This is a genomic window from Sulfurospirillum tamanense (assembly GCF_016937535.1).
Taxonomy (GTDB): Bacteria; Campylobacterota; Campylobacteria; order Campylobacterales; family Campylobacteraceae; genus Sulfurospirillum_B; species Sulfurospirillum_B tamanense.
This window is the reverse complement of record NZ_JAFHKK010000008.1, coordinates 1-87,291: the sequence shown is the minus strand read 5'-3', so window position 1 is coordinate 87,291 and position 87,291 is coordinate 1. Positions and strand designations below refer to the sequence as shown.

84 protein-coding genes are annotated in these 87,291 nt (G+C 44.2%); 56 read left to right on the top strand and 28 right to left on the bottom strand.

Annotated elements, in window-relative coordinates; all coding sequences use genetic code 11:
- Nucleotides 1-81: 81 nt before the first annotated feature.
- Nucleotides 82-990, bottom strand: a complete 909-nt coding sequence (locus JWV37_RS05375) for a LysR family transcriptional regulator (RefSeq protein ID WP_205458745.1) — start codon at nt 988-990, stop codon at nt 82-84.
- 137 nt (nt 991-1,127) lie between these two features.
- Between JWV37_RS05375 and JWV37_RS05370 the strand changes: the two genes are divergently transcribed.
- The 6 genes from JWV37_RS05370 to JWV37_RS05345 all read left to right on the top strand — a co-directional run bounded on the left by JWV37_RS05370 (nt 1,128) and on the right by JWV37_RS05345 (nt 6,214).
- Nucleotides 1,128-2,387: a lactate racemase domain-containing protein gene (locus JWV37_RS05370; protein ID WP_205458744.1), complete on the top strand. Its 1,260-nt coding sequence runs from the start codon at nt 1,128-1,130 to the stop codon at nt 2,385-2,387.
- A 9-nt stretch (nt 2,388-2,396) separates the two neighbouring features.
- A complete protein-coding gene (gene larC / locus JWV37_RS05365; RefSeq protein ID WP_205458743.1) occupies nt 2,397-3,620 on the top strand; it encodes a nickel pincer cofactor biosynthesis protein LarC in 1,224 nt (407 codons plus the stop codon).
- Nucleotides 3,604-4,419, top strand: coding sequence for an ATP-dependent sacrificial sulfur transferase LarE (gene larE, locus JWV37_RS05360; protein ID WP_205458742.1), 816 nt, complete (start codon nt 3,604-3,606; stop codon nt 4,417-4,419). The genes larC and larE overlap by 17 nt, the downstream gene beginning before the upstream one ends.
- Nucleotides 4,416-5,162 (top strand): nickel pincer cofactor biosynthesis protein LarB, encoded by a 747-nt coding sequence (larB, locus tag JWV37_RS05355; RefSeq protein WP_205458741.1) that lies wholly within the window; start codon nt 4,416-4,418, stop codon nt 5,160-5,162. Before larE ends, larB begins: the two co-directional genes overlap by 4 nt.
- Nucleotides 5,163-5,549: 387 nt before the next feature.
- On the top strand, nt 5,550-5,720 hold the full coding sequence (locus tag JWV37_RS05350) for a YlcI/YnfO family protein (RefSeq protein ID WP_240332037.1): 171 nt from the start codon (nt 5,550-5,552) through the stop codon (nt 5,718-5,720).
- Nucleotides 5,721-5,821: 101 nt separating this feature from the next.
- Nucleotides 5,822-6,214: a flagellar basal body-associated FliL family protein gene (locus JWV37_RS05345; RefSeq protein ID WP_205458740.1), complete on the top strand. Its 393-nt coding sequence runs from the start codon at nt 5,822-5,824 to the stop codon at nt 6,212-6,214.
- An 8-nt stretch (nt 6,215-6,222) separates the two neighbouring features.
- On the opposite strand, the gene lolA is transcribed toward JWV37_RS05345, so the two are convergent.
- Nucleotides 6,223-6,723 (bottom strand): LolA-like outer membrane lipoprotein chaperone, encoded by a 501-nt coding sequence (gene lolA, locus JWV37_RS05340; protein WP_205458739.1) that lies wholly within the window; start codon nt 6,721-6,723, stop codon nt 6,223-6,225.
- An 89-nt stretch (nt 6,724-6,812) separates the two neighbouring features.
- Between lolA and secA the strand changes: the two genes are divergently transcribed.
- Together secA and JWV37_RS05330 are read left to right on the top strand one after the other, a co-directional pair.
- A complete protein-coding gene (gene secA, locus JWV37_RS05335; protein WP_205458738.1) occupies nt 6,813-9,416 on the top strand; it encodes a preprotein translocase subunit SecA in 2,604 nt (867 codons plus the stop codon).
- A 9-nt stretch (nt 9,417-9,425) separates the two neighbouring features.
- Nucleotides 9,426-10,628, top strand: coding sequence for an ABC transporter permease (locus tag JWV37_RS05330; protein ID WP_369407658.1), 1,203 nt, complete (start codon nt 9,426-9,428; stop codon nt 10,626-10,628).
- Nucleotide 10,629: 1 nt separating this feature from the next.
- On the opposite strand, the gene JWV37_RS05325 is transcribed toward JWV37_RS05330, so the two are convergent.
- From JWV37_RS05325 to JWV37_RS05300, 6 genes are all read right to left on the bottom strand, one after another.
- Nucleotides 10,630-12,408, bottom strand: a complete 1,779-nt coding sequence (locus JWV37_RS05325) for a sensor domain-containing protein (protein ID WP_205458737.1) — start codon at nt 12,406-12,408, stop codon at nt 10,630-10,632.
- Complete coding sequence (ercA, locus tag JWV37_RS05320; protein ID WP_240332036.1) at nt 12,392-13,537, bottom strand: alcohol dehydrogenase-like regulatory protein ErcA; 1,146 nt, start codon at nt 13,535-13,537, stop codon at nt 12,392-12,394. Before ercA ends, JWV37_RS05325 begins: the two co-directional genes overlap by 17 nt.
- Nucleotides 13,538-13,656: 119 nt before the next feature.
- Entirely contained in the window at nt 13,657-14,070 is a 414-nt protein-coding gene (locus tag JWV37_RS05315) for a nucleotidyl cyclase domain-containing protein (protein WP_205458736.1), read from the bottom strand.
- A gap of 28 nt (nt 14,071-14,098) precedes the next feature.
- Nucleotides 14,099-15,349 (bottom strand): ArsS family sensor histidine kinase, encoded by a 1,251-nt coding sequence (locus tag JWV37_RS05310; protein WP_205458735.1) that lies wholly within the window; start codon nt 15,347-15,349, stop codon nt 14,099-14,101.
- The gene (locus tag JWV37_RS05305; RefSeq protein ID WP_205458734.1) at nt 15,346-16,017 is read right to left on the bottom strand and encodes a response regulator transcription factor; all 672 of its coding nucleotides are present in this window, start codon (nt 16,015-16,017) and stop codon (nt 15,346-15,348) included. Before JWV37_RS05305 ends, JWV37_RS05310 begins: the two co-directional genes overlap by 4 nt.
- Before the next feature lie 74 nt (nt 16,018-16,091).
- Nucleotides 16,092-17,504 carry a Do family serine endopeptidase gene (locus tag JWV37_RS05300; protein WP_205458733.1) on the bottom strand — a complete coding sequence of 471 codons (1,413 nt, stop codon included), beginning with the start codon at nt 17,502-17,504 and terminating at the stop codon, nt 16,092-16,094.
- Nucleotides 17,505-17,716: 212 nt separating this feature from the next.
- Here JWV37_RS05300 and JWV37_RS05295 point away from each other — a divergent pair, with 212 nt between their 5' ends.
- From JWV37_RS05295 to JWV37_RS05285, 3 genes are read left to right on the top strand one after another with little or no spacing between them, the layout of a single operon-like run.
- A complete protein-coding gene (locus JWV37_RS05295; protein ID WP_205458732.1) occupies nt 17,717-18,595 on the top strand; it encodes a DnaJ C-terminal domain-containing protein in 879 nt (292 codons plus the stop codon).
- Nucleotide 18,596: 1 nt separating this feature from the next.
- On the top strand, nt 18,597-18,971 hold the full coding sequence (locus JWV37_RS05290; RefSeq protein ID WP_205458731.1) for a heat shock protein transcriptional repressor HspR: 375 nt from the start codon (nt 18,597-18,599) through the stop codon (nt 18,969-18,971).
- Nucleotides 18,972-18,974: 3 nt separating this feature from the next.
- Nucleotides 18,975-20,585: a cation:proton antiporter gene (locus JWV37_RS05285; RefSeq protein ID WP_205458730.1), complete on the top strand. Its 1,611-nt coding sequence runs from the start codon at nt 18,975-18,977 to the stop codon at nt 20,583-20,585.
- Here JWV37_RS05285 and JWV37_RS05280 read toward each other — a convergent pair.
- On the bottom strand, nt 20,582-21,781 hold the full coding sequence (locus tag JWV37_RS05280) for an EAL domain-containing protein (protein ID WP_205458729.1): 1,200 nt from the start codon (nt 21,779-21,781) through the stop codon (nt 20,582-20,584). The two genes, JWV37_RS05285 and JWV37_RS05280, sit on opposite strands and share 4 nt — an antisense overlap.
- A gap of 191 nt (nt 21,782-21,972) precedes the next feature.
- Between JWV37_RS05280 and truC the strand changes: the two genes are divergently transcribed.
- A complete protein-coding gene (truC, locus tag JWV37_RS05275; protein WP_240332035.1) occupies nt 21,973-22,761 on the top strand; it encodes a tRNA pseudouridine(65) synthase TruC in 789 nt (262 codons plus the stop codon).
- A 14-nt stretch (nt 22,762-22,775) separates the two neighbouring features.
- Here truC and cysK read toward each other — a convergent pair whose 3' ends face one another.
- From cysK to JWV37_RS05260, 3 genes are read right to left on the bottom strand one after another with little or no spacing between them, the layout of a single operon-like run.
- On the bottom strand, nt 22,776-23,684 hold the full coding sequence (gene cysK / locus JWV37_RS05270) for a cysteine synthase A (protein ID WP_205458728.1): 909 nt from the start codon (nt 23,682-23,684) through the stop codon (nt 22,776-22,778).
- A 10-nt stretch (nt 23,685-23,694) separates the two neighbouring features.
- The gene (locus tag JWV37_RS05265; protein WP_205458727.1) at nt 23,695-24,108 is read right to left on the bottom strand and encodes an RrF2 family transcriptional regulator; all 414 of its coding nucleotides are present in this window, start codon (nt 24,106-24,108) and stop codon (nt 23,695-23,697) included.
- A gap of 3 nt (nt 24,109-24,111) precedes the next feature.
- Nucleotides 24,112-25,374, bottom strand: coding sequence for an O-acetylhomoserine aminocarboxypropyltransferase/cysteine synthase family protein (locus tag JWV37_RS05260; protein WP_205458726.1), 1,263 nt, complete (start codon nt 25,372-25,374; stop codon nt 24,112-24,114).
- A 153-nt stretch (nt 25,375-25,527) separates the two neighbouring features.
- Here JWV37_RS05260 and JWV37_RS05255 point away from each other — a divergent pair, with 153 nt between their 5' ends.
- From JWV37_RS05255 to JWV37_RS05190, 14 genes are all read left to right on the top strand, one after another.
- Nucleotides 25,528-25,893, top strand: coding sequence for a hypothetical protein (locus JWV37_RS05255; RefSeq protein WP_240332034.1), 366 nt, complete (start codon nt 25,528-25,530; stop codon nt 25,891-25,893).
- A gap of 294 nt (nt 25,894-26,187) precedes the next feature.
- Complete coding sequence (locus JWV37_RS05250) at nt 26,188-26,469, top strand: DUF2018 family protein (RefSeq protein WP_205458725.1); 282 nt, start codon at nt 26,188-26,190, stop codon at nt 26,467-26,469.
- Nucleotides 26,462-26,917: a hypothetical protein gene (locus JWV37_RS05245; protein WP_205458724.1), complete on the top strand. Its 456-nt coding sequence runs from the start codon at nt 26,462-26,464 to the stop codon at nt 26,915-26,917. Before JWV37_RS05250 ends, JWV37_RS05245 begins: the two co-directional genes overlap by 8 nt.
- Complete coding sequence (locus JWV37_RS05240) at nt 26,918-27,814, top strand: polyprenyl synthetase family protein (protein ID WP_205458723.1); 897 nt, start codon at nt 26,918-26,920, stop codon at nt 27,812-27,814.
- Nucleotides 27,814-29,118, top strand: a complete 1,305-nt coding sequence (hemA, locus tag JWV37_RS05235; RefSeq protein WP_205458722.1) for a glutamyl-tRNA reductase — start codon at nt 27,814-27,816, stop codon at nt 29,116-29,118. The genes JWV37_RS05240 and hemA overlap by 1 nt, the downstream gene beginning before the upstream one ends.
- Complete coding sequence (locus tag JWV37_RS05230; RefSeq protein ID WP_205458721.1) at nt 29,115-30,821, top strand: proline--tRNA ligase; 1,707 nt, start codon at nt 29,115-29,117, stop codon at nt 30,819-30,821. Before hemA ends, JWV37_RS05230 begins: the two co-directional genes overlap by 4 nt.
- Nucleotides 30,818-31,246 carry an FxsA family protein gene (locus JWV37_RS05225; RefSeq protein WP_205458720.1) on the top strand — a complete coding sequence of 143 codons (429 nt, stop codon included), beginning with the start codon at nt 30,818-30,820 and terminating at the stop codon, nt 31,244-31,246. Before JWV37_RS05230 ends, JWV37_RS05225 begins: the two co-directional genes overlap by 4 nt.
- A gap of 1 nt (nt 31,247) precedes the next feature.
- Complete coding sequence (gene hemC, locus JWV37_RS05220; RefSeq protein WP_205458719.1) at nt 31,248-32,198, top strand: hydroxymethylbilane synthase; 951 nt, start codon at nt 31,248-31,250, stop codon at nt 32,196-32,198.
- 10 nt (nt 32,199-32,208) lie between these two features.
- Nucleotides 32,209-34,017: a menaquinone biosynthesis decarboxylase gene (locus JWV37_RS05215; RefSeq protein ID WP_205458718.1), complete on the top strand. Its 1,809-nt coding sequence runs from the start codon at nt 32,209-32,211 to the stop codon at nt 34,015-34,017.
- Nucleotides 34,018-34,116: 99 nt separating this feature from the next.
- Nucleotides 34,117-35,208, top strand: a complete 1,092-nt coding sequence (locus JWV37_RS05210) for a CNNM domain-containing protein (RefSeq protein WP_205458717.1) — start codon at nt 34,117-34,119, stop codon at nt 35,206-35,208.
- Between the two features lie 108 nt (nt 35,209-35,316).
- Complete coding sequence (locus tag JWV37_RS05205) at nt 35,317-35,916, top strand: hypothetical protein (protein ID WP_205458716.1); 600 nt, start codon at nt 35,317-35,319, stop codon at nt 35,914-35,916.
- Nucleotides 35,917-36,042: 126 nt separating this feature from the next.
- A complete protein-coding gene (locus JWV37_RS05200; RefSeq protein WP_369407657.1) occupies nt 36,043-36,636 on the top strand; it encodes a TetR/AcrR family transcriptional regulator in 594 nt (197 codons plus the stop codon).
- Nucleotides 36,629-37,540, top strand: coding sequence for an NADH-quinone oxidoreductase subunit B family protein (locus JWV37_RS05195; RefSeq protein ID WP_205458715.1), 912 nt, complete (start codon nt 36,629-36,631; stop codon nt 37,538-37,540). The genes JWV37_RS05200 and JWV37_RS05195 overlap by 8 nt, the downstream gene beginning before the upstream one ends.
- Nucleotides 37,530-38,864 (top strand): nickel-dependent hydrogenase large subunit, encoded by a 1,335-nt coding sequence (locus JWV37_RS05190; protein ID WP_205458714.1) that lies wholly within the window; start codon nt 37,530-37,532, stop codon nt 38,862-38,864. Before JWV37_RS05195 ends, JWV37_RS05190 begins: the two co-directional genes overlap by 11 nt.
- 37 nt (nt 38,865-38,901) lie before the next feature.
- Here JWV37_RS05190 and JWV37_RS05185 read toward each other — a convergent pair whose 3' ends face one another.
- On the bottom strand, nt 38,902-39,147 hold the full coding sequence (locus JWV37_RS05185; RefSeq protein ID WP_205458713.1) for a hypothetical protein: 246 nt from the start codon (nt 39,145-39,147) through the stop codon (nt 38,902-38,904).
- Between the two features lie 267 nt (nt 39,148-39,414).
- On the opposite strand from JWV37_RS05185, the gene JWV37_RS05180 reads away from it, so the two are divergent.
- From JWV37_RS05180 to nikR, 7 genes are all read left to right on the top strand, one after another.
- Entirely contained in the window at nt 39,415-40,572 is a 1,158-nt protein-coding gene (locus JWV37_RS05180; RefSeq protein ID WP_205458712.1) for a hydrogenase small subunit, read from the top strand.
- A gap of 3 nt (nt 40,573-40,575) precedes the next feature.
- Nucleotides 40,576-42,300, top strand: a complete 1,725-nt coding sequence (locus tag JWV37_RS05175) for a nickel-dependent hydrogenase large subunit (protein WP_205458711.1) — start codon at nt 40,576-40,578, stop codon at nt 42,298-42,300.
- 15 nt (nt 42,301-42,315) lie between these two features.
- On the top strand, nt 42,316-42,990 hold the full coding sequence (gene cybH, locus JWV37_RS05170; protein WP_205458710.1) for a Ni/Fe-hydrogenase, b-type cytochrome subunit: 675 nt from the start codon (nt 42,316-42,318) through the stop codon (nt 42,988-42,990).
- Between the two features lie 13 nt (nt 42,991-43,003).
- On the top strand, nt 43,004-43,561 hold the full coding sequence (locus JWV37_RS05165; RefSeq protein ID WP_205458709.1) for a HyaD/HybD family hydrogenase maturation endopeptidase: 558 nt from the start codon (nt 43,004-43,006) through the stop codon (nt 43,559-43,561).
- Nucleotides 43,542-45,197: a hypothetical protein gene (locus JWV37_RS05160; protein WP_205458708.1), complete on the top strand. Its 1,656-nt coding sequence runs from the start codon at nt 43,542-43,544 to the stop codon at nt 45,195-45,197. The genes JWV37_RS05165 and JWV37_RS05160 overlap by 20 nt, the downstream gene beginning before the upstream one ends.
- A 30-nt stretch (nt 45,198-45,227) precedes the next feature.
- Complete coding sequence (gene hypF / locus JWV37_RS05155) at nt 45,228-47,426, top strand: carbamoyltransferase HypF (RefSeq protein WP_369407656.1); 2,199 nt, start codon at nt 45,228-45,230, stop codon at nt 47,424-47,426.
- An 80-nt stretch (nt 47,427-47,506) separates the two neighbouring features.
- Nucleotides 47,507-47,920, top strand: coding sequence for a nickel-responsive transcriptional regulator NikR (nikR, locus tag JWV37_RS05150; RefSeq protein WP_205458707.1), 414 nt, complete (start codon nt 47,507-47,509; stop codon nt 47,918-47,920).
- Here the strand turns inward: nikR and JWV37_RS05145 are convergent.
- Nucleotides 47,895-48,617 carry a hypothetical protein gene (locus JWV37_RS05145; RefSeq protein ID WP_205458706.1) on the bottom strand — a complete coding sequence of 241 codons (723 nt, stop codon included), beginning with the start codon at nt 48,615-48,617 and terminating at the stop codon, nt 47,895-47,897. The two genes, nikR and JWV37_RS05145, sit on opposite strands and share 26 nt — an antisense overlap.
- A 131-nt stretch (nt 48,618-48,748) precedes the next feature.
- Here JWV37_RS05145 and hypB point away from each other — a divergent pair, with 131 nt between their 5' ends.
- Genes hypB through JWV37_RS05110 form a run of 7 tightly spaced genes read left to right on the top strand, consistent with a single transcriptional unit; the run spans nt 48,749 to nt 53,413 of the window.
- On the top strand, nt 48,749-49,540 hold the full coding sequence (hypB, locus tag JWV37_RS05140; RefSeq protein ID WP_205458705.1) for a hydrogenase nickel incorporation protein HypB: 792 nt from the start codon (nt 48,749-48,751) through the stop codon (nt 49,538-49,540).
- Nucleotides 49,541-49,550: 10 nt separating this feature from the next.
- Nucleotides 49,551-49,832 (top strand): HypC/HybG/HupF family hydrogenase formation chaperone, encoded by a 282-nt coding sequence (locus JWV37_RS05135; protein ID WP_205458704.1) that lies wholly within the window; start codon nt 49,551-49,553, stop codon nt 49,830-49,832.
- Nucleotides 49,819-50,931 carry a hydrogenase formation protein HypD gene (gene hypD, locus JWV37_RS05130; protein ID WP_205458703.1) on the top strand — a complete coding sequence of 371 codons (1,113 nt, stop codon included), beginning with the start codon at nt 49,819-49,821 and terminating at the stop codon, nt 50,929-50,931. The genes JWV37_RS05135 and hypD overlap by 14 nt, the downstream gene beginning before the upstream one ends.
- A complete protein-coding gene (gene hypE, locus JWV37_RS05125; RefSeq protein WP_205458702.1) occupies nt 50,928-51,926 on the top strand; it encodes a hydrogenase expression/formation protein HypE in 999 nt (332 codons plus the stop codon). The genes hypD and hypE overlap by 4 nt, the downstream gene beginning before the upstream one ends.
- Complete coding sequence (gene hypA / locus JWV37_RS05120; RefSeq protein ID WP_205458701.1) at nt 51,926-52,267, top strand: hydrogenase maturation nickel metallochaperone HypA; 342 nt, start codon at nt 51,926-51,928, stop codon at nt 52,265-52,267. The genes hypE and hypA overlap by 1 nt, the downstream gene beginning before the upstream one ends.
- 16 nt (nt 52,268-52,283) lie before the next feature.
- On the top strand, nt 52,284-52,775 hold the full coding sequence (locus JWV37_RS05115; protein ID WP_205458700.1) for a GNAT family N-acetyltransferase: 492 nt from the start codon (nt 52,284-52,286) through the stop codon (nt 52,773-52,775).
- Nucleotides 52,772-53,413, top strand: a complete 642-nt coding sequence (locus JWV37_RS05110; RefSeq protein ID WP_205458699.1) for an HAD family hydrolase — start codon at nt 52,772-52,774, stop codon at nt 53,411-53,413. The genes JWV37_RS05115 and JWV37_RS05110 overlap by 4 nt, the downstream gene beginning before the upstream one ends.
- Here JWV37_RS05110 and JWV37_RS05105 read toward each other — a convergent pair.
- A complete protein-coding gene (locus JWV37_RS05105) occupies nt 53,397-55,913 on the bottom strand; it encodes a YhdP family protein (protein WP_205458698.1) in 2,517 nt (838 codons plus the stop codon). The genes JWV37_RS05110 and JWV37_RS05105 overlap by 17 nt on opposite strands.
- On the opposite strand from JWV37_RS05105, the gene mltG reads away from it, so the two are divergent.
- The 8 genes from mltG to JWV37_RS05065 all read left to right on the top strand — a co-directional run bounded on the left by mltG (nt 55,867) and on the right by JWV37_RS05065 (nt 64,600).
- Entirely contained in the window at nt 55,867-56,826 is a 960-nt protein-coding gene (gene mltG / locus JWV37_RS05100) for an endolytic transglycosylase MltG (RefSeq protein WP_205458697.1), read from the top strand. The two genes, JWV37_RS05105 and mltG, sit on opposite strands and share 47 nt — an antisense overlap.
- A 125-nt stretch (nt 56,827-56,951) precedes the next feature.
- Nucleotides 56,952-59,162: an NADP-dependent isocitrate dehydrogenase gene (locus tag JWV37_RS05095; RefSeq protein WP_205458696.1), complete on the top strand. Its 2,211-nt coding sequence runs from the start codon at nt 56,952-56,954 to the stop codon at nt 59,160-59,162.
- A 451-nt stretch (nt 59,163-59,613) separates the two neighbouring features.
- Entirely contained in the window at nt 59,614-60,789 is a 1,176-nt protein-coding gene (gene sucC / locus JWV37_RS05090) for an ADP-forming succinate--CoA ligase subunit beta (protein ID WP_205458695.1), read from the top strand.
- Nucleotides 60,786-61,661, top strand: coding sequence for a succinate--CoA ligase subunit alpha (gene sucD / locus JWV37_RS05085; protein WP_205458694.1), 876 nt, complete (start codon nt 60,786-60,788; stop codon nt 61,659-61,661). Before sucC ends, sucD begins: the two co-directional genes overlap by 4 nt.
- Nucleotides 61,662-61,739: 78 nt before the next feature.
- Entirely contained in the window at nt 61,740-62,057 is a 318-nt protein-coding gene (locus JWV37_RS05080; protein ID WP_205458693.1) for a 4Fe-4S dicluster domain-containing protein, read from the top strand.
- Between the two features lie 9 nt (nt 62,058-62,066).
- Nucleotides 62,067-63,200, top strand: a complete 1,134-nt coding sequence (locus JWV37_RS05075) for a 2-oxoglutarate synthase subunit alpha (protein ID WP_205458692.1) — start codon at nt 62,067-62,069, stop codon at nt 63,198-63,200.
- Complete coding sequence (locus JWV37_RS05070; protein WP_205458691.1) at nt 63,200-64,033, top strand: 2-oxoglutarate ferredoxin oxidoreductase subunit beta; 834 nt, start codon at nt 63,200-63,202, stop codon at nt 64,031-64,033. Before JWV37_RS05075 ends, JWV37_RS05070 begins: the two co-directional genes overlap by 1 nt.
- Before the next feature lie 9 nt (nt 64,034-64,042).
- The gene (locus JWV37_RS05065; protein ID WP_205458690.1) at nt 64,043-64,600 is read left to right on the top strand and encodes a 2-oxoglutarate:acceptor oxidoreductase subunit OorC; all 558 of its coding nucleotides are present in this window, start codon (nt 64,043-64,045) and stop codon (nt 64,598-64,600) included.
- Between the two features lie 30 nt (nt 64,601-64,630).
- On the opposite strand, the gene JWV37_RS05060 is transcribed toward JWV37_RS05065, so the two are convergent.
- A complete protein-coding gene (locus JWV37_RS05060; RefSeq protein WP_369407655.1) occupies nt 64,631-65,230 on the bottom strand; it encodes a MarC family protein in 600 nt (199 codons plus the stop codon).
- Between the two features lie 235 nt (nt 65,231-65,465).
- On the opposite strand from JWV37_RS05060, the gene JWV37_RS05055 reads away from it, so the two are divergent.
- Nucleotides 65,466-66,074, top strand: coding sequence for a hypothetical protein (locus tag JWV37_RS05055; protein WP_205458688.1), 609 nt, complete (start codon nt 65,466-65,468; stop codon nt 66,072-66,074).
- A gap of 12 nt (nt 66,075-66,086) precedes the next feature.
- Here the strand turns inward: JWV37_RS05055 and JWV37_RS05050 are convergent, their stop codons facing one another.
- From JWV37_RS05050 to murJ, 10 genes are all read right to left on the bottom strand, one after another.
- Entirely contained in the window at nt 66,087-68,192 is a 2,106-nt protein-coding gene (locus tag JWV37_RS05050; protein WP_205458687.1) for a transporter substrate-binding domain-containing diguanylate cyclase, read from the bottom strand.
- 145 nt (nt 68,193-68,337) lie between these two features.
- Nucleotides 68,338-69,009, bottom strand: coding sequence for a YggS family pyridoxal phosphate-dependent enzyme (locus JWV37_RS05045; protein WP_205458686.1), 672 nt, complete (start codon nt 69,007-69,009; stop codon nt 68,338-68,340).
- Entirely contained in the window at nt 69,006-70,061 is a 1,056-nt protein-coding gene (gene rseP / locus JWV37_RS05040; protein ID WP_205458685.1) for an RIP metalloprotease RseP, read from the bottom strand. The genes JWV37_RS05045 and rseP overlap by 4 nt, the downstream gene beginning before the upstream one ends.
- A complete protein-coding gene (gene pgsA, locus JWV37_RS05035) occupies nt 70,055-70,606 on the bottom strand; it encodes a CDP-diacylglycerol--glycerol-3-phosphate 3-phosphatidyltransferase (RefSeq protein ID WP_205458747.1) in 552 nt (183 codons plus the stop codon). Before pgsA ends, rseP begins: the two co-directional genes overlap by 7 nt.
- Complete coding sequence (locus tag JWV37_RS05030; protein ID WP_205458684.1) at nt 70,606-71,373, bottom strand: enoyl-ACP reductase; 768 nt, start codon at nt 71,371-71,373, stop codon at nt 70,606-70,608. The genes pgsA and JWV37_RS05030 overlap by 1 nt, the downstream gene beginning before the upstream one ends.
- Nucleotides 71,374-71,376: 3 nt before the next feature.
- The gene (dapA, locus tag JWV37_RS05025; protein ID WP_205458683.1) at nt 71,377-72,270 is read right to left on the bottom strand and encodes a 4-hydroxy-tetrahydrodipicolinate synthase; all 894 of its coding nucleotides are present in this window, start codon (nt 72,268-72,270) and stop codon (nt 71,377-71,379) included.
- Nucleotides 72,263-73,525 carry a M16 family metallopeptidase gene (locus JWV37_RS05020; RefSeq protein ID WP_205458682.1) on the bottom strand — a complete coding sequence of 421 codons (1,263 nt, stop codon included), beginning with the start codon at nt 73,523-73,525 and terminating at the stop codon, nt 72,263-72,265. The genes dapA and JWV37_RS05020 overlap by 8 nt, the downstream gene beginning before the upstream one ends.
- Before the next feature lie 41 nt (nt 73,526-73,566).
- Nucleotides 73,567-74,619 carry a quinone-dependent dihydroorotate dehydrogenase gene (locus tag JWV37_RS05015; protein ID WP_205458681.1) on the bottom strand — a complete coding sequence of 351 codons (1,053 nt, stop codon included), beginning with the start codon at nt 74,617-74,619 and terminating at the stop codon, nt 73,567-73,569.
- Nucleotides 74,620-74,685: 66 nt separating this feature from the next.
- Nucleotides 74,686-76,077 carry a cysteine--tRNA ligase gene (gene cysS / locus JWV37_RS05010; protein ID WP_205458680.1) on the bottom strand — a complete coding sequence of 464 codons (1,392 nt, stop codon included), beginning with the start codon at nt 76,075-76,077 and terminating at the stop codon, nt 74,686-74,688.
- Entirely contained in the window at nt 76,064-77,458 is a 1,395-nt protein-coding gene (gene murJ, locus JWV37_RS05005) for a murein biosynthesis integral membrane protein MurJ (protein ID WP_205458679.1), read from the bottom strand. The genes cysS and murJ overlap by 14 nt, the downstream gene beginning before the upstream one ends.
- Before the next feature lie 128 nt (nt 77,459-77,586).
- On the opposite strand from murJ, the gene JWV37_RS05000 reads away from it, so the two are divergent.
- From JWV37_RS05000 to JWV37_RS04975, 6 genes are all read left to right on the top strand, one after another.
- The gene (locus JWV37_RS05000) at nt 77,587-79,515 is read left to right on the top strand and encodes a flagellar assembly protein A (protein WP_205458678.1); all 1,929 of its coding nucleotides are present in this window, start codon (nt 77,587-77,589) and stop codon (nt 79,513-79,515) included.
- Nucleotides 79,512-80,063, top strand: a complete 552-nt coding sequence (ruvA, locus tag JWV37_RS04995; RefSeq protein ID WP_205458677.1) for a Holliday junction branch migration protein RuvA — start codon at nt 79,512-79,514, stop codon at nt 80,061-80,063. Before JWV37_RS05000 ends, ruvA begins: the two co-directional genes overlap by 4 nt.
- A gap of 9 nt (nt 80,064-80,072) precedes the next feature.
- Nucleotides 80,073-81,110 carry a D-alanine--D-alanine ligase gene (locus JWV37_RS04990; RefSeq protein ID WP_205458676.1) on the top strand — a complete coding sequence of 346 codons (1,038 nt, stop codon included), beginning with the start codon at nt 80,073-80,075 and terminating at the stop codon, nt 81,108-81,110.
- A 103-nt stretch (nt 81,111-81,213) separates the two neighbouring features.
- Nucleotides 81,214-81,432 (top strand): type II toxin-antitoxin system prevent-host-death family antitoxin, encoded by a 219-nt coding sequence (locus JWV37_RS04985; RefSeq protein WP_205458675.1) that lies wholly within the window; start codon nt 81,214-81,216, stop codon nt 81,430-81,432.
- Between the two features lies 1 nt (nt 81,433).
- Nucleotides 81,434-82,147 carry an EstV family lipase gene (gene estV / locus JWV37_RS04980; RefSeq protein WP_205458674.1) on the top strand — a complete coding sequence of 238 codons (714 nt, stop codon included), beginning with the start codon at nt 81,434-81,436 and terminating at the stop codon, nt 82,145-82,147.
- On the top strand, nt 82,147-83,583 hold the full coding sequence (locus JWV37_RS04975; protein WP_240332032.1) for a Mur ligase family protein: 1,437 nt from the start codon (nt 82,147-82,149) through the stop codon (nt 83,581-83,583). Before estV ends, JWV37_RS04975 begins: the two co-directional genes overlap by 1 nt.
- Here JWV37_RS04975 and JWV37_RS04970 read toward each other — a convergent pair.
- Together JWV37_RS04970 and pta are read right to left on the bottom strand one after the other, a co-directional pair.
- On the bottom strand, nt 83,576-84,766 hold the full coding sequence (locus JWV37_RS04970; RefSeq protein ID WP_205458673.1) for an acetate kinase: 1,191 nt from the start codon (nt 84,764-84,766) through the stop codon (nt 83,576-83,578). The genes JWV37_RS04975 and JWV37_RS04970 overlap by 8 nt on opposite strands.
- On the bottom strand, nt 84,763-86,859 hold the full coding sequence (pta, locus tag JWV37_RS04965) for a phosphate acetyltransferase (protein ID WP_205458672.1): 2,097 nt from the start codon (nt 86,857-86,859) through the stop codon (nt 84,763-84,765). The genes JWV37_RS04970 and pta overlap by 4 nt, the downstream gene beginning before the upstream one ends.
- Nucleotides 86,860-86,975: 116 nt before the next feature.
- Between pta and JWV37_RS04960 the strand changes: the two genes are divergently transcribed.
- A partial coding sequence (locus JWV37_RS04960) for a flagellar basal body L-ring protein FlgH (protein ID WP_205458671.1) occupies nt 86,976-87,291 on the top strand: 316 nt, incomplete at its 3' end.

Below are 87,291 nucleotides of genomic sequence, written 5' to 3'. Positions count from 1 at the left end.
ATTTTAGCAGCTCGCTTTTGTATATTGATTTCAGTAAAAATGGAAATTAAAATACATTTAATATTCCAATACTCACTAAAATTATTTCGTGTATTTTTTAGCAATAGCCAAAAACTCAAGTGCAATCTCAGGAAGATACTTTTCTTTTTTATGGGCTAAAACTAAAGTTCTAACAACAAGGGAATTGCTTATTGAAAATAGTGCTAATTTATCCTTAATGCCAACCCTAATGTTTTGAGGCAAAGAAAAACACACACCCATACCAGAAGCAACAATAGTATTGGCTACATCCATTGTTTGTGTTTGGCATAAAATATTTGGGACAAACCCTGCTTCATGAAAAACCTTATCAAAAATTAAGCGTATTCTCAAAGATGCTTTAGGAAGTACAAACTGTTCATTTTTCAAAAGATGCAGGGAAATCTCCGGATATGCTTCATTGGGCCTTTTCCTTATTTGGCCAACCAGCGGATGATTGATCGGAAGAGCAATTAAAAAGCGCTCTTCTTGGATGACATCGTAAGACATATTGTCTGCCTCTATAGGCAAAATAAGAGTTCCTATGTCAATCACATTGTCTTGCAATATCTTTTCCATTTCTCTTGAAGAGTATGCTTCAATTAATTCAATTTCAACATCAGGAAATTTTTGATTAAAAGAGGACAACACTTTTGGTATAAAATCGGCCCCTGTTTGAGAAATACCTAATTTTAATTTACCTTTTTTTAATCCAGCAATATCTTGCATTTGCATCGTTAATTCTCTATTTAATCTTAATATTTCTTGTGCTTTTACACTAAACACCTCTCCTGCATGGGTTAGGGTAATAGGATTGGTAGTTCTATTGAATAATATGACACCTAGATTTTGCTCTAAATTTAAAATATATTGGCTTAGCGATGGTTGGGCAATTTTCAATTTTAATGAAGCTTTTGTAAAGCTTTGCTCTTCTGCTACTTTTAACATGTATTCTAATTGTCGAAGACTCATAAAAGCTACCTTGAAAAATAGATTTGTACATTATAGTAAAAATACTATTAATTATATAATATTAATAGTATTTGACCAATATATTCCTTTGTGGTAATATTTTTTCAATGATTCAGCTTTAATTAAAAAGGATATATATGAAAGTTAGTGTCAGTTATGGGAAAGATGAAAAATTTGATTTAGATATAAGTGATAAACAGTTAATAGGTGTCTATAGTCCAAACTGTGTTGAAAAAATTGATTATAACCAAGCCATTGACGAAGCCCTTCTTTATCCCCTTAATAAAGAAGCATTTGATGTATTTATCGATACTGATGAGCGCATCATCTTTATCGTTAATGATGGAACTCGTCCTACTCCTACCCGTAAAGTACTTGCGCGTATCTATCCAAAAATCAAAGATAAGGATATTTTCTTTATTGTCGCTACGGGTTGCCATAGAGCTCCAACAGAAGAGGAGTGGCATTTTATTTTAGGAAAAGAGATTTATGAAGATTTGCATGTAAAAAATCGTCTTTGGAGTCATGATGCTCGCAAGGATGAAATGGTCTATCTTGGTAAATCGACCAATGGTACACAGATGTATCTCAATAAAATTGTGGCCGAAGCTAAAAAAGTATGTGCCATTGGGTCGGTTGAGCCACACTATTTTGCAGGCTACACTGGTGGTCGAAAAGCTTTTTTACCAGGTGTTGCGGCGTACGACACAATCACACAAAATCACCTCTTAGCGCTACATCCAAATGCACAAGCACTTTCCCTTAAAGGTAATCCTGTGCATGAAGACATGATGGATGCGATGAGTGTTTTAGGGCATATTGATATTTTTGCCATTATGACTGTTCTTGATAGCGACCATGATATTTGTGCTGTAAAAGCTGGTGATTTGAGCAATTCTTTTTATGCAGGTATCGATAAGGCAGATGAAGTTTTTTGTGTAAACATTCCACAAAAAGCAGATATTGTCATTTCTGTTGCCCCTTATCCTATGGACATCGACCTTTACCAGTCTCAAAAAGCACTGGATAATGGGAAGTTGGCGCTTAAGGAAAATGGTATTCTTATCATGGTTGCAAAATGTCGTACAGGTATTGGCGAAGAAGGTTTTTTCAAACTTATGAGTTCCGCACATTGTGCACAAGCAGTACTGGATAAAATCAAATGTGGTTATAAACTAGGTTATCACAAGGCAGCAAAAATGGCGGAGATAAACCTTTGGGCCCAAAGTTGGGCGGTGAGTGAGCTTAGTGATGAAGAAATGAAAGCGGTACATTTGAAGCCTTACCATGATTTATCCATTGCTCTAGAGGATGCTATTAAAGAAAAAGGTAAGGATGCAAGCATCATTGTGCTTCCTTTTGGCTCGATTACTGTTCCAAAATTGGCAAATACATAAGGATAAAGTGTGAGAGTTCTTTATTATGACTGTTTTAGCGGCATTAGTGGTGATATGCACCTTGGAGCTATGCTAGATCTAGGGGTGGATAGTCATTATTTAAAAGAAGAGCTCTCAAAACTTTCTTTAAATCATGAGTTTACGCTCACTATTCAAAAAACAAATAAAATGGGCATTTGTGGTACTAAAGTAAATATTTCATTGACACACAACCATCATAGAGTATGGCATACTCACACGCACCCCTATGAACATCGTACATTTAAGTGCATTGAATCGATGATTTTAAAGAGCGCACTTAGTGAGAATGTTAAAGCACGAAGCATTAAAATGTTTTGGTGCGTAGCCATGGCTGAGGCAAAAATTCATGGAAAAGAGCCTTTGGAAGTTACTTTTCATGAAGTGGGTGCAGTGGACTCCATTGTTGATATTGTAGGTTCTGCTATTTGCTTGGAAGCTTTACATGTAGATAAAATTATAGCGTCAAAAATAGAGCTCGGCAGTGGATTTGTACAGTGCGCTCATGGAACATTGCCCGTTCCAGCACCCGCTACACTTGAAATTTTAAAAAACATTCCTGTAACTTTTGGACGCGTGCCTTTTGAAACAACAACGCCCACAGGTGCAACTATCATTAAAACCAATGTGGATACGTACGCAGTAAACCCCGCCTTAACCATCGAAAAGATAGGTTATGGCATCGGCCATAAAGATTTTACTATCCCCAATATTTTGCGTATTTGCTTGGGCACAATAGAAGAAAAAGTTGAAAACATACCCGAAGAAATCATTTTAGAAACCAACATTGATGATATGAGTCCTGAAATCCTCTCCTATGTCCAAGAGAGACTTTTTGATGCAGGGGCAAAAGATGTTTACACGACTGCCATTATGACTAAGAAAAATCGTTTAGGCGTTAAGCTTAGCGTTTTAGTAAACGCTCAAGAAGAGGCAAAAATGATTGAAATCATCTTTGCTGAAACTTCTTCGATAGGCCTTAGGCGATCAACCATTCAAAAGATTATGCTGGATCGAGAAATCAAAACTATCTCTACCCCATATGGTGAAATTAGCATTAAATGTGTTTTTTCTCAGGGTAAATTGCTCAAATACAAAGCAGAATATGAAGAGTGTAAAAAAGCTGCGTTACAGCATAAAGTTCCTATCTCTACCCTGTACGATAGTGTCACCAAAGCGATGATGAAAAATAACAACTATGCATCAAAAATATAAACATTTAATCCAGATAATATCTTCCTATGAGAGTCTTGTTGTCGCCTTTTCGGGTGGCGTTGATAGTGCATTTTTGCTTAAAGTTGCATATGATGTTTTGGGAGAAAAAGTCATTGGTATTACGGTCTCAACACCTTATATTGCAGACTGGGAAATCAAAGATGCTCAAAAAATTGCACAAGAAATAGGTGCCAAACATAAAGTAGTACAAAAGCCATGGAATGAAATTTTACACAACAACCCAAAAAACAGATGCTATATATGCAAACGTACTATCTTTTCTTCACTCCTTTTAGAGGCGCAAGAAAATGGTTTAAATGCTATTGCTGAGGGTAGCAATGTGGATGATACTAAAGAATTTAGACCAGGCCGTGCGGCACTGGGTGAGCTTGGTATTAAAACACCTCTTTTGGAGGCAGGGCTTACTAAAAGTGAGATTCGCGTACTTTCTCATGATTTGGGTCTGAGTACTTGGAGTAAACCCTCTTATGCCTGTTTGTTAACCCGTTTTCCATACGATAAAAAAGTAGAGGAAAAAGCACTTCATAAAGTCGGTGCCGCTGAAGAATATATGATAAGACAAGGGTATGGCGAGCTTCGTGTGCGCTATGAGGATGGGTTGGCCCGGATCGAGATGCCAGAAAACGAGATGATTCGTTTTCTTAGTGATGCTAGACTGAACGTTTTAAGAGCCCATCTTAAATCATTGGGATTTTTACATGTAACCCTTGATGTTGAAGGCTACAGACATGACTCAATTGCAGAATCTTTACACCTTTCAAAGGAAACATCAAAATGAATGAACAAACAATTGAAAAGCTTTTAAAAGCAGTTAAAAATGATGATATAAGTATCGCAAATGCACTGAAAAAAATGAAGTCGCTTCCTTTTGAAGATATTGATTTCGCAAAGATTGATCATCACAGGCAAATTCGTTTGGGCTATCCAGAAGTCATTTATGGAGAGAGAAAAACACCAGATCAAATTGCTCAAATTGCTCAAAAACTTTTAGATAAAAAGAGCAATATTTTAATTACTCGTGCGAACGAGCAAGCATATGGTGCCGTCAAAACAATAGCACCAGAAGCTAAATACAATGTTATAGGAAGAACCATTACAATTGAGCGTGAACATATCGTTCCACCGAAAAGTTATATCGCAATTATCGCAGCAGGAACATCAGATCTTTATGCTGTAGAGGAAGCTTACGAAACCGCAAAAATCTTGGGAAATCATGTCAAAAAAGTTGTAGATGTGGGTGTAGCAGGGATTCATCGTCTATTTGCACATTTGGATATCATTCAAAATGCAAGAGTGGTCATTGTGATAGCTGGCATGGAAGGCGCACTTGCTAGTGTTGTCGGTGGACTTGTTGATAAACCTGTTATTGCTGTGCCAACCAGTGTGGGTTATGGTGCTAGCTTTGGAGGTATGGCCGCTCTTCTTTCAATGCTTAATAGTTGTGCCAGTGGTGTAAGTGTGGTAAATATCGACAATGGCTTTGGAGCTGCCTATAGCGCTAGCATCATCAATCATTTATGATAAGCGCTAAAAAAGGGTTTTCACCTTTCATCTCCCTTAATTTTCAACTTCAAGTCATTCTTTTTTCATTCACCCTTGGAAATCTACTGGTATCGTAAATCTCTTTGCCTTTAAGCAATCAAAATACAACCACTGCCATTTTGCGCATTCAAGGTTGAAGAGAGTCTGAGGGGTTGTGCACGTAAAGAAGTTTAAATTAAGCGGCCTGCCTCTATTTATTGGAGATCGAACAGTACATTCGCGCATAAAGGTATTTTATGCCTTACATGTAAGCACGAGATTGGATTGGGGTTCTGTTAACAGTTTATAAACTTTTGTAGTAGAATGTAGATACAAAAAGACACGCGATGAAAAAAGCTATAAACATTTAGAATGGATGAAAACTTATTGGCTGATTTAGACTCTTGTGCGCGCGAACTTGAGTATTCACGCACTTGCATCATCGAGAAAGCAGTAAGTACGTATTTTGATATATTTGATGAAATGATTTCAGACAAAAGAATCGATGCGTTTAAAGCTGGAAAAACTGAAGTTTATTCTCTTGAAGAGGTAGCATAAAGGCTTGGACTAAGCTGATGTTTAAAATTATTATTCCTAAGGCTACTTTTAAAGAATTAGAAGAAATCGACAAAGAAGTCTACTAAAAACAAAGGAAAACAATGAAATGGTTATTTTTGGGACTTATCCCCTTGGGATTGTGGGCGCAAACTTTGCACTTGGAAAAATTTGAGAGTGACCTGTACAGTAAGAAAGGCAACCTTGAAACCCTGAAAATCAGCATGGATTTGATGATTGAAGGGCGCTATGTAGAAGAAGAGAGTTTTAAAGTTGTCGATGCGCTCAATGTGGTGATCGGCAGTTTTTTTGCCGAAGATTTGCTTACTTCTAAAGGCAAGGAGTCGTTAAAACAAACCCTTAGAAGCTTTAGCGCTAAAGAACACGGGGTGGACATTGATGCGGTTTATATCCATGCATTAGGGTTAGTAAAAAACCCAAAGGTTGAAGAAATCATCGAAGCCCTAAAGCGAGAAGGGCTGTGCGTTAAGCCCTAATGCAAATGTTATTGACGGATTTTATCAAAATGCGAAGGAACATGAGGAAGAAAAATATCCAAAGGTAAAGGTTCGTTTAGCTCGACGTTTGAAAATTCAATAACAACGTTATTTTCCAAAACATCCTGATACGTCACCGTGTAGGGGAGATTGTCTTGAAAGGTGATGGTGTAAACCACCCCCTCGTGCTCAACGGTGTGCGTTTTTTTGCCAGAGGCTTCTTGCAAAAAAAGCGCCAAATTTTGAGTCGTCTCCAAGGAAGTGCTGATGGCCTGTTCGAGCTCGGGTTCAACAATCAGCACTGCGGTATCATTAAAATAAATCTGCTTTTCAATGGGTTGCGTGTAGGACCATAGGGCTTGGTTGTGGGCATTGGCATGAAGGGTGCCGTGGTAAACAATCGTCGTTCCCTCAGGGGAACTTAGGGTTTGTTTGAATGTGCTCGAAAGGGTCTCAAACGCACTCGCATGCAAGGATAATCCCAAAAGTAGTAACCATAAAATACGCATTTTTTCTCCTTTTGTCGCATTTTAGCAGGTTTTATTCAACGCAGGGGTAAAGTGTGTTACAATCGCCCCAAAAAATGTAAGGTAAATTCATGTTTTTACAATTTGCCCAAAAGTTATTTGGGACCCAAAACGACCGAGAAGTTAAGCGTTACAAAAAGCGTGTTGAAGCTATTAATGCCCTTGAGAGCACTTATGAGGCAATGGATGATGAGGGTTTAAAAGAAGCCTTTGCGGTATTGAAAAAACGTGTCAATGAAGAAAAAGCAACTTTAGATTCCGTGTTGACAGATGTGTTTGCTATTGTTAGGGAAGTGAGCAAACGCACCACGGGGATGCGCCATTTTGATGTGCAGCTCATTGGTGGGTTGGTGTTGCATGAGGGCAATATCGCCGAAATGAAAACGGGTGAGGGAAAGACTCTGGTAGCAACCCTTCCGGTGGTGCTTAATGCCATGACGGGCAAAGGAGTGCATGTTGTTACGGTGAATGATTACTTGGCCAAGCGTGACGCGGCAGACATGGGTAAAATTTACGAATTTTTGGGTCTAAGCGTTGGCGTGATTGTCGCAGGATTGCACGATGAGGCATTGCGCAAAGCACAGTATGAGTCCGATATCACCTACGGCACAAACAATGAATTTGGGTTTGATTACTTGCGTGACAACATGAAATACCACGCCAAAGACAAAGCCCAGCGCAAACACCATTATGTCATTGTAGATGAGGTTGACTCCATTTTAATCGATGAGGCACGTACGCCGCTAATTATCTCTGGTCCAACCAACCGCACACTAGATAGCTACAAGCGAGCCAATGATGTGGCGGCAAAACTAACACGAGGTGAAATTCCCAAAGAAGGCGAGCCATCCAACGGTGATTTTACGGTCGATGAAAAAAACCGTACTATTGTGATGACGGAAGAGGGTATCACAAGAGCAGAAGAGTTGTTTGGGGTCGACAATCTTTACAGCATGGAAAATGCCGTTCTTTCTCACCACCTTGACCAAGCTTTAAAAGCGCAAAACCTGTTTGAAAAAGATGTGGACTATGTGGTCAAAGAGGGTGAGGTTATCATTGTTGATGAATTTACGGGGCGTTTGAGTGAAGGGCGTCGTTTTAGTGAAGGATTACACCAGGCCTTAGAGGCAAAAGAGGGCGTAGCGATTCAAGAAGAGTCTCAAACGTTAGCAGACATTACTTTTCAAAACTATTTTCGCATGTATGAAAAACTCGCAGGTATGACAGGCACGGCCCAAACCGAAGCAACGGAATTTGCGCAGATTTATAAGCTCAATGTTGTTTCGATTCCCACCAATGTAACAGTTGTTCGTGAAGATAAAAATGATCTTATTTATAAAACAGAAAGAGAAAAATTTGCGGCCGTTGTTGAAGAGATTAAGCGTGCCAATGTGTTAGGTCAGCCCGTACTTGTGGGAACAGCGTCGATTGAAAAGAGTGAGCATTTGCATGCATTGCTTAAAAAAGAAAAGATAGCCCATGCGGTATTGAATGCCAAGAACCATGAAAAAGAAGCACAAATTATCCAAAATGCTGGCATTAAAGGGGCGGTAACCATTGCTACAAATATGGCTGGACGCGGGGTGGACATTAAGCTCACCGACGAAGTCAAAGCTTTGGGTGGGTTGTATATCATTGCCACAGAACGCCACGAGAGCAGACGGATTGATAACCAGCTTCGCGGACGCGCAGGACGCCAAGGGGATCCTGGGCAAAGCCGGTTTTATCTAAGCCTAGAAGATAATTTACTCCGCATTTTTGGGAGCGATCGCATTAAAGCCATCATGGAACGGCTTGGGATTGAAGAAGGCGAGAGTATCGAATCGCGTATGGTAACACGCGCGGTAGAAAATGCCCAAAAGAAAGTGGAAAACCTGCACTTTGAATCCCGAAAGCATTTGCTTGAGTATGATGATGTGGCAAATCAACAGCGCAAAACAATTTACAATTTCCGCAATGATTTGCTTAATCCTGAGTATAACATTGAGGGGAAGATTGAAGAAATTCGTTTAGAATACGTCGCAGGCGCACTGCAACGTGCAGAGATTTTTGAGGGTGGACTCAAGGAAGAGTATGACCTAGAGAGACTAAGTGCTTTGATACAAAACGACATGGGTCTTGCTTTGGACGCGCAAAGCCTTAAAGGGTTGGATTATGATGTGCTTTTGGAAGAAGTTACAGCCAAACTCAAAGAAAATTATGAGACAAAAATGGCTGTAGTAGACAAAGTGCAACGTCATGAAATTGAACGTATTTTATACCTTCAAGTGCTTGACAACGCATGGCGAGAGCATTTGTATCAAATGGATATCCTGAAAACAGGCATTGGGCTTCGCGGATACAACCAAAAAGACCCCCTGACTGAGTACAAAAAAGAGAGCTATAATCTTTTTATGGAGTTGGTAGAGCGCATTAAATTCGAAAGCATTAAAACCCTGCAGCGCATCCGTTTGCGCGATGAAAAAGCCGAGGAAGAGCGGGCTAAAATGGAAGAGATGATTCGACGCATGGAGGCGCAACAAAACGAAGGTGCGCGCTTGGAGCACGAGTCGGCTAGCACAGAGGGCGCAGTAGAGAAAAAAATCCCCCGTAATGACCCATGCCCATGCGGTAGTGGTAAAAAATACAAAGTCTGTTGCGGAAAAAGTGGCCCAAAACGCGGTATTTTGGCGTAAGGGAAGTAGGTGAATCACGACATTAGGAGGTTTTTGGTTTCCAAATACCTCCGCTTTGACAAAAGCCAACCCTTTATCTCTATTAGTGCTTTTTTGGCTTTTTTGGGCGTAGCTGTCGGTGTGATGGTGTTGCTTGTTGCTATGGCCATCATGAATGGTTTTGATAAAGAGTTCCAACGCAAACTTTTCACAATGAACTACCCCATTACAGTGACGACTTTTATGCCCGGAGGCGTACATGTAAAAGATGTGGAGGCAATTTTAGACCAAATGCCTCATCTTAAAGCCAGTCCCTATATCTCATCCCAAGTCATGCTGCGACGTGGCCAAAAACTTGAAGGCGCTTTGATGTTCGGGGTGGATATGGAAAAAGAAAAACACATCAACACCGTTGTGGCTGAGGGAATGGGCGAAGCAACACTGGAGGAGTTTGAATTTTTGGCTGGCAAGGGAATCGTAGATGAATTCCTGCTAGAGGTAGACGAGCGACTAATGGTGTTGTTTACCCACGCTGAGCCTGGTGGTCTCTCTTTAATGCCAAAAATGAAGCGTTTTTCCCATAAGGCTACTTTTCAATCAGGTCTTTTGGCGTATGATAAAACATACATGTATACGCCCGTTAGTTCTCTTGCGAAGGTGCTTGGCTACGCTGAGGGAGCGTATGATGGGGTGCATTTGCACTCTAGCGACCCTTTTAAGGATATTGAAATCCTCTCAGCCATTCTTCCTTCTCATTTACGCGCCGTGGGATGGTGGCAACAAAATGGAAATTTTTTCTCAGCTCTTGCCCTTGAAAAGCGTGCTTTGTTTATTGTTTTGATGCTTATTATTTTGGTTGCTTCTTTAAATATCATCAGTTCACTCCTTATGACTGTTATGAACCGCCGTCAGGAGATTGCCTTGTTGCTTTCTTTGGGGGTTTACAAGCGCGAAATCAAGCAAACCTTTTTTATTTTAGGCATTATCATTGGCGGAAGCGGTGTTTTGCTGGGGGTTTGTCTTGGCGGGCTTGGCATTTGGCTTTTGGGATCTTTTGATATTGTTAATCTCCCTGCGGATGTGTACGGTTCGGCAAGGCTTCCGCTAGAACTCTCTTTGAAAGATTTTTGGTTGATTGTCCTTGGAGCAGGTGGCGTCGTTGCTTTTTCGTCTTATTATCCAGCCAAAAAAGCAACGCAAGTGAATGTGCTAGAAACCCTACGCAATGAGTAATCTAGAGTATTTTTTTTAAAGCTTCAAAGGGCAGTGGTTTACTAAAGAGATAGCCTTGAAAAACATGGCACCCTGCATTTTTTAAAAACTCAAATTGTGCGTTAGTCTCGACCCCTTCGGCCACAACACGAAGCCCAAGGTTTTTTGCCATTCCGATAATAGTGTGAATAATAACAGCTTCATCGTCGGTACTCTTGATGTCTTGGGTAAAACTTTGGTCAATTTTAAGCTCATCGAGAGGGATTTTTTTGATGGCACTCAAAGAGGAATACCCTGTTCCAAAATCATCTATCGAAAAATGCACACCCATCTCTTTAATGTTGCGCATTTTAGAGACAATGGCGTCCACATCGCCCATGAATAAGGTTTCCGTGATTTCAAAAATAAGTTTCCCTTTGGGACACTTGGTTGATTTGAGAATTCTTTCAACAGTTGCTACGAAATTATCGCTTTGAAGTTGTTTGATACTAAGGTTGACCGCTATAGTTAAAGAAGATGTTTTTTCTTCTAATGACCAGCGGGCCAGTTGCAAACATGCTGTTTTAATTACCCAAGCACCCAGTGGGATAATTAAACCATTTTCCTCCGCTAAAGGGATAAATTCAGAAGGAGGGATAAAACCTCTTTCGGGGTGATTCCAGCGCACGAGGGCTTCAAGGGCAATGATTGTTTGTGCATCATCAACCTTGGGCTGGTAATAAAGCTCTAATTCATTTTTTTTGAGTGCGCGCTTGAGACTTGTTTCTATAGCAACTTTGTATTTGATGGCTTCTTGCATTTTGGGGTCATAAAAACGAATAGTATTTCTTCCTGAATTTTTCGCTTCATACATGGCGATTTCTGCTTGTTTGATGACATCATCTTGCTGTCCTTTGCGAAAAATAACCACACCAATAGAAGAGGAGCACAGGTGTGTTGTATGGCCCAGTAAAACAGGTTGATTAATACTCGTCTTGATGGCATAGGCGCAAGACTCCACTAGAGAAATAGCTTGCGCGAGGTCTACATGTAAAGACTCCATAAGTACAATAAATTCATCTCCCCCAAAGCGACAAAGAAAATCCCCGCGCGCCAACAAACCTCCAAGGCGCCTTGTTAATTCCTTTAGGAAAAGGTCGCCTTGGTTATGGCCCTCGGTGTCGTTTAGTTCTTTGAAGTGGTCAAGATCGATAAGCAAAAGAGCAGAGTATTTGCAACCCTCTTGGTATTGGCAAGAAACTCCACAATCTTGTCCTTTTGAGCAAGATTGTTTAAGTCCATAAAGACGCTCTTTGAGCATATTTTTATTGGGGAGATGGGTGAGGGGGTCGTAGTTTCCCAGTCGATGAATTTCCTCTTCTGCTTGTTTGCGTTCAGTGATGTCTGTTCCAAAGAGAACCACATAAGGTGTATCGCGAAAGGGGATGATTTGGAGAGTGAACTCAATGGGAACTTTCTTGATTTGAGTCTCTAACATGAGGGCGCAATTGTACTGTTTTTCACTCAAGAGGTAAGTGATTTTATTGGTAATGCATGCTGGAAGCAAGGATGCGTACGCACTGCCAATAATCTTTTCCTTGGGAAGCTTAAAAAAACTTGCCGAAGTCTGATTGGCATCCATAAAAAAGCCATCTTTTCCAAGAAAAATCATCTCCTTGGATTGATCTAAAATGGCACGAAAGCGTTCCAGTTCTTCAAATTGTTCTTGCAAGGAAGTGTAATAATGCTTTCGGATGGAATGTTCTCCAAGTCCGATAATTTTATCCCTTAGGGATTGGGGTGATTCAAAAGGCTTTTTCATAGATGCGCTCAATTTCCTGAGTGGTGGGTGTTTTTGGATTGGTGACAATACAAGCATCTTGTGCGGCCGTTATTGCCAGTGTGGGTAGCAGGTTTGGTGCGAGTCCTGTGGAGCCCAGTGTTGCCACAAACCCCAAAGAAACTTTAAAATCACGCAAGGCTGATAAAAGGTCTGCTTTATTTTTAAGATTTTTCCCCATTGCTGTACCAATACGCTTGTACTTTTCTCCAGCATAAGGGTAATTATACTCAACAACATGGTCTAGTAAGATAGCATTGCAAAGGCCGTGAGGCAAATCTGTTTGGCCGCCAAGGCTGTGAGACATGGCGTGTACTGCACCTAAGCTTGCATTGGAAAAAGCAAGACCTGCCAAAAGACTTCCCATCATAATAGCGCCTCTGGCTTCCATGTTATTCGGATTGGTAACCATTTGAGGAAGTCCCTTAAAGAGGTATTCGATGGATTGAAGTGCATACATATCCGTAAAAGTAGAGGAGGCGTTGGAGACGTATGCTTCAAAGGCATGAGTAAGGGCATCAAGCCCTGTGTTAATCGAGAGATCAAGTTCCATGCTAAGGGTTGTTTCGGGGTCAATGAGTGCTAGATCTGGGACGATGGATTTGCTAATAATTGCCATTTTTACTTTGCGAGTAGAATCGACAATGATAGCAAATTGAGAGACGTCCGCAGAGGTTCCTGCTGTGGTGGGAATGCAAATGAGGGGAGGAAGTGGCCGAATAATTTGATCCACACCTTCAAAAGCAGTAATAGTGTCGCCATTGGCCACAACAATACCAATAGCTTTGGCGCAATCCATAGGGCTACCGCCTCCAAGGGCAATAATACCATCGCAGTAGTGTGTTTTGTAGCAAGCGACACCATCAGTAACATTGGTGTCGCGAGGGTTGGGAACCACATCATCAAACACAAGGTACTCAATCCCTGCGCTCTCAAGAGCGTTAATCACATCCCTAAACCATGGGGTTTTACGAACAGTGGGGTCGGTTACCAAAAGAGGGTGGCGCATGCCAAGGTTGCGCGCATATGACCCCGCAAGTTTTCTTGCACCCGTGCCAAAAATAAATTCAGGTGCGACGCATTTGCGCAAATTAAGTTCAATGGGTTCCATGATGGTTAGCCTCTCCTGCGGTATTGCGAACTATTGTAACAAAAAGGGCTTTAGCGCTCCTGTAAAAGGGCTATTTTTAAAAGCAATGCATTACAAAAAGTTACATTCCAAGGAAGCTGTTAGGCGCCTGTTGTTAAAAGGGCTTTAACTTCAAATCCGTGTGTTTCTTCTATTTTTTCAAAAAGTGAACGCATGAGGGTTTTTGCGTTTTGCCCATCTTCAGGATAGGTGGCAATAGCATCATGGGGCGGCTGGCTTAGAAACTCTTGGATTCCCGCAAGAAGCTCTGTGGCTCCGTTCCAGTCTGTGCTAGGGAGTAAGATAATAAAGTCAGTCTTGTCTTGAAACAGTGCATCGGTTTTGCGAAGAATGTTTTGAAGGATTTTGGCGTAGTCTATTTTCGGGTCATTTGCCAAAGAAAAATAGACAAGAGAGAAGGGCTCTTCGTCTTTTAGGTCAAACCTTTCCAGGAGAGCGATGTGGTGTTCAATGAGGGAGTGAATATCTTGCTTTTCAAAGACGACGCTTGGCATGGAACCACCTTTGTAGGAGATTTATGAGTTATTGTACACTATTTTCAATCAATACGCCCAGTTTTTCAAAGTAAAATACATTGTAGCCGTTTTGATGGCGGTATGCTAAAGAGAGGCCGTGGGCTTTGGTGATATTTTCAACAATATAAAGGCCAAGCCCCAAACTTTTGGTACTATTTGCACCTTGTGTAAAGGGTTCAAGGTAGTGCTCAAAAGGCTGTTCTAGCGGATCACCTAGGTTAATAAAACGAATACTGTTGCTATCAGCCACTACTTTAACGCGTTTTTCTTTGGAGTATTTGATGCCGTTGTCAATCATGTTTTTAAGGGCGATGGAAAAAAGTTTAAAATCTACATGTAGTGTTATCTCTTCTGAGATGTTGCGCTGGACGCTTTGGGCCTCTACCATAGCTAAATCTACTGCCTCATCAATCAAGTCAACCAAACGGTATTCACCCACATCGCTTAAGCCAATGCCTGAGGTAATGCGCTCAATGGAGGCAAATTCGTTAATCAAGGTTTCGAGTTTTTCAAAAACCGTAATAAGCCGTGTTTTGTACTTTTCTTGACTCACCATCTCTGCGGTAATTCTTCCCTTGGTGATAGGTGTTTTGAGTTCGTGCATGATATTGCGCAAGAAGAGTTGGCGAGATTGGTTGAGGGCTTTGATTTGGCCTACGGCATTGTAAAAGGCAAGAGCGACTTCGGAAATTTCATCGCTTCCTGTGCTATTACATGTAACTTCTTCCAAATCCCCTCTGGCGAATTTATCAATCTCTTGTTTGAGTTTGCGCAGGGGTTTGAGTTTGCGAATGGTAAAGATATATGTCGCCAGCAAAATCAAAAAAACACTGGCGAAAATGATGCGAATGACATCGTAGCGGTAAGGTTGATAATCCTCGTCCTTAAGAAGCAAAACTGTGCTGTTGTGGGTGATTTTGAGGTAATGATTTTTGTTGTGAACAAGAATGGAGCTGTTACCGATTTTGGCTTGAATCTCTTCAATGACTTGTGCGTTTGCAATAATATCTTCTTTTTTTTCCGAGTCGCTGATTTCGGTCATTTTGTAGTCGTTTACTTGCTCATCAAGCTCTTCGTTGGTGATGAAGTTATTAAGGTGAAAGAGGGTGGCTCTTGCTACGATAGAGTACTTGGTGTTGAGCTCATTGGTGTAGTTTTGTTTATCGTATTCCATGAGCCACAAAAAAGCCAAAAAAATACTCGCCGTGGAGAGAAAAAAGATAAACGTGATGCTGTAAAAAACTGAGGAGCGAATCATTTGAGAAATTTGTACCCAACGCCACGTACTGCATGAATGTGTTTAGGGGATTTTGGGTTTTCACCTAGTTTTTGTCGGATTCTTCCAATGATAACATCGATGCTTTTATTGGTGGTTTCTTCGTTAATGGCTTCGCAGTTATAGATAAGTTCTTCCCGAGAAACAACGCCCCCTTCTTTTTTCATCAAGTAGCTCAAAATGCCATACTCAGCTGCAGTAAGATGCAGGGGCACCCCTTTGTGGGTGATGCTCATTTGGTACTCATCAAGGATAAGGTCACAAACACTCTCCTGTGGTGTGTGCGAAAGTGTGTGACGCCTGAGGTGGCTTTTGATGCGCGCTTCCAGCTCTCTGGGGTTGTAGGGTTTTGGAAGGTAGTCATCCGCGCCATTTTCAAGGGCGGTTACCTTGTCGGTAATGTCATGCCTAGCTGAGGAAATGATGATGGGGATAGTGTGTTTTTTTCGGATTTCTTTGCACACATCGAGCCCGTCAATACCCGGAAGTGTGAGGTCCAGGATAAGCAAGTCAAATTTGCCTGTATCAAGGGTTGATATGCCAATGTAGGGGTCGTGGGCAGTGGTAATTTTAATATCAAATTGTTCGAGGTATTCGGTGAGGATTTCAGCAAGCTCCAAATCATCTTCAATCATTAAAATCTGCGTCATGCCACTCCTTTAATTGGGGTGAATTATAGCACAAAAGGAGGAAGCGCCAAGGAGTTCCTTGGCGCGAAAGTATTTTAACGTACAAGAATAGGAGAAATGTAGCCACCACGGCTCACAAGTACACGAATCATATCGCGCTTGGTTTGCTTTATGGCGTTGTTGAATTGTTCAAGATTGGCAACAGCGGTTTGTTCTACTTGGACGATAACATCCCCTTGACGAAAGCCAAATTTTTGCGCGTCAGAATTTTTTTCAACTTCAAGCACTAAGACGCCTTCAACGTTTTGAGGAATGCGATAGCGGTAGCGACTCTCCTCGTCCAGCGCTCCAAGAGAGAGGCCTTTGATGCGTGAATCTTGAGCACCTGTTATTCCTTTTTCGGCCGCGTCTATGTTTCCAAGAGTGACGGTGGTGGTGAGGATTTTATTGTCTCTCTCTAGGGTGATGCGCGCCTTCTCTCCAGGAAGCAAGGCTCCAACAGTGTTTTTTAAATCATTAGCGTTTTTGATGAGGGTATTGTTAATTTTAGTAATAAGGTCTAAGCGTTTAATTTTTGCTTCATCTGCGGGTCCGCCTGCCTCTACTCCTAAAATCAAAGCCCCTTCTTTATGGGTGTAGACTTCTTTGAGGTCACTGGTGAGATCCCCGATGGAAACCCCCATATAGCCCCGTTCGATTTTTCCCGTTTCAATGAGGGATTTGGCGATGGTTTTAGCCATATTGGAAGGGATGGCAAAACCGATACCATTGTTGCCTCCACTGCGAGAGAGAATGGCAGTATTGATTCCCACAAGGGCTCCACGGCTATCAACCAAGGCGCCACCCGAGTTACCTGGGTTAATAGAAGCATCTGTTTGGATAAAATCTTCATAGCGATTGAGTCCAATACCCGATTTGTTAAGTGCGGAAACGATACCCTGAGTAATGGTGCCACCCACGCCAAAAGGATTGCCGATAGCAAACACCACATCACCCTCCAAGAGAGCAGAAGAATCACCCATTTTGATAGCATGGAGGTCATCGGCCTCGATTTTGATGACGGCTAAGTCGCTTTTGGGGTCTAATCCAATGATTTTCGCTTTAAATTCCTTACTGTTGTCAATGAGCGAAACAACGATTTCATCTGCCCCTTCAACCACATGGTTGTTGGTGATGATATACCCGTCATTTGAAACAATGACGCCAGAGCCAAGAGAGCTGGCCTTGCGCTCTTGTTGGGGCATTTGAAAGCCAGGGCCAAAGAAATCTCTAAAAAAAGGATGGTTAAACATGTCTTGAATTTGGTCGTTTTGTTGGACGGTTTTGGTGGTAGAAATATTGACAACACTGTTTTTGGCGTCCTTAATCGCATCGTGAAAAGAGAGAATGGTTTCACCAGCAGAGGGCGCAACGCGTTTGGTGGCCAGGGGCGCGTCATTGAAGGCGATGGAGCCACCCCCGTAAACAAGAGAAACTCCCATTATAAGGGATAAAAAAAGTTGTTTCATTGTGTGATTCCTTTACATGTAAGGTTTAGTGAGGGAAGTATAAACCTCTTGGTTAAATACAAAGTAAACATTTTTTAGCGGTTGAGTAAACCGCAAACCTCTAAAAATAGGCTTACATGTAAAGAGTAGAGCGCTAAACTTGATTGACATAGACTAAAGCTTTATACTATAATAACTATAAAACTAAGCAGCTTTATGCCAAGGAGAAGAAGGTGAGTAGCAGTCTTTATGAAACACTTGGGGTGAGTCAAGATGCCCCAGCAGATGAAATCAAAAAAGCCTACAGAAGATTGGCCCGCAAGTACCATCCTGATGTCAACAAAGACGCAGGTGCGGAAGATAAATTTAAAGAAATCAACGCGGCGTATGAGATTTTAAGTGATCCTCAGAAAAAAGCCCAATACGACAGGCACGGTGATAGCATGTTTGGTGGCCAAAACTTTCACGATTTTGCCCACACCCATGGCAATGGCAACTTGGACGAAATCCTGCGTAACATTTTTGGGCGCGGCGGTGCTAGCGGAGCGAGTTTTGGTAATTTTGGCGGATTCAGCAATTTTGGCGGTGGATTTGAACAATTTGCCGAACCTGATTTGGATGTCAATGCACGCATCACTATTCCTTTTAATGTGGCAATTTTAGGGGGAAAACATTCGGTCTCTTACGGTGGCGAAAACTTCGACATTAAAATCCCTGCAGGCATTAAACATGGGGAAAAGATGCGCATTAAAAACAAAGGCAAAAGCCACCAAGGGCAAAAAGGCGACCTCTTTTTGAGTGTAGAGGTGGCGCCAAGTCCTGAATACTCCCGCGAGGGAGATGATTTGGAAAAAAGCATCGATATTCCCTTAAAAACGGCGCTTTTTGGGGGCAAGATTACCGTGCCCACCTTGGAAAAGGAGATCACCCTTAAAGTAGGGCAAAACACCAAGCCAGGACAAAAATTTCGCGTCAAAGGCTACGGCGTCATTAACCGAAAATCGGGCGAAAAAGGGGATTTGTACCTCAAGGCGTCCATCGCGTTGCCTGCGGTTGAAAGCCTTGATGCGGGATTGGTTGAACTTATGAAAGAAAAATTGCCAGGAGAATAAAATGCATACGTATGATGAGCCGGTCTATTTGATTAGCGTGGTGGCTAAAGTGCTTAGCATTCACCCCCAAACCCTGAGGCAATATGAGCGTGAAGGACTTGTGTTGCCTTCGCGTACTGATGGCAAAATGCGGTTGTATTCCCAACGCGATATCGATAGGATTAAAATGATTTTGCGCCTTACGCGTGATTTGGGCGTAAACCTAGCAGGTGTGGATGTGGTGTTGCAACTTAAAGAAAAAATCGACGAATACGAAGTGCTTATCGAAGAGTTGCGCGTTGAGGTTTCCAAGGTAAGCCAGCGTGGCACTGTTCCTCCTCAAAACTCTCTTGTTAAGCGCAAAAACACTTACGAAATCATTCTTTTTGGCGAGTAGCGCGTGGAATCGTTTCTGAGTATTTTTTTAATTGCTGTGGCATTGGCTGTGGCGTTAAATGTGCTCCTAAAACGGTTTAACATTCCTACGATTATTGGCTATATCGCAACGGGTGCTGTGATTGCGCAAGTGTTTGACTTGCATGGCAACGCAGACTTAACCCATGTGGCTGAGTTTGGCATTGTCTTTTTGATGTTTACGATTGGGCTGGAGTTTTCCATCAAGCACCTTATTGCCATGAAAAAAGAGGTCTTTGTTAATGGTTTTTTACAGGTGGCTATTAGCGGTGGCATCTACTCCCTTGGAGCGCAATATGTGTTTGGAATTGAGCAAAAAAGCGCCATCATCATCGGCTTTGCTCTTGCCCTTTCTTCAACGGCGATTGTGTTAAAAGTGTTAAACGACAGCGGCGATATTCATACCACTTATGGACGAAAATCTCTTGGAATTTTACTCTTCCAAGATATTGCGGTGATTCCTCTTCTTTTAATGATTACGATTTTTGCCGCTGAAACAACCTCTATTAGTACGCTATTGCAAGAGACAGTAGTGAGTGCGACGATTGTGCTTTTACTCTTATTTGTTGTGGGGAAATACCTTCTTAATCATCTTCTTTTACATGTAGTGGCGACAGATTCGGAAGAAACCTTTGTGGCTACTATTTTGTTTTTAGTGATTGGAGCGTCGTACCTTGCGCATGCTTTTGGGTTTACCTACTCATTAGGCGCTTTTGTGGCGGGCATGATGATTGCTGAAACAAAGTTTAAGTACCAGATTGAAGCAGATTTGATTCCTTTTCGGGATTTGTTGTTGGGATTATTTTTTATCACCGTGGGACTTCAGGTGGATGTGGCGGTGTTGGCGGCGTACTGGGAAGTGATTTTTGGAGTTATTGTTGCCGTAATGGTGATTAAGGCGGTGATTATTTTTGGGATTTTACGTGTGGTTCAAAACCGCCGCATTGCCCTACAAACGGCTATTAGTATCTCTCAGGTGGGCGAGTTTTCTTTGGCAGTGTTTGAACTTGCCCGCGCTAACGCCATCATTCCGCCACAAATGGCACAAGTGCTGATTATGATGGTGGTAGTGTCGATGCTGCTCACCCCGCTTATCTTGCGCCACGTGCGATGGATTGCTGATATTTTGGCACCCGCAACCTTTGCTGATGAATACCGCGTGGTTTCTTCGGAGGTTAAAAATCACATCGTGGTGTGTGGTTACGGAAAACTTGGACAAGAAATTGTTTACCGTCTTAAAAAGCGTAGCATTCCTTATCTTGTGATTGAGCACGATATTAGCTTGGTGCAACTAGGTCGAGCACGAAATGAGCCTGTTTTTTTTGGAAATGCTAGCCACAAGAGCATCCTTGAAGCCGCTTCTGTGGGAACTTCTGCTGCAGTGATTGTGGCGGTGCATAATGAACACAAGCTACGCTTGATATGTGAAGCCATTAAGGGCTTCAAGGCGTCTGTTAATCTTGTGGTGCGGGTGGCGGATTTTGAGGAGAAAAAATTGATAGAAAGTCTTGAAGTGGGGCATATTGTGAACGAGGGCAGAGAGACCGCCAAGGCCCTCATTCACGAAGCACTTCAGTGTCGCATGGAAAAATCCTAGGAGGTTGCCAAAAAAGCACTTGCTTTGAGGTCAAGACAGAGGATTTGTTCGCGTCCGTCTTTTTTGAACACTTGGGCAAAGGTGCGGCACATGGCTCCCGAGGCTTGTGAAATATATTTTTGACTCAAAAAATTACGGCGCTGTGATTCTTTAGTGATGTAAAAATACTCCTTAAGGGAGTGGTTATCCCCCTCTTTGGCAGGCTGAAAGAAGCATCCGCCTGAAATGTCGATAATAGTTTGACCAATTTGCAAGCCCGTGGTAGCATCGATGCGGTAAATAGCTTCCAAATCGTCTGCTTGACAAAGATAGTTGCGTAAATCCTCGGTCGTACTGGTAGATATTTTTTCAATAATGGTTTGAGCATGTTTAGTGGCAATGCGAATAAGTTGTGTTTTTTTGTGAAGACTAAGTTTTGCGTGTTCGGAGTGAATGTTGCCTACGTGTTGGATTTTTTGAAACAACAAAGGAGAAGAGGGGGCAGTGGATGAGGGTTTGGCAAACCAAAAACCTTGAAAAATATCCACATCAAAGCGCAACGCTTTTAAAATTTCTTCTTCGGACTCTACTCCTTCACACAAAACTAGTGCCCCAATGTTAAAACACATGTTGGTAATCGCTTTTAAGATTTCTTGATGGATAAAATTTTGGTGCAGGTTAAACACCAAAGAGCGGTCAAGTTTGACAATGTTGGGGCGCACAATGGCAAGGCGGTCAAACGTAGAACTCCCTGCGCCAAAATCATCCAAAGCAATGATAAACCCAAGGTTGCGGTAATGTTCACAAAAGAGTTTTAGATGGTGGCTGTTTTGGACCTCGTCTTCTTTGATTTCCAACACAACGCTACGGGGAGGAATGCCAAGCTCCGCAACTATTTTGTCAAATTCAAAAGCACTAAAATCGAGCTTTTGATCAAGAAGATGGGATTCAAAATTAAGAAATAAAAACAAGCCCGTATCGGCATGATAGTGGGGAACAAAAGCTTGAATAGCTTTTTTACGAACAAATTTATCGAGCTCAAACGAAGCCCCTTCTTTTTTGGCTTGGGCAAACAAAAAACTCGGTGCGATTAGTTCGCTTTGTGCGTCATAGGCTCTTGCTAGTGCCTCAAGTCCAATCACTTTTGCGTGACGAATGGAGACGATGGGCTGAAAAAATATGCAAATACTATCTGTTTCAATCAGTGCAGTAACCATGTTTAAATTCCTTTAAAGGATGAATTTTAACACAGGAAGATTTGTTTTTTTGGTTAATTTTTAGACACAAAGAGCATTACATGTAAAGCAATCTGCAGCCAAAAGTTACTTTTAAAGTCGTATTAAATACTTTAAAAGTAAAAATAAATGTATGCCATTACTTTAACTCAAAAGTCTGTTTTCTTGCTACAATGGCATCAAAATTATTTGCATTGTATTTTGGAGAACTAATGTGGGCCAATAAAGAACTTGAAATCCTCTACCGTGATGACTGCCTTGTGGCGGTCAATAAGCCCAGTGGCTTGCTCGTGCACAAGTCGATGATTGACCGCCATGAACAATTTTTTGCCCTGCAAATGGTGCGCGACCAAATTGGGCAGCATGTTTTTCCAGTGCATCGGCTAGATAAACCCACTTCGGGGGTGCTGCTTTTTGCCCTTGATGCGCTCACTGCAAGGCGCCTTGGAGAACAGTTTATGGAGCACCATCCTCAAAAAACCTACCTTGCCATCGTGCGGGGTTTTGTGAACGAAGTCGGAGTCGTGGACCATCCTTTGCGGGAAAAGTTGGACAAAATCGCCGACAAACACGCACGCCAAGACAAAGAAGCCCAAGAAGCCATCACGGCGTTTGCGCCATTGGCGCAGGTAGAACTTGCTCACGCGGTGGGAGGTTTTGAGACGGCGCGCTATTCGCTAGTGGAGTTGCGTCCTCAAACGGGCAGAAAACACCAATTACGCCGCCACATGAAGCACCTTTCGCACCCCATCTTGGGTGACACAAAATACGGGCGTGGCGAGCATAATCAATTTGCAAGGGAGCATTACGGGTGCCGCCGTTTGTTGCTTCACGCAGCAGACTTAACTTTTACGCATCCCTATGCAAAAGAGACGCTTGTGCTGCGTGCTGGGGTGGATGAGATGTTTCAAAAGGTGTGTGAAATGAACGGATGGCGTGAGGTGTTGGAGCCTTACATGTAAGGCTCCGTGGAAGATTATTCGTATAAAACCGTACTAAGGTAACGCTCTCCTGTGTCACACAAGATGGTCACGATGGTTTTACTAGGATTTTTCTGGGCTATTTGGGCGCTTGCCCACACGTTAGCGCCTGCAGAGATGCCTACCAGTAACCCTTCTTTTCGGGCTAAATTGCGTGAGGTTTCTACGGCGTCTTCAAAAGAAACTTGGATAATCTCATCGTAAACAGCAGTGTCTAGCACCTCGGGTACAAAGCCTGCTCCAATGCCTTGAATCTTGTGTGGCCCTGGGTTGCCGCCGCTTAAAACAGGCGAAAGGTTGGGCTCAACGGCAATGATTTTGATGTTGGGATTGTGGGCCTTTAGAATGTTTCCAACACCCGTAATCGTTCCTCCTGTGCCAACAGCAGCTACAAAGATATCTACTTTTCCCTCAGTGTCTTCCCAGATTTCCTTGGCGGTTGTTGTTTCATGGATAGCGGGATTTGCGGGATTTGCAAACTGTTGAGGGACGTAAGAATTAGGCGTAGCAAGAGCCAACTCTTTGGCTTTATCAACAGCCCCCTTCATGCCAAATTCGGGTTCGGTGAGCACAAGTTCCGCGCCAAGGGCTTTGAGGAGTTTGCGCCGTTCAATGCTCATGGAGCTTGGCATGGTCAGGGTGAGTTTGAGGCCCAAAGAGGCGCACACCATCGCAAGACCGATGCCCGTGTTGCCACTGGTGGGCTCGATGATGCTGGTGTTTTTGTCAATTTTCCCCGCATCAATCCCCGCTTTTATCATGCTGTAAGCGATGCGGTCTTTGACTGAATGAGTAGGATTTAAAAACTCGCACTTACCAAGGATGGTGGCGTGGTCGTTCACGTGGTTGAGTTTAAGCAGTGGGGTCTTGCCGATAAGTTCTGTAATATTGGATGCAATAGGCATGGTTTGTCCTTTAAATCGTGTAGTGAAGTTGGCCCAAAAGGCGTTCGTGGTACTGCTGCAATGCGGAAAGAGGGAGGTTGAAAATCTCCACCAACCGCTCGTGGCATGTTTCGTAAAATAGAACCAGAGGGTCGTTTTGCCCCCCTTGGTTAAGGATTTGAAGTTCTCCCTCTAAAACCTCCAAAATCTCCCCGACAATGATAGCTTCCGCGGGTTTGGCGAGGTGATAGCCCCCGTGGGCACCGCGAATACTCTCCACTAAACCCGCCCGACGCAAGATGCTAAGGAGTTGCTCAAGGTAATTTTGGGACAACCCCGTTTTGGCGGCGATGTGTTTAATTTGCACGGGCGTGTTTTCTTGTGCGAGCGAGAGTTCGTACATGGCGCGAAGTCCATAAGCGCCTTTCGAAGAAATGAGTGCCATGGGTTATCCTAATACCGATGCGATGTCGTTGATGAGATCATCAGTGTTTTCTAGGCCAATGCTTAGGCGAACGACACGGTTGTTGACTCCTGAAGCTTCCAATTCAGTTGCAGAAACTTGTTGGTGTGTGGTGCTTGCGGGGTGTGTTATGAGTGACTTAGAATCTCCAATGTTGACTACGACACTAAAGATTTTGGTCTCATTGACGAGGCGTTTGGCAAGTTCTTCACTCTCAAGTTCGACATGGATAAGCCCTGAAGCATGAGGGAATTTAAAATAACGGTTGAGTTTTGCGTGGTGTGCGTCGCTATGAAGTCCTGGGTAGCCCACTAGGGTAACACTAGGATGTTCGTGTAGGTATTGCGCTACTTTTAGCGCACTTTCGCTGTGGGCTTTGATGCGCACAAAAAGGGTTTCAAGGCCTTGAATCAAGAGCCACGAATTAAAAGGCGAGATGGCTGCTCCAATGTCGCGAATGAGCGACAAGCGGGCGCGCAAGGTAAATAACGGAAAAGGAAGTTGTGCGTACACAAGGCCATGATAACTCTCATCCGGTTCGTTAAATTGGGGGTAGCGGGGGTTGTCGATGAGCAAATCATTTAGTCCTTTGCGCTCTGTGATGATGCCACCTATAGCCGTGCCTTGGCCGTTGATGTACTTGCTCGCACTGTGGACGACTACGTCGACACCAAGGCTAAGGGGTTGGCACAAAATAGGTGTAGCAACGGTGTTGTCACAAACGGTCACAATGCCGTGTTTTTGAGCGACTTGCACGATGGTGTCAAACTCACTGATAGAGATGTGTGGGTTGGAAAGGGATTCAAAGAAAATGGCCTTTGTGGACGCATCAATCAAGCCTTCTAGATCTTCTGCTTTATCGCTATCAAATAGTTTTGCGGTAACGCCAAATTGTTTAAAGGTGTGGGTTAGGAGGGTGGTAGCACCTCCGTAAATTTTCTTTGCCACAAGGATGTTATCGCCCGCTTTGGCGAGGTTGGCAATGGCATAAAAGATAGCAGATTGCCCACTTGCTGTAGCAAGAGCCGCACTGCCTCCCTCTAGGGCCGCCATGCGTGATTCCAAAATCTCAGTGGTTGGGTTGTTAAGACGCGTATAAATAGGCCCAAGCTCCCGAAGAGCAAAGCGGTTAGCGGCGGTTTCAAGACTACCAAAATCGTACGCTGTGGTTTGATAAAGTGGCACAGCCATGGTTCCAAAAGCCGCCTTATCGTACCCAGAATGCAGTGCCTGTGTTTCTTGCGTCATGTGGTTTCCTTTGTTTAAAATTGAAGTATTGATGAAAGTATAGTAAAGTTCTTTGATAATGTCAAGTAAATTAATAAGAGTAGTCAAGATTAAAGAGAAAAAGTAAAGAGAGTGGTATAATAGACAAAAATCTTTACATGTAAGGCAAAACCATTGAAACCTTTTCATATACAAGAAAAAGAGCAGCGCGTGAAATATGTGCGTGCCTTAGAAAGATTTGTTAAATCCGCGGCCGCACTACTAAAACGTGAGGATTTTAATTTAGAACTTTTTATACTCAGGATGCAAAAAAATTATACTGTACTAAGTAAAGTCCCTGCTGTTTCTCTTGATTCACCCTATACGCGCGCCTTGGAAGATTATGTCAATTTTGTACTAGAAACCATCAAAAATCCTCAAGAAAAAGAGGTTGTGTTGCAGGTGCTATTAAAAGAAGCCAATGCTATTCAAAAACTCAAAACAACTAGCAGCTACAAAAAAAACAAACACCGCTCCAAAATCTACGATGATGGGTATTAATATTACATAAAATAATTTGTATTTTTTTATGTAAATATCGTATTTAAGGGTTTTTTTGCCCCTATTTTTATTCATTAATTATCTTTTTTTTGATTTTAGTTGTTTGTTTTTCATAGCCTAGTTTTATGATAAAAATGGGGTATATTTACCAAATATTCAGATAATCACGCTAAGGTTTTTGTTGCCATTTTTCTTCTGTTTTGCCACTTTGTCTGCCTAAAAAACAAGGTTTTGGCTTTTTGGCTAATGCAAGATATGATGTGCTATAATCCAACCTTTAATTAATGGAGACACATGTTAAAAGTAGACGAAAATGACCCTTTTTTGGGTTCCCCTAAATCAAAATTTTTTGACATATTATTACATGCAAACCGCAGTGTTGTAGAACATGAATTTGATCTCTTTTTAGACCGACACCTAGCCATAGAGACGTTGTTAAGTGAACGCCTAGGGGAGGATGAGTCTTTAGAATCTCTTGTTAAGGCGTTTAAGTATGAGCGCCAAGATGATTTGGAAGCAGGAAAGACGGACATGTATATCAACCTCGTGGGAGATATTTTAACCCAAAATGAATAACCTTTTTAAAGGGTTGCTACTCGCAGCTTTGACACTTTCTCTTCATGCAAAAGTTGAATGGGCACACCAATACCGTTTCGTGCTTGAAAAAGACGAATGGGCGAGTGTATTTGTTTACCCTGAGCATTTAAAAGACGAAGTCAACGGAGGACGCGAAGAGTACCGCTTCTCTTGGACGCTGTACGATACAACCAATCTGATTGTGCACACGCATTTTCGGGGGTTTCCTAAGCAACACACTCTTTCCTTGCGCCGTGGTCTTGAGGTAGTGCGGGAGCCTTTGTTGTTTGATCCTGCTAATAGGATTGCAGGAAAGACAGCGTTGTGGTTAGTGTTTGAAGATTTTGATACAGAGAAAAAAGTGGCATTTCTAGAAGTGTATATTGAAGATAGGCAAAAGCGTGTTTTGATTGAGTTTGATGATCCTAGAACAAGGCGGAATGAATAGGTGCTTGAATCAGTAGAAAAAACGATGGGGGAAATCGTCGCTTCTTTGGGCGATGCACGGGTGTGTGCTTTGTACGAAAGTGTCCCCAGTGGAAAACGGCTTCGGGCGAAGTTGATTTTAAGAATTGCTGGTGCGCATCCTGATGCGGTGAAGTTAGCGGCCATTGTGGAGCTGATTCATGCGGCAAGTTTGTTGCACGATGATGTGATTGACGACGCGCTTACGCGACGCGGGGTGGATTCTGTTAATGCCTGCTTTGGCAACAAAACCGCCATTATGCTAGGCGATATTCTTTACTCCAAAGGGTTTTTTGAACTTTGCGCCCTTCCTTCTGCGGTTGCCCAAACAATTTCTAATGCGGTTGCTTTGTTAAGTCTTGGTGAACTTCAAGACGTGGAACTTTCCCAAGCCTTTCACACTGATAAAACGGCGTATGACCAGATGATTTACAACAAAACCGCTTCGCTCATTGAAGCCAGCGCAAAAGCAGCAGCGCAACTTGTGGGAAAACCATGGGAACCTTTTGCGACGTATGGGAGAAATCTGGGGCTTGCTTTTCAAGTTGTGGATGACATTTTAGATATCACGCAAGACAGCCAGACGTTGGGAAAACCTGCGTTGAATGATTTTGCCGAGGGAAAAACAACCTTGCCATACCTTTACATGTATGAAGCATTAAATGCGCAAGACAAGGCGGTGCTCCTTTCGCTTTTTGGCGTGGTATTATCGCCCGATCAAGCGGTGTGGATTCAAGAAAAAATGCGCACCACAGGCGCTCTTGCGCGCGCAATCGACCACGCCAAAAGCCTTGGCAAAGAAGCCCTTGAAGCTATTGCCAAAACAGGGGTAGAGGGGCTAGATAAGGTCGTGATTCAGATGATTGAAAGAGAGTTCTGATGCACTATATGACGATGAGTTTCACGCACAAAAACACCGACATTGGGATTCGCGAACAACTCTCTTTTGCTTCACAAGAAAAACTACGCGACATGCTGTGTCGCATTGTTGTTCATCCAAGTCTTAATGAAGCCATCATTCTCTCTACGTGCAATCGTGTTGAAATCATCACAAGCGCCAAAGAGTGCAAGGAAGCACTAGCCCACATCACGAGCCAGTTGGTGGAAGTGTGCAAGGTGGATAAAGAGGACATTCTTGGGCGTGTGGACGTGTACGAAGACAATGGCGCCATCCATCACCTCTTTGCGGTTGCTTCCTCTCTTGATAGCTTGGTGATTGGCGAGACGCAGATTGTGGGGCAACTCAAAGATGCGTACCGTTTTGCCTATGAAGAAGGGTTTTGTGGCCTGAAACTCAGCCGTGCCATGCACCATGCTTTTCGCTGTGCTGCCTTGGTGCGTAGCCAGACAAGCATCTCTCAAAGTCCCATTTCTGTTTCGAGTGTTGCTGTTTCTAAAGCCGAGGAGATTGCAGGGTCGTTAGAAGGGAAAGAAGTGTTGGTGATTGGTGCGGGCGAGATGAGCACGTTGGCGGTGAAGCATTTGCTAGCACACAAGGCCAAGGTTGTGCTCATTAATCGCACCCCTGCGAATGCTTACGCCCTAGCGGCGAGTGTGGAAGGGGACGTGCGGGTGGATGATTTTTCCTTTTTAGGCGAATACGTCAACCGCTTTTCGTTCATCTTTTCTGCCACAGGCGCTTCTAAGCCCATTGTGACGGATGGGATGCTTTCTTACCGAGAGCATCCGCGTTATTTTTTTGATATTGCGGTGCCTCGAGACATCGAGCTTTCACCCCGTGCAAATGTGCAGGTTTTTGCAGTGGATGATTTAAAAGAAATCGTTTCGCGCAACGTCTCCCTTCGGGAAGAACAAGCCCAGGTAGCCTATGGCATTGTGGGGCGTTCGACCATCGAGTTTTTCAGGTGGTTACAAACTCTAAGCGTGGATCCCATCATCAAGGAAATCCGCGAAAAAGCCAAAAATTGCGCCATGCAAGAGGTCGCCAAGGCGGCAAAAAAAGGGTACATTCCCAAAGAGAGCGAAGAAGCAGTGATGCGCGTGGTGCATCAAGTCTTTAACGCGTTTTTGCATCGTCCTACTAAAAACCTTAAAGCCATTGCTGAACAGCCAGAATCCGATACCATTGTGCAAGCCATTCAATACTTTTTTGACATTAACGAAGAAGAAAACAAACAACTCGACCATTACCAATGTGACTATCAACTGGAGAAACATGCATGAGATTTTCTAACCTTTACGCCCCAACAACAAAAGAGACCCCCAAGGATGCCCAACTTCCTAGCCACATCTTTTTAACCCGCGCAGGGTTTATTCAACAAGTAGGAAGCGGTTTGTATAACTTTTTGCCTATGGGTAAAATTGTTTTTGATAAAATCCGCCAAGTTGTGAAAGAAGAGATGGATAACGCTGGTGCCCAAGAGGTGCAAATGGGTGTCGTAAGTCCTGCAGATTTGTGGCAAGAAAGCGGGCGCTACAGTGTGTTTGGCAAAGAGCTGTTGCGCTTTAGCGACCGTAAAGAAAATGGCTTTGTGTTGGGCCCAACCCACGAAGAAGTGGTGGTAGACATGGTGCGTAATCGCATTAATTCTTACAAACAATTGCCTTTGCATTTGTACCAAATCACCACCAAATTCCGTGATGAAGCAAGGCCACGTTTTGGTCTGTTGCGGGGGCGTGAGTTTACCATGAAAGACGGCTACAGTTTTCACGCGAGCCAAGAGGATTTGGTGCGTGAATTTAACCTTATGGAAGCCACCTATACGCGTATTTTGGAGCGTCTTGGCCTTAAGTTTCGCGCAGTTGAAGCAGATAGCGGGGCTATTGGCGGAAGCGGAAGCAAAGAGTTTATGGTCTTAGCGCCCAATGGGGAAGACGACATCGTGGTATGCGATGGGTGCAACTATGGTGCCAACATCGAAGCGGCAAAGCGCGCTAAAAAAACCACAACCCTCGAAGCTCCACAGGCTAATCCCGCCAAGTTTCACACGCCCAATCAAAACACTATTGAAGCAGTCGGCGCGTACTTACATGTAGACCCTTTTTATACCATCAAAGCGGTCATTAAAAAAGCTGTTTTTCAAGACAAAGAAGCTGTGGTGGTCTTTTTTGTACGCGGGTGCGACGCGTTACAAGAAACCAAAGCGCAAAACGCGTGCGGTGCCCTCGAACTCACCGACGCAACGGCGGAAGAGATCGAAAAAGCAGGGCTTATAGCAGGGTATTGCGGGCCTATTGGCTTACCTGAGGGCGTAGAGTTTTACATCGACCAAGAGCTTGAAGGTGAGGCTAACCTCATTTGTGGTGCCAATGAGCAAGACTATCACTGGGTGGGCGTGAAAGTTGCAAGCTTTAAACCTTCGCGTTTTAAGGATTTGGTCGCAGTGGAGGCGGGGGATTGCTGTGTGGCATGTGGCGGGAAGCTTGGCATCACCAAAGGTATCGAAGTAGGGCACATTTTTCAACTGGGTCAAAAGTATTCTAAAGCCATGAACGCAACCTTTTTGGACCAAAACGGCAAAGCACAGCCTTTTTGGATGGGGTGTTATGGGGTTGGAGTGAGCCGTTTGATTGCGGTGATGATTGAAACAAGCCACGATGAAAAAGGGTGCATTTGGAACCTTCAAACCGCCCCATATGCCGTTGAAATCATCGTTTCTAATACCAAAGACGAAGAGAGTTTGGCCTACGCCGTCTCCTTGTACGAGTCCTTAAAAGCCAAGGGCGTAGAAGTGCTTTTGGATGACCGCAATGAGCGTTTTGGGTTTAAAATGAGCGATTTTGAGCTCATCGGATTCCCCTATGCGGTGGTTGTAGGCAAGGACTTTAAAGAGGGCAAGGTGGAGCTTGTGAGCCGCAAAACTCTTGAAAAAGAGGGCATGGGCATCGATGTGGTCGAAGCGGAGATTCTAAGGCGTTTGGTGTGATTTATTTTATCCTTTATGTGTTTTTTGAAACCCTCATTAGTGTCAATGTCTTTAGCCAACTTGGCGGCCTTGGTGCTTTTGTGGAGATTATGGGCACGGCGTTTTTAGGTGCATTGTTCTTGGCCAACTTTCGCGCCACTCTTGCCCAAAGCTTGCAAGCCCTTGCCCAGCGTAATCTTACTCCTGAAGGGCTGAGCCAAATTAGCCTTTTTACGGTGATTGGGGCATTTTTGCTCATTTTACCTGGAGTTTTTAGCGACATTGTAGGACTTGCCTTGCAATTTAGCGCCGTGGCGACGTTGGTCTCTAAGCGTTTCGCGCCACCCGCTACTCGCCCTGATGGACGTACGCGTCGCGACCAAAGCGTCATTGACGTGGAGGTAATTGAAGAATCACCCCATACTAAAGAACTTAAGAAGGATTAATATGAAAAACATTATCATCGCCACCCGCGGAAGCCAGCTAGCCTTATGGCAAGCCGAACACATCAAAGCTTTACTTATGGAGCGGTACCCTTCTTTACATATAGACCTTAATATCATCAAAACAAAAGGCGATAAGATTTTAGATACGCCACTGGCAAAGATTGGTGGCAAAGGACTTTTTACCAAAGAGCTTGAAGAGGAGATGTTGCGCGGCAATGCCCATTTGGCGGTGCATAGCCTCAAAGACGTACCCGCAGAGTTTCCTGAAGGTTTGGCCCTTGTGGCACTCACTAAGCGCGAAGACCCCCGTGACGCGATGCTCTCAGAAAAATACGCTTCACTTGACGCGTTGCCCCAAGGTGCCGTGGTGGGCACAACCAGTTTACGCCGTCGGATGCAACTGCTAGCCAAGCGTCCTGATTTGGTGATTAAAAACTTGCGAGGCAATGTCAATACCCGCATTCGTAAGCTTAAAGAGGGGGAATTTGACGTCATCATCTTAGCAACCGCTGGCATTGTGCGCTTGGGGCTTCAAGAGGAAGTGCGCTATTTTGCGCCTATCGAAAAAACGTGGATGATTCCTGCAAGCGGCCAAGCGGCTTTAGGTATCGAAAGCGTGGACACACCAGAACTTCGCGAAATGTTAGCCTTTTTAAACGACGACGAAGCCATCATCGAGACAACCATTGAGCGGGATTTTGTGCGCATCTTAGAAGGGGGATGCCAAGTGCCTATCGGCGTGAACGCAACCTTGGAAAAAGACCATATACATGTAAAGGCTATGGTAGGTTTGCCAGATGCTAGCCAAATCCTCGAGGAAAGCCTTACATATAAGAGGGAAGAATACGCCCACGTGGGTGAAGTTTTGGCCAAACGCATGGTGGAACGTGGAGCACGTGCATTGCTTAAAGAGGCCGAAACTATGGCCATGACGGTTATTTTTAACGACTAGGAGGGGAAAGATGCAAGAAACCATTGATTTACTCAAACAGCACGGATTGTTACGGGTTATCGACGAACCTGTGGATATTGACTTAGAAATCCCTCACACAGCCTATGTGGAAGTCAAAAAACCCGACTCTAAAGCCTTGCTTTTTACTAAGCCTGTAAGCAAACGTTTGGGTAAAACCTTTGATGTGCCGGTGCTGATGAACGTCTTTGGTTCTTACGAAGCCACCCGTTTGTTTTTTGGCAAAGAGCCTGACGCGGTCGCTAAAGAAATTGATGATTTGTTACATGTAAAGCCTCCTCAAGGGTTTTTTAACACAATGGGCATGCTTGGCCAACTCTTTAACCTCAAAAATGTTTTTCCAAAACGCCTAAATTCCAAGGGTGTATGCCAAGAAGTAGTGCAAGAAAAGCCCAATTTGTACGACATCCCTGTGTTGACCACGTGGAGCGAGGATGGCGGACCTTTTATTACCATGGGGCAAGTCTATACAACCAGTTTGGATGGCACAAAGCACAATCTTGGTATGTACCGCTTGCAAGTGTACGATGAAACACACCTTGGAATGCATTGGCAAATTCACAAAGACAGTGCGCACTTTTTTCACGAATACAAACAAGCAGGGCAACCCATGCCTGTTTCTATTGCCATTGGCGGAGACCCGCTCTACATTTGGTGCGGGCAAGCCCCTATGCCAAATGGCGTGTTTGAACTGATGCTCTACGGGCTTATTAAAGAAAAAAATGCCCGCTTGGTTAAATCTTTGACTAACCCTATCTATGTACCTGAAGATGTGGATTATGTCATCGAGGGTTGGGTGGATCCAACACAAATGCGTATCGAAGGGCCTTTTGGTGACCACACGGGGTACTATACTCTTAAAGAGCCTTACCCTGTGATGGAGGTAAGTTGCATTACGCACAAAAAAAACCCTGTCTATTTGGCTACGGTGGTGGGCAAGCCACCTTTGGAGGATAAATACATGGGCTGGGCCACAGGACGGGTGTTTTTGCCCTTGCTTAAAACCACAGCGCCTGATTTGATTGATTATGAGATGCCTGAAAATGGGGTGTTTCATAACCTTATTTTAGCCAAGATGGAAACCCGCTATCCTGGACATGCCAAGCAATTTATGCACGCGTTTTGGGGAGTAGGGCAGATGAGTTTTGTGAAGCACGCGCTCTTTTTGGGAGCTGATGCGCCAAAGCTTGGTGATTATGACGCGGTGAGTGAATACATTCTTGACCGTGTTAAGGTGGGTAATATCGTGATTAGTGAGGGGGTGTGCGATGCCCTTGACCATGCTTCGCCTAATGCCTGCTATGGGGGAAAACTAGGTCTTGATTGTACCCAAGATAACGTTCCTTTTTTAGACAAAAAGATACTGCAAGATGGAGAGCTTTATGCTAAAATGTCGGCACTCGTTCCCGAGATTAAAGCAGTAAAACAGTACAAAACCCACACAAAAACACCCGTGTGTGTTATTGGGGTGGAAAAATCCTCTTCCATGGGAGAGGTGTACGAGGCCTTGAAAGTCCTCAAGGAACATGTTAAACTGCTTGTTTTTGTTGACTATGCGAGCAACAATGTTGCTAACCCCTACATGCTTGTTTGGCGTGCGGTGAACAACATGGATGCTTTGCGTGATGTGTACCTAGAAGAGGGTTACATTGCTCTTGATGGTACCAATAAAACGGCCCTTGATGGGTACGCGCGTGAATGGCCTAAAGATACAGATTGCGACCCTGCGGTGATTGCTTCATTGCAGGAGAGAAAAATAATTACCGTAACAAAGGAGTTTTTAAAACACTACCATGTCTGAACCTTCATCGCCTAAGCGGTGCTTTGTGGAGATGCGCATGCGCATTTTGGAAGTCACCGCGTATTTTTTTACAAGTCCTCAGCGTTGGGAGCGTGTGCTATGACGCTCTTGTTTATTTATGTGGCTATTGCTGTTGGGGTTTCGTTTGTCTGTTCGCTACTCGAAGCTATCCTGCTTTCCTTGAGCTATTCTTATATTCAAGTACTCAAAAAAGAACGTCCATCTGTTGGGCAATTGCTTGAAAAATTTAAGAAAAACATTGATGTCCCTCTTTCGTCGATTCTGATTCTCAATACGATTTCTCATACCGCAGGAGCAGCAGGTGTTGGTGCTGAGGCAGTGAAGATTTTTGGCTCTGAGGCAATGTTTTTTGTTTCAGCTATTCTTACGTTGCTTATTTTGTTTCTTTCTGAAATTATTCCAAAAACTATTGGCGCATTGTATTGGAAAGAGTTGGCTCCCGTTGCAGCCTTTGGCATACGATTTTTAGTTTTTGTTACCTATCCGTTAGTGGTTGTTTCTATTTTTGTAACTAAAAAAATTGCAGGAAACAAAAAAGGGCACACAATGACCCGTGAAGAGTTCTTGCAAAGCGCACTTTTGGGAGAAAATGAAGGTATTATTGATGAAAAAGAGTCTGACATCATTGAAAACACCTTGCAGTTGAGTAAAAGCAAGGTGTACGATATTTTGACTCCCCGAAGCGTGGTGTTTGCGGTGGAGAAAACCATGAGCGTACGCGACGTGCTTTTAAAAGAAGAGGTCCACAAGTTTTCGCGCATACCCGTGTACGAGGGTAGTATTGACAATGTTGTTGGCATGGTGATGGCAAAGAAGATTTTTCAAAAGGCCATCATTAATCAAGACGTTGCCATTGAGAGCATCATGCAACCAATATTTTCGATTCACGAAAATATTCCCGTTTCGTATGCCTTAGATATGTTTATTAAGCGCCGTGAGCATATGTTTGTGGTCATAGACAGCTATGACCAAACGGAGGGTATCGTAACCCTTGAAGATTGTATCGAGACGGTGCTAGGTGTAGAAATCATGGATGAAGCCGATACGACCGATGATATGCAGGCGTTTGCAAAGACGCTCATGAAATTAAAGAAAAAACAACAGAAAAAAGAGATAAAAAAAACCCTTAAGCATATGATGCCCCAAGGGCAAGAAGGCCAATCTTCGTAAAATAATGGTACGATTTTTGCTTCCAAGAAAGGCAATCATCTTGGGCTAAAGCATGCATTTCATGCTTTAGCCCAATAAAGTGATGAATCCTGACCTTTGGAGGAAGCAATGCGAATTGCCTATAAGCCCCTAGTAGAACGCTACAATATCCCTCGGCCCACTTTGATAGAATGGCAAAAAAAAGCAGAAGACAAGACCCCTAATTGGCGCACAAAACACTTACAATACTTGCGCGAACAGTTGGAAATCGAAGAAGAGACCATTGGCGAAATTAACCAAAAAGGGATTTTACTTGAAGAGTATTTTTTGTGGGTTACTTTTTTGTTTTTTGAACACGCTAAACATCCTTTGCCTAAATCCACCTTTGCCCAAAAGTTGCGAAAATTTTCCTTTGTCAACGAGTTTGGCGTAGAGTACCAACACCCTTATGCAAAGCGTATTTGGCTCGAGGTTGACATGGATGGCAGGATGCAACGGGTTGCCCCTTATGTCAGTTTAGTGGAAGTGAGTGAGCGCCTAACCGCAGCACAATACTACTGCGTCCAGACGATATTGTTGCGGATTTTAGATGCCATTCGCCAGAAACTAAACACCAACGTAAAACCAAAACTCATTGGTTCTACTTGGCAAGAATTGCACATGTATGATAAAGCTTTTTCTGTGGAGACTTTAAAAAAAGCGTTAGCGCAAGAAAACCTCTCTTTCTAACAGGAGAGACACAATGCTCGGTGGAAGTTTTTTCTGGTGAACAAAAGTTGACTGTTTGGGTATTTGTGTTACACTTTTGCGAAAACTACCATGTAAAAAGCTTTACATGTAAAGGACGCAAAGATTGTGGCAAAGGTAAATAACAAATCAGAACTTATCTTAGAAGCGGCATTAAAACTCTTTTCGACCCAAGGGTTTTATGCCACCACTATTCCCCAGATTGCAAAATCTATCGGGATGAGTGCGGGAAATATTTATAACTACTACACTTCCAAAGAGCTTTTGGCGCGAGAAATTATTCGTTATTCTTCAAAAATGATTGCGGAAAAAATCCAAAAAATCAATGAAATGCCCATTTCTACGGAAGAAAAAATCCAAAAAATTGTCGAGGCCTACTTTCAGATTGCGGAAAAAAAACCCGAACACTTGAATTATTTTTTACGTGTTTTTCTCTCAAATAAAGAGGTCTTTAAAGACGGATGCGAAGGGATGCTTTGCGTGAGTGAGTTTATGACCGAACTTATGATTTTCTTTGAAGAGGGCGTGCGCAAAGGCGAACTTCGCAATCAGGATTTTTTTACCGCTTTTGGGTTGCTAATGGGCTATTTGGGAGGGTTTGTTTTTCTTAATGGAGAAAATACGCTTTCGCGAGGACTGTTAACCTATGTGGACGAGATTGCAGACAACATCTACCGTGCCTTGAAAGCAGAAGATGCCTGAGGCAACTCCCTTTACCATTGCATGGGTTCAGGGCCTTACATGTAATGGTAATAGCCACTCTTTGTTAAATTATACGCAATTTGCCTCTTTTTGTGAGGTTTTTTCTTTTTTATACCATCCCCTTTTTCCTTCCCCCTTTACTTTAAAAGCACTAATGGATTCTCCTGCTGCTATTGATGTGCTCATTATTGAGGGTGCTTTGAGTCATGATGCCTCTATGATAGAGCGCCATGGGATGGGGCTGGATGAGATTTTAGGTGTGCTGATGCCGCGCGCAACCCATGTGGTGTGTGTGGGAAGTTGTGCTTCTTTTGGTGGTGTGTTTAAAGAGCGTGATCCAGAGAAAATCATGGGTGGTCTTTTTCGAGGTGAAAAAAAAGGCGGCTTTTTTGGGGATGCATTGAAAACGCTAGCAGGCAATTCTCTTGTCAATCTTCCTGGGTGTCCGGTGCATCCTTCATGGGTTATTGAGACGCTTATGCTACTAAAGCACCGCCGCCCTTTGGTGCTTGACACTCTTTGCCGTCCAAAGGAAATTTATGCATACCTTGCCCACCATGGCTGTTTGCGTAATGAGTATTTTGAGTGGAAGGTGGATTGTGATACCTTTGGCATAAAAGAGGGGTGTTTGTTTTACGAGCAAGGGTGTCAAGGCCCCATGACACACGCAAATTGCAACAAAATTTTATGGAATGAGACGAGCAGTAAAACACGTGTAGGTAGTCCTTGTTTGGGGTGTACTGAACCAAGCTTCCCTAGGCAAACGCTTTTTTTGACACCCAAATACATGTCACTTCCCGCTGTTCCTGTAGGGATTTCTAGACGTGCATATTATGCCCTTGCTGGTGTTGCTAAAGGGTTTAGAATTGAACGATTGGAAAAAAGGCTAATGGATGAGGATTAGTAAAGAAATTATCACTAAAATCGAAGGAGAGGCAAAGCTTGAGTTGGCATGGGAAAACAATAAAGTTATTGATTCAAGGGTCTCTTTTTTAAATTTTCGCGGTATTGAGGAAATCTTAAAAGAGAGACACCCGCTTGATGCGCTTGTCATTACCCCTAGGGTGTGTGGTATTTGTTCCCATGCGCATATCAGTGCCGCTGTGTTGGCCCTTGAGGATTGTTACACCTCTCTTGGATACCCTCTTGAAATTTCAGCCAAAGCCAAAGCAATTCGCACCATTGTGCTCAATGCTGAAAAAATTCAAAACCATTTAAAATGGCTAATGGTTTCTGTTGTGCCAGAATTAGCAAAGCATGATAAGCGTCTCGAAAAAATTGTTTTGCCTCAGGGTAAGCCTTGGGTAGCAACACAAGAAGCATTTTCAAAAATTTTAAAAATGGGTGCTATTTTTAGTGGGCAATGGCCTCATGGGAGCTACGTGATGGTTGGTGGCGTCACCTGTGACCCTACACAAATGGACATTATGCAAGCACGCTTGCTTCTTGATGAGGTGGACAATTTTTGCGAAAAAACCCTCTTTGGAGTGGCCTGTGGAGAAATTGTGACCGAAAAAATAGTCTTTGGCACCTTAGGTCATATGCCGTTGTTGGGAATGATTTTTGAAGTGCTTGTCAGGGAACCTTTTGTGACACTTGGGCGAAGCTATGATAGGTTTTTGGCTTTGGGTTTTGATAATGGACTGGGTGCGCAAAAATGCCTTAAAACTCGCGTTGTGAACGCAGATCCAAAATATGTTAGTGAAAGTTTGGTCAACACCTTTTTTGAAAAAAATGGTCACACTTACTCTAAAAGTGCTCTGTATAAGAACAAATATTTTGAAACAGGCCCTTTGGCGCGCATGATGATACAAAAAGAGCCTTTGGTGCGGGAGATGCATCGTAAATATAAAGATGCACTAATCACGCGAATTTTAGCCCGAGTGATTGAGATTGCACACCTTGTGGTTCAAACGCGACACTTGCTTGATGCCCTTTGTATTGAAGAGCCTTCTTGTGTTAAACCTACTTTTCCGATTGAAACCTTAAATATAAAAGGGCAAGGTGTGGTCGAAGCGGCTCGAGGATCATTGCTACACAGGGTTGAACTACAAAAAGGGAAAATTCTCTCCTATGATATCATCACTCCCACGGTGTGGAATCTTGGAAATGGCACCAAAAAAGAACCCTCTGTGATTCAAAAGGCACTTTTAGGGGCTAGAAGTGTGCGTGAGGCCGAACTTGTTTTTAAAAGTCTTGATGTTTGTTCTGTGTGTACAACCCAGTAATTTTTCTTTGAAGTAAAACTCCTCTAGTAAACACTTTTTAAGGCTTTATTTCAATGTTGAAGTGGTACGTTGGACCAAGTAAATGTCTGCAATCTTTCTCGCTTTTTCCGTCATTCATACAACGGTTATAATCATCTGCTTTCTTGTTGAAATCACGAGGAGTAACGGTTGAATCAATAGAAACCTCTTTTTTTTGAGGGCGCGGCACACGTTTTTCTAAATAGGGATAATCATTAATGCTACTAACATAGAGTGCAAGCGACATACTAAATCCCAAAACCATGTGCAATTCCTTTATAATTATCATTAAGTTGATGTTCAGATTATTTTATCACAACTTCACCACTATGAGATTAAAATTAAATTAAAAAAATACTCAATTTGTCTTAAAATTATGTTTCGTTTCTACACTATTGTGCGGATGTTGCAGATAAATGAGAGGGGACTCATTGTGCTTTGTGGCAAGATTAGATTAAATATAAATGAATAATCATTCATTGAATAAATTGCTTTGTTTGGTGGGTGATGAAATCTTACATAGGAGTAACCGATGGAACATGCCGAAATGTTTGAGAGGGTTTCTGCGCGACTTGCAGAACTTTCTAAATTTCCGAAGCTTCGGGAAGATAAGTCCGTTCGTAGTATGATGGACGAAAATGGCGTTAATCGCCGTGATTTTATGAAGTGGGCAGCGGGTATGACAGCACTTTTGTCTCTCCCTTCTTCGTTCACGCCATTGATGGCGCAAGCTGCTGAACTCACAGACCGTTTGCCAGTAGTATGGTTGCACATGGCAGAATGTACAGGCTGTAGTGAGAGTTTAGTGCGAACGGCAGAACCAACAATCGACAGTTTACTTTTTGACTTTATTTCCCTTGAATACCACGAAACATTGATGGCTGCTGCGGGATGGCAAGCAGAGCACAATCTTGAAGATGCCATCAAAAAATACAAAGGGCGACTTATCTTGATGGTTGAGGGCGGCATTCCAGAAGGACAAAGCGAGTTCTACTTAACTGTTGGGCCACACGGAACCACAGGGGCAGCCCATTGTCGTGCTGCTGCAGAATCTGCTGCGGCTATTTTTGCTATCGGTTCATGTTCAAGTTTTGGTGGGGTTCAAGCAGCCTATCCAAACCCAACCAATGCACAACCTATGAGTAAATTTACCAATAAAACCGTTATTAATGTACCAGGATGTCCTCCAAGTGAGAAAAACATCGTAGGTCAAGTGCTTCATTATGTTCTCTTTGGCGCACTTCCTGCCCTTGATGTTTATAACCGTCCAAAATGGTCTTATGGTATTCGTATTCATGACCTTTGTGAGCGACGTGGCCGCTTTGATGCGGGTGAGTTTGTTGAGCAATTCGGTGATGAGGGTGCAAAGAAAGGCTACTGTCTTTACAAAGTAGGTTGTAAAGGTCCTTATACGTTTAATAACTGCTCAATTGAGCGCTTTAACCAACACACTTCTTGGCCAATTCAGGCGGGACACGGCTGTATCGGATGTAGTGAGCCAGACTTTTGGGACACAATGGGCCCATTTGAAGAGCCTCTTGGCAGTAGACTCTATCAAACACTCTATGGTGTAGGGGCAGATAAAACGGCGGATAAGGTTGGTGTTGCATTGCTAACAGCAACGGCTGTAGGTATTGCGGCGCATGCTGCGATTGCTGCAGTTAAAGGTTCAAAGAAAGAAGAGGAATAACCCATGAGTAAGCGAATTATTGTAGACCCCATTACACGAATCGAAGGCCACCTTCGCGTTGAAGTAGAAGTTGATGATAACAATGTGGTAACAGAAGCTTACGCTTCTTCAACCCTATGGCGTGGTCTTGAAACCATTTTAAAGGGACGTGATCCTAGAGATGCGGGCTTCTTTGTTCAGCGTATTTGTGGTGTTTGTACTTACTCTCACTACAAAGCAGGCATTGAAGCGGTAGAAAATGCCCTTGGCATTCAACCGCCACTTAATGCGGTATTGACACGTTCATTGATGCTTGTCTCTTTGTTTATGCATGACCACCCTGTGCACTTTTACCAACTCCATGGACTTGACTGGGTAGATGTGGTTTCTGCCCTAAGTGCAGATCCTAAAAAAGCATCCGAGATTGCATTCCAGTACACTGATAGCCCGATTGCAACTGGACATGACCACCTTAAAGCCGTACAAGAGCGTGTGGCAGCCTTTGTTAAAAAAGGACACCTTGGGCCGTTCGCGAATGCTTACTGGGGACACAAAACATACCACTTAACACCTGAGCAAAACCTCATCGCACTTTCTCACTACCTGGAGTGCTTGCGCATTCAGCGAACAGCAGCGCAAATGATGGCGATTTTTGGTGCAAAACAACCCCATCCACAGTCCTTGACTGTAGGCGGTGTGACATGTATTATGGACCTTATGAGCCCTGCGCGCTTGGGTGAGTTTATGGTGAAATACCAAGAAGTTGCTGATTTTATCAACCGTGCGTACTACCCTGATGTTGTGATGGCAGGCAAGGCGTATGCGGTAGAAGAAAGCGTTCTGAACGACTTAGGAACGGCTAACCTCTTTACGTATAAAGAGTTTCCTATTAATGCAAATGAGACTATTTTTGAAAGTGGCATTATTATGAACGGCGATTTGAGCCAAGTGCTTGAAATCGACGAAAGTAAAATCACTGAAGAAGCAACCCGTGCATGGTATGTAGATAACGAGCCATTACACCCGTATGATGGTAAGCAAAATCCTAACTACACAGGGTTTGTAAGCATGGATACCATCAATGACAAAGGTGAGCTCGCACACTCTAAAGCGATTGATACCAAAGGAAAATACACGTGGGTTAAAGCCCCTCGATACGATGGCAAGCCAATGCAAACAGGACCACTTGCAAATATTGTGGTGAACTACGCTAAGGGCAACCCGCGTGTTGTGAAGGTTGTTGATCAATTCTTGAAAGAAACAGGTCTTCCTTTGGCAGCGGCCCTTTCAACCCTTGGCCGTACAGCGTGCCGTATGCTTGAAACGAAGGTGATTATTGACAGTGGCATGGAAGCGTTCCAAAGCCTTGTTAATAACCTTAAAGTTGATCAAGAAACTTGCGCTCCGTATGTGATTGATAAAAACAAAGAATACAGAGGTCGTTACATTGGCAACGTGCCTCGTGGGGTGCTTTCTCACTGGGTTCGCATCAAAGGCGGTGTGATTGAAAATTACCAAGCAGTTGTTCCGACCACTTGGAATGCTTCTCCCAAAGATGCAAGTGGTGTGCGTGGACCATACGAAGAAGCATTAGTGGGTCTTAAGATTGCAGATTTATCTCAGCCTTTAGAGATTATCCGTATCATCCACTCATTTGACCCATGCCTTGCGTGTGCGGTACATGTTATGGATACCAAGGGCAACGAAATCAGTAGCTATAAGGTCAATCCAAACGGTACTAGCTGCTAAGCTAAGGAGTAAGCAATGTCAAAACGCACAAGAGTTTATGAATTTTCAGCTGGCTACAGGTGGACGCACTGGATACGTTTTATTATGATGTTTATCCTAGTGGGCACGGGGTTTTACTTGACCTACGTGTTCGCATCCCCTAAGCCTTCGGGTGAGCCCATTTTATTTTTGCATGCAGAAATGAGAATGTGGCATCAAATTGCAGGATTTGTGCTCATAGCAGCAACAATCTTCAAGACATACCTGTTCTTTTTTGATCGTATTAGCAAATTAGAGCGTGTTTCTTTTTGGGACTTCATTAGTCCAAAGGCTTGGATTGCGCAGATTAAGTATTACTTATTTATGGGGCCACACCCTCATATGCGCGGTGCTTACAATCCGCTTCAATTCATGGCTTACCTTGGGTTGTATGCTATGGTTGTCTTAATTTGTCTAACGGGACTTATTTTGTATGTGCATGTATACCATGAAGGCCTTGGTGGGTTTTTGTATGATTATATGCGACCAATCGAAGCGATGATGGGTGGGCTTGCCAATGTAAGGGCGATTCACCACATCACTATGTGGGGGATTTTGATTTTTACTCCTATCCATATCTATTTGGCAATCTTTAGCTCCCTCAAAGGCAAAGAAGGCTCCATGGATGCAGTTTTCAGTGGGTACAAATACACTAAAAACGACCATCATTAAGATGAGTTGTTAAATGAAGGTTCTTGTACTTGGAATAGGCAATGTGATGTTCTCCGACGAAGGTGTCGGAGTCCATCTTTGCCATTTGGTTGAACAAAAGTATGCGTTTACTTCTTCTGAGCACACCGTCGATTTTGTCGACGGTGGCACCCTTGCTGAACGATTAATCCCTATTATTGCACCTTATGACGCTTTGATTATTTTTGATTGTGTAGATGCAAATGATGGTAAAATTGGCGATGTCTATTTTTTTGATTTTGAAGACGTGCCCAATTCGATTACATGGCAAGGAAGTGCTCACGAAGTGGAAATGCTTCAAACATTAACAATGATGGATTTACTAGGCGATAGGCCTCCTACGAAAGTGATTGGTATTATTCCTGAAGTCATCTCCATCACGACCCTTGAAATGACCAAAGCAGTGCGCGAAGGTGCAACTGTTATGGAAAAAACATTTATCGAACATATGCGCAACATTGGGTTTGACGTTGTGGTGCAAAAACCAGAGCTCACCATCCAACAAGTTGCTAATCTTGCGTGCCAAAGAGAGTATGATGATTCTAGCGTTTGAATTTCACTATGTTTCCCATAATGGGGTATTGGAGAATTTTTTATTTGAAGTGTTAGAAGAAAAGCCATTGCCATTTTCCCTTGAGCGTCAAGAGGGAGCAGTGACCTTGTGTGTTGAGGGTGAAGAGGCGGTGTTGATTGATTTTTCGGATCACTTAGCGCAAGCGTTACCGTTGTCGCTGTATTTTAAATCTTTACATGTAAAGACGGAAACACAGTTAGGGCAAACCCGTATGGAGCGTCCTGTGTGCCATGTTGCTCTGCCCTTTACGCCAAAAATGCTTTCACAGGCTAAGGCCACCCACAATCCCTTTGTTCCACCCACATTTGGAAAGAATATCCAAGGCCATGCGCCTTTGCGCTTGAGCAAAAAAGAGACACTTTTTACCAGTCAAAGCACTTCTTTTAAAGAGATTTTTTCTGCTGCGGCAGATATGGCAAAGGAAAATCCTTTACATGTAAAGACCGCGACAGGATGGGTTCGCCTTGAAGCGCTTACATGTAAGCCACGCTTTTTTGATAAGACTTCGGTGGTGGTGCCGTGTGATTTGAGTGTTGTGGAAAAGATGATGGTCATTAAAGAAGACGAAATTAAAGCGTTGGCTTCTTTGGAAAAACCCATTTTACGCCTCCCGCTCAATAGCATTTTTGAAGCTAAAGGCATTTTGCCCGAGCGGTTTGTCAACATGAAAATGGCAGATGATTTGGTGCTTTACCTGCTTTGTGCGTCGCTCTTTGAACTTGGAGTGGAGTTTGTAGCACTCACGCCTTGCGAGGCCACAGAAGAAGATGCGCTTACGTATGAAGGGGGAGAGTTCCGCCAGAGTATTGGAGTGTTGGTCTTGGAAAATGGTGAGATTATCCCTGCTTTTGGAGAGACGTACACCAATCCTCTCATTCAAAAAAGTGCCCAAGCTTTTGAAGAAAAATCCCACGGGCATTTTGCTGCACTTTTAAAAGAGCATCACCTTTTTGATGCTTCGGTGGCATGTTTTTACCTTAGTCGACACCATGATGATGGGTGCATGGTCTACCAAGAAGAGCTTGGAATGGTCGATTTGGTGAAGGTTGACTTCCCTGATACTATCGGGGAAATTTTAGATGCTATCAAAGAAAGTGGCAGTAGTGGCGAGCGCTTGGTGGAAAATTTTACCAAAGCGTACCCTGAGCAAGTGGCTTTTGCGCGCGAAATTTCTCTTGCAAGTGAACCAAGAAGCATCGCTACACTTATGGGTGCGGCGGGCGTGTTGTTTGGGTATGCTCCCACGGTACAAGAAGCCACAACAGCAATGCTTGATAATGCTATGATTTTTAGCGGTTTAAAAGGGCCAAGGATTGATTATTTGCTAGAGGGTGAAACCCTCAAAGGCTCTTTGAATGCTATGCGTGTGGTGCGTAGTGGGATGAGCTATTGCCTTGCAGATTTGGATGCCTTGACACTGAGTTTTGGATACGTAGACAGCTTGGGATATTTTGTTTCCGATATGCTTGACCGCATAAAAGAGGAGTTCAAAACAACCCATGTGGGCTTTTGTGGCGGACTCTTTGCTAATCGGCGCATGGCAGAAGTGGCAGCGCGCCAAGCACGGGTTTCTCATACGGTCTGTTTTAACCGCGAACTTCCTTTGGACACATAGGAGCATTCCCTGAAGCGGGTGTGTTTTTTTGTGGAAGGCCTGGTGCAAGGGGTTGGGTTTCGGCCCTTTGTGTATACCCTTGCATTAAGCCACGCTCTTTCGGGCTTTGTCCTCAATTCGCCCGAGGGCGTGAGCATTGAGGTGGAGGGGGACGAGGCAAAAATTGACGCCTTCGAACAGGATTTAAAAACATCCTTGCCACCTCTTGCCCGCATCGATCTTTTGCAAAAAACACTCAAACCTTTGGAAAATTCGACCGTTTTTGAGATTCGCCAAAGCTTGCACACAGGAGCAAAGCACTCGGCCGTGCTTCCCGACATGGCTTTGTGTGAAGATTGTGCTCAAGAGATGGCCGACCCCTCCAATCACCGCTACGGATACGCGTTTACAAACTGTACCAATTGTGGTCCGCGCTATTCCATCATCCGTACCGTGCCTTATGATCGCCCCAATACCTCCATGGAGCCTTTTATCATGTGTGCCTTGTGTCAAGCGGAGTATGATAATCCTCTTGATAGACGGTACCATGCTCAGCCCATCAGTTGCCCCCATTGCGGGCCCACGCTTAGCTTGCACCGTATGAGCGATGGCGCAACATTGGTGGAGGGAGACGAAGCCATTGAAGCGCTAGCACAATACTTGTGCGCAGGCAACATTGTGGCCATGAAGGGCATGGGCGGGTTTCACCTTATGTGTGATGGGGAAAATGCACAGGCTGTGGCCTTGCTTCGCGCACGAAAACAACGTCCCACAAAGCCTTTTGCGCTGATGTGTAAAGACATAAAAACTATCCATTCTCATGCGCTTTTGAGTGAGCATGAAGAGACTATGGTGTGTTCCATTCAAAAACCCATTGTTTTGGTTAAAAAACGTGCTACATCAACTTTGCCAGAAATTATTGCGCCACATACGGATAGGCTAGGGTTGTTTTTGCCCTATACTCCTTTACATGTAAAACTGTTTTCTTTTTTAAACGGGTGCATTGTGGCCACAAGTGCCAACCGTTCAGGGGAACCCATCGTAGAAAGCGCAGAGTTATTGCGTGAAAAATTGGCAGGTGTGGTGGATGTGTATCTGGACTACAACCGTGAGATTGTCAATGCCAGTGATGATTCCGTGGTACAGTTGGTGGGCGATAGACCTGTCTTATTGCGCGCTTCAAGAGGGTTAACGCCCCAAACTTTTCAGACCAAAAGCCAATGCAAGCAGACTATTTTGGCAGTAGGGGCCGAGCAAAAAAACGCTATCGCACTTTTTTATGAGGGCAAAATCATTCAAAGTCCTTATATTGGTGACATGCACACCCTAGAAACCTTTGGGTTCTTTGAAAAAACCCTAGGGACTCTAGAGCGCTTTTATGGGGTGAAATGCGACGCAATCGTGTGCGATAAACATCCTTATTATGCAACTTCCCAGTGGGCAAAAGTGCAAGGCGTGCCTGTACACACGGTGCAACACCACCACGCCCACATTCGTGCGGTGATGTTTGAACATGGCCTTGAAGGCCCCGTGCTAGGCGTGGCGTGGGATGGGACGGGCTATGGAGACGATGGAACCATATGGGGTGGAGAATTTTTGCGCTGTGAGGGTAAAGCATATGCGCGCGTAGCCCATTTTAAACCCTTTAAGCTTCTTGGCGGGGATGCGAGCACTAAAGATATTTGGCGAATTTTATTTACAATTTTCTGCGATATTCCTGAGGAGAAATGGCATTTACATGTAAAGAGGCTTTTTGGCAATGTTCCAAAAAACAAACAAGCAGTGTTGAAAAAACTTCATCAAAAAGGACTCAATTCCCCTTACTGTTCTTCTGTGGGAAGGTTGTTCGATGCCGTTGCAGCATTGGCTTTTGGGTTAGAAAAAGTGAGTTATGATGGTGAGAGTGGTTTGCTTGTTGAGCGTGCTGTAAAGCCTGAATACCTAGAGGCTTACCCTTTTACATGTAAAGAAGGTGTGATTGATTATGAGGAAGTTTTTTTGGCAATGCTAGAAGATGATAAAGAGCAAATATGCACAAAATTTATTAATGGTCTTGTTTGTTGTATTATTGATGTTGCAAAAAAAGAAAAATTACCTCTTGTTATCGGCGGGGGAGTGTTTCAAAACAAAACCCTTCTTGAGCGCCTAATTATCGCGACAAAAAAAGAAAATATCCCCCTGTATTTTCCTCAAAAAATAACACCAAATGACGGTGCAATTGCCATAGGGCAGTTGATGCAACATATTTAGCACAATAATAATTAATCTTATTGTATTTTAAGTATTTTTGCAATAGTATTACTAAAATTTAACTTAAATAAGGAAAAATAATGGATAATGTTATTCGTTTTAGTGTTTCACTTCCTGAGCAACTACTAGTTGAGCTTGACAAAAAGGTCTCTACGCAAGGGTATGCTTCACGCAGTGAATTTACCCGTGATTTGATTCGTGAAAAAATCGTAAAAGACAATTGGAAAGACGATAACTCCGATGTTATTGGTGTTTTAACAATGATTTACACCCACCACCAAAACGATTTAGTGCAACGCATTATCGACATCCAACATGACGCAAAAATTAAAATCATGTGCAATACCCATGTACATGTGGATCATGACAATTGCCTTGAAACTGTCATGGTACAAGGACAAGCCAATAAAATTCAAGATTTTGCCCAGAAAATTGGTGGCCTCAAGGGGGTTAAATTTTCTAAACTTGTTAAAGCCGCTGTTCCTGCTTCGTAATCATTTTTGCACGAGGCTTGAGTGCTTCGTGCTCCTTCCATGCGCGCGTTAATAGGCGTTTTTGTGTTTCTTTGTCATGATTAAACCTAAATTCTACCTCTTTTAAATAGACTCCAAAATTTTCTCTTCTTACACCGTGAAATCCCTTTAAAAATGTTTCCAAAAATCCCCAAAAATGACTAAGTGGTGTGTTTGAGGTGTTAAATTTGCTGATTTTATGCCACTGATAATAGCTTTCTAGGGTTTGGATGAATTCTGGATTGGCACGCACTTGGGCGTCGTAGGTATGAAAATGGTCAGGCATGAGCAATGTGTAGACAATTTTCCCCGTGCTTAACCCCATTAATCCTACCCCCTCAACAATGTAATGGGGGTTTTTCTGTTTGGAAGCTGGCAAAAAAAGATACTCTTCGTACTCGCTAAAATTACCCGCATTGTTTTGATACAGCTCCTCGCTCAGCAAAGTGCAAAGATGGCGAAAATGGGCGAAATGTTTTTGAACAGTTGGCAAAGAAAGACCAAGTGTTTTGGCTGCGCTTTTTGGTTTATCTTGAGCTAGAAAGCTATCAAGAAGTTTGAGTGTTTCAGCGCGCTTGAGGGGCGAATGCCTGCGATTGCAAGCGGTGCACTCCAGCCTGCCGTCTTTTAGAGGATAAAAATGGGTGTGGTTGCAAAAAGGGCATGGTGTTGATTTCATTGGTGCAGTATAGCACAACTCACTCCTGAAATTTAGTAAGTTTTTATCTTTTTAAGGAGGCTTTTACTTGGCCCGTTTATAATGTCTTTTTTGTGCTTTAGGGCACAGTCACTAACCCAAAAGGAACCTCTATGTGTAAAGATTGCGGTTGCACCATCACCCGAAGCCATAGTCACGATCACGACCATGATCATCACCATCACCATCACCATGACCATGACCATAGTCATGACCACCATCACGAGAATCACCCAAATCCTCAGCTTAATGATGCCAAAACTATCGCAGTTATCACCAAGATTTTAGATGCTAATGACAAAGAAGCGGCGCACATCAGGGAGCATTTTGAAACCCATAATGTGTTGGCGGTGAACCTTATGAGTAGCCCAGGTTCTGGTAAAACTACCCTTTTGGAGGCAACTATTGACACAGGAGCGCTAAAGCTTGGTGTTATCGAGGGTGATTTGGAGACCAACCAGGACGCAGACCGCATCAAAGCCAAGGGTGCCCCTGCGTATCAAATTTCAACGGGCCAAGCGTGCCATTTGGATGCCTTTATGGTGCATGAGGGATTGCATGCCATGCCCCTTGAGGACCTTGATGTGGTCTTTGTAGAAAACGTAGGCAACTTGGTATGTCCTGCCAGTTATGACGTGGGAACCCACTTAAACGTGGTGTTGCTCTCCGTCCCAGAAGGGCATGATAAGCCTGCAAAATACCCTGTGATGTTTCGCGCCGCGGATCTGTTGCTTATCACTAAATGTGAATTGTTGCCCCATTTTGACTTCAGTATTGAGCACGCCGTTAAAGAAGCACGCAAACTGAACCCCAAAGTAGATGTTATTGAGATTGACAGCAAATCAGGCAAAGGGATTGACCAGTGGGTAAATTATCTTAAAATGAAAAAGGCGTTACGCCGTTAAAGGAAAAAACATGTGTTTATCCATTCCCTCAAAAGTGGTAGAAATAGACGAAAATAACATGGCGACCGTGGACACCATGGGCGTGCGGCGTCAAGTAACATTAGATTTGATTGATGAAAAAGTAGAAGTCGGCGAATACATCCTCATTCATGTGGGCTATGCCATGGGAAAAATCAGCGAAGCAGAAGCGTTGGAAAGCTTGAAAATTTATGAAGAGATTGTTCAAATGATGGACGCTGGGGATATTGATCATGATGAAGGCGTAATGGGGAGGTCACATGGATCTGATTGAAGAGTTTCGTAACCCTGCCCATGTGAAAGCCTTGGCCAAAAGCATTCATGCCGAGGCAACACGCCCCCTTAATATCATGGAAGTGTGTGGCGGTCACACCCATACCATCATGAAATTTGGCATTCCACAACTCTTGCCTAAGCAGATTCAGTTTGTGCATGGGCCTGGTTGTCCTGTGTGCATCATGCCCAAAGAGCGCATCGACCATGCCTTGGCGTTGGCTTCCCAAGAAGGGGTTATCTTGGCCACCCTTGGGGATATGATTCGCGTACCCGGAAGCATGGGGTCTTTGCAAACCTTACGCGCTGAGGGAGCTGATATTCGAGCACTCTATTCACCCTTGGATGTGCTAAAGATTGCCAAAGAAAACCCCGATAAAACGGTCGTGTTTTTTGCCATCGGCTTTGAAACCACGACGCCCATGAGTGCGAGTTTAGTGAAAATGGTGTTGGCGCAAAACATCCCCAACGTGCTGTTTCACGTCAACCACGTGTTAGTGCCCGAACCTGTAGAGGCCATCATGGCAGGCGGCGATGCGAAGATTGATGCCTTTTTAGGGCCTTCGCATGTAAGCGTCATTACGGGTTCAAAGATTTACGAGCCTATTGTGCGTGCGTTTAACACGCCTATTGTGGTGGCAGGATTTGAGCCGGTGGACGTGATGGAATCTATCTTGAAAATCGTGCGCCAGTTTAACGAGGGGCGTTGTGAGGTGGAAAACCAATACACTAGAGCTGTTTCACGCGAGGGAAATGTGAGCGCCCAAAAACTCATCGAAACGTACTTTGAGCAGCGGGAGAGTTTTAGGTGGCGGGGCATTGGAGACATCCCACGCAGTGCTCTTAAGCTTAAAGACGCGTACGCCCATCTTGATGCGGAAAAGGTCTTTGAAGCGGTGTTGCCTAAAACGCCTATTGATGACCACAAATCCTGTATTTGCGGAAAAATCCTCAAAGGCCTTGCAAAGCCTTATGAGTGCAAGGTGTTTGGCAAAGCCTGTATGCCTTCCAGTCCCATGGGCTCATGTATGGTCTCTAGCGAAGGGGCGTGCGCGGCGTACTTTAAATACGGAAAATTTACCCACAAAGGGGTGGCATGAAACGGATTCAACTCGCCCAAGGCGGGGGTGGCGAAGAGACAACAGGGCTGATTAAAGGCCTATTTTTCAAGCATTTTAGCAATGAAATTTTAGAAAAAATGGAAGACGCGGCCACCTTACATGTAAAGGGTCCCATTGCTTTCACGACCGATTCTTTCACAGTGAGCCCGCTCTTTTTTGAAGGAGGAAACATTGGTAAGCTTGCGATTGCTGGCACGGTCAATGACCTTGTGATGGCAGGCGCGAAGCCGTTGTATTTGACTTGCTCGTTCATGATAGAAGAGGGCTTTTTGCTAGAAGAGCTTGAATCCATCGTCCTTAGCATGAAAGAAGAGATGGCAAAAAGTGGGGTAAAAATCGTAGCGGGTGACACCAAGGTTGTGCCAAAAGGGGGTGTGGATGGGCTGTTTATCAACACCACGGGTATTGGTGAAATTGTGTGTGAGGGGATTTCAGCGCACAATCTCAAAGCGGGCCATGCACTCATTGTTTCCAATGAAGTAGGCAACCACGGAGCGTGCATTTTAGCCAAGCGGGAAGAGTTGGATTTGGAGATGAAACTCAAAACCGACTGTGCCTCCTTGTGGGCGCCTGTAGAGGCATTGTTTGCTGCGGGCATCAAACCCTTGGCGTTGCGCGATGCCACCAGAGGCGGGCTTTCTGCGGTGTTAAATGAATGGGCCGAGGCATCCAAAGTGGGCCTAGCCGTGAGCGAGAAAGCTATTCCTGTGGCGCAAGAAGTGAAGGGCATTTGCGAACTCTTGGGCTTTGAGCCTTACGAGTTTGCAAATGAGGGCACCATGGTGTTGTGCGTGGAAGCGGCGGACGTGGAAAAAACCTTGAGTGTATTGCACCGCTTTGAAGAGACCGAAAAAGCGTGTTACATCGGCACGGTGGTGGGTGAACATGCGGGAAAAGTGGTGCTTGAAACCCCTTGGGGAAGCCACCGATTTTTAGAGCCTCCTAAGGGAGAGCTCCTTCCAAGGATTTGCTAATGCATGAATTTTCGATTGTTAATGCGTTGTTGGATTTGTGTGAAAAAAATGCCAAAGAAAACAGTGCTTCGCAGGTATTGAAAGTAGAAATTAAAATAGGAAAGCTCAGCGGCATTGAGCCGCATTTGCTAAAAACGGCCTTTGATACTTTCAAAGAAGGTACTTTGTGTGAAAACGCAGAGCTTTTGATGCATTTGCAAGATTTGGTGTTGTATTGTTCTACATGTAAAAGCGAATCCGTGCTTGAAAAAAATGAATTTTACTGCCCCAAGTGCAACAGTGTGGAAGTTTCTGTTTTGGACGGTGAGGAGATGTACCTCATGCGTCTTGAAATGGAGTAGCCTTTAAAGGAGTGCTATGATTGAATCATACCGTGAGGCGGTCCTTGAGGATTTGCCTCAAATTGTCAAAATTTACAACACAACAATAGCAACAGGGATTTCAACGGCTGATACCAAAGAGGTAAGCGTGGAGAGTCGCCTTGCGTGGTTTGAAGCCCACACGTCCAAGCGCCCTATTTGGGTAAAAGAATACCATGGTAAAATTATTGCATGGCTTAGTTTTCAGCCTTTTTATGGGCGTCCTGCGTATGCGCAAACGGTGGAAATTAGCATCTATATCGACCCCAACTTCAGGGGCAAAAAACTGGGCCAACAGTTTTTAACCGAGGCCCTTGAAAAAGCCCCAACACTAGAAATAAAAAATATCCTTGCGTTTATTTTTAAAGACAACGACACCAGCTTAAAGCTTTTTAAGCGGTTTGGTTTTAAGGAGTGGGGAAATTTACCAAGTGTGGCAGTTATTGAGGGTCAAGAAAAAGATTTGCTTATTTTGGGACTAAAATTATGAAGTGCATTATTTTTGACATGGACGGGACGCTTGTGGACAGTAGCCATGGGATTACTTGCAGTATCAACCACGTGCGCCGCAGTATTGGACTTCCTTTTATTGAGACGGAGCAGTTGGTGCGCTTTATTAATGACCCAGATGAGCATTTACCCTTGCGTTTTTATGGCACAAAAGAGTATGACCCGGGCCACAAAGCGCTTTTTACAGAGCATTATTTGGAGCACTGCACCCAAGGATTAAAGCTGTACAAGGGTGTTTTTGAAACACTGGATTCCCTTCATGGAGAAGCAAAGCTTGCTGTTGCCACCAATGCTTCGGATTTTTTTGCCCAAAAAATGCTAAGCCATTGCGGGATTGGGCACTATTTTGAAACCATTGTGGGGGCTAACACTTTTGGCACCTCCAAGCCCGACCCTGCTATGTTGTTTGGTTTGCTTGAGTCTTTACATGTAAGTCCAAGTGAAGCAATTTTAGTGGGAGATAGCCTTAAGGATGCCTATGCGGCGCAAAACGCCAACATGCCTTTTGTGTATGTCACATGGGGATTTGGAGACTATCAAACGTCCACGCCGCACGTGGCGCATTCGCCAGATGCACTTGCTAGCATCCTGAAACAACTGCTTAGTCAAAGATCTTAAAAGGCAACTGCAGTGTGCGCTTGATGATGTTATAAGGGGTCATGAGCGTGTCTTGTAGGACTTGCGTGGTAATTACAGGGTTTTTTAAATCCCCCTGAATACTAATGGCTGTGGCGATGCTTTGGTCCTCCCCTAAAATCAAGTGGTTTAGTAGTGGAATTTGCCCAATGGCGTGACTGATGTCTTTGAGAGTTTTGAGTTTTAGGGTTACATGTAACGTCTCGTCGTTGAGGTTCACGCTTCCTTCTCCTATGATGTCCGCACTCGTGCCAATGAGGTGAATGGTATGCAGGGTTAAAATTTCATCTTTTTGGCTAAAAACAATATTTCCTTCTTTGATTTCATACCCGCGTTCATTAAAACCAGGGCCCTTAAAAAGGGCAAGGGAGGGGAGCGTGTTGGCAAGTGCGATGAGGTTGTTGTAAGCAACCATCTCTTTGAGGTAACTTTCGGTAATCGCAAGAGAACCAGAAAAAAATTCCGCACTTTCTCCCTTTAAAGTCAGTTCAAAGTTTCCTCCATCAAACATCTCTTTTTTGGCAAAATGGTTCACGAGGGTAGCGTTGGCCTTGATGAGCGAGAGCTCCATAAGGGTGGGTGTTTGCAAAAATGTTAGCTCCCCTTGCGCAAATGCCCCTGAGAGCCAAATACCTTTTGGGGAATTTTCTAGCGTGTAAGCAACAAAAGGTAAAGATTGGTTCTGGTCAACTAAAAGCAAGTGGCTATTAGTGCCATGAAGAGTTTGTGTGGTTTGGCTCTGATGGGGTGTTGTGCTACTAAAACCAATGTCAAGGCCATCTAAAGTCACCTCTTGGCTCCCAGCGGTCTGGCTGAAAGAGAGGCCTTGGGCGCGGGCTAGGGTTTTGTTTTGGTCTGCATGAATGGTGAGACGTAGCGCATCAAGGGGCTTTCCATTTTCATAGAGCAGCGTTTGTAACTTGGTAATATCTAAATCAATAGCAAAGGTTTTAAAATCAGGTGTAATAACAGTGGTTTTGCCTTCTAAAAAACCACTCTCTTGCAAAAGAGGCGAATGGGGATAAAGAAGACTTAAGCGTTCAAGGGCAATGCGACTCTCTTTTTCCCCTAAATCCAAAGAAGTGGCTAACGCAGGGATAAAAAGAGTCACATTTGCTGTGGAGAAATCAAGGCTCAAAGGGGAGGGGATGTTTGAAAAAGAAACAAGCGTTTTGTCTTGGTGGCCGATGTGTAGTCGTTCAATCGTTCCTTTTCCTTCAAAGGTGCCTTGTGTCGTTTCTACGGTACCAAAGAGGGTAACATCTAAAATGTCTTCGTAGCGAAGGTGTGCATTACGAAGAGTGAGTGTCGTGTTTTCAAGGGCAATTGTTGCTTCGCGAGAATAAAACGGCACACCCGCAATGTCTATGGTGGCATCTTGAACTAAGAAATCTCCCTTTGCTTTGAGGCTGTAGGGTAAAAATCGAATATCAAGACTCAAGATACCTTGTGTTGTTCCAGAAGTTTGGGTGAGGGGAATGGTGATTTCATAAGCTTCTAAAATACGGTGAATGGTTTCATTGAGCTGCGTTTGGGTTTTAAGGGTGACTACAATGCCATTTTTTTCTGTCAAAAGGTTATAGATGTAGACCTCTGATTGGCTAACATCAACCCCCTCGTAAGAGGCATCATTGATGTGAAAAATGAGTTGATTGTTGGAGAGTTGTACGCCAAGGTTTTTAATAACCGCAGGGGGCAAAGAGGGGTGAAATGTCACATTGACCTCTTTGGCGCGTGCTGAGCCTTCCATTTGGTGTGGAAAAAAATCTCCACTAAGCAGGTCAATTTTTCCCTTTAGGGCATCAATTTGGTAATGGCTTGCGGTGATTTTTTGATAAATCCACTCGCTCACCTCTTTTTCTAAGTCTATCGCAGTGTCCAAAGCTTCCATGAAGGGTGCAAGATTTTTAAAAGAGTGGGTTTGTGCGACATAGGAGAGCAGCATATCCTCAAGCCGCAATCCTACACTTCCTGTAATGCCATGGGTGGTAAAATTTCCTTGAAAAAAACCCGATTGTGTGAGAATATCAAGGTCTAATGTCCCGTAGAGTTCAAGATCAAAATCTTTTAAGAGGAGTTTTTTGATACCTATAGCTGCGCCACGCTCTAGGGGGTTAAGGGTGGCGTCAATCGTAACGTAATCAGAATCCAAATAAAACACGTCATGATGGTAGCGTAGCACGATATGCTCATCTTCGTAGCGGAGATTTTCTATGGCAATGGAGTAAAAAAAACGATTCATCCATGGCAAATATTTTAAGATAGCAACGAGCTCTTCTCGTGAATTTTCCTGCTTTGTTGTTTTGTTAAGACGGACTTCGTGGGCGCTTACAATGAGTTTTTTATCTAGCTTAATGTACAATTGATCAACATAGACCCCTCCGATTGAGAGAGAGCTAATCCGAATTCCATAAAAGAGAGTTGCTAAAAAAGCAATGCAAAGAACAAAAAACACCAACAGAGGCGTCCAGGCTTTTTTCATCGCATGTGATGTGATTGTTATCATACTCTTGTCGCTTTTATTTTATCTTACGCGTCCAGTGACGACCACGAGCGTGGTGTACGTGCCCAGTGGGACGATAGGCCAGATTATAACATATCTTGAACAACGCCAATTTAACCTCTCGCCCGCGGTTGATAAGTATTTGGTTGCGTTTCTTGGGTGGCCGCAATCTGGCTGGATTGATGTGGGCACAACCCGCCTCTCGCGCGCAGATTTTTACCACAAACTCACTACTGCAAAAGCAGCCATGGTGCCTTTGACGCTCATCCCTGGGGAAACCACGGAAATGTTTTTCGAGCAAGTTGCGCGGGACTTTGGGCTCTCAAAAGCCCGTTTGCAAGAGGCTTATGCGAGCTTTACGCCTTATCCTGAAGGAGTATTGTTCCCTGAAACATACCATGTGCCCATAGGGATTGGTGAACGCCACTTGATTTTTTATCTGGTTTCCCTTTCCAAAGCTTCTCATGAGGCGCTAGCACAAAAGATTTTTGGAGAATATAACGAACGCCGCTGGTATCGGTATGTGATTATTGCTTCCATTGTTCAAAAAGAAGCGGGTTCGGTGCAGGAGATGCCCCTTGTCTCTTCGGTGATTTACAACCGCTTAAAAAGAGGTATGCGTTTACAAATGGACGGCACGTTAAATTATGGGCCCTATTCTAACACCAAAGTCACGCCACAACGCATCCGCGAGGACGATTCGCCTTACAACACCTATAAACACGCAGGGCTCCCCCCACACCCCGTGGCAACGGTAAGCAAAGAAGCCTTGCGTGCGGCTATTTTTCCTAAAGAGACGGAGTACCTTTATTTTGTGCGCACGGCTAGCGGAAAGCATACCTTTACAAAAACCTATGCCGAACACCAGCGCGCCATGAATCAAGGCAGGTGAGCCACCCTTTACATGTAAGCCTTACATGTAAAGGTTTAAGCTTTTAAGTTACTTGGGCGTCTTAGTGTGGTTTTTACGTGGAAGATGTTACTATCGCATCAAATTTTACCAAGGAGATATTGCGCATGTCTAGGATTATTTACACGAAAGTCGATGAAGCCCCCGCGCTGGCGACGTACTCTTTTTTGCCCATTGTACAACGGTTTGTTTCCCTTGCGGGGGTTGAAGTGCACGCCAAGGACATTTCATTGGCAGGTCGCATTTTGTCTGCTTTTCCCCAAAGTGCCAAGACACCTTACCCTGATGACTTAGCAGAACTTGGAGCCCTTACAAAAGACCCTGAGGCAAACATTATCAAACTCCCCAACATCTCCGCTTCCATTCCCCAGCTCAATGCCGCCATTAAAGAACTCCAAGACCAAGGATTTTCTCTTCCTAATTATCCCCAATCTCCCCAAACGCCTGAAGAAGAGGCCATTAAGGCACGTTACGCCAAAGTGCTTGGAAGTGCTGTGAATCCTGTACTTCGCGAAGGCAATTCTGACCGTCGCGCACCCTTGTCTGTCAAAGCGTACGCCAAAAAACATCCCCATTCCATAGGGGTATGGTCTAAGGACTCTAAAACCCATGTAGCGCACATGGAGGCTGATGATTTTTACGGCAGTGAGCGTTCTTTGGTGATGCCAAAAGCAGACACGCTAAGTATTGTGCTAGAAACTGAAAAAGGCGAACAAATCGTGCTCAAAAAAGAGTTGAAGGTGCAAGAAGGCGAAGTGCTTGATGCTTCGCGCATGCGCATAAAAAGCCTTGAGCAGTTTTTTAAAACCCAAATGGATGAAGCCAAAAACGAAGGTATCTTGCTTTCATTGCACCTTAAAGCAACCATGATGAAGGTCTCTGACCCTATTATGTTTGGGGTTGCGGTGAAGGTCTATTTTCAAAAGCTTTTTACCTCCCATGCACAAACCTTTACCACGCTTGGCATCAATCCTACTAACGGCTTTGGGGATGTGATGAGTAAAATCGAACAGCTAGAGCCCGTGTTAAAAGAGCAAATCAAAGCAGATATTGCAACGATTTTAGAAGAAAACGCTCCTTTGGCAATGGTGGATTCAGATAAGGGCATTACCAATTTACATGTACCCAGTGATGTTATCGTGGATGCCTCTATGCCTGCTATGATTCGCAGTTCTGGAAAAATGTGGAATAAAGAGGGTAAGCTTGAAGATACCAAGGCCCTTATTCCTGATCGCTCATATGCGCGCGTGTATCAAGCAGTGATTGAGGATTGTAAGGCCCATGGCGCCTTGAATCCTTCAACCATGGGAACGGTGCCTAATGTGGGCTTAATGGCCCAAAAAGCAGAAGAGTACGGCTCCCATGATAAAACTTTTCAGCTGAGTACATCAGGGGTTGTTAAGGTCAAAAACAGTGCGGGAGAAGTGCTTTTTTCCCATAAGGTAGAAGAGGGCGACATTTGGCGTATGTGCCAAACCAAAGACGCGCCGATTCAAGATTGGGTGAAGCTTGCTGTTTCGCGGGCGCGCCTTAGTGGAATGCCCGCCATTTTTTGGCTGGATGCCAACCGTGCCCACGATGCGGTGCTGATTGAAAAAGTGAAAACATACCTCAAAAACCACGACACAAACGGGCTTGATATTACGATTCTCTCCCCTGAAGAGGCAACAAGGGTGAGTTTGACGCGTATGCGAGCAGGGAAAGATACGATTTCTGTCACAGGGAATGTGTTGCGGGATTATAACACCGATTTGTTTCCTATCTTGGAGCTTGGTACGAGCGCAAAGATGCTTTCCATTGTGCCGCTCATGGACGGAGGGGGGTTGTTTGAAACAGGTGCGGGAGGTTCTGCGCCCAAGCACGTGCAACAATTTGTGAAAGAAAACCATCTGCGCTGGGACTCCTTGGGTGAATTTATGGCCTTGGCTGCTTCTTTGGAGCACCTTGCCACAACGCAACAAAACACCAAAGCGGGTGTTTTGGCGGAGTGTTTGGACACGGCTGTTGGGGTCTTTTTAGACCAAGACAAATCCCCTTCGCGCCGATGCGGAGAGCTTGATAATCGAGGAAGCCATTTTTACCTAGCGCTGTACTGGGCCCAAGCACTGGCGACGCAAAGCAAAGATGTACAGATTCAAACCAAAGTGTCACCTTTGGCGCAAGGACTCGCGGAAAACGAAGCAAAAATTATAGAAGAACTGAATGCTATTCAGGGTGTCAGTGTAGATTTGGGGGGATATTATCATCCTAATGATACCAAAGCTTCGCGCGCTATGCGTCCAAGCTCTACTTTTAACACCCTTTTGGAAGTCCTTTAGAATCAATGGTATATGCGGCTAGAGACCCACGCTCTAACTTTTGCTGAGATGGGATTTAGCCGCAAAATATCAAAGTTTTGCAAAAGACTCGCGTATTCTTGGCAATATATTTTTTAAAATACATTATTTAAAAATATGTTACTAAAAAGCATTCTTGCCAAAACGCACAATTTATTTCTCCCCTTTAAAGTAACACTTTTTTTGAGTGTTACCAAATGTCCAAATTTTTCATTAAATTGTTCTATATTACAAATAAAATTGAAACAATTTTGAAATTAAGTTATACTTTTTTTCGAAACAGTGGGTTGAAAACTTATATTTTTTTCAACCTTAAAGTTGCAGTAAATTCTCATTATAGTTGTGATTTGTATCGTTTTTGATAGACAAGTCGTACTAAAGTTAACGACAATTTAAAGGCTAGGCCTCCTAGGGCGGGCCTCTAGGAGGTTTGATGAATATCCACGAATATCAGGCAAAGGAAATCTTCAATCGTTTTGGCGTACCTGTTCCGAAAGGTTACATTGCGTTTAGTGCTGATGAGGCAGTAGAAAACGCAAAAAAACTTGGTGGTTCTATTTGGGTAGTAAAAGCTCAAATTCATGCAGGGGGGCGAGGTCTTGGCGGAGGTGTTAAGCTTGCGCGTAGTCTTGATGAGGTAAGGAAGCATGCCGATGCTATTTTGGGCATGACCCTCGTTACCCACCAAACAGGTCCCGAGGGAAAAGTGGTAGGCAAGGTGTATATCGAAGAGGGTGTGGATATTGCCGATGAGCTTTACCTTGGGGTTGTTCTTGATCGCGCCAAAGAGATGCCCTTAATGATGGCTTCCACCGAAGGAGGCATGGAGATTGAGAAAGTGGCCGCAACCACGCCTGAAAAAATCATCAAAGTAGCTATTGACCCTAGTATTGGTTTTCAAGGATACCATGGCAGGGTATTGGCCTTTGGACTGGGGCTTCCCAAAGAGCAAATGGGGGTGTTTATTAAATTTGCTTCAGCACTATATACTTTATACATGCAAAACGATGCAGAAATGATTGAGATTAACCCTTTGGTTAAAACGGGTGCTAGTACTTTTGTCGCCCTTGATGCCAAAATGGGTTTTGATGACAGTGCATTGGGGCGTCATCCTGATATTGCGGCTATGCGAGACATCACCGAAGAAGACCCCGCAGAACGTGAAGCAGGTGAATTTGGATTGAGTTATGTGAAGCTTGATGGCAATGTAGGATGCATGGTCAATGGCGCAGGGCTTGCTATGGGAACCATGGATACTATTAATTATGTAGGGGGAACTCCGGCAAACTTTTTAGATGTTGGTGGCGGGGCTAATGCTCAAACGGTTGCCAAAGGTTTTGAGATTATTCTCAAAGACCCCAATGTTAAATCTATTTTTGTCAATATTTTCGGGGGAATTGTGCGATGCGATCGTATTGCCAATGGTATTCTGGAAGCCACAAAACTTGTAAATGTGAATGTGCCAGTGATTGTAAGGCTTGATGGGACCAATGCGCAAGAAGCCGCCCAAATCCTTAAGCAAGCCAATATTTCCAACATTATTACCGCTTATGACTTGGAAGATGGTGCCAAAAAAGCTGTGGCTGCTGCTAAGGGAGAGAGAGCATGAGTATTTTAGTCAACAAAGACACAAAGGTTATCGTTCAAGGTTTTACGGGAAAAGAGGGCACTTTTCACGCCCAACAGTGTTTAGAGTATGGCACCCAAATTGTGGGCGGCGTGACACCAGGAAAAGGTGGTCAAACACACCTTGGTGTGCCCGTATTTGATACCGTCGCGCAAGCTGTGGAGGTGACAAGCGCAACGGTTAGTATGGTTTTTGTGCCACCTGCTTTTGTAGCAGATGCGGTTATGGAAGCCGCAGATGCGGGCATTGCGCTTGCTGTGATTATCACTGAGGGTGCGCCTGTGCGGGACATGCAAATGGCAAAAGCATATGCTGTTAAAAAAGGGATGAAAACCATTGGCCCAAATTGTCCTGGAATTATTACAGCCCAGGAGTGCAAAATCGGGATTATGCCAGGAGCTATTTTTAAAAAAGGTTCTGTGGGACTTATTTCAAAATCAGGCACATTGACTTATGAGGGTGCTAATCAAGTCTGCAAAGAAGGCTTTGGTATTAGTACAGCGGTTGGCATTGGGGGGGATCCTATTATTGGATTGAGCTATAAAGATCTTTTGCCTTTGTTTGAGGCAGACTCTCAAACCGAAGCTATTGTGCTCATCGGAGAGATTGGTGGCGATTTGGAGATTCAAGCGGCAGCATTTATTAAAGAGAATATTACCAAACCCGTGGTAGCATTCATCGCGGGACAAACGGCGCCCAAAGGCAAGCGCATGGGGCATGCGGGAGCTATTGTGAGTGGGAGTGCTGGCACTGCAGTTGAAAAAATGGAAGCATTGCGTGCCGCGGGTGTAGCGGTAGTGCAATCTCCTGCAGACATTGGCAAGAAAATAGCAGAGGTCTTAAATAAGCGATAGTCCTTTGGTGGGCATCTGGGTTGCTTTTTGAAACTAATCCAGATGCCCACGCGGGCAATCACACTAAAGGAGCAATGGATGAGCGTCATGGCGGCACCGGAGAGTACTCCGGTTTGGGTCAATACCGCACGCTGTAAGGCATGTGATGTGTGTGTAAGTTTATGTCCTGCGGGAGTTTTGGTAATGGTGCCAGCTCCTGGGTCCACCCTTGGGTCGATGATTGAAGTGGCAGAACCTGCTGCATGTATCGGGTGTAGAGACTGTGAACTTCACTGCCCTGATTTTGCAATCTACGTGGCTGAGCGCGGTGAGTTTAAGTTTGCAAAACTTACGGATGAAGCAAAAGCACGAGCTGAAGCTGTAAAGCAAAACGGCTACCGAAAATTGAGCGCATAGGGAGATGGAATGGCTAGAGAAGTAGTATCAAGCGGCAACTCGCTCGCAGCAAAAGCTGCTGTGGAGTGCGGATGTAATTTTTTTGGAGGCTATCCCATCACACCTTCGAGTGAAATTGCGCATGATTTGAGTGTTTTATTGCCAAAAAGCGGTGGGACGTTTATACAAATGGAAGATGAGATAGCAGGTATTTCTGTGGCCCTTGGTGCAGCCATGAGTGGCGCCAAAGCAATGACTGCTTCTTCGGGACCTGGTATTTCACTTAAGGCAGAACAAATTGGTCTTGGGTTTATAGCCGAAATTCCCTTGGTAATAGTTAATGTTATGCGCGGTGGCCCCTCCACTGGTCTTCCGACTCGTGTTTCTCAGGCGGACATTGGTCAAGCAAAATATCCAACGCATGGGGATTTTGAATCCATTTCTTTGTGCCCAGGAAGTCTAGAAGAGGCCTATACTGAAACAGTACGGGCTTTTAATATCGCCGAAAAATACATGACACCCGTGTTTGTATTGCTTGATGAAACCTTGGGTCACATGCACGGAAAAGCGATTTTGCCAGACTTGGAAGAGGTTAAAGCTTCTGTTGTTAAACGTAAAGAATTTACGGGCGACCCCAAAGAGTATCGCCCTTATGAGGCAGGTCCAACGGAACCAGCCACGCTAAACCCCTTTTTTAAAGGATACCGCTACCATGTAACGGGCTTGCACCATGGCCCCACAGGTTTTCCCACAGAAGACGAACACCAATGCCAGTACAACATTGATCGCCTAATGGGTAAGATTCGCGCACACCACGAGGATTTAGTACGGTATGAAGAGTACATGCTTGAGGATGCAGAAGTCTGTATTATCGCCTATGGAAGCATTTCTCGTGCTGCCAAAGAGGCGGTAGTGAAGCTACGTTCCGAGGGGATTAAGGCCGGACTTTTCCGTCCGATTACGTTGTGGCCAAGCCCTAAAAAACGCATGCGCGAAATTGCTGCAAAATTTGAAAAGATTTTTGTAACCGAACTCAACATGGGGCAATACCTTGAAGAGATTCAGCGCGTGATGAAGCGGGATGATTTTGGAACCCTGCACAAAGCAAACGGACGAGCCATTGCCCCCGGTGAAATGGTGGCTAAAGTGAAGGAGATGATGTAATGGCATTTAATTATGACGAGTATTTGCGCACAGAAAAAATGCCCACCTTGTGGTGTTGGGGTTGTGGTGATGGGGTGATACTAAAATCCATTATTCGCGCCATTGAAAAATTGGGTTGGAATATGGACGATGTGTGTGTGGTCTCAGGGATTGGATGTAGTGGACGCACAAGCTCGTACATTAACTGCAATACGGTACACACTACTCATGGACGGGCCATTGCATATGCCACGGGCATTAAGTTAGCTAACCCGAGCAAAAAGGTCATTGTGGTCACAGGCGATGGTGATGGGCTTGCTATTGGTGGCAACCATACCATTCATGGCTGTCGACGCAATATTGACCTTAATCATGTGCTTATTAATAACTTCATCTATGGCTTAACCAATTCTCAAACTTCACCCACAACGCCTCAGGGTATGTGGACAGTAACGGCGCAGTATGGCAATATTGACCCCACGTTTGATGCGGCCAAGCTTGCCCAAGTGGCGGGTGCGACTTTTGTGGCGCGTGAGTCTGTTTTGGATCCTAAAAAGCTTGAAAAAGTATTTGTAGAAGGGTTTGCGCACGAGGGGTACTCCTTTTTTGATATTTTTTCTAACTGCCACATTAACTTGGGACGAAAAAACAAAATGGGCGATGCAATTCAAAACCTCAAGTGGATTGAAGGCCGCATTGTTCCTAAGAAAAAATACGATGAACTTAGTGAAGAAGAGCAAAAAACTAAATTCCCAACAGGCATCCTCAAGCACGACACAACCCAGCTTGAATATTGCAAAGGGTATCAAAAAGTTATCGAAGCGGCTCAAACTAAGAGCCAAGTGAAACTCTAAGGAGCAAGGATGCGAAGTCAATTGCGATTTGTTGGCGTGGGTGGACAAGGGGTTATTTTGGCAGGCGAGATTTTGGCTGCTGCAAAAATTAAAGACGGCGGGTATGGTGTCAAAGCTTCAACCTACACCTCACAAGTGCGTGGCGGGCCTACAAAGGTAGACATTTTGCTTGATGAGGGTGAGATTTTATTTCCTTATGCCAACGAGGGTGAAATTGAATTTATGCTCGCAACTGCGCAAGTAAGCTATGACCAATTTAAAGAAGGGGTAAAAAAAGGCGGCATTATTGTTGTGGAGCCAAATTTGGTAAAACCCTCTGACGAAGACCGCGAAAAATGGCGAATTTTTGAGATTCCTATCATTACGATCGCTAAAGAAGAAGTGGGTAATGTCATCACCCAGTCTGTGGTTGCCTTGGCAATTGCGTTAGAGATGACAGAGGTACTAGACCAAGAGTTGGTTAAAGAAGTAATGCTTTCAAAAGTGCCACCAAGGGTACACGAATCAAATATCAAAGCATTTGATTTGGGTATTCATTACGCCAAAAAAGCATTAGCAGCTTCTTGAGTCTTTACATGTAAAGGGGAAAATTCCCCTTTACAATTCCAAAAAGTTTTTGATTCCTGTGAAAACAATTTGTGCCGCAAGCGCTGCTAATACAAGTCCTGTAATCTTGCTCAGTACTGTTAGGCCATTTCTTCCCACTACACGCTCAATGGCACCAGAAAAATAAAGCATCACGCCAACACTTCCTACGGCCAAAATGAGTGCAAATAGTCCTTGCAATGTTTGTTGGACGCCTTCCATGCCCGCGCCCATTACTAAAAGTGCTCCAATAGTGCCTGGCCCGATGGTAATAGGGATAGCCAAAGGCACCACAGCAATGGCGCTAGCATCTTTGGGCAGTGCATCGGTTTTGGGCCCTTGGATGAGGGAAACGGCGGTGAGAAAAAGAAGCGAACCTGCACCAATGCGAAACGCATCAAGGGTGATGCCAAAAAGGTCGAAAATATAGTTTCCGAAAAAAAGCAAAATCGTACAAGTAAAAATAACCGAAGCGCTTACATGTAAAGCAAGCTTTTTCTTTGCTTCACTGCTCTCTTCTTTGGTCATGACCAAAAACATGGAAAGCACAAAAAATGGGGTCATCAAAAAGAAAAATTTGATATACACCGAAACAATAAATGACCAATCCACACACCACTCCTTGGGTAAAATTCTAAGATACGTCTTTAAAAATGGCATTATACCGCGCCTATCTTAGAAGCACCTCTTTTTCCTGTTTTTATTTTAAAGTAGCAAAAAGTATGATATACACACTTTTTTTATAAAAAGTTATGTATTTTTTGTGAGAATTCCAAAGTCTCCTTGTGCGTAGTGGGAGTTGAAAGATTGCTTTGGTATAATCAGCACATTTTAACAAGGATGGGCCATGCAGACCGATATAAAAACACTACACTTTATGCTAGAGTTGCTGGCAAAATGCGAAGATAGCCAGACCAAAACATTGCACAATCGCATTCTAAAAGCCCTTGATGAAGCTATGCTATGTGCTCGGTCACGCTTTACATGTAAACAAATCAAGACCCTCCTAAAAGCACATACAAACACAGAGATTTTGGGCCCCAATCAGGCGTTTGTTTTTTTAGTAAAGCACCGTAACCGTGTTTTGCCTGAAACCTTAAGGGCAAAAAAACAGCACCTGATTCACACCTTTCTTGGTGCAAATTTTCCAGAAAAAAAACATCTTCTTGAGGCATCGTTGCAGGCATTTGAGCAGGCACTTTCGCCCGTAGAAGAAAAAATGTACGGGTTGCTTCGCCTCTACCTCTCTTCTTTGGATGAGGCCGTGGAGTTGTTTGTTCTCTTTGATACGTCAAGGGAAGCTTCTTTTGAGGGCATGAGTACCTATGTTGCTAGCGTGCATGAAGGGCTTATTGAAGATATATTTTACAAAGAAGAGCGTGTGTTGGTAGAAGAGGGGCTAGGAAAGATGGGCCTTGTGCTTAGTGGTGTGTATTATCAACACCTTTACATGTAAAGGGGCAGGAGGCTAATTTCGCGAGTAGCCTCCAAGGATGCAAATGCGATTTTTACCTTTCTTTTTGGCGCAATACAGGGCTTTATCAGCTCGAATAAAAACAGACTCAATGGTGTCTCCCTCCTCAAATTGCGCAATGCCGTAGCTGGCGGTTTTGTAGCCAACGTGCTCAAATTCCGACTGGCTAAGGGCGGTCTTGATTTTCTCAGCCAAAATCTTCGCCCCCTTGGTGTCGGTTTCTTTGCAAATCAACAAAAACTCTTCACCTCCCCATCTGCCAAAAATATCTGTAACACGTTTTTCTTGGGTGATGATTTGTGTGAAGCGAACCAGTACGGCATCTCCGACTTTGTGCCCAAAGGTGTCGTTAACGGTTTTAAAATTATCAATGTCGATAATGATTAATGACAAATTACGCTTGTAGCGAAGAAAATACTTGTATTCATGGGAGAGTAGGTCATCTAGTTTCATACGATTATAAATACCTGTGAGTGCGTCTGTGGTAGAGAGGAGGGCAAGCTGTTGATTGTGGCGCCTTAGCTCTTGTTGGCGAAAAAGCAAATAAAAAGCAAAGAGGGCAAATACGCCTAGTATTTTTAGTAAAAGGCTGTAGTCAATTCCGCGGTCATAACGAACTGAAACCCACTTGTTTAAAATGTGTTGGTGTGCCTCTGGAGCAATAGAAGCAATAGCTTTCTCAAAAATCCCCAGTAAGTAAGGGTCATCATTGCGAACACCAATGCCAAGCGCCCATGATTCATCGAATTTTCCTGCAATCTTAAGTTGGCTAGCAAACTCTTGCTGAATGATATATCCCACGACGGGCAGGGAATCTATAAACCCAAACAACTCTTTGTCACGCACTTTTAGAAGACCCTCTTGCACATCCTTTACTTCTACAAAGAGCATTTTAGGGTATTTGACGCGTAAAATTTCCCCGTAAGAGTATCCTTTGACGATTCCGATGGGTCGATCGTGAATCGCAGAAACATCAGAAAAAAAGATTTCCTCGGGACGGGTAACAAGAACCAAGGGAATGTCCAAATAGGGTGTTGTAAAATTCATATAAAGCCTGCGCTCGGGTGTGGGCATCGCAAGCGAAAAAATATCGCATTGGCGCTTTTTTGCCTTTTCGATGGATTCAAGCCATGTGTTTGTGGGAACCATGGTGATGGGAATGCCAATTTTTTCCTCCACAAGACGCATGTAATCGCTAGACATGCCAGTATGCTTGCCATCAACACTTCCCTCCATAGGCATCCAATCAGGGTCAATGCACAGACGAATGCTTCCAAGGAGCTCTAGGTGACTCTTCTCTTCGGACGATAATTGTAAAGTAGCTGTGCTTGCATTTTGTGTATGTTGGAGCCATTTGCTACGAAGGGCGTAAAGCTCTTCTTCTGTAATAGTGCGCATTGTTTTGTTGAGAATGCGATGCAGGAGTGTAGACTCTGAAGGTAGTGCCATGTGTAGTGTGTCGTGAAGTCTTGAGTCGTCTGGAAGTTGGACGTGAAGATTGGCCAGCATAAAACGGTTCATGATATAAAAAGCAGCCACATAGTCTTCAATGGCTACATCGGCCAACCCAAAAGCAACGGCTTCAAGAGCTTCTTTAGGGGAGTTAAAAGTCAAAATATCATTTTCAGGATAGAGGCTTTGGATGTATTTGGTTTTCTCTTGCGAAAGTGCCACTTTTTTCCCCACAAGTGTTTCCGGGGAAAGAGGGGTGTTTGTTTGTGTGATAAAAGCGTAACGTATGTTTAAAATTTCATCACTTAACAATACTTGTTCTTCTTGGTTGTGTGAAAATGTTGCGGGGGTCAAGATGTCCAGATGGCCCTCATAAAACAGGTGTTCTAGTGCTTGGGATGTGTTGGTGAGAAATTGAATCTCTACTTGAAGTTTGGAAGCGAGTAGGCGTAGAAAATCAACCACATAGCCTTGGGGCTCATAGCTTGCATAAAAATTATACGGATAACGTTCTGTGTCGTTTGAAACCCTCAAAATAGGGTATTTTAAAACAAATTCACGCTCTTCTTGTGTGAGAAAATCCCCATCGGCGCTTAATGAGGGTAAAAAATAGCAAGATAAAAAAAGTATTAAGAGTAGTGCTTTCACGGATTTTCCAAGCATGGAGAGAATGATTGTTTTTACTATAGCATAGTAGGCTTAACGCTGATTAAAAGATGTACAAAAATTGCCTACTTGTAGGCATGGAAAAAAGTAAAAAGGTGTTTATTGTGCACTAATGTTGAATAGGGCACTAGGTAAATAAAACACTCCCAAGGCGTAGCATGTTTGCCCCGCAGCGAATGGCAAGTTCAAAATCCTCACTCATGCCCATGGAACAAACTTTAGCGCCATGGGGGGTGAGGGATTCGTAAAGGCGGTACGTTGTCTCGAAACTTTGTTGGATAAGCGCTACATCGTTCGTGTGTGCCCCGATGCTCATCACCCCTTTTAATACCAGATTTGGGCAAGTTTCTTTGATGGCAAGGTAGGTTTCAATGGCATGTTCGGGCATAACGCCTGCTTTAGAGTCTTCTTTTGCACTGTTGATTTGAAGTAAAACCGAAAGAGTTTTCTCCTTTACATGTAAACGTTTATTAAAGGCAACGGCCAGCTCTAGGGAGTCGCAAGAGTGTACTAGGGAAGGGGAAAGGTCAATTAAGGCATTAATTTTGTTTTTTTGAAGCCTTCCAATAAAATGCCACTCAAGGGGCAAGGTGGAAAGGGCTTGGTTTTTGCGGGCCAATTCTTGGACCTTATTTTCCCCAAAAGCGCGCTGTCCGGCTTGGTACATGGTTTCTACATGGTGGGGTTCAACGCTTTTGCTCACGGCAACAAGTTTGATGATTTGATGTTGATTGACAGCCGTTCGCACTGCCTCAATGCGTGTAAAAATTGTATCGAGCGTAGATTCATAAAAATTCATTGGTAAGCTCCCGAAAGCCGTAGGATGTCATTGACGATAGTGAAAGCCATCAGGCTCAAAAGCAACGCCCATCCTACGTAAGTCATTTTGATGTACACCGCTTCTTTGGGAGGTTTACGCATAATAATTTCATAAAGATTAAACATAATATGGCCGCCATCAAGGGCAGGGATGGGTAAAAGATTTAGGACGCCCAAATTTACCGAAATCAAAGCAGTGAGCATAAATAGTGTCACAATACCTGCATCTGCAGCACTTGAGGTAATCTGGACAATAGAAATCACGCCACCCATCTCCTTAGGAGAAATTACACCCTCGATCATTTTTTGCAAACTCTGCACAATCAATGTCGCAGCGCGCACTGTTTCATGCCACGCAAACCCAAGACTTTGTACGCCCCTAAAAGTAAGCGTCACGGTTTCGCCAGAAGGTGAGATGCCAATAAGCCGTTCCTGAATAGCCTCACCAAAAAGGGTTTGGCTTTGGCTAAGTTTTGGAGTAAGGGAGAGTAGCAAGGTTTCGTCGGCGCGTTCCACAAGGAGTGAAATAGAACCTTGGGTTTGGGTAACGATGGGCTTGATTTCATCCCATATGCGAATGGAAGTGCCGTTGATGGCAACAATGCGGTCTTTTTCCATGAGGCCCGCCGCGCTTGCCGCAGAGTCTTCGCTTACTACCCCAATCTGGGGAGCAAGCTTCAAAACACCTAAGGAGGCAATAGCAATGTAAAGCAAAAAAGCCAGTAAAAAATTAGCAAAAGGTCCCGCAAACAAAATGGCAATGCGTTGCAAGGGTGTTTTGGCCCCATAACTATCGGCGTCTAGGCTAGTGTTGGTGGGATTGCTGTCGTCTTGCCCTTTCATTTGCACATAGCCACCAAGAGGAATGGCGCTCAGGCAATACTCCGTCTCTCCCCAGCGGCGCTTAAGGATTTTTTTTCCAAAACCAATGCTAAAAACCTCCACCTTGACACCAAAAAAACGCGCAGCCAAAAAATGGCCAAGTTCATGAAAAAAAATCAAAAAAGAGAGCACCAAGAGAGAAATTAGCATGTGCCCTCCTTGGTATTTTTGGTGTATCCAATGATGTATTCAAAGCCAGAATAAAGCGTTAGTCCTACGGCAATCCAGAGGCATAGTGTCGCTAAAGGCCAATTCATAATCAACAAACCAATAGCAATCATTTGAAAGACAGTTTTAACTTTTCCTGCCATAGAGGCTGCGATATTTTTCCCCTCGCTTGCTGCCATGACGCGTAATCCTGTGATAAAAAATTCACGGGTTAAAATCAAATAGATGGCCCATGCAGAGGCGCGGTCAAGCAAAAGCAATCCCAAAAAAGCAGCCAAAATAAGCATTTTATCGGCTAGGGGGTCTAAAATAGCACCCAATTTGGTCATTTGATTCCATTCTCTTGCGATGTAACCATCGAAAAAATCTGTTGCGGCAGCGAGGACAAAAACAAAGGCTGCAAAAAAATCCAACCAGCTTGTGTGAATACCTTGGAAAAAGGTGGCGTCACGCTCTATTAAAAATACAAACATTACTGTGGCCATCACGACACGCAACAAAGCAAGAAAATTAGGAAGGTTAAGCATCATTTAAAGGTCGTTCCCCCATCAATAATAAGTGTATGCCCTGTTACCCAACTGGCTTTTTCGGAGCATAAAAACACACAAGCCCCTGCCATGTCTTCGGGTTTTCCCATACGATTTAAAGGCGAGAGTTCGGCAGTTTTGTCTTTTACTTCTTCGTAGTTGGTAAACGCACGCAGAGCGTCGGTTTCGATAGGTCCTCCGCTGATGGCATTAACGCGAATACCTTTTGAGCCAAGTTCGGTAGCTGCATAGCGTACCATAGCTTCTACCGCCGCTTTACATGTACCGTGGCCCGAATAATTTTCGATGTAGACAAGGTTGCCTGTGGAGGAGAGGGAGATAATGCTTCCACCACCTACTTTTTCCATGCGTTTGGCGGCTTCTTGGGCACCCACAACAAAAGCATTCACTGTCGCGGTAAAGATATTGTTGATACCTTTGGGTTTGAGTTTCATAAATTTGGTATATCCGCCCACAACGGCGCGCCCTGAAATAATAGCATTAGAGATGAAAAAATCTACACGGTCAAAATCTTGGTCGATAGCTTCAAAAACGCCTTTAAATTCTTCGGGATGGAGAATGTTTAAAGGGTACGCTTTGGCCTTAATGCCAAACTCTTTTTCTAATGCCTGTGCTTGTTCTTCGGCGAGTTCTGCATTGGAATTGTAGGTAAACGCAACATTGACACCTTCTTTGGCAAATGCCAACACAATAGCGCGTCCAATGCCACGGGTTCCGCCACTAATAACGAGAGTCTTTCCTTGCATGTGTTACAGTCCTTTAATATCGTATTGAGCCATTACAGTCTCAATTTTTTTCATGTTTTCTTTGCTTGGTGCACTAAGTGGCAAGCGGAACTCTAGGGTGTCGATTAAGCCAGCAATGTGCAGAGCTGCTTTGATTGGAATAGGGTTGCTTTCGCAAAAAAGTGCTTTATTGATGTTGTAGAGTTTATCATTTAGGGCCTTGGCTTTTGCGTAGTGCTCTTCAAGGGCCAAGTGAGTCAGCTGAGCAATTTGGTCAGGCAGGAGATTGGAAGTTACCGAGATAACCCCCTTGCCTCCGTTAGAAAGAAGAGGGTAGTTGATGGCGTCATCTCCACTGATGAGTGCAAGGGCTGGCTCATGAGCAAGCAAGTCCACGCAGCGTTCAATAGAGCCTGTGGCTTCTTTAACCCCGTAAATATTAGAGCACGTGTTAAAAAGTCGGTAAATAGTCTCAGGCAACAAATCCACACCTGTGCGCCCTGGAACATTGTACAAAAGTACAGGAATCTCCACAGACTCTGCGATGGCTTTGTAGTGCAAGAAAAGCCCCTCTTGCATGGGTTTGTTGTAATAAGGTGTTACTGAAAGAATACCATCGGCGCCATGCTGTTCGGCAAATTGTGCCAAACCAACAGCTTCAAAGGTGGCATTGCTACCCGCTCCTGCTAAAACACGTACGTTCGTGCCTTTACATGTATCGACGGCTATTTCGATGCACTGGCGGTGCTCGTCATGGGTGAGCGTTGCGCTTTCACCCGTTGTTCCCACAGGAACCACTACGTCAATGCCATTATTGATTTGGCGCTGGATAAGTTTGGCATACCCAACCTCGTCAAGTTTGCCATTTTTGATGGGAGTAACCAGTGCAGTCATTGCGCCAATAAGTGGGTTATTCATGTGAATCCTTTCGTAATATCACCGTAGTGGAGTATTTTGGAATAAAATAGGTGTTGGCTGCTTTCACCAACTCTTCTTTGCTTAATTTATTGATATGTTCTTCATACTCAAGTAAAGGCGCGATGTCGCCCTTGGCAAGAAAACTACCAAACAAGTTGGCAAGTCCACTTGAACTTTCTAGAGAATAAATAAAGTCTGCTTTTGTGTTGGTCTTGACCTTTTGCACGTCTTCATCACTAATTTTTCCCGTTTGAACAGCCGAAATAATGGCTAAAATCTCTGCTTCAACCGTTTCGGCTTTTACGCCAGGATTACACACGGCTAAGAATAAAAACAAACCGGGGTCTTTGTTGTCCATGCTAAAAGCATACACTTGGTTGACAAGCTTTTTTTGGTCGATGAGTCGGTCGTTTAGGTAGCTACTTTTGCCACTGCTTAAAAGTTCACTCAACGCGGAGAGTGCTACTTGGTCGGGATGCTTAAAATCAGGTATTTTATAGGCAATAGCGACCATTTCCACTTCGCTTTCTTTTTCAATCACCACACGTTTTGCGCCATCTTGGGGTGGTTCAACCTCGTGTTTTTGAGGAATGGGCGTCGTGTTTGGGATGGCTTCAAAGTGTTTTTGGGTCGCTTTAAACACTACCTCTGGGTCCACATCACCTGCCACCAAAACAATGGCGTTGGCGGGTTGGTAATAGGTTTGATGAAAGGTGCGAATGTCTTCAATCGTCCAGTTTTTAATGTCATCTTTGAAGCCAATGGGTGTCCAGTGGTAAGGATGGTAAATGTATGCGTGGTTAAACAGGCGAAAATACAAAAAACCCATCGGGGAGTTGTCGGTGCGCCATAAGCGTTCTTCCAAAACCACATCGCGCTCAGGTTGAAACTCTTCGTCTTTGAGATTTAGGTTTTGCATGAGTTCGGCAAAAAGTCCCAAAGAAGTGTCAAGGTTGCCCGTGGAGCTTTTGATGAAATAATGGGTGTAGTCAAACCCTGTAGAGGCGTTATTGACCCCGCCAAAACCTTTGACAATTTCGTCAAACTCGCCTGCGCGAAGGTTTTTGGTGGATTTAAAATTGAGGTGTTCAAGCATGTGAGCGATGCCACTTTTTCCCATGGTTTCACTTCCGCTCCCCACCTTATAAAAGATGTCAGTCGTGATGACATTGGTGCCATTGTTCATGGGGATAACAACAACTTGCAGGTTGTTTTTTAAAGTTTTAGTTTCAAAGTGCGGCAACGAATTTGCCATAAGTCCTCCTGTGAATAGTAAAGCGCCAAGCACTAAACGTCTCATCGTCTAGCGCCTATGGCTTCTTGAATATGGTGAAAGCCGTCTTGGTTCATGCGGGCTAAAATGCCCTCATTGATGCGTTTGTTTAAAGAGGGGCCTTGAAAAATAAACGCACTGTACACTTGCACTAGGCTAGCCCCTTCTAGTAGGCGCTCATACGCTTCATCAGCATCGCTGATACCACCAACACTAATAAGCACGGTTTTACCAAAAAAGGCTTCCGCAAGGGGTTTGAAAAAGGCATTGCTTTTTTGGGTCAATACGCGCCCGCTTAAGCCCCCAAAAGATTGCGCACCTTGGAGCAGGGTGTACTCTGTGGTGGTGTTTGTTGCGACAATGCCATGGGCTCCATGATTGATGGCGCATTCACATAGCTTTAGTGCCGCGTCCATCTCCATATCGGGAGAAATTTTTAGCAAAATGGGTTTAGAGGTGAGTGTTTTAGCCATAGTAAAAAGTTCGCCAATAAACGCTTCATTTTGCAGGTCACGAAGGCCTGGGGTGTTGGGCGAAGAGACGTTAATGACCATAAAATCACACAGATCTTTAAGCCCTTCGATAAGAATACGGTAATCCTCCAGAGCATTTTCGGGTGTAGTGGCTTTGTTTTTACCAATGTTAGCCCCCAAGGGTGTGGCAAAAGGGTAAAGAGATTCGAGGCGTTTTTTAACTTTAACAAGACCTTCATTGTTGAATCCCATGGCGTTTTGCACACTTTCCTTTTCAGGGTAGCGAAACAAGCGCGGTTTGGGGTTGCCAGGCTGCGCTTTGGGGGTAATGGTGCCAAACTCAATGTGTCCAAAACCAAGCGCAGTGAGGCCTTTTAGCATCGTAGCATTTTTGTCAAATCCTGCGCCCAGCCCTACGGGATTGTGAAAAGTAGTGCCCAAAAGGTTCTGATGCAATCTGGCATCACTGATAAAAAACGTCGAAGCAAAAGGTGAAAGTAGCGCGGGAGTATAGCTGCCTACTACACGCAAACCTAGTTCGACAATGTCGTGAGCAGTTTCAGGCTGAAAGCGAAACATCACTTTTTTAATCAGTTCGTACATACCATTCCTTTTACAGTTTGGCGCGATTGTAACTTAAAAAAGCTAAAAATCCGATTGAAGAAGGGGCTATCCAATGATCCGTTCCCACTGCGTTCCTTCTGATGTGTCCATGAGTTGGATTCCTTGGGTTAAAAGTGCATCACGGATAGCATCAGCTTTTGCGAAGTCTTTAGCTTTTTTGGCTTCTTGGCGGGCTTCAATGGCCTGCTGTATCTGGGTTTTTTGGCCCTGCGAAACGCCTAATTGAAAGTAACCAATAGGGCTATGCAATCCAATGCCAAGCACTTCTTCAATCCAAGTAAGGTTTGCTAACAAGGTTTGCTTGAGTACTGTGTCTTTGGGTGCTTTATCTAATGCCTCGTTGCCTTGGAGAATCATCTCATCCAAAATAGCCAAGGCTTTGGAAATGTTCAAATCATCGCTTAAGGCTTCTAGCACTTTACATGTAAAGTGTTCTTCTTTTTGGCTAGGACTTGTTCCTTGTAGCCTTTTTTTGAGGCGATACAGCTTGTCTAAGCGGCGTTTGGAAGAGAGTAGGTCGTCTTCGTTAAAGTTAAAGTCTGCACGGTAATGGCTTGAGAGCAAATAGAAACGCAAGACTTCACCGTCGTATACATGTAAAGCGTCCTTGACAAAAAAGCTGTTGCCAAGAGACTTGCTCATTTTGTCACCATTGATGGTTACAAAGCCATTGTGCATCCAGTATTTGGCAAGGTGTTGGCCTGAGGCGCAACGGGTTTGTGCAGCTTCGTTTTCGTGGTGGGGAAACAGTAAGTCGGCACCACCTGCGTGAATGTCGATTTGGTAGGGGCCTTCATGGGCGAGGTGTTCTTGAATCATGGCGGAACACTCGATGTGCCACCCTGGTCGTCCTTTGCCAAAAGGAGAATCGAAGACGGGGTCCTGGGTGGAGCGTTTCCACAGGGCGAAGTCCTTGGGATTGCGTTTGGCGCTGTTACCTTCGACACGGGCCTTAGTTTCTTCGATGTGTTGATGGCTTAGGCTTAGGTAGCCCTCGTCCTTGCTGGTGTCAAAGTAAACTCCGTCATCAAGAGTGTAAGCTGCCCCTTTGGCTAGCAGTGTTTCAATGAAGCGTATCATGCTTGGTAGGCTTTGGGTGGCTTTGGGTTCTAGTGAAGCATCCTTTACATGTAAGGCTCGCATGTCCTCTTTGTAGCGCTCTATGTAGTGGGTAGTAAGCGTCTCTAGGCTTTGGCCTGTTTGGTCCATTTTGGCAATGATTTTATCATCAATGTCGGTGAAGTTCTTGACAAAGGTGACTTTGTAGTTTAGTGCTTCAAGGGTACGCCTGAGTAGGTCAAAAGCAATGGCACTACGAGCATGGCCTAAATGGGCGTCATCGTAGACGGTGGGTCCGCAGACGTAGATGGTCGCTTCACCTGTTTTGATGGGCTCAAAAGGAACTTTTTTCTTTTGCGTTGAATCATAAATAACCACGTAAAATCTCCTTAATTATCCAAACAAGAGCGCCAGTCGCAAGCAGTACCCCTATTAGTCCTATGATATTTTGTGGGCGCATTATAGCCAAAAAGGCGCGGGTGCCATAGGCGTGAACGGTGAGTGCAAAAAGGACAACCCCGCTCAAAGAGCTTGCTAGCGCCAAGCCAGCCGCTTCTAGGGGGCCAATGAGCGCTAGTGAAAGCACAATGTTTACCATTAAGCTAAATGCAGAAATTTTAGCTGCCCTAGCTTGCATCTGGTTGGCATATAGCCACAAGGAAAAAAGGCGTGCAAGCCCAAAGGGCAAGAGTCCTACTAAATACATTTGAAGCACTAGTGCCGTATTGAGCGTCTCTTTCGCGCCAAAAGAGCCTCTTTCAAACAAAAGCCAGGTAATTTCATGGGAGAGTAAAGTCCCTCCAAGGGTTGCAGCACACAGCAAATAGCACAAAATCCAAAACCCTTTTTCAAGGAAGCGCCGGGCTTTTTCTTCACCCTCGCGTTTAAGGGCTTTGGTGATGTTGGGAAAAATGGCCACAGAAAGGGCGATGGCAAACAAGGCCAAGGGAAGCTGAAAAACGCGATTTGCATAGTAGAGGTAGCTAATGCTTCCAAAGGCTAAAAAACTGGCTAACCATGTGTCCAAAAAGGCAGAAAGTTGTGCTGTGCTTCCACCCAGGACCCCATGAAAAAAATTACGGTAAAAAGAGGGTTCGGTGGCACTTTTTTTGGGACGGCCTATGCTTCCTAAAAAGACCTTTAAAAGGCGGAATTTTTTTAGCGCAATAAGGTGTGTGAGCGCTTGTAAAAGCCCGCCGACTAGGACGCCAAAGCTGAGATTCCATGCCGCTTGATGGGGGTCTTGCGTGTTAGAGAGAAGCAAGGCACCAATCATAGCAAGGTTTAAAAGAGCCGTAGAAAAAGCGGTGGTGGCAAAGTGGCCTCGGTAATGGAGCATGGAAGCAGCAAGTGTAACGCCATAAATCAGTAAAAGGTACCAAAAATTAATACGAACGAGCGGGGCCGCCAGGGCTATGGTTGCCTCATCAAAGCCAAAGGCAATAAGCTTGGTTAACCAAGGGGCAAATACCATAACAAGCAAGGTGAGTATGAGGATAAAAAAAGAAAACCTCAAAAAGACACTCGCAGCAAACAACCCTTTTTTGGTTGCCCTGGTAAAAGCGGGAAGAAAGGCTTGTGTAAAGGCCCCTTCGGCGAAAATACGGCGAAAAAGATTAGGGAGTTTGAAGGCGACAAAAAAAATGTCACTGTAAAGATTGGCACCCAAGATGGAGGCTGTTAAAATATCACGAATGAAGCCTAAAATTCTTGACACAAGAATGCCAATACTGTTAGTAAAAAAGGAGCGAATCACCATTAGATTGAGTCCTGCTGGGGGTCTTTAAAAACAAGGCAAATGCCTAAAATAAGAGAAGTTTACCTTCTTTTAATGATTTGTATATCATAATACAAAACAGATTAAACCAATGTGAGAAAGGCGACACTGTGGGATTGTTTGACAAACTAACCAAAGGAAGTGGCGAAGAAAATAAAAAAGAAGTCACTCCTGTGACATTTTCTCCCATGATTATTGATACGCAAGATGTTGCCAAAGAACTAAAAAGTGTTGCCACTGCCAATAATGTTGAATTGGATGTTGTGGATTTTAAAATTCTAAAAATCACAACCCTTTATCGTCAAGGTGAACAAGAAGAGTGGCAAGAGGCTAGCGAAGAAGCGTTGTCTATGTTTGATGAAGATGATTTTTTTCTCAACCCTGAACTAAAGATTGAACAACACTTTAAGGTTGAAATTTTTGACCTACGAGCCCAGCAAGAACCCGTTACTGTGCTTCCCCCGCTTTCCTTGGGTGCCAATAAAAACCTTACTAAAACCGTTGTCACTATTAAAAAAAGCGTCAATATCCGTTACAGTTCTCAGTTTGAGCCTTCGCTTCTTGAGGCAATCAACAAGAAGAAAATCAAAGCAAAAATTCTTGTCGGTATTCGCGAGGGGATTATGCGCCAAGAGGTTAAAAAAATTGCCGCTTCGGTTCGCATTAATAATATCGTTGAAAAAGACAGCACCTTTGTAGTAATGGAAGGTATTGACCCTGTGTTGCCCGTCAATGATGCACTCATCGTGCATTACAAGAAAAAAGTTAATGCTGAAGACAAACAAGGCAGAGTAGATTACTCACGTAGAGGTTATCTGGAGGCTGTGGGTGAGGGCGAAGTGGTTTTGGAATACGTAAAACCTCAAGAAGGCGCACCGGGGAAAACATGTCGAGGGATTTATTTACCTGTTGGAGAACCGAAAATCACTAATCAGACAGCCATTAACGTCACTGAAAATATTATTAAAAAAGAAGACGACAAAACCATTCGCTACATTGCCAAATGCAGCGGGTACGTGAAAGAATCAGGCGGAACGTATGACATTCAAGACCAAATGGAACTTGATGAGATTAATTTTAAAACCACGGGCTCCATCGAAGCGGGGTTGGATGGAAATGTTACTATCAATATCAAAGAAACCGACGCTTTTAAGGATGCCATCGGAACAGGAATGAGCGTAGAAAGTACGGAGATTAATGTGGATGGCAATGTGGGGAGTCAGGCAAATGTTCGCGCCAGAAAGGTGCGCATTGGGGGACAAACTCACATGACATCGACGGTTTGGGCAGACACAGCTACTATTTCTGTGCATCGGGGTACTCTTGAGGCCACTGAAGCAACCATTGATCGCTTGGAGGGCGGCAAAGTGATTGCCGATGTTGTGCGTGTCAAATCGGTGATTGGTGGAGAGATTATTGCGCGACAAATCTACATTGAAAGCCTCTCTTCTAATGCCCAAATTACAACATCAGAATTGATAGAGATCCAAGAATTAAAAGGGAGTAACAATAAATTTCTTGTAGACCCCGCAAGTGCCATGACCTTTAAAGCAGAAACCGCTTCGCTAACAGAAAAGATTGAAAAAGCCCGAAAAAGCCTTGATAGCATGCCAAAACAGTTAGAAAACAAAAAAAATATCATCGATAAAAACAAGCAATCTGTCGAGATGATTAAGGCAAAAATCGAAGAGCTTAAAGCCGAAGGGCAAAAGCCACCTGCGACGTTTATGGGAAAACTCAAAGACTATCAGCAGCTAGTGAACGAGTACAACTTGATGCTCAAAGCCATGAAAGATTACAAATTTCAACTCAATGATTACAAAGAAGAACTCAACCAAATGCAGTCCAAAATCTTTTCTGCTAAAATCATCAATCACTCCCCGTGGAAAGAGTACAATGAGATTAAGTTTAGGCTTATTTCTCCTGCTATTGAGGTGGAGTACAACACTAAAAATCATGAAATCTCCAAGATGATTACACTTGTGCAAACTTCAGATGATAAATTCAAAATCAACCGTTCAAGCCAGATAGACCGATGATTGTTGCATTAGAGGGCGTTGTTGTACGCAAAGAACCTACTTATGTGCACCTTAAAACTGTTGCGGGCATCACGTATAAAGTGGCCGTTTCCCTTTACACCAGTGCTACTTTGGCAACTTCTGGCACGGTTTCATTACATACGACCCAAGTTTTTCGCGAAGATGCCCAGTTGCTTTTTGGGTTTGCTTCACTGGATGAGCAACGGATGTTTGAAACCTTGGTCAAGCTCAGTGGTATTGGCCCTTCTATCGCCATGGCAGTGTGTTCTACGCTTACGCCCAAAGGGTTTGCCGAAGCGCTAATTCATGGGAACGTGGACGCGTTTAAGATGGTGCCTGGTATCGGCCCAAAGAGTGCAAAACGCATCTTGGTAGAATTGAGCGATTTTTCATTGCACGGGGAAGAAAGTGTTGGCGTGGGGCACGAAGCCTCTTTGGCTCTTGAGAGCCTTGGGTTCAAAAAAGACCGCATTCAAAAAGTCCTCAGTACCTGCACCGCAGGGGACACGGCAGGGCTCATTAAAGAAGCACTTAAAAAATTAAGCTAAAGGAAGTGTGTGGAAGTAGGAATTGTATTTGGCGGGAAAAGTTACGAGCATGAGATTAGCATTGTCAGTGCTATTGCACTTAAAAAAGTGCTTACATGTAAACTGATTTATATTTTTTGTGACGCAAACCGTGAGTTTTATTTGATTCCAGCCGAATCCATCAACGCCAAACGTTTTTCGGATGGAAGTTACAAAAAAGACCCCAAGCTCACCCTAGAACAAGGTGGCTTTACATGTAAAGGATTGTTTGGTTCAAAAAAAATCTTTTGCGACGTGGTGCTAAACCTCATTCACGGGGCCGATGGAGAAGATGGCAAACTGGCGGGATTGTTTTCGTTTTTTGGTGTGCCTTTCATTGGACCACGCCTAGAAGCGTCGGTGCTCAGTTATAGTAAACTTTGGACGAAGCATTTGGCGGAAGCGTGCGGGGTAAAGACCTTGCCTTACGAACTACTCACGCCCCAGCAGCGTACCCCAAGCCTTGCGTATCCGCTCATTATTAAACCTTTACGTCTTGGCAGTTCCATTGGCGTGAGCGTGGTGCGTAGTGAAAAAACCCTTGAATACGCCCTAGATGTGGCTTTTGAGTACGACGACACGGTCATTGTTGAGCCCTTTGTGGAGGGGGTGAGGGAGTACAACCTTGCAGGATGTTTTACCACACAAGGTGTGGAATTTTCTATCATTGAAGCTCCGCAAAAAGGGGAATTGTTGGACTTTGATAAAAAGTATTTGGACTTTTCACGCACCGCTACGGTCTCCAAAGCCATACTTGAACCCTCTGAAGAAAAATGCCTAAAAGAAGCCTTTGAGGCTCTTTACATGCCTTTATTTCAAGGGGCGTTGATTCGATGCGATTTTTTCATGGTTAAAGGAGAGGTGGTTTTAAATGAAATCAACCCCAATCCTGGCAGTATGGCAAACTACCTTTTTCAAGACTTTGATGGCCTTGTGCACCGCTTGGCTAAGGCTCTTCCTGCGCCAAAAGAAGCCACAGTGTCGTATCAGTACATTCACTCTATTCATGCTGCTAAAGGGAAACTTTAGCACTTTTTTGAGGTGTTAGCGTATCGGCCTAACACCCTCTCCAAGTTCCCTATAAGCCCTCTCCTGCTATGATTTTACATAAAATTTTACACAAAGAAGAGCCATGGGCGCCTATTCACAAGAAGAGATGTACACAGCAACCCAAATGGTGCGCAATTTTAGCGCGATTGTCTCAGAAGTCAGTGAAGGCAAGCGCAAACGCGCCATCATTGTCAAAAACAACCGTTTTGAAGCCGTGCTTTTAAACATGCAAGAGTACGAACGTATGCAAGAAGCCGTGGAGATTTTAGAGAGAATCTACGCCAAAACCAAGCGAGCATGAGATGGCAAAACGGGCCTTACATGTAAACGGAGTGGACTATGAGATTGGGTATGAAATTCTTCACCCCGAGCAAGCGCAAACCATTGTGTTTTTGCACGGTTGGGGAGCCAATAAAGAGATTATGAAAAAAGCCTTTGGTGGCGTGTTTAAAGAGTACCAACACCTTTACATTGATTTACCAGGTTTTGGTGCGTCTTCGTTACATGTACCGTTGGTTTCTTTGGAATACGCAGCGGTTGTGAGGGCGTTTTTAGAGGCGTTACATGTAACGCCTGAGATAATGGTGGGCCACTCTTTTGGGGGTAAAGTCGCCACTTTGCTCAACCCTTCAACCTTGGTGCTTTTAAGCAGTGCAGGGATTGTGCCGCCCAAACCTTTAGGTGTGCGAGTAAAAATCGCTCTATTTAAGTTTTTAAAACGCCTAGGATTTGGGCGTTTTTACCGCCTGTTTGCCACCAAAGACGTGCAGGGCATGGCGCCGGTGATGTACGAAACCCTTAAAAAGGTGGTCAACGAAGACATGCGCGAGGTTTTTGCTGCGTACAAAGGGCGGGCGTTAGTGTGTTGGGGTGAAGAAGACAAGACTACGCCATTACAAAGCGGCGAAGAGATTGCGCGGTTGATTCCAAATGCTACGTTTTACCCTTTACAAGGGGACCATTTTTTCTTTATTTTGCATGGCGCACGCATTGAGCGCGCGTTGAAGGAGGCGTGATGATGGCGTTGGTATGGCTTGGGTTGCACCTTGTATTTGTAATGGGGCTTGGGTATTACCTTGCAACCGCACTTCAGTGGTACCACTACCGTGTTAAGCGCGTTGTTTTTCATTTTCACAAGCCCCAATGGCACGTCTTTTTTCTCATTATTCCCGTGGCGGCGTATTATGTTGCAGGTGTGTACGTGTGGTTTTACGTGATTGTGGCATTTTTTCCAATGCTCGTTTTGTGGGCACGAAAACTTGATAAACCCTTGGTGTTTACCGCGCGCGTGAAGCGGTTTTTTGCCTTTTTGTTTTTTGCGACGTTGTTTCAAGACGTGTTGTGTTTGGCCGCTGTTACGTGCGCGCAGTTTGGCGTGTTGATGCCGCTTATTGCCACGGTGGTCTTAAGTAGTGCTTACGAAAAACTCTTGTTTCAAGGGTTTTACAAAAAAGCCAAAACCAAACTCGCTGCGCGTTCTGCGTTGAAGATCGTTGCTATTACGGCAAGTTATGGAAAGACGAGCATGAAAAACTTTCTTGCGCACATTTTGGGCGAAACCTTTGTGTGCTACGCTACCCCACGCAGTGTCAATACCCTAGGTGGATTGGTGCAAGACGTGAATACCGCATTGCCTGAAAATACACAAGTGTATATCGCTGAAGCGGGAGCCAGAGAGCCTGGTGACATTTTGGAAATCACCCGCTTTTTGGAACCCCATGTGGCCCTTGTGGGAGAGATTGGGCCACAGCATATTGAGTATTTTAAAACCCTAGAAGCGGTGCGCAACACCAAAATGGAATTAGTGTATTCTCCACGCCTTGAAAAAGCCTTTGTACACCAAACCACCAACACGGCGCCCAGTGAGAGGGTGCGTGTTTTTGGTGGGGAATGTTTACATGTAGAAGCAACCCTTGAGGGAACCCGTTTTGAAGCGGTATTTGAGGGGGAAAAACGGGCGTTTGCGACCAAGCTTTTGGGTGCGTTTCATGCGACCAATCTGATTGCTTGCATCCACGTAGCGCGGCATTTTGGGCTCTCTTTTGAACATATCGCCCAACAAATCGCCTCATTGGAGCCTGTGCCCCACCGTTTGTGCCGCATGGACGCGGGCGGAAAAATCATTTTAGATGATAGCTTTAATGGAAACTTTGAAGGCATGCGCGCCTCTTATGAGCTAGTGCGTCAACACCAAGGGCGCAAAGTACTTGTTACGCCTGGCATCATTGAGAGCACCAAGGAAGAAAACATTGCCTTGGCGGAGGTGATGAACGAGGTGTTTGATGTGGTAATGGTTACGGGCCAAGTCAATGCAACCACGCTGATGGCCGTGCTAAAAAAGCCCCAAGTACACCTTTTAAAAGATAAATCCCAAATGGAGCCCTTGTTAGCAACGCACACAAGGGCAGGGGATCTTATCTTGTTTTCAAACGATGCACCTAGCTTTATTTAACTAAAACTGCTTGGGTTTGTTGGGCGATTTCAAGCTCTTCGTTGGTGGGCACCACAAGGGTTGCGACTGGAGCATTTTGCGTGTGAATGGGGGTGATAACCTTGCAACGTTGGTCGTTGGTGTTCGTGTCGATGCTAATGCCAAGGTTTCCTAGCCCTTCGCAAACTTTTGTGCGTAATCGGCTGTCGTTTTCGCCAATACCACCAGTAAAAATAAGTGCGTCCACGCGTCCAAGCACCGCGCTGTATGCACCAACGTACTTTTTAATGCGGTAAGCAAACATCTCAAAAGCAAGGGTGGCTTTTTCGTCTCCCTTGTCAATCATGAGTCCAATCTCTCGCATGTCGTTGTTGCCGCAAATCCCTTTAAGGCCACTTTGCTTGTTGAGCAAGGTGTCAAGCTCGGCAATGGTGTAGCCTTTTTCGCGGTGCAAGTAAAATAAAATCGCAGGGTCCAAATCTCCACTGCGTGTTCCCATGATAAGCCCTTCAAGAGGTGAAATTCCCATGGATGTATCCACGCTTTTGCCTCCTTGGATGGCTGTAGCACTGGTGCCATTTCCAAGGTGTAAAGAGATGGCATTAAAATTTTCGTAAGGGATATTTAAATGGGCCGCCGCACTTTTGGAGACAAAATGGTGTGAAGTGCCATGAAACCCGTAGCGTCTTACATGTAAAGACTCGTACAGTTCGTAAGGCAGGGCGTACATGTAAGCATGCTGGGGGAGGGTGCGGTGAAATGCTGTGTCGAAAACAGCTACCTGTGGCACACCTTTGCTTTGTTTGATGGCCGTCTCAATGCCCACAACATGGGCAGGATTATGCAATGGCGCCAAGGCAGAAAGCCCTCGAATGCCCTCAAGAACGGATTGGTCAATGAGTGTAGGGGTAGAAAAAAGCTCTCCTCCATGTACGACACGATGGCCGATGGCATCAAGCTCACTAAGGCTGTTCAAAAGTCCGGATTGGGCAAAAAGTGCGTTCATAGTCTCCAGTGCTTCTTCGTGGGTAGCAATAGGCTTAGAAGCGCTAAAATCCTCTTTTGCATGGGTTGTCAGTTTTGCTTGGGAGGTACTCTCGCCGATTTGTTCAACCATCCCCGAAGCCAACACTTGGCTTGCATTCATGTCGAAAAGTTGAAATTTAATGGAAGAACTTCCAGAATTAAGTACTAAAATTTTCACGCGTTATCTCCTTGGGCTTGAATGGCAGTAATGGCCACGGTGTTAACAATATCTTCTACTAAACAACCTCGACTTAGGTCATTGATGGGTTTGTTGAGGCCTTGAAGCACAGGTCCTATAGCAAGGGCACCAGAGGAGCGTTGTACGGCTTTGTAGGTGTTGTTGCCAGTGTTAAGGTCAGGGAAAATAAAGACAGTCGCTTGTCCTGCAACCTTGCTGTTGGGGAGTTTGGTTTTAGCAACTTGGGGGTCGATGGCAGCATCGTACTGAATAGGGCCTTCGACAAGAAGATCAGGGCGAAGCTCTTTGACAAGCTTGGTCGCTGTGCGTACTTTTTCCACTTCGTCTCCACTACCAGAATCTCCCGTAGAATACGAAAGCATCGCAATGCGTGGCTCTACACCAAAGGCTTTGGCTGTTTGTGCTGAAGAGATGGCAATTTGTGCTAATTCTTGAGCGTTAGGGTCTTGGTTTACCGCACAATCCCCGTAGACTAAAACGCGGGTATCAAGACACATAAAAAAGACACTTGAAACCACCGAGATGCCAGGTTTTGTTTTGATGGTTTGAAGGGCGGGGCGAATGGTGTCAGCGGTTGTGTGCACTGCACCTGAGACCATGCCATCAGCGTGTCCAAGGTAAACCATCATAGTGGCAAAATAGTTTGGACTTACCATGGCATCTTTAGCAGCAGCAAGTTTGAGGCCTTTGGCTTTTCGAAGTTCATAAAAAGCAGTGACAAATTCTTCGCTCAAGGGAGAGGTGGCGGGGTCAATGATGCGCACGCCCTTAAGGTCAAGGCCCAAGGTCATGGCTTTGTGCATGACTTCGCTTTCGTTGCCCAAAAGAACAAGGTTGACCACATCTCGACGCAAAAGAATTTCTGCAGCGCGCAAAATTCGCACGTCCTCACTTTCGGGTAAGACAATGGTCTTTTTGTTGCTCCTTGCCTTTTCAAAAAGGCTGTATTCGAACATAATGGGCGTCATTGCCGAAGAAGCTGTTGAGGTTTTAATTTTTTCTTCAATCCTTAGCTTATCTACATTGGCGTTAAAAAGCCCCATAGCAAGAGCGATTTTTCGCTTACTTTGAGGGGTGATGCGCGCGGGAACGTTGTTGACATCCATGGCGGTTTTAAAGGTATCTTTTGTGCTTGTTAAAACAGGAATGCCATTAAAATGGGTGATGCCCTGAACAAGTTCTAGAATGGCTTGTTTTGGTACAAATCCACCGGTTAGTAAAATCCCTGCGATAGTAGGGTAGACTTTGGAGTAGTTGGCCGCAATGGCTGCTAGCATGATTGCGGGGCGATCGCCAGGAACGATGACCAAATCCCCATCCTCTAAGTGGTCAAGAAAATGCTCCATGGTCATGGCGGCAACCTTACTCTGCTTGACAACCCGTCTTAAATCTTGCTCGCCTCCTAGAATCATGTCGCATTTGAGATACTTTTTAATTTCTGCAATGGTTGGGGAATCAAGTTCGGGAATTTCAGGGAGTAAAAATACGGGCTGGTCAGAATCGAGGCTCTCGTCTTTTTTGAGTGTTTCAAAAACATCTTGGCTTAGGCGATTTGCAAAGGTGGCAAAATGGGTACAGCCTTCTGTTTTGATGGTTGCAGATTCGATACGTATCTCTTCATGTACTTCTTTGAGGGTTTTTCCGTTGCCATTAAGAACCGTGACAACAGGAACACCTAGATTTTTAGCAATCTCCAAGTTGATATCAAAATCAAAAGAAGAGGTAAGAGAGGAGCTACTAAGCCCTTCGCATAAGACAAAATCGTATTGGCTTTCTAGGAGTTTGAATTTACCAATCAAAGCCTCCATGAGGTCATGGCGATTTCCGCTTGCTACCATTGTTTCTACTTCATCAACACTGAACCCAAAAGTGTCTTCATAGGATTGCTGTAAGGAAAAATACCCCAGCATAAAATCAATATCCCCATCTGTTGTCGCCCTAGTGGGGATGACGGGTCGGAAAAAAGCTACTTTTTCCATGCGGCCTTTGAGCATTTCCATAATGCCCATTGCTACGATTAAACTGCCAGCGGCTGGCTCTAGTGACGCAATGTACAGACTTTTGGTTTGCATGATTTTCCTTTTTATCATTGGGGAGCAAGGTTGGAACTCTATTTGCTTTGGTGTAATCGTAGCAGATTATTATGATAAAAAAATAATCTTTTACATGTAAACCTTTTGGAGGACATATGAAACGATATGGTGTAATTTCATTGGCAGTGTTGCCCTTGATGTTTGCCGGATGTGCAAGCCACACCGCTGATCCACGCATTGACATGACGCCCCCTGCCTATGTGGAAGAACTCCCTCCGCGCGCGCCTGTAAGTAATTTATCAAATCCGGGAAGCCTTTATGGAAGAGGGGATAATCCTCTGTTTTCTGACCGAAAAGCGATGAATACCAATGATATTGTAACCGTTGTCATCAGTGAGTCTTTGACACAAACCTCCAATGCAAGTAAAAATATTTCTAAGGAAAACACTGACAGATTGGGAGGGGGCATTG

Bases quoted from the DNA above. Each gene is read 5' to 3' on its own strand.
- JWV37_RS05135 (WP_205458704.1), top strand. From the start codon at position 49,551: ATGTGTTTATCCATTCCCTCAAAAGTGGTAGAAATAGACGAAAATAAC.
- JWV37_RS05165 (WP_205458709.1), top strand. From the start codon at position 43,004: ATGAAGGTTCTTGTACTTGGAATAGGCAATGTGATGTTCTCCGACGAA.
- JWV37_RS05300 (WP_205458733.1), bottom strand. From the start codon at position 17,504: ATGAAACAACTTTTTTTATCCCTTATAATGGGAGTTTCTCTTGTTTAC.
- JWV37_RS05370 (WP_205458744.1), top strand. From the start codon at position 1,128: ATGAAAGTTAGTGTCAGTTATGGGAAAGATGAAAAATTTGATTTAGAT.
- larB (WP_205458741.1), top strand. From the start codon at position 4,416: ATGAATGAACAAACAATTGAAAAGCTTTTAAAAGCAGTTAAAAATGAT.
- JWV37_RS05095 (WP_205458696.1), top strand. From the start codon at position 56,952: ATGTCTAGGATTATTTACACGAAAGTCGATGAAGCCCCCGCGCTGGCG.
- JWV37_RS05265 (WP_205458727.1), bottom strand. From the start codon at position 24,108: ATGGCACTCATTTCTTCGAAAGGCGCTTATGGACTTCGCGCCATGTAC.
- JWV37_RS05065 (WP_205458690.1), top strand. From the start codon at position 64,043: ATGCGAAGTCAATTGCGATTTGTTGGCGTGGGTGGACAAGGGGTTATT.
- JWV37_RS05105 (WP_205458698.1), bottom strand. From the start codon at position 55,913: ATGAAAAAAGCCTGGACGCCTCTGTTGGTGTTTTTTGTTCTTTGCATT.
- JWV37_RS05185 (WP_205458713.1), bottom strand. From the start codon at position 39,147: ATGGTTTTGGGATTTAGTATGTCGCTTGCACTCTATGTTAGTAGCATT.
- JWV37_RS05325 (WP_205458737.1), bottom strand. From the start codon at position 12,408: ATGAAAAAGCCTTTTGAATCACCCCAATCCCTAAGGGATAAAATTATC.
- JWV37_RS05115 (WP_205458700.1), top strand. From the start codon at position 52,284: ATGATTGAATCATACCGTGAGGCGGTCCTTGAGGATTTGCCTCAAATT.
- JWV37_RS05015 (WP_205458681.1), bottom strand. From the start codon at position 74,619: ATGTACGAACTGATTAAAAAAGTGATGTTTCGCTTTCAGCCTGAAACT.
- JWV37_RS05305 (WP_205458734.1), bottom strand. From the start codon at position 16,017: ATGACGCAGATTTTAATGATTGAAGATGATTTGGAGCTTGCTGAAATC.
- truC (WP_240332035.1), top strand. From the start codon at position 21,973: ATGGCATCAAAATTATTTGCATTGTATTTTGGAGAACTAATGTGGGCC.
- JWV37_RS05195 (WP_205458715.1), top strand. From the start codon at position 36,629: ATGCCTGAGGCAACTCCCTTTACCATTGCATGGGTTCAGGGCCTTACA.
- pgsA (WP_205458747.1), bottom strand. From the start codon at position 70,606: ATGCTTAACCTTCCTAATTTTCTTGCTTTGTTGCGTGTCGTGATGGCC.
- JWV37_RS05030 (WP_205458684.1), bottom strand. From the start codon at position 71,373: ATGCAAGGAAAGACTCTCGTTATTAGTGGCGGAACCCGTGGCATTGGA.
- JWV37_RS05190 (WP_205458714.1), top strand. From the start codon at position 37,530: ATGAGGATTAGTAAAGAAATTATCACTAAAATCGAAGGAGAGGCAAAG.
- sucC (WP_205458695.1), top strand. From the start codon at position 59,614: ATGAATATCCACGAATATCAGGCAAAGGAAATCTTCAATCGTTTTGGC.
- hypD (WP_205458703.1), top strand. From the start codon at position 49,819: ATGGATCTGATTGAAGAGTTTCGTAACCCTGCCCATGTGAAAGCCTTG.
- JWV37_RS05160 (WP_205458708.1), top strand. From the start codon at position 43,542: ATGATGATTCTAGCGTTTGAATTTCACTATGTTTCCCATAATGGGGTA.
- JWV37_RS05230 (WP_205458721.1), top strand. From the start codon at position 29,115: ATGAGATTTTCTAACCTTTACGCCCCAACAACAAAAGAGACCCCCAAG.
- secA (WP_205458738.1), top strand. From the start codon at position 6,813: ATGTTTTTACAATTTGCCCAAAAGTTATTTGGGACCCAAAACGACCGA.
- JWV37_RS05260 (WP_205458726.1), bottom strand. From the start codon at position 25,374: ATGACGCAAGAAACACAGGCACTGCATTCTGGGTACGATAAGGCGGCT.
- hypA (WP_205458701.1), top strand. From the start codon at position 51,926: ATGCATGAATTTTCGATTGTTAATGCGTTGTTGGATTTGTGTGAAAAA.
- JWV37_RS05215 (WP_205458718.1), top strand. From the start codon at position 32,209: ATGCAAGAAACCATTGATTTACTCAAACAGCACGGATTGTTACGGGTT.
- hypB (WP_205458705.1), top strand. From the start codon at position 48,749: ATGTGTAAAGATTGCGGTTGCACCATCACCCGAAGCCATAGTCACGAT.
- pta (WP_205458672.1), bottom strand. From the start codon at position 86,859: ATGCAAACCAAAAGTCTGTACATTGCGTCACTAGAGCCAGCCGCTGGC.
- hypE (WP_205458702.1), top strand. From the start codon at position 50,928: ATGAAACGGATTCAACTCGCCCAAGGCGGGGGTGGCGAAGAGACAACA.
- murJ (WP_205458679.1), bottom strand. From the start codon at position 77,458: ATGGTGATTCGCTCCTTTTTTACTAACAGTATTGGCATTCTTGTGTCA.
- JWV37_RS05210 (WP_205458717.1), top strand. From the start codon at position 34,117: ATGACGCTCTTGTTTATTTATGTGGCTATTGCTGTTGGGGTTTCGTTT.
- sucD (WP_205458694.1), top strand. From the start codon at position 60,786: ATGAGTATTTTAGTCAACAAAGACACAAAGGTTATCGTTCAAGGTTTT.
- rseP (WP_205458685.1), bottom strand. From the start codon at position 70,061: ATGCTAATTTCTCTCTTGGTGCTCTCTTTTTTGATTTTTTTTCATGAA.
- JWV37_RS05375 (WP_205458745.1), bottom strand. From the start codon at position 990: ATGAGTCTTCGACAATTAGAATACATGTTAAAAGTAGCAGAAGAGCAA.
- mltG (WP_205458697.1), top strand. From the start codon at position 55,867: ATGCAAAGAACAAAAAACACCAACAGAGGCGTCCAGGCTTTTTTCATC.
- JWV37_RS05045 (WP_205458686.1), bottom strand. From the start codon at position 69,009: ATGAATTTTTATGAATCTACGCTCGATACAATTTTTACACGCATTGAG.
- JWV37_RS05180 (WP_205458712.1), top strand. From the start codon at position 39,415: ATGGAACATGCCGAAATGTTTGAGAGGGTTTCTGCGCGACTTGCAGAA.
- cysK (WP_205458728.1), bottom strand. From the start codon at position 23,684: ATGCCTATTGCATCCAATATTACAGAACTTATCGGCAAGACCCCACTG.
- hemC (WP_205458719.1), top strand. From the start codon at position 31,248: ATGAAAAACATTATCATCGCCACCCGCGGAAGCCAGCTAGCCTTATGG.
- hemA (WP_205458722.1), top strand. From the start codon at position 27,814: ATGCACTATATGACGATGAGTTTCACGCACAAAAACACCGACATTGGG.
- ruvA (WP_205458677.1), top strand. From the start codon at position 79,512: ATGATTGTTGCATTAGAGGGCGTTGTTGTACGCAAAGAACCTACTTAT.
- JWV37_RS05345 (WP_205458740.1), top strand. From the start codon at position 5,822: ATGAAATGGTTATTTTTGGGACTTATCCCCTTGGGATTGTGGGCGCAA.
- cybH (WP_205458710.1), top strand. From the start codon at position 42,316: ATGTCAAAACGCACAAGAGTTTATGAATTTTCAGCTGGCTACAGGTGG.
- lolA (WP_205458739.1), bottom strand. From the start codon at position 6,723: ATGCGTATTTTATGGTTACTACTTTTGGGATTATCCTTGCATGCGAGT.
- JWV37_RS05245 (WP_205458724.1), top strand. From the start codon at position 26,462: ATGAATAACCTTTTTAAAGGGTTGCTACTCGCAGCTTTGACACTTTCT.
- JWV37_RS05280 (WP_205458729.1), bottom strand. From the start codon at position 21,781: ATGGTTACTGCACTGATTGAAACAGATAGTATTTGCATATTTTTTCAG.
- JWV37_RS05175 (WP_205458711.1), top strand. From the start codon at position 40,576: ATGAGTAAGCGAATTATTGTAGACCCCATTACACGAATCGAAGGCCAC.
- JWV37_RS04985 (WP_205458675.1), top strand. From the start codon at position 81,214: ATGGGCGCCTATTCACAAGAAGAGATGTACACAGCAACCCAAATGGTG.
- JWV37_RS05145 (WP_205458706.1), bottom strand. From the start codon at position 48,617: ATGAAATCAACACCATGCCCTTTTTGCAACCACACCCATTTTTATCCT.
- JWV37_RS05080 (WP_205458693.1), top strand. From the start codon at position 61,740: ATGAGCGTCATGGCGGCACCGGAGAGTACTCCGGTTTGGGTCAATACC.
- JWV37_RS05250 (WP_205458725.1), top strand. From the start codon at position 26,188: ATGTTAAAAGTAGACGAAAATGACCCTTTTTTGGGTTCCCCTAAATCA.
- larE (WP_205458742.1), top strand. From the start codon at position 3,604: ATGCATCAAAAATATAAACATTTAATCCAGATAATATCTTCCTATGAG.
- JWV37_RS05110 (WP_205458699.1), top strand. From the start codon at position 52,772: ATGAAGTGCATTATTTTTGACATGGACGGGACGCTTGTGGACAGTAGC.
- ercA (WP_240332036.1), bottom strand. From the start codon at position 13,537: ATGGAACCCATTGAACTTAATTTGCGCAAATGCGTCGCACCTGAATTT.
- JWV37_RS05055 (WP_205458688.1), top strand. From the start codon at position 65,466: ATGCAGACCGATATAAAAACACTACACTTTATGCTAGAGTTGCTGGCA.
- JWV37_RS05070 (WP_205458691.1), top strand. From the start codon at position 63,200: ATGGCATTTAATTATGACGAGTATTTGCGCACAGAAAAAATGCCCACC.
- nikR (WP_205458707.1), top strand. From the start codon at position 47,507: ATGGATAATGTTATTCGTTTTAGTGTTTCACTTCCTGAGCAACTACTA.
- JWV37_RS04975 (WP_240332032.1), top strand. From the start codon at position 82,147: ATGATGGCGTTGGTATGGCTTGGGTTGCACCTTGTATTTGTAATGGGG.
- estV (WP_205458674.1), top strand. From the start codon at position 81,434: ATGGCAAAACGGGCCTTACATGTAAACGGAGTGGACTATGAGATTGGG.
- JWV37_RS05020 (WP_205458682.1), bottom strand. From the start codon at position 73,525: ATGGCAAATTCGTTGCCGCACTTTGAAACTAAAACTTTAAAAAACAAC.
- dapA (WP_205458683.1), bottom strand. From the start codon at position 72,270: ATGAATAACCCACTTATTGGCGCAATGACTGCACTGGTTACTCCCATC.
- JWV37_RS05290 (WP_205458731.1), top strand. From the start codon at position 18,597: ATGCATACGTATGATGAGCCGGTCTATTTGATTAGCGTGGTGGCTAAA.
- JWV37_RS05075 (WP_205458692.1), top strand. From the start codon at position 62,067: ATGGCTAGAGAAGTAGTATCAAGCGGCAACTCGCTCGCAGCAAAAGCT.
- JWV37_RS05205 (WP_205458716.1), top strand. From the start codon at position 35,317: ATGCGAATTGCCTATAAGCCCCTAGTAGAACGCTACAATATCCCTCGG.
- JWV37_RS05310 (WP_205458735.1), bottom strand. From the start codon at position 15,349: ATGATTCGCTCCTCAGTTTTTTACAGCATCACGTTTATCTTTTTTCTC.
- JWV37_RS05315 (WP_205458736.1), bottom strand. From the start codon at position 14,070: ATGCCAAGCGTCGTCTTTGAAAAGCAAGATATTCACTCCCTCATTGAA.